Origin of the sequence: Campylobacter peloridis LMG 23910, assembly GCF_000816785.1 — a bacterium.
Classification (GTDB): Bacteria; Campylobacterota; Campylobacteria; order Campylobacterales; family Campylobacteraceae; genus Campylobacter_D; species Campylobacter_D peloridis.
This window is the reverse complement of the sequence record NZ_CP007766.1, coordinates 1,554,351-1,669,693: the sequence shown is the minus strand read 5'-3', so window position 1 is coordinate 1,669,693 and position 115,343 is coordinate 1,554,351. Positions and strand designations below refer to the sequence as shown.

Here is a 115,343-nt window from a genome sequence, read left to right as displayed (position 1 = left end):
GATTATGTTTTATATTTTGATAATTTGTGCTTATAAATTTATTAAATACATTAAAAGAATTTACATTATAATAATAACCACTAGCATTAAGATATATAGAACCTCTATCTTTTGCACTAACTTCTAATTTTTGTAATAAATTTGCATTAATGTTAGAGACATCAATATCAACTTCATTTCCTACAAGTTTAATATTTTGTGCGTTGATTGTATTTATAGGATTAGAATTTTGTATATTTGAATTTAACAAAAGTTTGTTGCCTAAGAAAACAACATCTTTTGCATTAATCATACCCATATTAATTATATTTCCACCATTTTCATTTGGTTTTATAATGGGTGAATAAGTATTTGCATCAATTCTTCCACTAGCAAAATCTTGCATAGTTTGATTATTTATTGATGAAGTTGAAGCTATAAAACGATTGGCATTTATAATACCTGTTTTTGTGATAATAACACCATTTGGATTAATTAAAAAAATATTCTTTCCATTTGCGTTTAATATACCCTCAATGATAGATTTATTTGCACCATGTGCTATATTTAAGTAGTTTTTGCTATTACCATTAAAATTTACACTTTCGTTTTTGCCGATGTTAAATCCACCTCCCCATTGGATTACAGAATTTATTCCATGTCCATGGATGTTCATAGTGTTGTTGTGTATATTGATATTTCCACTACTTCCATGTGTAAATTTACCACCACTTGGCAAAGCAAAAATTTGATTAAATATCAAAGACAAGGCAACGCCGGATAAAACAATGTAATTATGAAAGCTAACCATCGTTTAACCTTTTAATGGTATATGTTTTATTTATAATCATAACTTTTTATTTTTAAAAATAAATAAAATTAATAAAATATAAACATAATAAAATATAAAAGAAAATTTTTTTAAGATATAATTTTAAAAAATGTGGTTAAGATAGATGGAATTTATATTAATTTTATTTAAAGAAAACAAATTTAAAATTATTTTATTTTTATTTTTTAGTGTCTTAACAAGTGTATTAGGAGTGTTAACTCTAGTATTTATTAATGAATTTTTGCTGAAATCTAGTATTGGAAATTCAAGTATTATTGTGTATTTTGTGCTTTTATTGCTTGTATTTTTTGCTAGTTCTTCTTTTGTAGAAATTACTTTAAGTGCTTTTGGGCAAAATTTTATTTTTAAAATGCAAAGAAGGGTTGTAAAACAAATTTTAGATACAAGTGTGTTAAGCATTTTAAATACAACTAAAGCAAGGATTTTAGCTTCTTTAAATAATGATGTGCGTAGTATTTCTTTTGGGCTTTTAAGACTTCCTGAATTTATACAATCAAGTGTTTTGATTGTATGTGTAAGTATTTATATGGCTTATCTTTCTTTGGAAATTTTCTTTTTGTGTTTAGTGTGGATGGTATGTGTTTTTATAGTGGATAATTTTTTAATGAGCAAAGTGTATTTTTATTTTAAAAATGCTAGGGAAAATGATGATGCTTTGCAAAAAAACTATCAAAATATTCTACAAGGACATAAAGAATTAACCTTAAATCCTTTAAGAGCTAAACATTACTATGAAAATGAGTTTGAAAAAAATGCCCTAAAAAAGAAAAAAAGTTCTACCATAGGAAATATCTTGCATATTTTATCAAACAACTGGAGCAATAGTGCCATGCTAGCTTTAGTAGGAGTGGAGTTTTATATAGCCTTAAATTATGAGCTTGCTAGTTTGCAAAATGCTACGACTATTGCTTTAAGTGTGCTTTTTTTAAGAGCACCACTTGCTGCTATGATAGGAAGTTTTCCTACGCTTATGATGGCAAAAATTGCTTTAGATAAAATTTCAAATTTAAATTTAAAAAACTATTCTCATGAGTTTAAATTTAGTCAAAACAAAAAAACTTGGCAAAAACTTTGTTTTAAAGATGTGTCTTTTGCTTATAATGAAAAATTTACTCTAAAACCTGTAAATTTTGAACTCAAAAAAGGTGAATGTGTATTTTTAATAGGCAAAAATGGTAGTGGTAAATCTACTTTTTCTATGATTTTAGCTGGACTTTTTACGGAATTTAAAGGGAGTATTTTTTTAGATGATGAAAAAATTACCACAGAAAATATTTACGAATATAGAAGTTTAATTAGTGCTATTTTTAGTGATTTTCATTTATTTGAGCATGTTTTAGAAGATGAGAAATTTAGCAAAGAGGATTTAGCATATTGGCTTAAAATTTTAGAATTAAATGAAAAAGTAGAGCTTATAGAAAATACTTTTAGTACTATAAAACTTTCAGCTGGCCAAAAAAAGCGTCTTGCTATGCTTAATGCTTTACTTGAAAAAAGAGATATTTTGATCTTAGATGAGTGGGCAGCTGATCAAGATCCTATGTTTAGAAAGTTTTTTTATACTAAGCTTTTACCGCTTTTAAAACAAAAAGGTATTACTATATTTGCTATAACTCATGATGATGTGTATTTTGATATGGCTGATAGAATTTTACTTGCACAAAATGGTCAAATTTGTGAATTAAAAGGCGATATTAAAGAACTAGCAAAAAATGCAGTAGAGAAATTCTAGGCTTTGAAAATCAAAGCCTATTATTACTTAGCTTTTGCATAAATTTCTTTTTCAATATCTATATAAAATTGTGCGATAGCTTTGTAAGCTTCTTCCCAAGCTTTTAGCGTAGTTTCATCTGCATTTAACACTACTTTAATAGCTTTTAAAAGACAAGCACCAACTATAGGATAATGTTCTTCTTTAACATTTAATTTTGTATGAGTGATAGCCACTTTATCAACAAAGCTTCGCATATTTTCTAAATTTTCTACATTTTTTGCTGCCATTAAAATAGCCATTGCTAAAGCTTTTGGTTGCTCGCCTGAAGCTTGTTTTTCCATATTAAACATAGGTTTTACTTCAGGATATTCTTCAAACATGATTTTATAAAATTCTTTTGTTAAAACTTCTCCATTTTTTTGTAAAACTGGCACACAATCTTTAATGATTTGAATTTGTTCTTGTCTCATGTAAAAACTCCTGTAAAATATTTTTAAGCATTGTATAAAAATGAGATAAAAAATATCTTGATTTATGTTAATTTTATATAATTAAATACAAAATTGATTATGTATATCAATTTAAGCAAGTATAAAGACAATTATTAATATAATAATCCTTATCAATTTCAAAAATTAGTTAGAAGGAAAATTATAATGAAAGCAAAAGTGGTTTTGTTATCTTTATTAGCAGCTATGAGCTTGAGTGCTCAAGAGCTTACGATTTACTCTCATCGTCATTATGATTCTGATAAGGGTATTTTTAAATTATTTAAAGAAAAAACAGGCATTAGTATTAATGTAGTGCAAGCTAAAGCTAATGAGCTTGCTAAAAGATTAGAAGTAGAAGGTAAAAATTCAAAAGCAGATTTATTTATGACAGCTGATGCGGGAAATTTAGAACAAGTTCGCACAAATAATCTTTTTGTTTCAGTTAGCTCACCTACTTTAGAAAAACTTTCTCCAAAAGAATTAAGAGGTAAAAATAACGAATGGTATGCTTTTACTACAAGAGCTAGAATCATCATTGCTTCTAAAGATAGAATCAAAGACGGAGAGATTAAAACTTATGAAGATTTAGCTAATCCTAAATTTAAAGGTAAAGTTTTAGTAAGAAGTTCAAATAATGTTTATAATATTTCTTTATTAAGTGCTATGATAGATACTTTGGGTAAAGAAAAAGCAAAAGAATGGGCACAAGGTATAGCAAATAATCTTGCACGCACCCCAAAAGGCGGAGATCGTGATCAAATTCGTGCAATTTATGCTAAAGAAGGTGATGTGGCTATTTCAAATAGTTATTATTTAGGGCATTTGGCAAATTCAAAAAATCCTAAAGATATTGAAGCTGCAAATTCAGTAAAGGTGATTTTTCCAAACCAAGATGGTAGAGGAACGCATATAAATGTAAGCGGTATAGGTGTTTTAAAAACTTCTAAAAATAAAGAAGCTGCGATTAAATTTATAGAATTTATGCTTTCAAAAGAAGCACAAGAGATTTTGACTAATCAAAACTATGAATATCCAGTAAATAAAGAAGTAAAACCTGCTAAAATTTTACAATCTTGGGGCGAGTTTAAAATAGAAAAACCAAATTTCGAAGCTTACTGGGGTAATGCTAAAGAAGCTTTAATGATTTTTGATGAAGTTCAGTGGAAATGATAAGGAAAAGTAAAATTTGAAATTTTTAAGTTTAAGGTGGTCTTTGGCCGCCTTTTTTTTCTGTGTTTTGATTATACTGCCTATACTTGCTATTATCTTACATTTGCCTTTTATAGATATTAATACCTTAAAGCATTTGAGCAAAAATGTCTTACCGCGTTATATTTTTAGCAGTGCTTTTATTTTGCTTGGAACTTTGGCATTGTGTTTGGTAATAGGATTAATTAGTGCTTATTTGATTGCTTTTTATAAATTTTTTGGTTCTAAATTTTTTGAATGGTTTTTGATTTTACCTTTGGCTATACCTTCTTATGTGATGGGTTTTGTATGGATTGATTTGTTTGAATTTCAAGGTTTAATTCCTACGCTTTTAGGGGTAGATAAACGCATAGATATTATGAATTCTTATGGAGTTATAGTGATTTTGTCTTTTGCACTTTATCCTTATGTGTATTTTTTTGCTAAAAATACTTTTGCTTATGGGCTTGGAAATATCATTTTAAGTGCAAAAATTCTAAAAGCTTCCAATTTAAAAATATTTTTTAAAGTGATTTTACCGTTTTGCCGTGTGGGTATAGTAGGAGCTTTACTTTTGGTAGCTATGGAAGTTTTAAGTGATTATGGTTTGGTGGCATATTTTGGAGTAGATACTTTTAGTGCAGGTATTTTTAGAACTTGGGGGAGTGGCGGAGATGAGGTTAGTGCTATAGCTTTAAGTGTAGCTTTACTTGTTTTTATTGCTTTGTTAATGTTTTTAGAAAAAATTCAAAGAGGAAAAAAAGGTTTTACTCAAAATGTTTTTATAATTACCCCTAAAGAAGAACTAAAAGGCTTTAGATCGATTTTAGCTTTTTTATGGTGTTTTTTGGTGGTATTTTTTGCTTTTATAGTGCCTATTGTTTGGCTTATTTATTGGGCTTGTTTTGACTTTATGCAAAATTTATACAATACTTTATTACCAGCATTTTATAGTTTTAGTGTTTCTTTGGTTAGTTCTTTTGCTATAGTAATAGCAGCATTTTATTTATGTTTTATAACGCGTTTAAATGATACTAAATTTTCAAAGATGATTCTTTATATCACAACTCTTGGATATTCTTTACCTGGTGCTGTAGTGGCTGTGGGAATTTTGGTAATTTTAGGTGTATTAAATTATATTTTTGATTTTTTATCTTTTGAGTATGCTGTTGGAGGAGGATTTTTAGTTTTATTTTTTGGATATTTTGTAAGATTTTTGGCTTCAGGAATTTTTGCAACCCAATCAGGCTATGAGCGAATTTCTAAAAATATAGACTATGCGAATTTAACTTTAAAATCAAAACCGCTTAAAATTTTTACTCAAATTCATTTTCCTTTGATGAAGCATTATTTGGCTTTGGCTATGGTGATTATTTGTGTGGATATTTTAAAAGAATTACCTATTTCAACTATACTTTCACCTTCTGGCTTTCAAACGCTTTCATCTTTAGTGTTTGCATATAGTGAAACAGAGTTGATTTATAATGTTTCTTTGCCTTCTTTGATTATAGTGGTGTTTGGAGTTGTTCCTACATATTTAATGCATTATTTGCAAGAAAAAAATAACCAAAAGGAAAAGCTATGCAAGTGCTAAAAATAAAAAATTTACATAAGTCTTTTTCAAATGTAGAAGTATTAAAAGGTATTTCGTTTGATCTAAAAGAAGGAGAAATTTTAAGCATACTTGGTGAAAGTGGATGTGGTAAAAGCTCTTTGCTTGGATGTATTGCTGGATTTTTTGAAATCAATGACGGAGAAATTTATATAGATGAAAAATTAGTTGCCTCAAAAAATTTATATTTAACTCCACAGCAAAGAGATGTGGGGGTTTTATTTCAAGATTATGCTTTATTTCCTCATCTAAATGTAAAAGAAAATATATGTTTTGGAATTTCACATCTAAACAAAAATGAGCAAAATCAAAGACTTAAAGAGCTTTTAGATATTTTAAATTTAAATGAGCTTTTATGTCGTTACCCAAATGAATTAAGTGGCGGACAAGCTCAAAGAGTAGCCTTGGCAAGAACTATCATAACAAGGCCTAAATTAGTGCTTTTTGATGAACCTTTTTCTAACCTAAATCACACTTTGAGTGTTAAAATGCGTAAAGAAATCAAAAATATCTTAAAAGAGCATAAATTAAGTGCTATTTTTGTAACACACGATAAAGAAGATGCTTTTTATTTGTCTGATAATATTGCTTTAATAAAAGATGGAAAAATTTTAGATTATGGAAGCGCTAAAGAGCTTTTTTATAAACCTAAAAGTATAGATAGTGCTTGCTTCTTAGGTGAAGCTTTTTTTATCGAGCCTAGTGTGGTTACGGATATAAAATTTAAAGAGTATTTGCAAAATAAAAATGGAATTTTACGGCCTAGTGATATTCAAATTTCTAAAAATCAAACTCCTTTAAAAGCTAGTGTTTTAGAGTGTGTGTTTTATGGGGATTTTTATGAGCTAAGTGTGAGTTTATACGGACATACTTTTAGTATTTATCATCGCAAAGAGCTTAGTAAAAATGATGAAATTTATCTTGAGTTAAGCGAAACAAAAGAGTTTTAAATCATAAATTTAATAAAGTTTATATTAAATATCTTATAAAATATAAAACTTTAAAGGTTTAAAATGGTGCTTAAAAATAAACTTGGTATAAAAAATCAACTAGAATTAGCCAAAGAAGAAGAAAGAATAAGCAAACTAAAGGCAAAAGCTTTATTTGAAAGTGGTTTTTTAGATACATTAAAAGCAGGAAGTTTTGAAAGCTTAAGGGTGATTCATCAAAAATTATTTGAAGATATTTATGATTTTGCAGGAAAAATAAGAGAGGTAAATATTTCAAAAGGAAATTTTAGATTTGCTCCTGCTGTTTATTTACACGAAGCAATTAAAAAAATAGAACTCATGGAGCAATCTTGCTTTGAGCAAATCGTAGAAAAATATATAGAAATGAATGTAGCTCATCCTTTTAGAGAAGGAAATGGTAGAAGTATGAGAATTTGGCTTGATTTGATACTTAAAAAAGAGTTAAAAAAAGTGGTTGATTGGGGTTTGATAGATAAGGATGATTATATAATGGCTATGCAAAGAAGCCCTATTAAAGATGTAGAGATAAAAATTTTACTTCAAAATGCTTTGAGTGATGATATTCATAGCTTTAATCTTTTTGCAAGAGGGATTGATGCAAGCTATTATTATGAAGGATATGCACTTTATAAAACAAAAGAGCTTTTTGATTAGTATTATAGTATGCGTTTTCAAGGCTTTTATGAGTCAAATGTTAATTTGGAGATACATTAAAGAGTATAAGAATAAAAAAAGAGGGATGAATATATCTTAAATTAAGTGATACAAAAAACTTTTAAAATATCAGTTTTATTTAATTAACAAAAATATTACTAATTTTTTATGTTAGCTGTTTTAATATCAAAAACATTCCATTTGCTTCCGTTAAATAGTGCTTTTGCTTTAATTTGCATATTTGAAGTGATATTGTGCTCTTCTAATAATTTTTTTGAGATGTAGTAATTTTCAATAAAAGCAAAATCAGGATTGTGAATGTTTATTTCATTTATTTTAATAGCCTCGTTGTAATCGTATGTGGTATTTTTAAATTTGTATTTTAGTCTGATTTCCCCGTGTATGTTTTGTCTTAAATAATCTTTGCTTTCACTTGTATATTCTACTTTTAGTATTTCTATTTTTGAATTGTTGTTTTTGTTTGAAAAATACTTTATTTTTATAAAGTTTCCTATTTTTGGTTTTATATTGGTTTGATTAAAGCGAATAATCCCATCTTTGTTTACATTAATAACATAATGAAATAATTGCTTTTTTTCATTAACCGAATCTATTATAGCTACTTCTTCTGGTAAATCTTTGATCATATCATCAAATGTTTTAGAAGACTTATTTATTTGTAAGACCATGTATTTATTTTTTACTTGACTAAAATACAATTTAACTTTATAAACATCATTTATTCTTATTTTTTCTAAAAAAGCAAATTTATTCTTTTTTATTGTAAATTCAATATTTTTAAAATTTGTAAAAAGCAATCTTTCTGTATTGGTTTTGTCTTTAAAAAGATTGTAGAACACACAATCTACAAATTCAATATCTGTTAAAATATAATTTTCAGCTACATCTTTTTCGAGTTTGTAAAATTTGTCATTAGTTGATAATTTTCTTATATGAGAAACTTTATTATATAATTCATCAAAATCATTGGAAATACTCCATCCTTTTTCATCTTGATGTATTTTATATTTAGCTAATTCTGTATATGCTTCTTCTAAAAGATTGTTTTTTAGTAATAGTTTTGCTAAATCTAATCTAATTTTTGGTAAAAAGTCTTCATTTGGTTGTAGAGTAATTGCTTTGCAAAGCATAGATATGGATAATTTTTCATCTTTATGTTTCAATATATTTGCAAATTCATGCCAAATATACGCTTGATTGTTAAGTTCTAAAATTATTTTTTTATAAATTTCAATGGCTTTGTCGATTTGCCCTGTTTTATCTAGCAAGATAGCATATTCTCTAAGTAGCCAAATATCATAAAATTTACTTAATGCAAATTTATATAGTTCTATAATCCAGCTAATATTTTCTTGAATATTATTTTTCTTAATTATATTAAAGAGTTTGTTTAAAGATTTTACAACCAGAGGCTTGTTTGTATATCCATTATTTGTTTCTTCTTTAAAATCATCAGCTCTAAAGTTATGAATATTCCAAAATTGAATAAAATTAAAAAATCTCCACTCGTTTTTATCATTCATTATTCTATCGGCAAATTTTAATATTTGAGAGTGCCAATGAGAAGCTCCATAATTAGAATATAGTTTTGCATATAAAGTAAGATTATTCCACAATTTATCAAGATTGCATTCTTTATATAGCTGATAAAATTTCCAATAATAAGCTTCTCTAATGTTTTCAATAATAATATTCTCATTTTCTATAATATCAACAAGATAATTTATATCAAGCGTTATATTATTATCAACTGCTATTTTAATTAGCCTGAAAAATAATGATGGATATTGTTTGTCATTGTATACTTGTTTTTTAAAATCTTCATCGCGTAAATATTTTGGATTCCACATTTTAAAGAAATTGAATATATTAATTTCTTTATGGTTTAAAGCATGAAATATAACACTATGAAGTATTTTAGAATGAAGTAGAGAGGGTTTTTCATTGTCTAAATTTAAATAAACAAGAAGTATCTTTTTTAATTTGTTTGTATTATTTTTTTCTTTAAAACAATCAGAATTTATATATCTATAAATAATCCATCCGAATTTCTCATGTTCTCTTTTATTTAAATTATCTTGTTTGTTAAAAATATCTTGAGCAATATAAAATGCTTTTTCAAATTCTCCATTTTTACTTAGTTCTTCAGCTGTGTTTATATCTGTTTTGTACATATATTATCCTTGCAAAAGAGATAATATAAAATTACTTAATTTTATTGAAGAGTTATTGCTAGGTTGAGATCTGCTAAATTGTTTTTTGTTGTTATAGTAAAAATTTATTATTGAAATTTCATTTTTATATTTGAAAGTATATTTTTCTAGATAATATAAATGTTCAATGTTTGTAATTTCAATACCATGAGGCGATATGATTTTATTAATGAAATTATAATATTCTTCTAAAAAATCCTCATTAAATGGTTTTATATCTTTAACAGGGTTAAAAATTATGGTGTTTTCAAGTACTTTTAGTAAATTTTCTACTAGCTTAGCTAGTATATTTGTATCATTTGAGTATATTTTTGTAATTTTGTTTTTACTATTGTAGATTATTTTTATATTGCACACTTCGTTGCTGTATTTAAGAGTATAAATTTCACAATATTGATGATGATTTATTTTTTCAATACTTATTTTGTTTTGGTTTAATATATCTTTTACTTTTAAATAAATTGCTTCCTCGATATTGCTTGGAGATTGAGTTATTTTAGAGGTATCGTGCTCGCTTTTTTTGTCAATACTAATAGTTTTTGTTGTATTTGAAATGTAGATATCTTTTTGCAGTTTAGAAAACATTGATATATGCGGCTCATCAAAGACAAATAATTTATCGCTTGCTCTTGTGATAGCTGTGTAAAGCCATCTAAAATAATCTTTGCATAATTGACTTTGATGTGTTTTACAATTTAAAAATACATTTTTCCATTCACTACCTTGTGCTTTATGACAAGTAATAGCGTATCCAAATTTAATCCTTAAAGCATTAAAATAAGGATCTGCTTTTAATGCATCTTGCCATTCTTTTGTGTTTGGTTTTAACTTAGGATGTCTTATTAAAAAATCTATATATAATGCTTTGTATTGATTGGAAGTTAAATTGGGTTGTTCAGAATATAAAATGTTTTCTATTATTTTACAGGTTATGCTATAAAATTGTCCATTAAGTTGCTCAAATACAATAACAGCATCCCTAAAATTTAAAGTTTCGTTTATATTTCCATGTCTTATTGTTCTAGTTTCTGATTTGCTTGAAATTTTTTGAATTATACCAAAATCTCCATTTGATATAAAAATTTCATGATTTGTATTGTTTGCTATAACTAAAATTTTATCATTTACTACTATATTGTTTATGTTTCCTGGGAAAAAATGTTCCCTAATTTTGTTATTATATTCTTTAACAGAAGCATTTGAGTAAGCAATTATTATTGTGTTTTGATCAGTTGGATTGTTGCATTGTCTTAAATACGCTTTTAAAAAATTTTCGTGTTCTTCGTGTGTTACATCGTTGTAGCTTTTAACATCAATTTCCAATTGGTTGAATATTTCTTTTTTGAGTGCCTGTCTAATAGGTAAAGAATTTTTTAAAATACCACTTGTTGATTTTTGCCTAACAACTTCTGTAAGTTCTATTTCATCTACAAGTAGACCAAATTTACTTACAAGGTAATTTTTATCAAGAGCTGGAGAAAAATTCATTTCAATTGGAGGTAATTGAGCATTGTCCCCAATAAAAATGACTTTTTTATTGTGATCGTTGCAGTCAATATTAATATAATTTATTAGATCTTGTAATAAATAGCCACTACCAAATTTAATAAATTCATGAGAGTTGTATTTATCGGATATCATTGAAGCTTCATCTATAATATAAATTGTATTATCAGCATCTTCATTTACCCTAAGATTCATGTAAAGCTTGAAGGTTTTGTCTAATTTATCTTTATATTCTACTATACTATTTTCTTTTAGAGAATATATAGTTTTGTGTATAGTAAAAGCTTCACAAAGAGTTTTTTTGGAAATAACTTTAGCAGCTTTTCCGGTTGGAGCTGCAAGTATAAAAGCTCTTCCTATTATTTTTAAATATTCTGTTAAACCTTTAGTGATAAAGGTTTTACCTGTGCCTGCAAAACCTTTTAATAAAAATACATTTTGATTGTTACTCGGAGTATCTATAAAAGTTTCTAATTTTTCAATAGCAGCTTTTTGAGATTGTGTTAAATTATATTTTTCAAAAAATGATGTTAGTTTTTCCACAAAAAGCCCTTTTTAATTTTCATAATTGTTAAATTGCAAATTTTGATACTTTTTAGAAAATAATTTAAGATAATACAGAAATAAAACTTAAATTTTAACAAAACAAATAATTTTTATACTTTAACAAGTAAAATAGTTAATCATATAATATTTAAGAATAATTGTATCTATATGCCACATACTATATAAAATTTGCTAAAGATTATAAAATAAAGTAAAATCACAGCAAAAAAAGGAAATAAATGATTAGTGTAGAATTAATAGAGCATATTTTTAAAGCTGCTTCTATATCAAGATGGAATGATTATCCTAGAATGACAAATTTAGTCGAGCTTGACAAACAAGCACATAAATTCATCATTGCTTATTTTATTGCTAAAATGGAAAAAGATGTTAATATGCGTTTTATCATAGAAGCGGGGATTTTTGAGTTTTTAAGCAGGGTTGTAGTGACTGACATACGCCCTGATGTATATCATGAAATTTTACGCTCTAAAAATGAACAAATGAGTGCATGGGTATTAAGCAAAATCGCACCAATGATTCAAGATATAGAAAATGGTGCATTTTTAAAACGCTATGAGCTTTTTTTGCAAGGTAAAGATTATACCAAAGAAAGACTTATTTTAAAAGCTGCTTCATATTTTGCGACAAGATGGGAGTTTAATATAGTTTATCAAACTAGCTCATTTTTAAGTGATATTGATGAGATTAAAGCTAAAGTTGAAGAAGAATTAGAAGATTACTATGAGTTAATTGGAGCAAGAAAAATCGCCCTTAATCAAAAAATTTCAAAAATAATCGATTTAAGCGGACGCTTGCGTTTTCAAAAAAGATGGGCACAAACTCCAAGAATTCCTGAAACTGCAGTTTTAGGGCATATGCTTGTAGTGGCTATTTTGTCTTATTTTTATTCTTTAGAAGTAAAAGCATGCGATGGCAGAATAGAAAGCAATTTTTATTGTGCTTTGTTTCATGATTTACCCGAAAGTTTAACTAGAGATATCATCTCTCCAGTAAAATATGGCATAGATGGTTTAAATGAAATCATCAATGAGTATGAAATGAAACTTATTAATGAAAGAATTTTACCTTTTATACCACTATCTTTTAGAGAAGAATTTAGTTATATACTTGGTATTAGAGAAGGACAAAATGAAGAAAGCGCCTTTGTAAAAAATGAATTTGAAAATCGTATTTTTAACAACAAACCAAGTGTTTATAGTGGTAGTTTAGATGCAGTAAATGAGGATCGTTTTAAAGCTATTGATGGAAAGGCTTTGAAGTATTGTGATAAATTAGCAGCTTTTATAGAAGCAGCTTTGTCTATAAGCTATGGTGTAAAATCAAAAGAATTAGAAAATGGTTTTGCTGGAATGTATGAGTATTTTAAAAATAATCCGACAATTAGTGGAGTAAATTTCTTTAAGATTTGTCAAGAGCTTAAAGTGTATTTTAAAATTTAAAACCCTCTCTCAGATGGCTGCGGCACACACTAAGTTCAAGTGCTCTGCTGTGTTCCCACCCTGAAGCGGTGCTTAAAAATAGCATTGCACAGGTCTAAGAGAAGGCAGTTAAAATGATATCTTAAAATATCTTAAAAAACATTGAGGTGAGATGTGTTAAATATATTTGCAAATTTTTTGTCTAAATTTAGAGAATTTTTTGTTCCAAGTCATTTATCTTTAGAATTTAGAGCAAAATCTTTTGCTGCTATTATTGTGGCAAACAAAAATATAAAACCACGAAGTTGGCAAATTTTATCTGATATTGCTAGTGAAGTTTATCCTGATGATAAAAGTAGGCAAGCTGTTTTAATACAAACTTCTAAAGAATATGTTGATAGAGTTTTAAAAAATGAGCTTAGCTTGGATGCTTTATTGAAAAATATATCATTTTTGCTAAAAAAACATCCAAGATATGCTCAAAAAATTAATTTTAGCAGACTAGAGCGTTTGATAGATAAAAATGAAGAAGAATCTTTAGTGCAACTTAGAGTATATGAGTTTTTCGAACAAGAAATAAAATATATTTTAGAAAAAAACCAAAAAAACGCTAATGTAAATTAGCGTTTCATATTAATGGCTTTTTGTATCATTTGATCAGCAGTTGTTATGCTTTTACTGCTAGAATCATATGCCTTTTGTAGAGTGATTAAATTTGTAAAAGCTACAGATAAATCTACATTAGATTGCTCTAAATAAGATCCTTTAAAAATTCCTGTACTAAAAGTACCATCATTATTTTGTAAAAAAGTAGGGTTTCCACTATTTCCAGTTTGTCCATAGAGGTTTTCTCCTAATTTTTCTAAGCCTTGTTCATTCATAAAATTAAACAAAGCAAGTTTTGCCATAGCAATTTGCTCTCCATTTGTAAATGTCGCAATGATAGTCCCATCTGTATTAATGGAATAATTATTTAAAAACCCTTCTCCAAGTCCATCTGTTTTAGTATGAACAGAGGGTTGTTTATTTTTTAAAGCATGAAGTCCATCATAACCTGAATTTGGTTTGTTTGGATCATAATAAGATCCAAGATTGATTTGAACTTGTGTGCCGTTGTTATCTACTGAAGTTAGAGTATTTGAAACTAAAGCACCTGCTTCGTTAAATGTTATTAAACCTTCTGTTGTTCCGCCAACTTTATTGCCATTGTTATCATAAACTTGTGCTACCGCTTTATATTCTAAATTTTTTCCATTTTGAGGCAATACTCTATCAAGTTTAACTTTTACCCAGTTTGTAGAACCATCAGGGTTGATTAATTTTGCTGATAATTCTGTGCTATCTGCTACTTCTTTTTGAACACTTAAATGAGATGATGTTAGTTTTGCACTTTCTAAATCTACTTTATCTAGTTTTTGATTGTCAATACTAAAGGCCATATTTTCATCTAAAGTAGCTTGTAATGTTTGACTTGCACCCTTTTCATCTGTGATTTTAAAATAAATCATATCACCTGGTTTTAAGCCATAAATTTTTTCATCTTTTACGCTTCCTGAGATTTTTACACTACCATCTTCATTTTTAATAAATTCAAATTTAGAAGCATCAACATCTACATTTACAGCTTCTGTTTTGGTGCTAGTGTCTAAATTTCCACTCCAAGTGATATTTTGTGTTGGTTGAGGTGGTAAATACATATTTTTAGGAACAGAGATAATACCTTGATTATTTACTCCTCCTATTTGAAAATTCTCTCCTGGAGTTCCGCTCCATGCTGTAGTAACTTTTTGCCCAAGTTGCTGACCAAACATATTAGAAACTCTTTCGCTTAGCTGAATTTGCTGCAATGATGGATTCATCGTTCCAAGCACATAGTTTCCATTTGCATCAACTAAATTTCCATTTGCATCAGGCCTAAATGCACCATTTCTAGTATAATACACTCCATTGCCATTACTTACACCAAAGAATCCTTTTCCGTTTATGGCTACATCAAATTCATTATCAGTTGATACTAAAGGTCCTTGCTCGAAAATATCATTAGTTGCACCTGCTACACTACCATAACCACTTTGGCCCTTGTTATATGATTGTGTTGTAATGGTGCTATAAAATACATCTTTAAAAGCTACATCAGAGTATTTAAAACCAACTGTATTGACATTACTTATATTGTGCGCAGTGTTATCAATACCATAGCTTTGAGATTTTACCCCATTAACTCCATTATAAAATGCTGTAAACATAGTTTTATCCTGTTATTTCTTTAATATCTTCCCATTTAACCCAGCTTCCGCCCATACCAACTAAGGCTTCACCATCTTCAAATTTAACCCCAGTAATAGGATAAGCACCATAGGTTGAATTGACCTTATTTCCATCTTCACCTGTATAACTTGCTCTAACATAGTATTTTCCAGATGGAACAGGATTTCCGCTATCATCTGTTCTATCCCAAACTATTTGTTTCATACCTGCACTCATATCTTTAACACTCATAGTTCTTACAGGATCTCCTGCTTCGTTGTATATAGTAAATACAACAGGTTCGCTATCTGATTTATAAGCTGAATCAATTTTAGCTGTTTTGATATCAAGATTTGGTTTGTGTCCTAAAATTTTAAAGCTTTGATCTTCTCCAACTACTGCTTGAACAGTTTCTTCTTGACCTTTGTCATCTTTTAATTTTATATGTATAGTTTCTCCAGGTTTTGCTACTTCTTTATCTACCTTACCTGTTATATCAAGCTTATCTTCACCATTTTTCTTAAGTTCAAAATCATCTGTTTTAATATCTGTTTTCTTGCCTTTTTGAGGTTCTTTTGGTAAATACATATTAATTTGAAATTGTATATCATCATCTGCTACTATAAGGTAATTATCTTTAACCGTTGCAAGTTTTCCAACAGCAGCTAATGCACTCATACCAGTACTTGCTGCGATTGAATTTTGTAGTTTTGTCATAGCATTTACTAGTTGTGTCATAGTTTTATTAGTATTATCTTGCATTTCAAGTGCTGAAAGCTGTGCGGTTTGTGTGAGCATTTTTTCAGTATCCATAGGATCGGTTGGATCTTGATGTTGTAGTTCTATTAAAAGAAGTTTCAAAAACGCATCTTTATCAAGTTCTGCTTTTGGATTGCTAACTAAACCATCATTTTTTTGCTCAATATTTGAACCATCCTTTGTATTCTTTATATCTCTTGTGTTAAGAGATAAAGGACCTTGTAAGTTTGTGTTAATATTTGACATAAAAATCCTTTTTTATATATTTTTAAAATTTAAAGCAAAAAATATTCCATTTAGAAATACTTTGCCAAAACCATTTCCAAGCTTGGTTTTTCTTGAATTTCTTTTTCAAAATTCACCTTTTCTTCTTTTGAATTACTTTGTTTTTGTTTTTGCTGGTTGTTTTGTTCTTTTCTTTCTTGATTAGTAAAATTCATTTCTAAATTCGTAAATCCCATATTTACAAGAGCATTTTTAAATTCAGCTTGATGTTGTATGAAAAGATTAAGCGTATTTTGATTAGAATTAAAACTAATATTTAAATTCGAGCCTCTTTGAACTAAAGTAACTTCAACTTCTCCAAGATTATGAGGATTTAATGTAATACTAAATCTTGTAATAGGAGCTTTATAGCTTTCTAATTTTTCTTTAAATTCTTGTGCAAAATCATTAAATGTTTCTTTTGTAGGAATATTTTGATTTTTGATAAAATCATTAGACACTCTGTTTAAATCTCTTACAAATGAATTTAAATTCTCTTGCGGAGAGTTTTCTTTTTCATGGGTAGTTTCTTTTGTTGCATTTTTAAAGATATCAGAAAAAATATTTGTATTTTGTGTAGTTTTTTCCAATTTTATATTTTTATCTTGATTAAACAAATTATCATAATTTACTTTTGTTTCTTGAAAATTATTTGTAGTATTTTGTATATTTTGATTTTTAGTTTCTATGGTATTGTTTTTAAAATCTTTTGAATTTTCTAAAACAGAATTTATTTTATTTGTGAAATTTTCTTCTTTTGGATTTAATTTATCATTGTTATATATTGTTGTTTTTGGTTCTATTTTTTCTTTAGATTTTATATTTTTTTGTTGGTTATTTTGTGTTAAATTAATAATTTCTATATCATTTAGCTTTTTAGCATCTTTTTTAGAAGTAGAAAAATGCTGATTTTGCTCTGGTTTTAATTCTTGAGAAAAATTAGTTTTTACATCTTGTAAAGGTAGTTTTTCACTTTGTATATCTTTAGATTTTGTTTCTAAAATTTGAATTTTTTCTATTTTTTTATCTTTAATATCTAATTTTTGTTCTTGAATAGTGGTATTTACTTGTTCTATTTTTTTGTCTTTTTTAGTTGGTAATTCTATATTTTTCAAAGCAGAAGATAATAACGATGTTTGATTATCTTTAGTTTTGGTTGAATTTTTTGGTTTTAAATTTTCACCTTCTTCTTTTAATACATTAGATATTTTTTGGTTAATAAGATCTTGAAATACATTAGTGTTGCTTTGTTTTGGTATATCAAAAAATCCTTTTTTATCTAAATTTGGAAAAGATGATTTTAAATCTTTTATTTGTTCGAATTTGATATTTTTGATATTTAACCCTAACTCTTTAGCAATACTTAAAAGCTCATTGATATTTTTTACACTTTTTAATTTATTTAAGTTTTTTTCAATATTTAAAAGTGTTATATTGTCTTTTACAAGTTTGTTTAGTTTGATATCTTTACTATCGCTTTGCAAAACTTCTAATAAACTAAGTATTTGCATAAAATTAGCACCTTCAAAAAGCTTTAAAGCATCTTTTTCATCAAGCATTTTATCGCTAATTGTTAATTTGCTTTCTTGTTCTAATTGTTCTAAATTTGTATTTTCTTTTTGAGGGGCTTTAAAATCTTTTGGTAAACTTCCATCTTTTTCATCAATAGCTTGTAATAAAGAATTTAAAAACTCTTCTCCATCACTTTTACTCTCTTCTGGTTCTTTTTTTGTTGTATTTTCGTTTTTTGGAGCAAGGCTTAATAAATTTAAAGCCTCACTTGTTTGGATATTTGACATATTTTATCCTATAATAAAGTTGTTTTTTGCCAAATTTGGAAATAAATTTTGCAATTGCATAGCACAATCAACTTTTAAATTTTCATGAGATAGGTTGAAATTTTTAAAAATAACTAATAGCTCTTCTATATTTTTAGCATTTAAAATAGCATTTTCATTATGAGCATTGTCTAAAATTTCACTAATAGCACCTGATAATTTGGCATAATTTAATTCTTCTTTTTCTTCTGATTTGCTAACTTCTAAATATTTTAAAAGTTCCATAAAATACTGACTATTTAAAACCGATGTTCCTTGTTTTTCTAAGTTAGTGTTTAAAATTTGTGAATTTAAGTTTGACATATTTTTCTCCTTAAAAATAATAACTGCAAAAGTTAAAGCAACAAGTGTTCCAAAATTTAATATTAGTATTTTAAGCATTATTTTTATATAATCTTAGATTTTAAATTTAGCTTTGGAGAATACTTTGGAAAACATTAGAAATATAGCTGTTATAGCCCATGTTGATCATGGTAAAACTACTATGGTAGATGAACTTTTAAAACAATCAGGAACTTTTAGTGATAGAGAACAAATTTCAGAACGCGTTATGGATAGTAATGATATAGAAAAAGAAAGAGGCATTACTATACTTTCAAAAAATACCGCTATTAATTATAAAGGCACAAAAATAAATATTATAGACACTCCAGGCCACGCTGATTTTGGTGGAGAAGTTGAGCGTGTACTAAAGATGGTAGATGGAGTTTTGCTTTTAGTTGATGCACAAGAAGGTGTTATGCCTCAAACTAAATTTGTTGTAAAAAAAGCTTTATCATTAGGACTTAAGCCTATAGTAGTGGTAAATAAAATAGACAAACCAGCCGCAGATCCAGAACGCGTAATTAATGAAATTTTTGATCTTTTTGTGGCTTTAGAAGCAAATGATGAACAGTTAGATTTTGCTGTAGTATATGCAGCAGCTAAAAATGGCTATGCTAAATTAAATTTAGAAGATGATAGTGATAATATGGAGCCTTTGTTTGAAACTATATTAGAAAGAGTTCCAGCACCAAGTGGAAGTATTGATAATCCTTTGCAACTTCAAGTTTTTACCTTAGGTTATGATAATTTTGTGGGTAAGATAGGAATAGCAAGAATTTTTAATGGTAAAGTAAAGAAAAATGAAAATGTAACTTTAGCAAAAGCTGATGGAAGTAAAGTAAATGGTAGAATTTCAAAACTTATAGGCTTTATGGGCTTAGAAAAAATGGATATAGATGAAGCATATTGTGGTGATATAGTAGCAATAGCAGGTTTTGAAGCTTTAGATGTGGGAGATAGCGTGTGCGATCCAAATAATATCTTGCCACTTGATCCTTTACATATAGAAGAACCTACTTTAAGTATAGTTTTTGCGGTAAATGATGGCCCTTTAGCAGGAACAGAAGGCAAGCATGTAACTTCAAATAAAATAGCAGAACGCTTAGAAGCTGAGATGAAAACAAATATCGCTATGAAGTATGAAAGCACAGGCGAAGGTAAATTCAAAGTAAGCGGAAGAGGCGAACTTCAAATAACCATTTTAGCTGAAAATATGCGTAGAGAAGGTTTTGAATTTTGTTTAGGAAGACCTGAGGTTATAGTAAAAATAGAAGATGGGATTAAGACTGAGCCATTTGAACACTTAGTAATAGATGTTCCTGAAGAATTTAGCGGTGCTGTTATAGAAAAGCTTGGCAAAAGAAAAGCTGAGATGAAGACTATGGCACCAACAGGAGATGGCCAAACAAGATTAGAGTTTGAAATTCCAGCGCGCGGGCTTATAGGCTTTAGATCTCAATTTTTAACAGATACTAAAGGTGAAGGAGTTATGAATCATAGCTTTTTAGAATTTCGTCCATTTAGCGGATCAGTAGAAAAAAGAAACAATGGAGCTTTAATCTCTATGGAAAATGGCGTAGCTTTAGGCTATTCTTTATTTAATTTACAAGATAGAGGAGTATTGTTTATAGAGCCTCAAACTAAAGTTTATACAGGTATGATAATAGGCGAACACTCACGCCCAAATGATCTTGATGTAAATCCTATAAAAGGAAAAAATTTAACCAATGTTAGAGCTAGTGGAAGTGATGATGCTATAAAGCTTGTTCCGCCTAGAAAATTAAGCCTTGAAAGAGCGCTAGAGTGGATAGAAGAAGATGAATTAGTAGAAGTTACTCCGCAAAATATTAGAGTTAGAAAAAGATATTTAGATCCTACTCAAAGAAAAAGAATGGAAAAGGCAAAATCTTAATGGACTTTGAAGCCATAAGACAAGCTTTAAACAAAAGACTCAAAGCTTTGCAAATTTTAGCATTTGCAGAGGCTTTGATTATCTTTTTTTTAATATTTCAATTTAGTAAAGACTTGATTATAGCTTTATTTGGTAGTGTTTTAGCAGGAGTTTTGTTTTTTAGAATTTTAGGAAAAAAACTCATGTGGGGACGCAAAGAATTGATTTTTAAAATGTGTGAAGAATTTCTAAAACAAAATAATGCTAGTTTTAGTAAAGAAGGATTTAAAGAAGAAGAATTTAAACAAATTGCTTTTGATTTTTCTATTAAAGATTATAAATCACAAAACACTTTTGCTTTTAAGGATTTTACCTTATATGATGTTTGCTTTAAGGATGAATTGGGCAATTTTTTTTGCGGAATCTTGCTTTATAGTAAAAAATTAAAACAAGATATTAATCCTTGTAAAAATATCTTTCAAAAACTCAAGGAAAAAGAATTCTCTACTCAAAATGTATTGCAAAAAGATGATTTTTTACTCATAGCTAGTTTGAAAAATCCTTTTTTTGCAGATTTAAAAATAAGTTGTGAATTGAATTTTAAAATTTTTAAAGCAAATCTTAATCAAATTAAAAATTTAATTAGCGACTAAATAATCAAACTCAGTCGCTAAAATCTACTTTTTGTATATTTTGAATTTTAAGATTATCTCCCTTACCCATTAAAGCTTTTATGGCTTGAATTTGCTCTTTAGAAGCTTGTGTTTTTTCTTTAAGGACTATCCAAGTGATTTTTTTACTACAAGGTTTATTTAGTTTATGCTTAAAAATATAAAACACATTTGTATTATTTGGTAAAAGTTCATTTGCATTTAAGCCTTGAACATAAAGTTTATCGCCTTCTTTTTTAGGAAAAGCTCGAATAGTTTTTTTGATAAAAGCATTTTCTTTACCCTCTTGTATAAATAACACAACTACTACTATATCACCTTTTTTGCTTACATGTGAAAAATGAATTTCTAAAGGATAAGATTGATTGTTTATAGAAATTTTAGAAGGACTGTGAAAATGAAAATGAGATAAATCATAAACAACTTCATCAAACAATATACTGCTTTCATTACTGCCAAAATGCATTTTTATAGTATATCCATCGTTGATAAAACCAAAAGAATTATTAGCATATGAAAAACTAAGAGAATGAGGTTTTTTAGTTGAATTTTTTGTACTAAAATTAATAGGAGCTTGATTCATTCCGCTTTCACAATATACCCAATTTTTATCTAAATTAACCCATTTATCTTTATCGACTACTCCATGTGTAGCATTTTGTGGCATTTGTTCGTAAGCAAAAAGAGCACTAGTAAATAAAACACTAAAAGCTAAAATTTTGATTTTCATTTTATCTCCTTTATTGGAGATAATTATAAGATATGTTTTTATATATTAAGCTTATATATTTAAAAATAATTTTATTAAAATTAATTTTTTAAAGATTATTCTTTGCCATCTTTGATAGGCACAAAAAGGCATTCTTCTAGAATTTCTTTGATAATTTCGTTGTCTTTTTTAGTAAATTTAGTAATGAATTGTTGGTTACCTATGAGTAAAGGTGCAACTAAAATTCCATTATTTTCTAGTTGATCGAATAAAACATTTGGAATATGTTCTGTATAAGCAGAAAGCAAAATTCTATCATAAGGAGCGTAGTTTTTCCAACCATTTTGTCCATCATCAAATTTTACATGTATATTGGTATATTTTAGTTTTTTAAATTTTTCTATAGCACTAAATGCTAATTTTTCTATGCGTTCTATAGTAAAAACTCTTCTTATTAGCTTACTTAAAATAGCTGCTTGATAGCCACTTCCACAGCCTATTTCTAAAACACTATCAGCGTCTTTAAAATCAAGTGCCATTGTCATTTTAGCCACAGTAAGAGGCGAGCTTATCCATTGATTTCCCATTAAAGGTAAAGCATCTAGTCTATAAGCGTGTATTTTTAGTGGAGAAAAAATTTCTCTAGGAGTGGAACAAAAAGCTTCAAACAACTCTTCATTGATAAAAGTATTTTTTTGAATTTCTTCTGCCATGGTTTGACATTGTTTTTGCTCAAATAAATGAATCAATAATCACTCCTTAAAATAAAAAGTGTTATTTTATCTTAGTTTTTATTTATCTAAGTTAAAAGTTTATAGGGCATTTTAAAATGCCCTATAAATTAATCTAGCGTATAAAGTATATTTGTATTATCTTGATAAGATAGAATATTTATTTTTCCATCTTTAAAGAATAAACTTCTTGCATTAGTAATGCTTTGTGGATAAGATATAGTTTTTACCACTTCTTCTTTATTTGTATCAATAACTACAATTACATTGTATTTTTTACTTAATGCATAAATTTTTCCATCTTTATAAGCCATAGAAGTTATATAAAGATCACCTAAGCTTCTACCTTCTTTTAAATTTGCTTTTGGAGTAAATTCAGCTGAAAGAACTCTATCTGCTAAAGAAATTTTAGAAATAACAAAGGTTTTTGCATCTTTATTATTTGGAACGGTTGCAATATACATGAATTTATCATCAGCAGTAGTACTTAAAATGTGGTGGAATTTTGCTCTTATAGTATCAACTCTTCCACGACCTAAATCTTTACCAGTTCCTTCAAATTTATCTGCACCCTCCATAAAATGTGCATATTGCAAAGCATCATCTGCATTTGGATTTTTAGCAAATCTTAAGAATGTTTTGTTTGAACCCATTAAAAGATATTTATCATTCATATAAGGAATAATCGCAACTATAGGATTAATCGTAGCAGAATAATATGGATCAAGCAAGAATTTTTCTTTAACGCTAAAATTATTATCTAAGAAAAACACATCCCATTTAGAGCTTGCTACATATTCTCCATTGATATAATCAAGAGTATTGATAGCTTTTGCAAAATCAATCTTAGTTTCATTTGCAATTTTTAAATTCTCATCGATATTTACAAATGGAGCATTGCTTGTGTTATTATCAAATTTAATTCCTAGTTTTTCACTTGCAGGTGCAAATGCAAAGTCAGGATCTTTTACATCACGCGGCCCTAAAACAGAAAAACTTTTCCAGCTTTTACTCCAGCCAGCATCTGACCAAATAATGTATTTTGGATTTAAACTAAAACGCACAGGATCACCTTGTCCGCTATATGGAACAGGCCCAGTACTTACGAAAGCTTGAAAAACATTTGATGCAACAATGAAAGCTACAATTACCATAGCAGCTAGGTTGAATTTGGTTAATTTTCTAAAGCTAGCACCTTCCATTTCTTTTTCAAAAGATCCAAATTTTGGTGCAAATGCAAAAATTACCCCAAGCAATAAAACAACAGCCCAAAATACTACTTCAGCCCAAAAATAAGTATGCAAGCCAAAAATAGGCAAACCAAAACCTTGATCAAGATCACGATGTGCGTGCCAACTGATGTGGTTGAATGATTGCCATAAGCCAAAAGCAGTAGCAATTAAAAGAAAAGCAAGGAATTTTCCTTTAATTCCATAACGCACTATAAATAATGCCGCTACACCAATAAATATCATTGACTCTCTTTGTCCCCAGCAAGAGGTGCAAGGGCTATCGCCCAACATATATCCAAAGATTAAATTTGCTGTTCCAACAGGCATTAAAATAACCAAAAAGCCTGCCATACACATTAAAAAGTAAAAGAATTTAGTCTTGTTAATATCACACATTTTCACCACCTTATAGATTCATTAAACCTAAGATTGCACCTGATTTACGACCCAGGTAGTCAAAAACCATAATCACCCAAGAAATAACTATTAAAGAAAAAGCTAATTTTTCTTTTTCTGGTTTAGCTATCATTAGGATTATGGCGATTAAGATTAATAAAAGTTCTAAAAACTCCATAACATCTCCTAAAATGAATTTATGAAATGCGAATTTTACCTTTATAAATTAAATAAAAAAATAATATTAAAGAATAAGAAAAGAATAATTTATAGTCAGTATAATTAGGAGGTAGTTTTGAAACTAAAAGTCATCAAAACTTAAACTCCCTTTAGAATAATTAGTCACCTTGCTTTCAAAAAAGTTACTTTTTTGATCGTTAAATTTAGAAAAATCATCCACCCATTTAATAGGATGTTTAGCATTGTAAATTTTATCAAGATTAATGGCTGTAAGCCTTTGATCAACAAGATAATGGATGTATTCTTCTATGATATCATCTGTAAAGCCCATGATTTGATTTTGGGTGATGTATTTGCCCCATTTTATTTCAAGTTCTCCAGCCTTTTTAAACATATCATAAATTTTATTGATATTTTCATCGTGAAATAAATCTGCTCTTTCTTTACGCACTGAATTTATCATATTTTGAAATAATAATAAATGCGTTATTTCATCTCTTTGTATAAAACGAATCATTTGCGCTGAGCCTAGCATTTTGCCCGCACGCGCTAGAGCATAAATAGCTGTAAATCCACTATAAAAATACACCCCTTCTAAAATTTGATTAGCCACCATAGCAAGCAAAAGTTTATTATCATCTACTTCACCGGCTAATTCTTCATAAATGCTTGAAATAAAATCATTTTTTTCTCTTAAAGTCTCATCATGTTTTTCCATTTCATAGATTAAATCTGTATTTTCACAAATAGCTTCTACCATAACCGCATAAGATTTTGAATGATTAGCCTCTTCATAGGCTTGGCGTGCTAAAACTGCATTGATTTCAGGTGCAGTGATATAAGGGTTGATATTATCAGCTAAATTGTTTGTTTGAAAGCTATCCATAGAAATGAGTTGAGACCATACCAAATCATACATTCTTTTTTCAGCTAAAGTAAGATTACAACGATAATCAAGCGCATCTTTTGTTGTATCTACCTCTTTTGGAAACCAAGTATTTGCTTCCATTAAATCCCAAAGTTTCAAAGCCCAAGTGTATTTTGCCTTGGTAAAATTTAAAATACCATGTGGATTACCATTAAAAACCTTTCTATCATTTAAGGTTTCATTTGATTTTGGATTATAAATTCTTTTTCTATTCATTGCTAACCTTTCTTACAATAGCACTTTGGCTTAATATATCATGTAAAGTTAGAGTATCTTTTCTAATAAAACTTACTAAAAAACCAATTAGTAAGCCAAAGCTTATGATAAAAATAATATAACGCAAAAAAATTCGTATAAAATTTAATTTTTGCCCATTTTTTATATCAATCAAATATAAATCATAGGCTTTTAACCCTGGACTTTGAGCTTTTTTAGCCAAAAATAAAGTTTGAAGTAGTCCAAAAAATAAAGGACATAAAAAGATAATAAACTGATTATTTAAAAAAGCTTCTTTAGAACCAAGAGTAAAATAAAACAGGTATAAAATAGGCACATAAAGCAAAAATATGTCAATTAAAAAAGCTTTAAATCTCAAAAAACGAGACGCGATTTTTGCTTTAGTTTTCATTAGTTACCACGACTACCTGGTTTAATAGCCTTTGTTCCTTTTTTACAAAGCTCACATTGGCTTGCTTCATAAATGTCAAATTCAAAATTACCCAAGGCAAAAAGCGGTAAATCTTGAGGTAATTTAGCATTTTCTTTTCTAGGGTTATTTAAATTTTTAACCGCACAAAAACCACGATTTGCTAAAGCACTAAAAGCTAAAACTTCACCACCTAAATCTTGTATAAGTTTAGCACTTTCTAAAGCTGAACCCCCTGTTGTGATGATATCTTCACAAATAATAAATCTTTCGCCTTTTTTTACTTCAAAACCGCGTCTAAGACTCATTATCCCATCAACTCTTTCGGTGAAGATAAAACGCTTATTGCAAGCTCTAGCAAGCTCATAGCCTGCTAAAATTCCTCCAAGTGCTGGAGAACAAATGCTATCAAATTCTATATTAAAGCTAGTGATAATTTTTGCAAGCTCATCGCAAAGTTTTGCAGCAAGTTTTGGATTTTCTAAAACTTTAGCACTTTGCAAATAAAACTCAGAATGCTTTCCTGAGCTAAGCAAAAAATGCCCTTGCAAATAAGCACCACAATCTTTATAAATTTGTTCTAAATTCATCATCAAACCTTTAAAAGTTCTGCTTCTTTATTTTTTACCAATTCATCAACTCTTGCTGTGTAAGTATCTGTTAGTTTTTGAACTTCATCATAAGCTTTTTTAGCTTCATCTTCTGATATTGCTTTATCTTTTTCTAGTTTTTTTACCCCATCATTAGCGTCTTTTCTGATATTTCTTATAGAAACTTTAGCTTTTTCACCCATTGCTTTTGCGTGTTTAACATTTTCTTCTCTTTGTTCTCTTGTCATAGGCGGAAAAAACAATTTCACGCTTTCGCCATCATTGTTAGGATTAACCCCTATATTTGCAGCAGCTATTGCACTTTCTATAGCTTTTAGCATGGTTTTCTCCCAAGGACTAATGCTTATGGTTGAAGCATCGGTTGCCAATACGGTAGCTACTTGATTTAAGGGGGTTTGTGTTCCATAATAATCTACATGAATATGATCAAGTATATTGATATTAACCTTGCCTGTTCTTAGTGTAGTGAAGTCTTTTTTTAAAGCTTCTAAGCTTTTTTCGCAGTATTCTTTTTGTTTGGTAAAAATTTCATTAAGCATGGTTTTCCTTTATTTGCTAGAGTTTGTTTCGCTTATTGGTGCACTTGGTGCAACTGGGATAGTAGTGTTTGCATCTGGTGCTTTTGGTAAAATTTGTTCAGCCTTTTCAGCAAGTGAGTTATTATTGGCATTGTTATACATATAGCTTAAGGCTATTGTATTGGCAATAAGTATTATGCCCATTACAAAGGTAAATTTAGCTAAAAAACCAGCAGGACCTTTAGCACCAAATAAACTTTCATTGCTTCCACTATATGCACCAAGTCCTATGCTTGAACTTTTTTGCAATAAAACTGCAATACAAATAACAACAACAATCGCAAATTGCAAAATAATCAAAAGAGTAATCATAAATTTTCCTTATTGAAAATTAAAATGGGTATTTTAACTTAAAAAGCTTGATAAAAACTTGAAAGAAAAAAGAATTTTGCGAGAATTATTCTCGCAAAAATTATCTACTATTAAAACTTCTTAAGATATTAAGAAGAGAGATAAAAAGATTGATAAAATCAAGATAAAGTGCTACTGCACCTTCAATAGGAGTTTCATAGTTTCCTCTAATGATATTTTGTGTATCATAAAGAATGTAAAAAGAAAATAAAATCGCTCCTATAGCAGAAATTGCTAAACTTAAAACTGAACTTTGAAAAAATAGATTAATCAAAGAAGCTACCACGATAACGATTAATGCTATAAAAAGCATTTTTCCCATCATAGTAAAATCTTTTTTTGTATTCATAGCAAAAATACTCAAAGCTCCAAAAGCTACGGTTGTTAAAGCAAAAGCTTGAGCGATAATACTAGCTCCAGCAGGAAGTGCTAAAACAGAATATAAAAGCGGAGTAAGAGTAAGCCCTGAACAAAAAGTAAAGGCAAAAAGTAAAATCAAATTAAGCGGTGCTTCTCTTTTTTTCCATTGTAAAGCAAACAATAAACCAATCTCAACGATAAATAAAATCCAAAAAGTTGCTTGAGATTGAGCAAATAAATGTGCTAGGGCAAAAATTCCCACATAAGCACCTGCTGTTGCTGCTAATAACGAAGCGGCAAAAAGCTGATAAGTTTGCTTAATAAAAACACTTAAATCACTTCTAGCATAACCTTCAAATTCTTGAGTTTTAGAGTTAGAATAATCTCTATCATAAAGACTCATTAATATCCTCCAAAATATTTTTTAAAATCCAAATTTACAAAAAAAAGATAAATAAAAGATTAAAATTGTATAAAAATATAATAAAAAATAAATTTATGCGATAATTTATAGATTAAATAATAGTTAGTATAATTTGTAATTAAATTTTTGCTAAAGGAAATTTTTGAAAAATTTGATCGAAGGTGCTTTAAAATTTATGCAAGAGGATTTTAAAGAGCATGCAGAACTTTTTGAAAGTTTAAAAAACAAGCAAAACCCTCATACGCTTTTTATAGGTTGTGCTGATTCTAGAGTGATTCCAAATTTAATCACCAACACAGGTCCAGGTGAGCTTTTTGTTATAAGAAATATAGGCAATATAATTCCACCTTATAGAGTAGGTGATGATTTTTTAGCGACTACTTCAGCTATTGAGTATGCTTTTAATTCTTTGCATATTAAAAATATTATAGTTTGCGGCCATAGCAATTGTGGTGGCTGTGCGGCTTTATATGCTAGTGAAAATGATTTAAAGAATATGCCTAATGTTAAAAAATGGCTTACCTTGCTTGAGCCAATAAAAATCAAAGTTTCTCAGGTTGCTAAAGACGATATAGCAATGAGAGCTTGGATGACTGAGAAGATGAACTTAGTTAATTCTTTGCAAAATTTGCTTACTTATCCAGGGATAGAAGAAGCTTTAAATAAAAAAGAAATAGAACTTCATGCTTGGTATTACATCATAGAAACGGGTGAAATTTATGAGTATGATTTTAATTTTGAAAATTTTATACTTATACAAGAGAGGATAAAAAAATCATGAAAAAAATATTTTTAATTTTACTAACAATATTTATTTTAAATTTAAATGCACAAGATAAAGAAAACCAAAATATATTTAATGATAAAAATAGTATTTTTTCTTTAGTACAAAATTACATAGAACTTAATTTAGTTTTAGAAAGTTTTAACACAAGTGATTCTAATGTGAGTGAATTTAAAGATAATATAAAAGAAATTGAAAGACAAAAAAATAGCATTTTGACTATTTTACCTTTAAAAATGGTAGCGCAAAAGATTGAAGATAAAGAGGTGAAAGATTTTTTAGACACTAAAAGTGATTTGCAAAAAAATATTGAAAGAGCACAAAAACAAAATAGATATTATGATTATGTTGATAATAAAATTAAACTTTTAAATTTAACTTCTGCTGAGCGGTTTTATATGTGTATTTTTGAGCTTGAAAAAATCTTTATACAAGGAGCACAAAGCCAAAAAATTAAAGCCATAATAGACAAAACTATAGATGAGTTAAAAGAAAGTATAGTATTTAATTTTTCTGTAGATAAAGAAAAAATCAACGACATAGAGCAACTTAGAACTTTAGAAAATAGTGAAAATAATTTAAGAAATACCATTAAATCTTATAATGAAATCTTAGTATATTTAAGAAACAATGCAAATTTATTAGAAACTAATTTTTTATTTAATGAGCTTGGTTTGCAAAATGCTATAAATTATATTAACGATAGCGTAGAAATAAAATCTGTTAATGTAGGAAAAATAGCTATATCTTTAGCGGTTATTGTATTTTTTTATTCTTTAAAATTTTATCTTGCAAAAATTTTATATTTCTTTTTAATAAGATTATTTGGTAAAAAATCTGCTAATTTAGAAATTAAAACACATTTTTTAGAAAAATTACAAGGTCCAGTTGGTTGGTTTTTATTTGTTTATGCTTTGGGAATTTGTTTTACTATTTTTTATTATCCAGCACCAGTAGATATAAGAATTAGCAATATTTTATATATTATATATGCTATTTTAACTGCGTGGCTTACGATTAATATTTTTGATAGTTATGGTATGGTGGTTGTTGCAAAATTAGCTGAAAAAAGCGGAAAAAGAGAAGTAGTTAATTTAGTGATTAAAATTTTGTATTTTATCATTATAATTATAGCGGTATTGTTTATTTTAGCTCATCTTGGTTTTAATATTTCAGCTTTAATTGCGTCTTTGGGTATTGGTGGTTTAGCGGTTGCTTTGGCTGCTAAAGATATTATTGCAAATTTCTTCGCATCGGTGCTTTTGCTTTTTGATAATAGTTTTAATCAAGGTGATTGGGTTGAAATTTCAGGTGTTGAAGGAACTATAGTTGAAATTGGACTTAGGAAAACTACAATTAGAACTTTTGATAATTCTTTAGTTTTTTTACCTAATTCTACTATTATGGGGACAAATATTAAAAATTGGAGCAAAAGAAAAATAGGCCGCCATGTTAAATTATTTATAGGGGTGACTTATGATGCAAAACCAGAACAACTTGAACAATGTGTTGAGGATATTAGATATTTATTAGCTAGCAGTCCTTTAATTGCACAAGTTGATGATAGTGCTTTAAATCTTGGAGGTTCTCGTGCAAGATATAGACAAAATTTGGTTTCAGTAAATGATTTAGAAGGTTATAAGAATAATACCTATGTAGCAGTTAGTGGTTTTAGTGCAAGTTCTATTGATATAGAAGTTTATTTTTATACTAAAGCGGTTGATGCAGCGGGTTTTAGAGCAGCTAGACAGAGTATTTTACTAGAATTGATGAAAATTGTTGATAAAAATAAACTCAGCTTTGCCTTTCCTTCTCAAAGTCTTTATATAGAAAAAATTAACAATGAACAGCAAAAAGAGCTTTTAAACTAAAAAGCTCTTTTTTGATCATTGCATTCTACAATAATTTTTTGGGCTATAATAATACTTCCATTTTTATTACCATCTACCTTAATGAAGCTACCTTTTTTTAAATCCTGAACATTGGCTTGCTTTTTATTGCTACCAAATACTCCACAACCATAAATTTCAATTTGTGTTTGAGGTAATATAGTGATAATTAAATTATTATCAAAATTTGTTTGTATGCTAATTGTGTTTGGATTGATATTTTTTAATATACCTTGAACTTTGTAAGCAAATGCAAATGAACAAAGGCATGCTAGTGTAATTATAAATTTCATGTAAAATAACCTTTTTTAGGAAGTTATTTTACATGAAAAAGCTTAGTATGCTCTTTTTTTGCATTCTATTTTAATTTCTTTAGCGGTTATGTTTTGAATTTGATTTGGAGTTTGTGGGTTTGGCGTAGTTTGTGCATATCCATGAAATACTTCAGCTTCTATAAAAGTTCCTACTTTTAAATCTCTAAAAGTTCCATATTTATCCATACCAAAAATTCCACAATCATCCATATCAATTTCAGTATTTGGTAGAATTTTTATATTCATTTTTTGCCCATAGGTTGTATCGATTAAAATAGTTTTTGCACCATCATTAACATCAACAATTACCCCATAAATTCCATCAGCATAAGCAAAACTTGAAAGGCTTAAAGCTGTTAATAACGCAGTGATTTTCTTTTTCATTTTTTCTCCTTTGTTTTTATGCGAGAATTATATAGTTTTTTAAGTGAAGTAAGAGTGAATTTTAAAATAAATAATTATATTAAATGTATAAATTTTTATTTTAGCAAAATTAATTTATATTTTAAATATATTTTAAACAAGAATAATTATTTTAATATTAATTTTTATTATATCCCCCCCCCTATTTTATCATATATGTAGATTATTTGCAAAAAAGATAAATTTAGTTTTAATAAAATAAATATTAAGTTAATAAAATTTATATTTCTTTAATAAATAATTATTTATAATGATAAGAAATTATTTTTCGTGAAAGGAGAAAACTTCAATGTTGCGTAATTTAAAACTTAGCACTAAAGTTATTGCTATTGTTGTTTTTACTGTTGTTGTTATTTTAGGTGGCATTTCTTTGCTTATTATCCAAAGATCAACTGAGACTTTAAACGAGCAGATCAATAAAACATTGATGACTTCTGTTTTTCGCTATACAAATTCAGCAGAAGCGGCTATAAAGTCTTTTTTTATTTCTGCTATTGGGACTCAAAAAATTTTTAACACTTTATTAGAAGAAGGGCCTATATCTGAAAAAAGGATAGAAAATATACTTGGAGAAACAATAGATGCTAGTTCTACTATAGCATATGGGTATTATTATTTAAAAGATGGAACTGCGTATAAAAATTTAGGTGTTGATGATAAATATTTTATCAATGGAAAAGAATTTATGGTTTTAATGAAAGATAAAGATGTAAAAGAAGCAGGTGGGATGACAACTATACAGGCTAGTTCTGATATAGCTTCTTTAAGAGGTGTTGAACATATTATGAAAGGCGATAAGCTTTATTTTGGTGAACCTAGGTGGTTTGATGTTAATGGAGAAAAAATATTTGGATCAAATATAGCTACACCTTTGATAGATAAAAATGGCAAGGTATTGGGTGTGCTTGGCATGATATTTGATATGAAAATTTTAGCTAATGATTTTAATGATCCATCAAGATCTGTTTATCAAGGAGATAGAAGAATTTTATTATCTAATGGAGGAGTTATAGCTACACATCCAAATGCTGATTTTGTTACTAAAAAAATAACTGATATTAATCCAAATGCAACTAATGTTTTAGAAGCTACAAAAGAAATTCAAGTTAAAGGCATTGACTATGTTTCTGATAAGGGTGATGATTATCATGGAGCTATAAGAGTTTTTGAAGTGTGGCCAAATACTGGAATTTATTGGTCAATGCTTGCTATAGCACCTACTAAAACTATATACGAACCAATTAGTACTCTTAGAAATTTGATATTAATTAGTAGTTTGATTGGGGTTGTTGTTATAATTATTGTTTTATCTTTTGCAATGAAAAGTATAGTGACTATTAGAGTTCAAAGATTGCAAAATCATCTTATGAAATTTTTTAAATATTTAAACCACGAAATTCCAAACATAGAAGAATTAATCCCAAGATATAATGATGAAATAGGAAAAATGGCTGGAGCTATAAATGATAATGTGCAATATATACAAGCAAATCTTGAAAAAGATGAGATAACTGTTAAAAATATCTTAGATGTATCTCATGATATAGAAAAAGGCCATTTTACTCAAAGAATAGAAACTACACCAGTAAACCCAAAACTCATAGAATTAAAAGAAGTATTAAATAAAATGCTTGAAGATATGCAAAGAAAAATAGGAAAGGATTTAAACGAAATAGAAAGGGTTTTTGCAAGTTTTCAAAATCTTGATTTTTCAGATAAACTTGAAAATGCAGAAGGTGAAATAGAAAAATCAATCAATGCAGTAGGCGTAGAAATTAAAAAAATGCTTCAAGCTTCTTTAAAACAAGGTGAATTGTTGCAAACTAAAGCTGATGCATTAAAAGAAAGTGTTTTACAACTTAATGATGGTGCTCAAAGACAAGCTGATTCTTTACAAGAAAGTGCAGCTGCTGTTGAAGAGATGAGTGCTTCTATGAATGCAGTAGCAGCAAGAACTGAAGAGGTTATTAAACAAAGTAGTGATATTAAAGAAGTTACAGATGTAATTAGAGATATTGCTGATCAAATTAATTTACTTGCATTAAATGCTGCTATTGAAGCAGCGCGTGCTGGTGAACATGGTAGAGGCTTTGCTGTTGTTGCAGATGAAGTTAGAAACTTAGCAGAAAGAACTCAAAAATCATTAGGTGAGATTGAAGCTAATACTAATATCTTAGTACAATCTATTAATGAAATGGGTGAGAGTATAAAAGAACAAGCTTTGGGAATTTCTCAAATCAATCAAGCAGTATCAGTAATTGATGGATTAACTAAAGAAAATTCACAAATTGCACATGCGACTAATTCTGTAGCCAATGAAGTTGATGTAATGTCAGCTGATATAGTTGCAGAAGTAAGAAGAAAGAAATTTTAAAAAACTACCCTAAAAAGGGTAGTTTAACTAATAAAAAATTTTTGAATTTTATTTTTATCTTCAAAAGCCATGCTTTGGAAAATTTTATTTTTAAAGCCTATTTTGTATTGGATATTGCTTTGAGTTTTTGCATAAGTTAATGCTATGCTAAGGGCTAAATTTAAATCCTCATTGTTTATGTTTTCATCTACCAAAGAATAAGCACCGATTAAATCAAATAATTTTATTTCTGCGTATTTATCGGTTTTTAATTCTTTTAAAAATTGATTTTCTAGCTCATTTCTGCCTATTATCATTTTAGCACCATTTGGGAGTCTTAAATGACGGCCGTATTTTAAAAGTTGAGCATCATTCACTTGCATATTTTTATCAAATTTAATGAAATCTTTAATTTTATTTGAAAAACTCTCAAGTGTTAATAAGCATCCTCCTCCAGGGCTTTCAAAGTCTTCAAAACCAAATTTGGCAGCTAGTTCAAGTTGTCTTTTTCTGCTTCTTCCACTAATGCCTTCTAATTTTTGCCTATCTACCCAACCTTCCCTTTCAGGCTTAGTTAAAGGTAAATTTTTAGCACACATAGGACGCAAAATCAAATCTTCCTCATCAAGAGCTAGTTTTTTAACCTTAGCCATAGCATCATTTCTTTGGCTCATTGGGCGTTGGCCAACCACCTCTCCTGTAATGATAAAATTTGCATTTTCATCTTTTAACATTGAAAGAGCCGTTTTAAACATAAAAGCATGACAATCTATACAAGGATTAAAATGCTTACCATAGCCATATTGGGGATTAAACAAAACCTCTTGCAAATATGAATTTCTTACATCTATCATTTCAAAACTAGCTCCTGCCATAGCAGCGCGTTTTGCCATAATCTCGCTTTTATCGCTTGTTGAGCCAAAGCCTATGTTTATATTTAAAGCTTTTACTTCTATGCCTTGAGAGCTTATAAGTTTTATAGCAAGCATAGAATCAAGCCCGCCACTAAAAAGTGCTAATGCTTTCATTTTGTCCTTTCGATTTTTTTGTTTATTGTAGTGAAGTATTTTTAATTTTTATGCTAATTTTTGTTTAAAAAGTTTCATTTTCAAAATCATAATAAATTGCTTTTTTATCTTTTATGTTTTTTTGTAATCTAGCAAAAAAAAGTTCCAAGCCTTCTTCATCGTTTAAAAATTGTATATTTTTTAATACTTCCATTAAATGTTGAAAAAAATTCTCATCATCTTGGTAATTTTTTTTGATTTTTTCTAAATTTTGATTTAATATGTGATATATTTGTTTTTTATACACTTGTTTTAAAGTCAAATTTGTAAGTTTGTTAAAATAAGCAAAATTGATTTTACAAATAGCATATAAAAATTCTTCAAGATTGTTTAGAATTTTTATATTTTCTAATTCATAAAGTTCTCTGATATTTGGATCTTCAAAATCTTTACCATCTAAAATAGCTTCTATTATATCTTGATGTAAAAAATACTCTTTTGAACTTAAAAGATGAAATAAATTTAAAGCCTTTGGATTTTCGTGTAAAAATTTTAAAAGTTCTAACTCACTTATGTTGTTGATTTTTGTTTTTTTTGCAAGATTAAAAGTAGGATTTGAAAAATTCTTTTTTGTGTTTTTAGAAAGCTTTATATCATAAGAATTTACCCCTAAAAGATTTGCTACTAAATTGGTATAAGAATTTGCTATTAAAGGCTCAAGGTTAAAAGTATATTTTTGAACTTCTTCCAAAGCTTTTTGTTTATTAAGTGCTGAATTTAGATCAAAATTAGAAATAATACTTCTTATGTAAAATTCTCCAAGTTCTAAACCTTTTTCTAATATAGTAAAAAGTAATTTTTCTTTATGTGCAGCCACAAGCTCAGCAGGATCTTTACCACCTTCAATTAAAACAACCTTGCCATCTATTTTTGCTAAGCTTAGTAAATGTGCTGAACGCGTAGCAGCGTTTAAACCTGCATTATCATTATCAAAACATAAAATCACTTTAGCTTCTAATCTTTTAATCAAAGGTATATGATGCTCACCTAAAGCAGTCCCTAAAACTGCTACTGCATTTTTAAAACCTGCTTTGTGAAAAGCTATGGCGTCCATGTAGCCTTCACAAATTATCATTTCCTTTTGTTTATAAATTTCATCTTTTGCTAAATTAAGTGCGTAAAAAACACGGGATTTATCAAAAAGCTTACTTTGAGGAGAATTAACATATTTTGCCATGTTGTTTTCATCAAGTGTTCTTCCGCCAAAACCGATTAATAAATTTTTATGATCATAAATACTAAAGGTAATGCGGTTAATAAAACTTGCATAAATTCCATTATCATTTTGCTTTATAGCACCTACTTCTAAAGCATCATTATGATGAATTTGTTCATTTTGTAAAAGTCTTAGTGTTTCATTAGAATTTGGTGCAAAACCTAGTTCAAATTTTCTAATATCTTCATCATTTAAACCCCTTTGGTAAAGATAGGTTAAAGCTTCTTTGTTTTTAGATAAATTTTGTTTATAAAAAGCATTAAGAGTAGGTAAAATATGAGTAAGTGATTTTTTATTATCTTGTTTTTGGGTGGTATAGCTAAGTGAAAAATTACTCCATGAGGCAACTTTTTCCACTGCTTCGATAAAATTTAATTTTTCATAATCCATTACAAATTTAAAAACATTACCTCCAGCCTTGCATGCAAAACAATGATAAAACCCTTTGACTGAATTTATATGCATACTAGGGTTTTTATCATCATGAAAAGGACACACGCATACATAGCCTGAGCCTTGTCTTTTAACTTCAATGTAATGAGCTATAATATCAACAATATCTGCTTTTTGTAAAAGTTGTTCTATACTTGTTTGTTCTATCATTTTTAAACCTTAAAGAAAATTATATATGCATTTAGCTATAATTGTTATAAATTTAAAAGTTAAAGTTGCAATATAATGGATTTTTTCTTTGTAGAATATAGAGATCCTTTGTTTGGTCTTATGGTTTTAACTGCTTTGGTGTTTGTAATCACAAGTTCGCATTTTCTTTGGCGTATTTATACTAATAAAGATCAAAAAAATAAACTAGATCGTTTTGTAAAAAAATTTGAGATTAATTCTACTCATCAGCAAATATTAAAAAATGCCAACTTGAGTATAGAAAATTTAAATTTTTTAGCACAAGTATTTACTAAAAGTGGTGAATTTGAAAAAGCAGTGGGTATTTATTTGATTGCTTTGCAAAAAACAAATGATGCAACCCAAAAAGAATTCATATTTTTTTCTTTAGCTCAAGTTTACTTAAAAGCAGGATTTTTAGAGCGAAGCGTGGAAGCTTTGTTGAATTCTTTAAAAATTAAATCTCGCAATAAAGAAAGTTTAAAACTTTTAAAAATTGTATATTTAAAACTTAAAGATTATGATAGGGTTTTAGAAGTTTTAGAGTGTTTATTTGAGCTTGGGGATAATATATATGAAGAAAAAGCTCTGATTAAAGCTTTAAAAATTCAATCAAGTTCGCAAAGTGAAGAAGAAAAAATAAAAGAATGTTTGGCTTTAGCTAAAAATAATGAATCCGTATTAAGACTTTGCTTTTTACATTATAAAGACAAAATTACTCAAATGCCTAAATTTGAAAATATAATAGACTTGCTTGATGAGTGTTTGGTTGCTTTAAATGTAGAAGATGAAAAGTATCATGAATTTTTTTATGCTAAAAATTTAGAATCAAAACCTATAAATATAAAAAATACTAAATTAAAAATTTTAAAAATTTTAAATGATAACAAACTTAAAGCAAATCTTAGTTTTACTTATGTTTGTTGTAATTGTAAAAATCAAAGTCCATTATTTTTTTATCATTGTCCATTTTGTTATGAATTTAAAACTTGTGAGATTTATTATGAGGTAAAAGCTTGAAAAATATTGAAATTTATACTGATGGCTCTTGTTTGAATAATCCAGGTTTTGGAGGATGGGCATATATTTTAGTATATAAAAATCATAAAAAAGAACAAAGTGGATCATGTGAAAATACAACAAATAATCGCATGGAATTAATGGCTATTATAAATGCCTTAAAGGCACTAAAAGAACCTTGTAAAATCAATTTATACACAGATTCTAATTTAATGGTTCAAAGTATTAATGAATGGCTTAAAGAGTGGGTAAAAAAAGATTTCAAAGGCAAAAAAAATACTGATCTTTGGAAGGAATACCTTCAAATAGCCAAAATTCATGAAATAAAAGCCATTTGGGTTAAAGCGCATAATGGCCATGAATTAAATGAGCGTTGTGATGAGTTAGCACGCAATGCTGCTTTAAAACTTCAAGAAGAAAGGCGATAAATGCTTAAAAAACTTCAAGAAAGACTAAAATATCATTTTAAAAACGAGCAATTGCTCATCGAAGCTTTGACGCATAAAAGTTATAAAAAGCCTTATAACAATGAAAGATTAGAGTTTTTAGGCGATGCGGTGATGGATTTAATTGTAGGTGAGTTTTTGTTTTTTAAATTCCAAAAAGACTCCGAAGGAAATCTTTCTAAATTAAGAGCGGCTTTGGTTAATGAAAAATCTTTTGCAAATTTAGCACAAAAGCTTAATCTTGGAGAATGTATTTTTATGTCTATTGCTGAGGAAAATAACGATGGTCGCAATAAACCTTCTATACTTTCTGATGCTTTTGAGGCATTAATGGGTGCTTTGTATTTGGAAATAGGTTTTGAAAAAACTAAAAATATCGCACTTGATTTGCTTAAAGATGTATATCCTCATATTGATACACAAAATTTGTTTAAAGATTATAAAACCAAATTGCAAGAAATTACTCAAGCACATATGGCAGGAACACCAGAATATATAGTAGTAAAAGCTTTTGGCCCTGATCATAAAAAACAATTTGAAATTGCAGTAAAAATTCAAGGTATAGAAGTAGCAAGATCAATAGCAGGAAGTAAAAAAGAAGCTCAGCAACAATGTGCAAAGATTGCTTTGGAAAAATTGGGGAAAATATGAATACTTTTGGAACAAGATTTAAATTTACAAGTTTTGGAGAATCTCACGGCCTTGCTGTAGGTTGTGTTATAGATGGGGTGCCTGCGGGAGTTAAATTTGATGCAGTGTTTTTACAAGATATGCTTGATAAAAGAAAGCCTGGTCAAAACAAATTTTCAAGTCCTAGAAAAGAAGAGGATAAGGCACAAATTTTAAGCGGAGTGTTTAATGGCTATACTACAGGAACTCCCATAGCCATAATGGTTTTTAATGAAAATGCTCATTCTAAAGACTATGATAATGTAAAAGATGTTTTTCGCTTAGGACATGCAGATTTTACTTATTTTCATAAATATGGCATTAAAGATCATAGAGGTGGGGGTAGAGCAAGTGCTAGAGAAAGTATTGCAAGAGTAGCAGCAGGTGCTGTTGCAATGATGCTTTTGAAAGAATTTGGTATTGAAATTATGAGTGGGGTTTTTGGCGTGGGTATGCTTGAGAGCAAACTTAGTAATGATGAATTTGATTTTGAATATGCTAAAAATAGTGAAATTTATTCTTTGGATAAAAATATAGAACAAGATTTTAAAGATGAGATAACAAAGGCTAAAAAAAACAAAGACAGCATTGGTGCTAGAGTTTTTACAAGGGTTAAAAACCCTATAAAAGGACTTGGAGAGCCTTTGTATGATAAGCTTGATTCAAAACTTGCTCATGCTATTATGGGTATAAATGCAGTTAAAGCAGTTGAAATTGGTAGTGGGGTTAAAAGTAGCTATACTTATGGAAGTAAAAACAATGATGCTTTAAAAGATGGAAAATTTTTAAGCAATCATAGCGGAGGAATTTTAGGCGGAATATCAAATGGAGATTTTATAGAACTTAAGACTTATTTTAAGCCTACTCCTTCTATATTTTTACCCCAGCAAACTCAAAATATACATGGTCAAAATTTAATTTATGAATTAAAAGGAAGACATGATCCTTGTGTGGGTATTAGAGGGAGTGTTGTTGTAAGTGCTATGGTGGCTGTTGTAATGGCTGATGTTTTGCTTTTAAATGCAAGTGCGAATTTGGGGAATTTAAAGAAAATTTATAAATAAAGTTTAATACTTACTTGGTTATTATTTTGTTATATCAATTATAAAGAAAGGATAAATAGTATGAAAAAAAATATTGTTTTTTTCGAAGTTAGAGGCGGAAGTGATAAGGGCGAAGATGGACATAGAAAAGATACTATGCCTATGGTAAATGCCTTAAAAGAACAAGGTTGGAATGCTGAGGTTATTTTTTTTGAAGTAGAAAAAAAAGACGCAATCTATGAATATGTAAAAAATAATGCCGATGCTTATGTTTCAAGGATTAATCCAGGAAATTTAAAAGAAGAAAATGAATATTTTGACATGCTAAGAAAACTTTGTGCAAATGGAGTAATAGGTATGCCACATCCTGATGCAATGATAGGATATGGTGCTAAAGATGCCCTTACTAAGCTTAACAAAACAGCTTTAGTTCCTGAAGATACTTATGCATATTATGATATTAAAACTTTTAAAGAAAATTTTGTTAAGACTTTAGCAAAGGGTGAGAGGGTTTTAAAACAAAATCGTGGCTCAACGGGTGAGGGAATTTGGCGTGTAAGATTGATAGATGAATTACCAGCAGGTGCTACAAGCGTGCCTTTAAATGCAAAAATCAAATGCACAGAAGCAAAAGATAATCATACAGAAGAAAGAGAACTTGGTGAATTTATGGATTTTTGTGAGCAATATATAGTAGGCGATAATGGTATGCTTGTAGATATGACTTTTTTGCCGCGTATTAAAGAAGGTGAAATTAGAATTTTAATGCTTTATCATACTCCAATTTATGTAGTACATAAAAAACCTGCTGAAGGTGCTGATGCATTTTCTGCTACACTTTTTTCTGGTGCAAAATATAGATATGATGAACCAAAAGATTGGCAAGAATTGGTTGATTGGTTTTTAGCTACTTTACCAGAAATTCGCTCAAAACTTGGAAATTATGACATTCCGTTGATTTGGACTGCAGATTTTATTTTAGATACTGATGAAAATGGTAAAGATAAATATGTTTTAGGTGAGATTAATTGCTCTTGTGTAGGATTTACTTCTCCTGCTGAATTTGTTGAACCTATTGCTAAAAAAGTAGCTCAAAATATCATTAATATTGTAAGTAAAAACTAACCCTTGTTTAAAACAAGGGTTTTTTAAAAACTTATCATGCTCTTAACTATACTTTATATTATAGGAATTACCGTTGATGCAATGACAGGGGCTATAGCTGCAGGAAGACACAAAATGGATCTTTTTGGGGTAATATTTATAGCACTTGTTACAGCTATTGGAGGAGGATCAATTAGAGATATTTTACTTGATCATCATCCTTTAACTTGGATTAAAACTCCTGAATATGTTATTTTAATCTGTGTTGCTGCGATGATTACCACAAAAATAGCTAAATATGTTATAAAGCTTGAAAAATTATTTTTAGTTTTAGATGCTATTGGTTTGGTTGTTTTTAGTGTTTTGGGTGCACAAATTGCCATACAAATGGGCTATGGTTTTATAGTGGCTGTGAGTTCAGCTGTGATTACAGGAGTTTTTGGTGGAATATTAAGAGATATATTGTGTGCAAGAATTCCGCTTGTGTTTCAAAAAGAAATTTATGCAGGTGTTGCTATATTAACAGGTGCTTTGTATTATATACTTTATATTTTTGGTGTTAATGAATTATGGGTAATTCTTGCTTCATTGTTTGTAGGAACTATAGCAAGATTATTAGCTATACATTATGGATTATCTTTGCCTATATTTTCTTTTAAAGAGGATAAAAATAAAGAGTAATTAAAGGTGGTGACCCATACGAGACTCGAACTCGTGTTACCGCCGTGAAAGGGCGATGTCCTAACCGCTAGACGAATGGGCCAATATGAAGATAAAATTATATCTTATTTTCTTAAAATAAAGCTTAATTATTTTATAAATCTTAAGTAAAAATATCCAAATACTCCAGAAGCTAAAGAAGCTAATAATATGGCAAAGTTATCTACAAAATTAAATATATCACTAACTTCGTAAGCAAGAGCATCTATAAAAAAACTCATAGTAAAGCCAATCCCTGTTAATATACAAACGCCATAAAGTTGTTTAAAATTCGCATCTTTAGGTAATTTTGCTAGCTTAAATTTAATCGCCATATAAGCAAAACCAAATACTCCTAGTTGTTTACCAACAAATAATCCTAAAAATATACCTACACTCACTCCGCTAAAAAGCATATGAGTTTCTATTTTAGAAAGATCAACTCCAGCATTTGCAAAAGCAAATATAGGTAAAATAACAAAAGCAATCCAAAATTTAAGCCCATGTTCTATTTCTTCTAATAAGGCATGGTTATTTTTGGTATAAACAGGTATGAACAAAGCTGTGATAATACCTGCTAAAGTTGCATGCACACCGCTTTTTAATACACTAAGCCAAAGCAAAGCACCAAGTATATAATAAAATGATTTTCTTTCATTACCTAAGCGATTGAGTAAAAATAATCCCATAATACAACAAAATGCAACAAAAAAAGCTAAACTAGAAAGCTCTCCTGTATAAAAAATAGCAATGATTAAAATAGCTCCTACATCATCAAAAATAGCCAAAGATACTAAAAATATTTTTAAAGAGCTAGGAATACGCTGTTTTAGCATAGCTAGTATAACTAAAGCAAAAGCTGTGTCAGTGGCTGTTGGTATAGCCCAGCCTCTTAAAACATAAGCATCATGAAAATTGATAATACAAAAAATCAAAGCAGGGACTACTATACCACCAATTGCAGCTATTAAGGGTAGGATTATATTGCTAATAGTTTTAAATTCTCCTTGAATAAATTCTTTTTTTAGCTCAAGTCCTATAGCAAAGAAAAAAATAGCAATAAGACCATCATTAATCCATAACAATGAAGGTTTAAAAAGCTCCCAAGTGCCTACTTTAAAACCCATTTCTACACTTAAAAATTCCATGTAGCTTTCACCATATGGGCTATTTTTTAAAATGAGTGCTAGTATTGTTGCACTAAGTAAAAATAATCCCCCTAAAATTTCAATAGAGATTAAATTTTTAAATTTATTTATCATTATTTTTTAAATCCATAGATAATTTTTAAATAAATATACCCAATTACAGCACTTAATAATGAAGCAATTAAAATAGCTAATTTATCAGAATATGCAAAAATATTACTATTTTGATAAGCTAAACCATCTATAAAAAAACTCATAGTAAAGCCAATACCTGTTAATATACAAACGCCATAAAGTTGTTTAAAATTTACATTTTGAGGTAATTTTGCTAAACCTAGTTTTATGCTTATATAGGAAAATAAAAATACCCCTATTTGTTTACCTAAAAATAAACCAAGTATAATACCCAAACTAACAGATGAAAAAATAAAGCTAGGATCCATATCTTTTAAATCTACCCCAGCATTTGCAAAAGCAAATATTGGGAGTATAAAATAACTCACCCAAGGAGCTAAATCATGTTCAATTTCTTTTAGAAATGATTTACCGCCTTTTGTTTCAAGCGGAATAAATAAAGCAGTAATTACCCCTGCTAAAGTCGCATGAACGCCACTTTTAAGCATGCTAATCCAAAAGATTATAGCTATAATAATATAAAAAGATTTTTTAGTAACATGAAAATGATTTAATAAATAAAGTGCCAACATACATACTAAAGCTGCAATCATAGCAAATACTGAAAGTTCGCTTGTGTAAAATAAGGCAATAACAATAATTGCACCTAAATCATCAAAAATAGCTAAAGAGAGTAAAAACAATTTTAAAGAAGTTGGAATTTTTTTACCTAAAAGCATTAAAATTCCAACCGCAAAAGCAACATCAGTGGCTGTTGGTATAGCCCAGCCTTGTAATGCAAAAGAATCATGATAATTAAAAAATGCAAAAATCAAAGCAGGAACCACCATACCACCAAGTGCTGCAAATACAGGCAAAGACATAGCTTTTATGCTATTGAGTTGTCCTCTTGTAACTTCATATTTTAATTCAAGTCCTATAGCAAAGAAAAATATAGCAATTAAGCCATCATTAATCCACAAAAGTAAGGGTTTAAAAATTTCTAAACCACCTGCTTGAAAGCCAAATTGAATATTTAAAAAATTAGTATATTGATCTGTTAAAGAGCTATTTTGTAAAATTAAAGCAAGTAAGGTAAAAAATATTAATAAAACACCTGGAAATGTTTCACTTTTTATAAGAGTTTGTATTCTTTGCATAAAAAACCTTTTTTAAATTTTAATAAAATAACTATTTTATCATAAAAGGTTTATTTTTAATATAAAAGTTTAAGTAGCAAAACTACTTAAACTGGAATAACGCGTATATTTGGACTAAGTTCTTCTTGTAAAATACTTTCTATTGCATATAAAGTTGCACCGCTTCCACTTGAACATCCACTGCAAGCTCCAAGATAACGAATATATATATCAATAGCAGCACCTTGTGCTTTTTGTATATCAATCACTTCTAAATCTCCGCCATCTCCATGCAACATAGGTCTTACTTCGCTATCTAAAACAGCTTCTACAGTTTTTAATTGTTTAACCATAGTCATATCATCAAAAGCTACATCACCTTTACTTTGTTCTTTTAATTTTTCTCTCTCCATTTCAGCTCTAGTTTCAGCCAAAATATCTACCAAATAATACTCTCTTTTTTCATGGCCGCCTGGTTTTATGCATGATTTGCAAAAAGCGCCTGCTTTGGTGTATTGAGTGATTTCTTCTACGCTTTTTAAATCATTTAATCTTATAACCTCTTTTATAGTTCCAAGGCTAACTCTAGCACACTCACAAACTATAATTTGATCTTCAAAATCTTCAGGATTAATCCCTTTATATTGTGCTGCAGCTTGTTTTATAACATCATAAGCCATAACAGAACAATGCATTTTTTGAGGTGGAACAGCTGGAGTTTGTGGATCATCTCTCATAGCAAATTCCACATCTAAATTTGTAATTTTAACTGCCTCATCAACACTTTTTCCTATGCAAAGTTCTACCATAGTATCACTACTTGCAATGGCTGTTCCACAACCAAAACTTTTAAATTTAGCATCGATAATTTTATCTGTTTTTTCATCTACTAGCCAATAAAGCCTAACCGCATCACCACAACTTTCAGCACCAAAATCAGCAACAATAAGTTTTGCATTGGCTTTTTTTGCATCATCTTGTGTGAATTCTCCCATATGTTTTGGGTTATTCATCCTATCTTGAACTTTTTGGGAGTATTCATCCCAAATTGATCCACCGATTAAGTTATTTTTTGCCATTATTTATCCTTTAATTATTTTGTGGCTTATACGCATAAGTACAAGAGATTGCTCTAAGTCTTTGAGTTGCTTTTTTAATCTGCTCTGCTGCATAATCAATCTCATCTTCTGTGTTAAATCTTGATAAAGAAAGTCTTAGGGCAGTATGCGCTAAATCATTTTCAGCACCAATTGCTTCCATGATAGGATTGCTCTCAAGTGCTTCACTAGCACAGGCTGATCCCGTGCTTGCTGCTATGCCATTTTTATTTAAGTCCCAAAGCATAGCCTCACCTTCTACACCTTTAATGCTTGCTAAGATGGTATTTGGAACCCTTCTTGATCTATCTCCAACTACGCTTGTATCAGGCATAGCTAAAATTAAATCTTCTAGTTTGTCTCTTAATCTTCTAATATGTGAGTTTTCAAAATCAAGCATGGTATTAGCTATCCTTAAAGCTTCTGCCATGGCAATGATATAAGGCACATTCAAAGTCCCACTTCTTCTACCACCCATATGTTCTCCACCATGTAAAAGTGGAGTTAGCTCTAAATCTTTTTTGATATAAAGCCCACCAACTCCTTTTGGGCCATGAAATTTATGTGCAGAAAAAGAAGCAAAATCCACTCCAACTTTTGCAAAATCAACCTTTATCTTGCCTACTGCTTGAGTGGCATCTGTGTGAAATAATGCTCCATATTCATGAGCAAGTTCAGCCATTTCTTTTACAGGAAAAATCATACCCGTTTCGTTATTTGCCCACATAATGCTAACTAAGGCAGTTTTATCTGAAATAGCTTCTTTTAGATCTTTTACACTACAAACACCTTCATGATCAACGCCAAGTTCTATAACCTTAACACCTAAAGATTTTAAAAACATAGCACAGGCTGCAACTGCAGGATGTTCTACGCTAGAAATAATGATTTCATTTCTAGTGCTATTTAAAATTCTATCAAAATACACCCCTTTAAGCACCCAATTAATGCTTTCAGTAGCACAAGATGTTATGATGATATCATCTAAATCACTTGCCCCAAGCCCTGCATAAAGCTTATCCATGGCTTGTTTTAATGCAGGATGGGTTGCGCTACCCCATTGATGAAGGCTATTTGGGTTACCATAATTTTCTTTTAAATACGGCAACATTAGCTCATAAGCTTCTGGTGCGAGCATGGTTGTTGCGTTATTATCCAAATATACTTTCAAAATACACTCCTTTAATTAGGATATTTTTTATCTTTTTTTTGTAAATATACACTAAAATATTAAATTTAATATTAAATCAAAATAAGTTTTTAACTTGTGCAAAAAATTGTTATTATTTTAGCACAAGTTTAAGCCATAGCATTTAAATAAGAGTGTAAAATTTTATTAATACTAGCTTGTCTTTTGCGGTTTTCTAAAAATTGTATATCTAGTTTTTCTTTTTGTGCGTTTAATTCTTCAAGTTTGCTTGCTGTTTCTTTTTGATTAAATTGCGTTTTTATTTCTTCTAAGTCTTTAATAGTTTTTTCACTATATAAACTATAAATAGAACTAGAATTTGCAAATTCTTGCATGTTTATACTATGCTGATAATTAATATATTGCTGAAAAAATACAGACAATTTATCTTCTGAAGTAGTGTTTTTATCTACTCCATTAATATAAAGATACAAATCAAAACTCATTTTTTCTTTATTATTATCATCAACAAAATTTTTAGGATCTAGTTCGCCGTTTATAAGTTTTTGAAAATTTAAATTTGATGAAAAATCTAATTCTATAGGCGATAAGAAGAAATTATTTTTATTGTGATTTTGTGCTTTAATATCATTGTAAATGTAATTTAACAATAATCCACTTTTAGAAACTTCTCCTTGCTTGTTGATATAAGGTTTAATGATAGGATTACTCGCAGTATTTTCAATGCTCCAAGTAAATGCAAAATCACCTATTTTATTATCAAGCATTAGGGTATTTAAGTTTTTATTGTTTTCTTTTGCTTCTTGTAATTCTTTTGTATTGGTATAAATTTTTAGAATTTTTCCTTCATAATTATAGCTATAACCTTGATTTAACTCTGAAATTTGAGCTTTACTTAAAAAATCATTATCATTGTTTTGAAATTGTGGATTTATAGTTTTTAATGTGTTGTGATAAGTGTTTAAAAGTCTTGGTAAATCTATTTTGTTGTAATTTAAATTCTCATCAAGCTTTATAAGTTGTTTTGAAATTTCTCTTACGCTTTTTATATTAATGGCATAATCTAAAGGAATTTTAGCGCTTTTATTAAGATCTTTTTCGAAAAAACCTTGCTCATCTATTCTAAAACCAAATTCACTTGCGTAGGTTATTTTGTAATCAATATTTTGATTTTTAGTTTCTGCAAGTTCTAATTTAACATTGGTATTTTCTTTTTTTTGTTCCATATTTTCAGTTTTTGCAAAAGGATAGTTTGCAAAATTTTGATATGGATTGACATTGGAATTTATAAACATAACTCTTCTCTTTAAAAATATTGCTTAGTTTTGAAAAAGCAAAAGCTATGCCAATATTTTTAAATCGAAGAGAAAAATTATGCGTAAATGTCAAGTAATCCTGAACTATTAGCAGGAGCAGTAGTTGGAGCAGGGTTTGCATTTACGCCTTCAAGTGCTTGCATAATAGCATTTTCATTTGTTTCTATGGTTTTTTTCATCATAGTAGTTGCAATGCTAAGCATTAAACTTGCTTGATTGTTAGTAACTTCGCCCATAACTTACTCCTTTTTTTGGATTCATAATATTATCGGCAAAGTTTTGTAAATAATTAAGCTATATTATAAATTTTGGAAAAATGATTATTGTGAGTATTTTCTTTTTCTTCAAGAATATCTATGAAATTTTTAAACTCATCCATATCTTTAAATAAATTTTTTAAATGCAAAAACAATTCATTTGAGAAAAATTGAAGATTATTTTGTGATTTTAAATATCTTTCTAGCTGATATATTCTAGCCAATTCTCTTTCATATTCTTCTTGAGTTAATCTTTTAGCGTTAAATTCTATATTTAGATTTTTTTTATCATTTAAAATAAAAGATTTTTTTTGGTTATTGATTTTAAATTCAACTATAAATTCTTCTTTAGAAGAAATTATTTTCAAGTATTTTAGTTTAGTTTTGTTCTCCAAAAGCTCAAAACATATACACTCTAAAAACATTTGTGTATAAAATTCTCTTTCAAAAATATTTTGACAAATATCTGTGTATTTTAGATTAAAGCTATCTTGATGATTTAGTAAAAAATTTGTATTTGACATGACCCATCCTTTTTTCATGGCTTTTTCATGAAAAATAAAAGCAAAAAATATTCCACTTTAAGAATCAATCATTTTTAACAAATTAATGGTGTCTTCAAATTCAAAACTTTCATCTGGATTTTGTCCTAAAAATTTTTGCATATAATCTTTTTTTGCTATGGCTTCATCCAATTCCTTATCACTTCCTTTTTGATAAGCTCCTATTCTAAGCAAAACTTCATTTTCTTTTAATAAAGAATTTAAACGCTTAAATTTTCTAGCCCATAATTTATGCTCAGGACTTATTATATCACCCATAACCCTTGAAGCTGAATTTTGTATATTTATAGGTGGATAAATTCCAAAATCAGTTAATTCTCTACTTAAAACTATATGGCCATCAAGTATTGATCTGCTTTGATCAGCTATTGGATCGCTCATATCATCTCCATCAACTAAAACGGTGAAAAATGCTGTTATAGTTCCTTTGCCTTCTTCTTTGCCTGTTCTTTCCATAAGTTGTGGTAATAAGCTTAAAACACTAGGGGGATAACCTTTTGTAGTAGGTGGCTCTCCTAAAGCAAGGCCTATTTCTCTTTGTGCCATAGCAAAACGCGTAACACTATCCATTATAAAAAGCACATCTTTACCTTGCTCTTTAAAATACTCAGCCACACTCATAGCACAAAATGCACCATATTTTCTCATCAAAGCACTATCATCACTCGTAGCGACTATAATCACGGTATCATCTAACTTTCCACCCAAATTTTTTTGTATAAATTCAGGAATCTCTCTACCACGCTCACCAATTAATGCTATAACTTTTATAGGTGCTTTTGAATTTTTAACTATCATACCCATAAGAGTTGATTTTCCAACCCCACTTCCTGCAAAAATTCCAAGCTTTTGTCCCACACCGCAAGTTAAAAGCGCGTCTATTGTTTTTACTCCAACTGGAAAAACTTCCTCTATTAAACCTCGTTTCATTGCATCTATTGGAGCTCTCATTATAGGCATAAATTTACTTGCCTCAATAGGCCCTTTGCCATCTTTTGGCCGCATAAAAGGATCAACAACCCTTCCTAAAAGTTCATCACTAACTCCTATTTGCATACCCGCATCATTTATAAAAGCACGATCGCCTATTTTAAAACCTTCTACAAAACCAAAAGGACTTAAATAGCTTAAATTCTCATCCACCTCTACAACCATAGCCATAGCTTCTTTACTCTCATCTTCGCTAGAAACTATTTTAATGATATCACCTATACTAGTTTTTAAGCCACTTATCTCTATACTAGTACTTGAAATTTTAGTAATTTGTCCAAAAACACTAGCTAGATTTTGAGAAGAAATTTTATTTCTAAGTTTTGCCAAACCCATTAAAATCTAACCTGTTTAGATGAATTAATCAAAGAAAAAAATTCTTTTCGGGTTTTTTCACTTTTTAAAAAACTCCCTCTTAAAGCTGAAGTGCTTGTAGTAGAATTTGCCTTTTGCACCCCACGCATTTCAACGCACATATGTCTTGCTTCTATAACTACACCTACGCCTTTTGCGCCTACATGTTCCATTAAAGATTCTGCGATTTGTTCTGTGAGTTGTTCTTGAATTTGTAAGCGTCGTGCAAAAACTTCAACTAAACGCGGAATTTTACTAAGTCCAACTACTTTTTTATCAGGTATATAAGCTACATGAACTCTTCCAAAAAAAGGCAATAAATGATGCTCACAAAGACTATAAAATTCTATATCTCTTACTAAAACCATTTCATTGTTTGAGCTATCAAATAAAGCATCATTGAGTATTTTTTTAGGATCTTGTTTATATCCACTACTTAAAAATTCAAAAGCTTTAAAAACCCTAGCGGGTGTTTTTATAAGTCCATCTCTAGTAGGATTTTCGCCTATAATTTCTAGTATATTTATAACTGATTGTTCAAATTTTTTCTGCATTTTTTCTCCATAAAAATTAAAATTTTAACATATTTTTATTTTTATATAAAGCGATAAGGAAATTTTTGGTATATTATCAAAAAATTTTATTTAAAAAGGGAAAATATTATGGAAGTTACAGCAAAACTAATTGATTTTGCAAATGCAAATGCTACTGTGAAAATTGCTCAAGGAGCTATTAAAACAGAAGTGGAAAAATTAGCTAAAAAAGCATCTAAAACTATGAAAATGGATGGTTTTAGAGCAGGAAAAGTTCCTGTTGCCGCTATACTTAAAAGATACGAAAAAGAACTTACAAGAGATGCGGAGCAAGATCTTTTAAGAAATGCTGTAGATGCTGCTTTAAAAGAAGTAAAAAAAGAAGCTAAAGATTTAGTGGGTGAGCCATATTTTGAAAAATTCGACAGAAAAGATGGTGAAATTATTGCTGAAATGGTTTTATCTTTCAAACCAGAGGTAAAATTAGATGGATATGAAGAATTAATTCCAACTTATAATACCCCAAAAGTAACACAAAAAGAAATCGATGCAAAAAAAGAAGAATTATTAAAAAGATTTGCTACTCCTGAGGCGATTAAAGAGACAAGAGCATTAAAAGAAGGAGATTTTGCTAAATTTGATTTTGAAGGTTTTGTTGATGGTAAAGCTTTTGATGGTGGAAAAGCACAAAATTATGTTCTTGAAATAGGCTCAAAACAATTTATACCAGGCTTTGAAGAAGGTATGATTGGTTTAAAAGCAGGTGATGAAAAAGATATTAATGTTACCTTTCCAAAAGAATATGGTGCAGCACATTTAGCAGGAAAAGATGCTGTGTTTAAAGTAAAAATTCATGAAATTCAAGAATTAAAAATACCACAATTAAATGAAGATATTCTAAAAAATTTATTACCAGATGAAAAAGAACCTAGCGTTGAAAAATTAGACGCTAAATTAAAAGAACAAATTAAAAATGAGAAAATTTTTAAATTAATTAATGATGAACTTAAAAATCAATTTGCAGAAGCTTTGGTTGAAAAATTTGATTTTACTTTACCTAGAAATATTGTCGAGCAAGAAACTGATATGCAATTTAGAAATTCTTTAAGAACTCTTAGTGAAGAAGAATTAAAAGAATTCAAAGATGAAGCAAAATATAAAGAAAAAAGAGAAAGTTTTAAAGAAGATGCACAAAAAAGTGTTAAATTAACTTTTATTATAGATGAATTAGCAAAGCTTAGAAATATCGCAGTAAGCGATCAAGAATTAATCCAAGCAATATACTTTGAAGCCTATAGATATGGTTTTAATCCTCAAGAGCATTTGGATAATTATAAAAAACAAGGTGCACTTCCTGCTGTGAAAATGGCTTTAGTGGAAGAAAAACTTTTTGCTGACATATTTAAGAAAAATGAAAAAAAGAAAAATGAAAAAGAAAGTGAAAAATGATGAGTTCTTATATACCTTATGTGGTTGAAAAAACAAGCCGTGGTGAAAGAAGTTATGATATTTACTCAAGGCTTTTAAAAGATAGAATCATTATGTTAAGCGGCGAGATTAATGATGATCTTGCTGCTTCTATTGTTGCGCAGTTTTTATTTTTAGAAGCTGAAGATCCACAAAAAGATATTTATCTTTACATAAATTCTCCTGGTGGTGTTGTAACAAGTGGCTTTAGTATATATGATACTATGAATTATATAAAACCTGATGTTTGCACTATATGTATAGGACAAGCTGCTTCTATGGGTGCGTTTTTGTTAAGTTGTGGAGCACAAGGAAAGCGTTTTGCTTTACCAAATTCTAGAATAATGATACATCAACCCTTAGGTGGAGCAAGAGGTCAAGCAACGGATATTGAAATCCAAGCAAAAGAAATTTTAAGATTAAAAGCTATTTTAAATGATATTTTGGCAAAAAATACCAAGCAAAAACTTTCTAAGATAGAAAAAGACACTGATAGAGATTTCTTTATGAGTGCGGCTGAAGCTAGAGAATATGGTTTAATCGATAAGGTTTTGGAAAAAAGTTTTAAATAAGGAAAAACATAGCAATGTTAGATGATGATTTATTTGCTGAGTTAAATTTAGACAGCGAAGCCCCAATCAAAGAAGCTCCAAAAATTCAAAAAATTAGCGGAGGGGAATTTGAAAAATTTGCCAAGTCTGTATTATCAGAATTAATAAAAGATAATATTCCCCCAACTCCTATTAATTTTAGTGTTTATTTTCAAAAAATGCTAGATGATCGTCCTTTAGCATTTAAGAAAAAAGTTAGCGAAATTATGGAGTTTGAGCAAAAAGATGATGAAATAAAGCGTGCAAATATAGAGCAAGAGATTAAAAAAAGCTTTAGCTCCACTTCAGCGTTATTACAATACATTGCTATGATTTATAGACACCTTGAAACAATGAAAGATATGTTAAAAAGAAGAAATTCAGAGCTTTCAATAAGCACAGGAAATTTGGCAGTTTCAAATATCATTCATGCTTTAGAAACAGATTTATTAAGATTTTCCAATATTTTAGATAAATACTCAGATGAAATTAAAGAAAATTTTAACGAGGTAAGGCAAACTTATAAACATATAGAAGAACAAAGTGATTTTGATTCTAAATTTGGTGTATTTAATAAAAGGTATTTTATAGAAAATTTAGAAAAAAGCATTGAAAGCAGTGCAAAATACAATTATCACACTTCGATTTTATTTTTTAAAGTTAAAGAATATACCTTAGAACAAGCATATACGCAAAAAGAAAAAATAGCTTTTTTAAAAGGTATATGTAAAATTTTTAGTAAAAATATTTCATCAAGTGATATTGTAGCTCACTATGGAAATAATACTTTTGCAATGATTATGTTTCATACTAATTTAGACAAGGCACAAGAAATTTGTAATAAAATTTTACAATCTTTAGAAAATTCAAACTTTTTCTTAGCAGATAAAGAAATTGATGTTGATGTAGAAATTGCAATTAGTGCAATTAATCAAAACAACAAAAGCGAAGAATTAATAAACAAATGTATAGATTCTTTGAGTAAAACAGGCAAAGAATTAGAACCATTTATTGTCGTAGAAAGAGAGAAATGATAAGAAATATAATTACCTATCCAAATCCTAGATTGTTTTTAGAATCCAAACCGGTTGAAAATTTTGATGAGCAATTACACATTCTTTTAGATGATATGTATGAAACGATGATAGCTAACAAAGGAGTAGGGCTTGCAGCTATTCAAGTAGATGTACCAATAAGAGCTTTACTTGTGGATATTGGAGATGAAGAAGGGGAGCAAAAAGAGGATAAACAGACTTTATTGGAGATTGTTAATCCTGTTATCACTCCTTTAGATGATGAGCGTATTTCATGTAATGAAGGATGTTTAAGCATACCAGGTTTTTATGAAGATGTAATGCGTTATAAGAATATACAATTAAATTATCAAGATAGATTTGGTAATAAAAAAACACTAAATGCACATGATTTTCTAGCAGTGGCTATCCAGCATGAGGTTGATCATCTTGATGGGCATTTGTTTATTGAAAAATTATCTTTTTTAAAGCGTCAAAAATTCGATAAAGAATTTAAGAAAAAAACTAAAAAAAGCAAATGAAAAAGCTAAAATGTGCAAGTTTTTCCAATGAGCTTGATATTATCGATGTAGAATCAACTTTCACAAGAGGCTTACCAGGTTTTAATATAGTCGGCCTTGCTAATTCTACTATCAAAGAAAGCACAGAAAGAGTTAAAGCGACTTTACTCAGCCATAATTTTTCTTTTCCTGCACAAAAAATCACTATCAATCTTAGTCCATCAGATATACCTAAAAATGGCTCTCATTTTGATTTGGCTATTGCTATTTTGATTTTATTTCAAAAAGAAAATTTAGATGATTTTTTTGTATTTGGAGAGCTTGGTTTAGATGGGAGTATTAAAAGCACTGCTAGTTTATTTTCTATCTTGCTTTTTTTAAGCACAAAGGTGCAAAATGCTAAAGTTGTGGTGCCAAAAAGCATAGCCTTAAAAGCTTCAATGATTCCAAATTTAGAAATTTATGCCTTAGAAAATTTAAACGAAGCAATTGATTTTTTTAAAGAAAAAAATTATGAAAATTATAAAATCACCAACGCCCATCCTTTGTTTAAGAACGCTATAAAAATCAATCAACAAAAATACATCAAAAACACCCATTTTCCCCATGATTTTAAAGAAGTTAAAGGGCAAGAAAATGCTAAATTTGCTTGTATTGTAGCAGCACTTGGAATGCATAATATTTTATTTGAAGGCAGTCCAGGTAGTGGCAAGAGTATGTGTGCAAAAAGACTTCCTTTTATCATGCCACCACAAAGTTTGAAAGAAATTTTAGCCCAAAATGCCTATAAATCTTTAAATTCTTTAGATGATGATTTTAGTGCAAGCAGGGTTTTTAGAAGCCCACATCATACAAGCACAAGGGCAAGTATTTTTGGCGGGGGAACTAAGAGTGCTAAAATAGGCGAACTTGCCCTAGCAAATGGCGGAGTTTTGTTTTTTGATGAATTCCCTCATTTTTCAAAGCAAATCATAGAAAGCTTAAGAGAGCCTTTGGAAGATTTTAAAATCCTTATTTCAAGAGTAAATACTAAGGTAGTTTATGAAACTAAATTTTTATTTGCTTGTGCGCAAAATCCTTGTCCTTGTGGGAATTTATTCTCTAAAACCCAAGCTTGTCGTTGCCAAGAAATAGAGATTAAAAAATACAAAAACAAAATCTCTTCCCCTATTTTAGATAGGATAGATTTATATGTAGCTATGGATGAAATTTCACATGAAGATAAACCAAGCTTAAGCTCTGAACAAATGAGTGAAATGGTATTTAAGGGGTTTTTGTTTCAAAAACAAAGAAAACAAGAAGAATTTAACGCAAAATTAAATGAAGAGCAGATGAAGCAATTTTGCGTTTTAGATTCTAGCGCTGAAGAAATTTTAAACAAAGCTATAAATTCTTATAGTTTATCCCAAAGAGGGGTGAATAAAACTATAAAAGTCGCAAGGACTATTGCGGATTTAGAACAAAGTGAGTTGATTTCAAAAACACATATTTTAAAAGCCCTGAGTTTTAGGATAAGAAGTTTATAGGAGTAAAAATGGAAAATAAAAGCATAGCAATTTTCATTGATGCAGAAAATATCCCCTCAAAATATGCAAAATCAATTTTTGATATCGCTTCTGATTATGGAGAGATAGTCATAAAGCGAATTTATGGGGATTGGACTCAAAAAAATATACAAAATTGGAAAGAGCAAATCGCTCAATATTCTATCATCGCTATGCAGCAATTTAACTTCATAGCTAATAAAAATTCAAGCGATATGTATTTAATCACTGAAATTATGAGTGTTTTTTATGAAAAAGATATTGACATTTTTGTCATTGTTTCAAGCGATAGTGATTATACAAGTTTAATCCAAAAACTCAAAGAAAACAAAAAACAAGTCATAGGCATGGGTTTAAAACAGGCTGTAAAATCTTATGTGAATTCTTTTAGCGAGTTTTTTTATCTAGACAAAGATGAATCCAAAGAAAAAATTCTCATCAACAAAGAATACATCAAAGATTTAATCAACATCACAGAAGCATTAATAGAAGAAAAAGGTCGTGCTGAATATGCCCAAATTCGCACCAATATGAACAGAAAACACGCCAATTTTATCCCGCAAAATTTTGGTTTTAAAAATTTTAGAGCCTTAGTGAGAGAATTTTTGCCTAAGATGAAGCAATTTAAAGAAGCAAACGAAAAAAATATTTATTTTCTTGAAAAGGCTTGATAGTGGAAATTTTAATAGCTTTTTTGTTTGTTTTGATTTTGGCTTTTATATGGTATGTGTTTAAAAGCCAAAAGGAAAAGATGAAATTAGAATTTTTAGCGCAAAATAACGCCTCTTTGCAAGAGCAACTTCGTGCTTTAGAACTTGAAAAAACTACACTTATAGAAAAAAATTCCAAGCTTTTAGATGAAAAAATATTGTATTTATCTCAAAATGAAGCTTTAGGGGCAAAATTAGCCCAAAAAGAACAAATCCAACAAGAGCTTTTAGATACTCATTTAAAACAATATTCTCAGCTAAAAGAAGAATACAATCAAAATTTAACCAAGCTAGAAGAAAAATACAAGCAAAGTTTAACTGAGCTAAAACAAGAATTAGATCAAAATTTGCAAAAACAAAATGCAAATATTTTAAATCAAAATAAACTCATGCTCAATGAAGATGCAAAAAAAATTTTAGAAGAGGTTTTTTTGCCTATTAAAAAAAGCGTGAAAGAATACAATGAAAGATTAAATTCTAATGAAATTAGCCTTAAAACTCATATTGATAATATGTTTAAATTCAGTCAAAATATGACAGAAAATGCAGATAAATTAGCCAAGGTTTTAAAGGGTGATAAAAAAATTCGTGGTAATTTTGCAGAATTACAACTAAAATCCGTTTTGGAAAATAGCGGTTTAGTAGAAGGTGTGCAGTATAAATTACAAGAAAGATTTCAAGATGAGGGCAAAACTTACATTCCTGATGCAGTGGTGTTTTTAGACAAACAAAAAAGTATTATCATTGACGCAAAATTTTCACTTCCAAGTGATTTTAGTTTTGAAGATATGAGTAGTAGTGCTTGTTTTGATTTAGCGAGTAATTTAAAAGCAAGGATAGATGAGTTAGCCAAAAAGCCTTATATGCAGTATGATAAGCACACTTATGAGTTTGTTTTGCTTTTTATACCTTATCAAAACATTTTAGATTTGATTTTAAGCGTTGATCTTGAAATTTATCAATACGCTTATAAAAAAAAGGTTTATCTAACCACGCCAAATACGCTTTTTATGGCATTAAATACCATAAATATTTCATGGAAAAATATCCAAAGCAATGAAAATGTTTTAAAAGCTTTTGAAGAGCTTGGCAAGTTTCATGATAAATTTGCAGGGGTTTTGGAGGATTTTGAAAAAATCAAAGATAATGTTAAAAAATTAAATTCCAATTTAGACAATATGCAAACAAAACTAACTCATGGAAGTGGCAATGTAGCCTCAAGGGTTATGAAACTCAAAGAATTAGGTGCAAAAACTCAAAAATTTATAAAATATGAGATAAACAATGAAAGCGATATTTAAAGATAATATTTCTTATGAAAAACAATTGATTGAAAAAGGTTTGGATGAGTTTTTAATGATGGAAAATGCAGGCATAGAGCTTGCAAATTTCATCAAGAAAAAAAGTAAAAAATTCAAAAACGCTAAGATTTTATTTTTGCTTGGTGCTGGCGGAAATGCAGCTGATGGGCTTGTAGCTATTAGACACCTTAAAAAAGCTTATGCGTATGCTTTGGGTTATAAAAAAAGCACAATGTTTATCAAGCAAGAACAAATTTTAAAAAATATGGGTTTTAAATTTTTAAAAAAACAACCTAAATTTAAAGACTTTGACATTATAGTTGATTGCGTTTTTGGTAGTGGTTTAAACAAAGCTTTAGATGAAAATTTACAAAGAATTTTTCAAAAAATTGCCAAAAGTAAGGCTTTAAAAATAGCTTGTGATATACCTAGTGGGCTTGGAAAAGAGCTATGTTTTAAGGCTGATTACACACTTTGTATGGGTGTTTTAAAAGAAATTTTGTTAGAAGATTTTGCAAAAGATTATGTTGGTAAAATAAAACTTGCCAATCTTGGTTTAAAATTAAAAAACAAAAATTTACAAAATTTCTTACTAGAAAAAAAAGATTTAAGATGTATTGATAAAAAGGCCAACTCAAATAAAGGCGATTTTGGCCATGTTTATATCTTGGCTAACAAAAGTGCAGGAACTTTAGCAGGACTTGGAGCTTTAGAATTTGGAGCAGGGCTTGTTTCATTGGTTGCAAAGGAAAGCTTTTCGCCTTTAATCATGCTAAAACAAGACTTTAGCCAAAATGCCAGTGCTATAGCTTTGGGTATGGGGCTTGAAAATTTAGAAGTTTTAAAAGATGAGAGGTTAAAAAGCATTCCTTTGGTGCTTGATGCAAATTGTTTTTCAAGCCCTGATATAAAAGCGTATTTAAAACGCGATGATGTGGTTTTAACCCCTCATCCTAAAGAATTTTCAAGGCTTTTGAGTTTTTGCTTTAACAAAAACATTAGCGTAGAAGAAATTCAAAGCAAACGCTTTTTTTATGCAAGAGAATTTGGAGTTAATTTTCAATGTGTTTTAGTGCTAAAGGGGGCAAATACCATCATTTTACAAAAGGAAAAGCTTTTTGTAGTAAATTGTGGTAATGAGGCTTTGGCAAAAGGTGGCAGTGGTGATGTATTAAGCGGAATGATAGCAGCATTACTTGGAGCTAAATTTAGCCCTTTAAAAGCAGCAAAAAATGCTGTTTTAGCACATGCTTTGGTGGCTAAAAATTACACAAAAAATAAAAATAGCTTTGATGCTTTAAAACTAATAAAGGGGTTAAAATGCTTATAAAACTAGCAGTTTTATTTAGTGGAAATGGAAGCAATTTAGAAAATATCTTAGAAAAATTACACAAAAAAACCTTTGGAAAAAACACCTTTGAAGTGGTGCTATGTTTGTGCAATAAAGCTAATGCTTATGGCATACAAAGGGCTTTAAAATACGGCCTTGATACAAAAATCATCGAACATGAAAAATTTACTTCAAGAGAAGAATTTGACGCAGAACTTGTGAGGCTGATTAAACAAAGTCAAGCAGATTTAACTATTTTGGCAGGATTTATGCGAATTTTAAGCCCTGTTTTTACGCAAAATATAAAAGCTATCAACTTGCACCCTTCTTTGCTTCCTTTATTTAAAGGAGCCCATGCGATTAAAGAAAGCTATGAAAGCGATATGAAAGTAGCGGGTATTAGCGTGCATTGGGTAAATGAAGAGCTTGATGGTGGGAAAATCATAGCCCAAAAAGCCTTTGAAAAAGGAAAATTAAGTTTTGAAGAATTTGAAGATAAAATTCATACCTTAGAACATGAGCTTTTGCCTGCTAGTATTGTTGAAATTTTTGAAAACGATTAATTTTTTGTCATTATAATTACGCTTTTGTTTAAAGGAAATTAAATGTTTGAATGGATTTTTAGTGTTGATGCTTGGATAGTATTATTTACCTTAACGGCTTTAGAGATTGTTTTGGGGATTGATAATATTATCTTTTTAGCCATTTTAGTTAGCAAATTACCGCCTGAACATAGAGATAAAGGTAGAATTTTAGGCCTTGCTTTTGCAATGCTTACTAGGATTTTATTATTGCTTTCACTCTTTTGGGTTATGAAGCTTGTTACGCCTTTGTTTAGCATTTTGGGTAATGAAATTTCAGGAAGGGATTTGGTGCTTTTGCTAGGGGGTTTGTTTTTAATCATTAAATCCATCAAAGAAATCAAAGAAAGTATCACACACGAAGAACACGATCAAAACAACCTAAAACTTAGCAATAAACTTTGGGTAGTTGTTGCTGAAATAGCTATTATAGACATAGTATTTTCACTAGATAGTGTTATAACAGCTGTTGGCATTGCAAATGAAGTTGAGATTATGATTATTGCAGTTGTTATTGCTGTGTTAGTAATGCTTTTTGCTTCTAAAGCGATTGCAGATTTTGTAGAAAAATACCCAAGCATTAAAATTTTAGCCTTAGCATTTTTAGTGATGATAGGGGTTGTTTTAGTATGTGAAAGCTTTGATATACATATTAATAAAGCATATATTTATATCGCTATGGCTTTTTCTTTAATCGTGCAAATTTTAAATATCATCTCGGAGAAAAATCATTCTAAGTAATACTTGGTATTTTAATACTAAGTATTATTTTATTTTTATACTAAGATGATTTAAAGATAAAAATATCGCTTTTTAAGCTTAATATGCTTTAAAAAAAGATAACAAAAGCATTAGATGTTATAGATAAAATCTTGACTTTTGATGTTTTTTTATGTAAAATAACGCTTTATTTTTTCTTTTTCGGGGTGTAGCGCAGTCTGGTTAGCGCACTTGGTTTGGGACCAAGGGGCCGAAGGTTCGAATCCTTTCACCCCGACCATTTATATAAATGGTGAGTGTAGCTCAGTCGGTTAGAGCATCAGATTGTGGTCCTGAGGGTCGTGGGTTCGATTCCCATCACTCACCCCATCAGCGCTCGTAGCTCAACTGGATAGAGCAACAGACTTCGGATCTGTAGGTTATGGGTTCGATTCCTATCGGGCGCACCAAAAGCCTGATTTATACTTATTTTTATGCGCTCATAGCTCAGCTGGATAGAGCAACGGCCTTCTAAGCCGTAGGTCAGAGGTTCGAATCCTCTTGAGCGTACCACTTTAGCGGATGTGGTGAAATTGGCAGACACGCCAGACTTAGGATCTGGTGCAGCAATGCGTGAAGGTTCAAGTCCTTTCATCCGCACCACTTGTTTAAAATCATTTTTTTCATTAACTTAAGTATTTTTTTATAAATATAATATTAACATACATAAATTTTTTCAAATAAAGGATTTATTATGGCAGTATTTTCTCCACGGGGGGGGGGATCGAATAATTTTGATTTAACTCCTTCTAAAAAACTAACTAATCACATCTTACTTTCAAGTATAGTTGCTTCATTACTTTTTTCACCTGCATTTGCCTTACCAAGTGGTGGTAAATTTACTCATGGCACAAGTGGAACTATAAATGTTAGTGGTAATAATATGCATATACATGGTAATAAAGTTAATTCTGTTATCCAATGGGGTGGTGGTTTTAATATAAATAAAGGTGAAAGTGTAAATTTTGGTGGTAATAGTAAAAACTACTTAAACATAGCTCATGGAACAAATAAATCTACCATAGCAGGTATATTAAATGCAAGTGGTAATAATGTATTTTTAATCAATCCTAATGGAGTAATCATTACTAAAACAGGCAATATCAATGCTAATCGCTTTGTAGCTTCTACTTCATCGATGAGTAATGATGATATGAATAAATTTGCTAATATGAAAACCTTTGAACAAGGTGCTTCTTTTTCTCCTGTGTTTAAACCCAACCCTAAAGGTGGTAATGTAATCAATATGGGTAATATCAATGCAAACGATGTATTGCTTATAGGTAATAAGGTTTTAATACAAGGATACTTAAATACAAAAGATAAAACTTTTAACCAAATAAAAGCTATAGATGAGGGTAAAAAAGCAAATATACATTTAGTTGGTAATGAAATTTATGCTGATATAGCTACTTTTAAAGATATAGGAAAATTATACATAACAGCCAAAGATAAAGGTTCTCTTTATCTAAATGCTACTGGATATTACTATAATCCATCATCTTTTAAAGATTTTGATTTTATAGTAAAAAACTACAATGGAATAAATCATAATAATACGAATTTTTCTAATATGAAATATGTAGGTATAGGTTCTGATGTAGACTGGTGGCATTTTGCTAAAGGTTGGAATGAATACAACAATGATTTTAGAACCATTGCAAATGAATATAGACTAATTAATGATATAGACTTTCAAGCTAATTGTAAAAATGGAGTATGCACTGGACAAAATTATGCAAATTACTGGGTAGATTTAAACGGAGATGGTATAAAACAAGATAATGAATTTACTAGTATGATAATTAATGGCAATTATTTTACTAAAACATTTGATGGACAAGGTTATACACTTAAAAATATAAATATAGATACGACAAAATTAAAATATAATCCTAGCCATGTAGGTATTTTTGGTGCAATTACTTCGACTATAAAAAATGTTAATGTAGATTATATGGGTGGAGGTATTAAAGCAAAAAGTGTCGGCTATCTAGGTGGTTTTGTTGGTCTTTCATACGCTGGAGCTTTATTAAATATTTCTTTAAGTAATATGGGATATTTTAGTTTTACTGGTGGAAGTTTTATAGGTGGTTTTGCTGGTTCTCTTCAAGATGGAATACATTCAAATATATCATTAAATAATATAGGAGATATTAGTGTTAATAATGTAACTTTTATGGGCGGTTTTGCTGGTTATCTCCAAGATGGAATATATTCAAATATATCATTAAATAATATAGGAGATATTAGTGTTAATAATGTAGATTCTACAGGTGGTTTTGCTGGATACGCTGGAATAGTAAAAATTTGCAATATCTCTTTAGAAAAAATAGGAAATATAAATAGGATTGCTTACAATGGCTATGAAGAAAATAGTCATGTAGGTGCTTTTATTGCACGAGTATCCAAAGTTGATTTTTCAAATATTTATTTAAAAAATATAGGAAATATTTTTAACGAGGCAAAAAAGAATGATTTTCTTCATGCTACTGCTGGAGGTTTTATTGGGTATTTAATGGAAGGTGATACAAAATTTGAAAATATTTTTATATTTTTTAATCCTAATATAAAAATAATCAACGAAACTGGCTTATCTGGTAAATTTTTTGGCGCATTAAACGATAAAGCAACATATACTTTCAACAACATCCACATCTACCATCATGAAAAAGATTTAGCTAATGCAACAGCTGACAAAAACTATTGGGGAAGCACTAATGATAAAATTCAAATTCACACTTACGCAGATAAAACCCAAGAAAGTGTATATAAAGACTTTTTATCTAAAGCAAACACTATAGAAAAACCAACTATCCCAAATAAACCAAGCGATAATGATGTTATCTTAGCAAGTGATGATTTATATAAAGATATAGTAGATAAAATCATTACTGATTTGTATAATAGCAATACAGATAAAAAAATCTATAATCTTTATTTAGTAAATTTGCTAGATATGCTTAAAGATAAAGCAAATTATTCTAATATGAGTGAAAACCAAAAGGTTGAATTTGTAGCTAAATACTTTTTAAGTGGCGATAAAACAAAAGCTTTAGAAGTAGTTCAAAGTTTAGATTTTCTTTTAGCTTATGAAAAAAATGGTTTAAGCACTGCTTCAAAAGATAAATTTGATGCAGAAGCCTTGAATTTAAAAAATACCTTACTAGCAAATACAAATAAAGTTATAAAAAATAAAAATGATTTATCTAATTTTCTTGAAAATGATTTAAAAAATTTATTGATTAATTCTAATCAAGCTTTAGCTAGTTTAAAATTAAGCCAAGAACAACTTAAAATAGCCATAACTAAATATAATGATTATGTTAAAAAAATCAATGAAAATCCAAGTATAAAAAATGAAGCAACTTTAGCTTCTTTAAAAGCTGAAGTAGATAGATTAAGCAATCTTAGTGGAGAATTAGCCACTACTATAGCTAATAATCAAATAAAACTAGAAACTTGGCAAAAACAAGCTAGCGATAAATCAAATCAACAATTTAACATAATAGGTAAATTTGATAATATAGCTTTAACAATACCTAATTTAGAAAAATTAAACAATTCTAGTGGTATTGAAAATGATGATTATCAAAAACTATCACGCCAAATAGCTAGCTCACAAAAACAAACACCTACTTTTAAATACGAAGAAGAAGAAACCCAAGAGATAGACGAAGCAGCACTAACTCAAAGAGCTAGAACTTGTATAGTAAGTGATAATTTTAAAACTATGAATCCTTGCGTGGTAGAAAGTTATTAAAACTCTACACTGCTAATTTAGCAGTGTAGATTATACAAAGTGTTTTTCTTATTAATTTATTAAAATAAATACAAAAACTATCAACTAACCCAATTAATTCTAATACAATCTTTGCTTAATATAAAAACATACAAAAACATAAAAGAATATAAAAGAATATAAAAGAATATAAAAGAATATAAAAGAATATAAAAGAATATTAATAATACTTTAAGCTTATATAGCTATAATTTCATTTCCTTTTTTATTGAAAGGAAATTAAAAATAAAACTTTTTGTTTTAATTTTTTATGTTCTTTAAAATATTAATATTGTTAATCAAATCTTATTAGTCAATCTTTGAAATCTAAATAAGTGATCGATTGAGCCAGATAGTTAAAGCTTAATTGTCTTTAACTATAAAAACAAATATAAACTTTTTTCTTTGATGAAAAAGATTAAACTTTTCAATCAATATAATTTTTAATTATTATGGAGAGTTTGATCCTGGCTCAGAGTGAACGCTGGCGGCGTGCCTAATACATGCAAGTCGAACGATGAAGCAACTAGCTTGCTAGTTGTGGATTAGTGGCGCACGGGTGAGTAAGGTATAGTTAATCTGCCCTACACAAGAGGACAACAGCTAGAAATGGCTGCTAATACTCTATACTCCTGCTTAACACAAGTTAAGTAGGGAAAGTTTTTCGGTGTAGGATGAGACTATATAGTATCAGCTAGTTGGTGAGGTAATGGCTCACCAAGGCTATGACGCTTAACTGGTCTGAGAGGATGATCAGTCACACTGGAACTGAGACACGGTCCAGACTCCTACGGGAGGCAGCAGTAGGGAATATTGCGCAATGGGGGAAACCCTGACGCAGCAACGCCGCGTGGAGGATGACACTTTTCGGAGCGTAAACTCCTTTTCTTAGGGAAGAATTCTGACGGTACCTAAGGAATAAGCACCGGCTAACTCCGTGCCAGCAGCCGCGGTAATACGGAGGGTGCAAGCGTTACTCGGAATCACTGGGCGTAAAGGGCGCGTAGGCGGATTATCAAGTCTCTTGTGAAATCTAATGGCTTAACCATTAAACTGCTTGGGAAACTGGTAATCTAGAGTGAGGGAGAGGCAGATGGAATTGGTGGTGTAGGGGTAAAATCCGTAGATATCACCAAGAATACCCATTGCGAAGGCGATCTGCTGGAACTCAACTGACGCTAAGGCGCGAAAGCGTGGGGAGCAAACAGGATTAGATACCCTGGTAGTCCACGCCCTAAACGATGTATGCTAGTTGTTGGGGTGCTAGTCATCTCAGTAATGCAGCTAACGCATTAAGCATACCGCCTGGGGAGTACGGTCGCAAGATTAAAACTCAAAGGAATAGACGGGGACCCGCACAAGCGGTGGAGCATGTGGTTTAATTCGAAGATACGCGAAGAACCTTACCTGGGCTTGATATCCTAAGAACCTTATAGAGATATGAGGGTGCTAGCTTGCTAGAACTTAGAGACAGGTGCTGCACGGCTGTCGTCAGCTCGTGTCGTGAGATGTTGGGTTAAGTCCCGCAACGAGCGCAACCCACGTATTTAGTTGCTAACACTTCGGGTGAGCACTCTAAATAGACTGCCTTCGTAAGGAGGAGGAAGGTGTGGACGACGTCAAGTCATCATGGCCCTTATGCCCAGGGCGACACACGTGCTACAATGGCATATACAATGAGACGCAATATCGCAAGATGGAGCAAATCTATAAAATATGTCCCAGTTCGGATTGTTCTCTGCAACTCGAGAGCATGAAGCCGGAATCGCTAGTAATCGTAGATCAGCCATGCTACGGTGAATACGTTCCCGGGTCTTGTACTCACCGCCCGTCACACCATGGGAGTTGATTTCACTCGAAGTGGAAATACTAAACTAGTTATCCCCCACAGTGGAATCAGCGACTGGGGTGAAGTCGTAACAAGGTAACCGTAGGAGAACCTGCGGTTGGATCACCTCCTTTCTAGAGTACAAACTTTAAGTCTCACAACTTAAAGTTATAAATTCAATCATCCTTGTTTAGATTTCAAAGATTGACAAAAAGCTAGTTTTTGGGGAATTAGCTCAGCTGGGAGAGCGCCTGCTTTGCACGCAGGAGGTCAGCGGTTCGATCCCGCTATTCTCCACCATAAAGGGCCTATAGCTCAGCTGGTTAGAGTGCACCCCTGATAAGGGTGAGGTCACAAGTTCAAGTCTTGTTAGGCCCACCATGTAAAAAAGATTTGAAAAACATATAAGCATTTATAAGTTTTAAAACTTAAAGCAAGTATATAAAAACATATAAATTAAAGACTTACTACTTTATTTATATTTTTAAATTATTTAAACTCTTTATATATACTTGCTTTAGGTTTTAAGACCTAAGCTAAATAAAATAATAAAATTGATTAATTTAAAACAAGATTTGTAAAAGTTTTTTCATATGCTTTTATAAAACTTATACTTTATAGATTTTATTGCTTTATTTAATGTTATTTAAATTATCATTGTTAAGAGTCACAAGCAAGTTTAATAAAAACAATTTTACAGGACTTGTTAAAGGATAAAACCTAACTATCTTTTCTTTAACCTCTAGTTGAAGATAAGTTTTAAACTCACGACTTAATAAAACTAATATTTTAGTTTGCCTTAAGTGTTTAAATGCTTTCCGTCTTAAGATAGTAAAGTCTTATCATTAAAAACTTTAACAAGGAAGTGATGCGTTTTAGAATAAAAGGTAAAAAAGGTAAGCTACTAAGAGCGAATGGTGGATGCCTTGACTGGTAAAGGCGATGAAGGACGTACTAGACTGCGATAAGCTACGGGGAGCTGTCAAGAAGCTTTGATCCGTAGATTTCCGAATGGGGCAACCCAGTATATAGAGATATATACTACCATAATGGAGCGAACGTAGGGAATTGAAACATCTTAGTACCTACAGGAAAAGAAATCAATAGAGATTGCGTCAGTAGCGGCGAGCGAAAGCGTAAGAGGGCAAACCCAGTGCTTGCACTGGGGGTTGTAGGACTGCAATGTGCAATAAGTAAGGTTAGTAGAACACTCTGGAAAGTGTAGCCATAGAGGGTGATAGTCCCGTATACGAAAACCAAACTTTAGCTAGCAGTATCCTGAGTAGGGCGAAACACGTGGAATTTTGTCTGAAGCTGGGTCGACCACGATCCAACCCTAAATACTAATACCAGATCGATAGTGCACAAGTACCGTGAGGGAAAGGTGAAAAGAACTGAGGTGATCAGAGTGAAATAGAACCTGAAACCATTTGCTTACAATCATTCAGAGCCCTATGTAGCAATACAGGGTGATGGACTGCCTTTTGCATAATGAGCCTGCGAGTTGTGGTGTCTGGCAAGGTTAAGCACACGCGAAGCCGTAGCGAAAGCGAGTCTGAATAGGGCGCTTAAGTCAGATGCTGCAGACCCGAAACGAAGTGATCTATCCATGAGCAAGTTGAAGCTAGTGTAAGAACTAGTGGAGGACTGAACCCGCTAGCGTTGAAAAGCTATGGGATGACTTGTGGATAGGGGTGAAAGGCCAATCAAACTTCGTGATAGCTGGTTCTCTCCGAAATATATTTAGGTATAGCGTTGTGTCGTAATATAAGGGGGTAGAGCACTGAATGGGCTAGGGCATACACCAATGTACCAAACCCTATCAAACTCCGAATACCTTATATGTAATCACAGCAGTCAGGCGGCGAGTGATAAAATCCGTCGTCAAGAGGGAAACAACCCAGACTATCAGCTAAGGTCCCCAAGTCTTACTTAAGTGGAAAACGATGTGAAGTTACTTAAACAACCAGGAGGTTGGCTTAGAAGCAGCCATCCTTTAAAGAAAGCGTAATAGCTCACTGGTCTAGTGATTTTGCGCGGAAAATATAACGGGGCTAAAGTAAGCACCGAAGCTATAGACTTAGTTTTACTAAGTGGTAGGAGAGCGTTCTATTTGCGTCGAAGGTATACCGGTAAGGAGTGCTGGAGCGAATAGAAGTGAGCATGCAGGCATGAGTAGCGATAATTAATGTGAGAATCATTAACGCCGTAAACCCAAGGTTTCCTACGCGATGCTCGTCATCGTAGGGTTAGTCGGGTCCTAAGCCGAGTCCGAAAGGGGTAGGTGATGGCAAATTGGTTAATATTCCAATACCAACATTAGTGTGCGATGGAAGGACGCTTAGGGCTAAGCAAGCTAGCGGATGGAAGTGCTAGTCTAAGGATGTAGGAGCTTATATAGGCAAATCCGTATAAGAATACTCCGAGATCTTAAAGGCTCTTTGAAGTCTTCGGATGGATAGGAGAATTGCTGATGCCGTCGAGCCAAGAAAAGTTTCTAAGTTTAGCTAATGTTGCCCGTACCGTAAACCGACACAGGTGGGTGGGATGAGTATTCTAAGGCGCGTGGAAGAACTCTCTTTAAGGAACTCTGCAAAATAGCACCGTATCTTCGGTATAAGGTGTGGTTCGCTTTGTATTAGAATTTACTTCGAAAGCAAAGAAACTTACAACAAAGAGTCCCTCCCGACTGTTTACCAAAAACACAGCACTCTGCTAACTCGTAAGAGGATGTATAGGGTGTGACGCCTGCCCGGTGCTCGAAGGTTAATTGATGGGGTTAGCATTAGCGAAGCTCTTGATCGAAGCCCGAGTAAACGGCGGCCGTAACTATAACGGTCCTAAGGTAGCGAAATTCCTTGTCGGTTAAATACCGACCTGCATGAATGGCGTAACGAGATGGGAGCTGTCTCAAAGAGGGATCCAGTGAAATTGTAGTGGAGGTGAAAATTCCTCCTACCCGCGGCAAGACGGAAAGACCCCGTGGACCTTTACTACAGCTTGACACTGCTATTTGGATAAGAATGTGCAGGATAGGTGGGAGGCTTTGAGTAATAGACGCCAGTTTATTATGAGCCATTGTTGAGATACCACTCTTTCTTATTTGGGTAGCTAACTAGCTTGAGTTATCCTCAAGTAGGACAATGTCTGGTGGGTAGTTTGACTGGGGCGGTCGCCTCCCAAATAATAACGGAGGCTTACAAAGGTTGGCTCAGAACGGTTGGAAATCGTTCGTAGAGTATAAAGGTATAAGCCAGCTTAACTGCAAGACATACAAGTCAAGCAGAGACGAAAGTCGGTCTTAGTGATCCGGTGGTTCTGTGTGGAAGGGCCATCGCTCAAAGGATAAAAGGTACCCCGGGGATAACAGGCTGATCTCCCCCAAGAGCTCACATCGACGGGGAGGTTTGGCACCTCGATGTCGGCTCATCGCATCCTGGGGCTGGAGCAGGTCCCAAGGGTATGGCTGTTCGCCATTTAAAGCGGTACGCGAGCTGGGTTCAGAACGTCGTGAGACAGTTCGGTCCCTATCTGCCGTGGGCGTAAGAAGATTGAAGAGATTTGACCCTAGTACGAGAGGACCGGGTTGAACAAACCACTGGTGTAGCTGTTGTTCTGCCAAGAGCATCGCAGCGTAGCTAAGTTTGGAAAGGATAAACGCTGAAAGCATCTAAGCGTGAAGCCAACTCTAAGATGAATCTTCTCTAAGCTCTCTAGAAGACTACTAGTTTGATAGGCTGGGTGTGTAATGGATGAAAGTCTTTTAGCTGACCAGTACTAATAGAGCGTTTGGCTTATCTTTTTTTATAAGCATCACTTCCTTGTTAAGGTTTTTAAAATCTTAAAAGGTAAAAAAGTTTTTTAAACTTGCTCTTAACATTGTTTTTTAAGTATTCTTAATAAAGAATATTTAAATAACAATGTCCGTGATTATACAGATGTGGAGACGCCTTGTCCCATCCCGAACCAAGAAGCTAAGCACATCGTGGGTGATGATACTACGCCTTACTGGCAGGGGGAAAGTAGCTCATTGCGGACTTGTTAATTCTTATTATTCTTACTTTATATATAATCCTATGTTTATTTTTATTGTTAGTTATTAAAATTATTTAGTTATTTATTGGTTTAACTTTTAAATTAGTTTATTTTTTAATTGATTGTTTTATTTTTTTAAATTTTTATGGTTTTTAATTTATTCTGTTTTTTATTTTTTTAGTTTTATTATTTTATTTCTTCTGGTTGTTTTAATTTTTCGGTTTTAAAATACTTATAATAAATTTGCTAAATTTGGTTTTTTATTTTTTAGTTGGGATGATTTTTAGGTTTTATTATTTTATTTTTTTTATTTAATTATATTCTTTTTTAGTTTTTAATTTATTTTTATTCTTTATTTTTTATGGATTGTGTTGAGAGATTTTTATAGTTTATTTAATAAAAAGCTAGCTTAGAGTATTTAGCTAGCAATATTATGTTTGTGTATGATTTAAGGTATGATAGTATGTATATCTTTAAGATATTCAAAATGCTTAAGTTTAATGTATTTTTCTTTGTTTCCTATTATAAAAATAGCTATTTTTGCTCGAGTTAATGCAACATTGATTAAATTTGGTTTAGCTGCTACCCAATTTCTTGCACCATCACTACTTCCGCCTAAAATAAGTATAATCACATCTACTTCTTTTCCTTGCATTGTATGTATAGTGCCAATTTTATCGTAATCTAAAATTTTATATTTTTTATGTATATTTTGAAGTTTTTGTTTGATATCTATAAAAGGGGTTATAATTCCAATTTTTATATTATTATAATTGAGTGTAATTTCATCTAAAAGTGTGTTTAAATATTCTATTTCTTTTTCATTACAATTACCATTAAACTCTTCCTCTTTTATGTTATACCAAGTGTTTTCTAACTCTGGAGTGTTTTCTTTTTGTTTTCCATATATCATCATGTTGTCATAAGCTATTTGATTTGATAGTTTAAATATAGGCATATTGCAACGATTATGCACCCGTAGCGGAGATCCTACCCATATTTTTTCAGCGATATTTATGCCATATTTTTGAAAAAAATCGCATCTAGTTTGTAAAGATACCTCTTTTATATTGAAATTTTGATTTATATTAAATTTGCTCATAAGAAAATTATTTATATTGTTTGGAATATTTATTATGGGTTCAAGTTGAAGTGGATCTCCTATTATAATAGCTTTTTTCACTCTATATATGGCACCAATAGCACTTGTTATAGTGCTTTGTCCTGATTCATCACTAATTAAATATCCAAATTCATTGTGCTCTATGTCTTTAAAACATGTGCTAAAAGATGCGTAAGTGGAGCTAACTGATGGTATAACAAAAAATAAACTTTTCCATATCTCAAGAATATTATTCCTTGAGAGTTTTTTGAAGTCGTTGTTTTCTAAGATACTGCTAAATTTTTCTAAATTATGTTTAAATTTATCATTATTACATAATATAGCAGCTTTATGTAGATTCAGCGCTTTGATAAATAAGTTGTTTCGTGCTTCAAAAAGTTCAGTTTTTATACCATTTTCTATCATAAAAAAAGAAGACTTTTCTCTGTTTTCCGTATCGTTTAAATAAAATATTTCATTAATTAATGCAATATTTTTTTCTATATCTTTTTTATAATCTTTTCCTATGATTTTATATCTTAATACTTTATATAAATAGATGATATTATAAAACAAATTTTTTCTTTGTTTTAGTTTGTAAAAAGTTTTAATTTCATGAATTATATTTTTATATTTTTTATTATTATTATTTAATAACTTCCTTACCTTGTACAATGCTTCGTTAAATTCATATTTGGCTTTATCAAAATTTTCTTTAGTGAATTTATTATTGTTTATATAGTTTATAAGACCAATAAACTCACCTTCTTTTGTTTTGAAATCTTTTAAGGCATAATTTATAAAAGAATTTTTATTAGATTTGTTACCTAGTATACCACAGATTAACCCCCAAGCTTTGGCTTTATTTTTTGTAGAATTAGTTGGAAAATTTAAATAGTTAGTGGCTATTTCACTAAAATAGTCAAGTTTTTCAATATAATCATTATTAATACTATTGTTATTAGGAATTTCTTTACTTATGTTTTCTACTGCTTTATTGTTGCTTGAAGCTAGTATGATTTCATAACCTTGTAGTTTTTTATTTAGTTTGTATATTTCACCTTCTTTTTTTAAAATCTCATTACAATTAAGCTTGGAAATCTCTATAGCTCTTTGAGTAATAATACCTGCTATAATATCTTTTATAAGCGTTGTTTTGCCAGTTCCTGGAGGGCCATTGATTGAGTAAATTTGATTATGTTCTTTATGCATTTTGAGTATTTTATTTACTGCAAATTGCTGAGAGTACATTAGTGCAAATTTGCTAGCAAAAGAACTAAGGGCTAGTTCATTGATATAACTTTCTAAAACATCTAATAAATTTTTATTTAGATCTATACGATGTGTTGGATTGTTGTTTAAATACTTGTCTATCATAGCAAGCTTATTTTTATCATAGTTGTTTATAATATTAGTCAAGTCTTGTATATAAAAGCTATTTAAAAATACATTTTCGCTTGTGTCTTTGATGAAATTAATAGATATTCTAAGCTTCTCTCCAAATAATGGAAATTTATGTTTTATAATTTCTAGTGTTTGAGAGTAAAATTCCTCAATAGAAATATTTTTAGGTAGCCAAAATAAATCTCTGGCAATTTCTTGACTTAAATTGGTAAAGCAACAATCTATATTATCAATATTGTATGCTATCCATGGTGCTGTTGATAAATAGAATTTTGCGCTATTAAAGCAAAATTTATCGTCTATTATAGGTGTAAAATTTTTATGACTTTTTAGATTAAATTCGTCAAATTTTATAATGTTATCTTGATGTTTAAAATTTAATTTTCCATTAAATGTTAAAACAAAAGAAGCATATTCTTGGTTTTGTTCATTGTAGTTTTCTGATTTCTCTAAAATGTTAAAATTTTCTATGATTTTTTCGTATAAAATTTTATTTTCATAAATTGCACCTTGTATAATAATTTCTAGGCTATATTCTTCTATGTTTTTATGTTTTTCTTTAAATTCTTTATAAATATTTTCAATATTATTTTTAATACAATCATTAATATTAAAAGGTGTGGTAGTTATATCATAGCTGTTTGGTATTTTTTTTACACTTTGAGGCGTTAAGTATTCTACAAATAGCAAATATTTTAAAATATTATTATTCATTTGTTTCCTTAAAATAAAAAATAAAATTATAGCTTACAAATAGGAGTTTTATATCTTTTCAATCCTTTAAAGTAAATTTTAGTAAAATACAAAATATTTTTTATAAAGGTTAAAAATGCACTTTACTTTGTTAAACGAAAAAGATTTTTTCAACCCCTACTACCGCAAAAAGCAAATCACGCAAAATGAATTTGACATTTTTAGCAAGGCTTTAATGCAGTATTTAGAAAAACTTGAAAGCTCACAAAGTGAAAATGAAGACTACCTAGTAGCTAACGCACTTAGTCCATTTTTAACCACGCTAAATTTCAAAACCCACATCAAAACCAAACAAAAAGGCAAAAGCGAAATTGATTTAGCCATCGCTAAAGACGAGCTTAGTAAAGATTTAGAAGTTATCATCGAAGCTAAAAAGCCCAACTCAAAAGAATTCATCACCCACACAAAACCAAATTCCAAAGCCTTACATGAGGCTATTTTGTATTATTTTAGAAACAGAGAGCATAGCTTTAGTTTGAAATTTATCATCATCACAGATTTTTATAAATTTTACATTTTCAAAGCTAGTGAATTTGAAGAGCTTTTTTATAAAAGCACAAGTTTTAAAAAGCTTTTTGAAGAATTTCAAAATCCAAATTCACTTTTTAAAGGCAACACCGATGAATTTTATAAAGAAGCTAGCAAACTCATAGAAAATTCCAAAGAAAATTTAAAAGGCTTTTTCATCGACTTAGCCTTTTTAAAAGACAAGCAAAAGTCAAATTTCAAAAATCTAGCAAGCGTTTTTAAAACCTTCCATAAAGACTTTTTGCTAAATGAATTTAGCCCAAATGATGCAAATTCGCTAAACAACGCATTTTATAAAGAGCTTTTATACATCTTAGGTTTAGAAGAGCTTAAGCAAAACTCAAAAGCCATCATCGCACAAAGCGAGCAAAGCAAACAAGCCCAAGGCACGCTTTATCATCTCATAGCTTGCAAACTCCCAAAGCATGATTTTGAAGAAGTGTTAAAATTCATCATACTTTGGCTAAATCGCATTTTATTTTTAAAGCTCATTGAGTCAAATTTAGTTAGATTTAACGATGATAAAACCTTGAAATTTTTAAATTTTGAAAAAATTCCAAATTTCAACACCCTTTCACACCTTTTCTTTGAGATTTTGGCTAAAGAAAAACACACAAGAGTGCAGAGTAAATTTGGTTATTTGCCGTATTTAAATTCATCGCTTTTTGAAAAACAAACTATAGAAAAAACCACGATAGAAATCACCGCTTTAGAAAACGATGTTTTGCTAGAATACCACCCGCACACACAATTAAAAGATGATAAAGGCAAAAGCAAAAAAGGCAAAGTAAGCTTGCTTGAGTATTTGTTTGAATTTTTAGATAGTTTTGATTTTGGAGCTGATGAGCAAAGCGAAGAACTCATCAAGCAAAAAGAACTCATCAACTCAAGTGTTTTGGGAAATGTCTTTGAAAAACTAAATGGCTACAAAGAAGGCAGTTTTTATACGCCAAGCTTTATCACTTCATACATGTGTAAAGCAAGTGTGGAAAAAGTTGTGCTAGATAAATTCAACCAAACTTTTAAGCTAAATGCCACAAATTTAAGCGAGCTAAGAACCCAGCTACGCCATGAGAAAATCTCTAAAGAGCAAAAACTAGCCTTGCTAAATTCCATACGCATTTGCGATCCTGCCGTGGGGAGCGGGCATTTTTTGGTTTCTGCTTTAAATGCCATGCTTATGGTGCATTATGAGCTTGGCTTGTTTGAAGAGGACTTTTACTTAAGCGTGCAAAATGATGAAATTTTAGTGCAAAATCACAAAGGCCAGTTTTTAGAGTATAAACGCCCCGATTTTGACAAAGATAAAATTCATCTTTGCCAAATAGAGCTTTTTGAGCGTAAAAAAGACATCATAGAAAACAACCTTTTTGGAGTAGATATCAACCCAAATTCATGCGAAATCACTAAACTAAGGCTTTGGATAGAGCTTTTAAAACACAGCTTTTATGAAAGCTTTGATGATACAAACTATCATGATCTTAAAACCCTACCAAACATCGATATAAACATAAAATGCGGGAATTCTTTAATAAGCTATTTTGAAATTCACAAAAGCCTTTCTCACTACCCAAACATCAAAGAACGCATGGATAAATACAAACGCATAGTAAAAGATTATAAAGAAGGCTTTTACACCGATAAATCTCTCATCGCCAAAGAAATCAAAAATCTAAAAATTTCTTTTAAAAATTTCTGCTTAAAAGACAAATTTGCTAAAGAGATCAAGCAACTTACTAACGGGACTAATGAATACTCTAAAAAATACGGCGATTTTTTAGCACAAGATGAAAAAGATGAGAATTTTAGAGCGTTTTTTTCTAAAAATATGTTTGAATTTGACTTTGATGAAAATGAGGCTAAAAAAGAATTTGCAAAGCTTAAAAAGCTTTATGAGAGTATATTTGACTTAGAAAGTGCAAATCCTTTTGAATGGCGTTTTGAATTTCCTGAAATTTTAGATGAAAATGGTAATTTCAAAGGTTTTGATCTTATCATTGGTAATCCACCTTATATCAGACAAGAAGACATCAAAGAGTTAAAGCCAAATTTAGCAAAAAATTATAAAGTTTATAAAGGCACAAGCGACATTTATACTTATTTTTATGAGCTTGGTTTTAACACTCTAAGAGACGGGGGGGGGGTATTGAGTTTCATCACTTCAAATAAATACACAAGGGCAGGTTATGGAGAGCCTTTGCGTGAATTTTTGCTTAAAAATACTACGCTTTTAGAATACATAGACTTAAATAGCATAAAAGTCTTTGAAAGTGCTACGGTAGATACTTCTATACTAAGTTTTCAAAAAGCCAAAACTAAAGATAATAAATTCAAATACCTAGCCCCAAGCACCGAGCTTTTAAAAGAAAATGATTTTAATATAGAAAGCATTTTAAAATTTAATAAAATCGCACAAAGTTCTTTAAGCAAAGAAAGCTTTACTTTTAACGATGAAAGCACAAACGCACTAAAAGCAAAGATAGAAAAGCACGGCACTCCGCTTAAAGACTGGCATGGGCTTAATATAAACTATGGCATAAAAACAGGCTATAATGAAGCCTTTATCATCACTACTGAGAAAAAAGACGAGATTTTAGCTAAATGTAAAGATAAAGATGAAAAAGAACGCACCGCCAAACTCATACGCAAAATGCTACGCGGACGCGATATAAAAAGATATAGTTATGAGTGGGCGGGACTTTGGATAATAGCTTTTGAATTTGGAAGTTATAAAATTTTAGAAAAAGATTATCCTGCTATATATAATCATTTAAAACAATATAAAGAAAAACTTCAAGCTAGAGGACAATGCACTAATAAGCCTATAACAGATCAAAAACCATATTTAGGACAACATCATTGGCTTGAATTAGATAACAATCCAAGCAAAGATTATTTATCGCAATTTGAAAAGGAAAAAATAGTATATCCAGAAACAACACAAGGAGCTTATTTTATTTATGATAATCAAAAATTCTTTATAGAAAAAACAGCTTTTATACTAATATGTGAAAATTTAAAATATTTACAAGCATTGTTATCTTCAAATTTAGTTACTTATTATTATAAAAATTTTTCTCAAGGTTGTAAATTAGGAATGAAAGGTTATCAATATAATAAACACGCTTTAGAAAATTTACCTATACCAAAAATAAATTCTAAAAATGAAAAACTAGCAAATGAGTTAATAAGTCTAGTCGATGAGATTTTAAATTTAAAAGAACAAGACAAAAACGCAAACACTCAAGAATTAGAAAATAAAATAAACTCTATCGTTTATAAGCTTTACAACCTAAACGAAGAAGAAATAAAAATCATTGAAGGCAAATAATGGAAGATAAAATTATAAACTCTATAGAGATTGCTTTTGATGAAATTAAATACCAAACAAACGCGGAATATGTTGCCTTGTATTATATTTTTGATAATGAAAAATTACAATTAATTTTCTCAACATTGCATGAAAAAATTATGTCTTGTTTTCAAAAAATGAACACGCGTCTTCCTAGTACTGAAGAAGATAATTACTATTGGGCTGGTGAAAGTGGAACATTAAAACACAGCATAGAGTTAGCATTAGAATTGCAAAAAAAACTTAAAAACAGCAGTTTGTCTTTCGAAATAGATGAATATTACGCTGATGTTTTTACTGAATGTATTAAATTTTTAAAAAGTAGTGGAGGTAGTATAATTCCTATTGGAATGGAAAAAATAGAAATTTATAAAACTATTCCTATATTTAAAAAATCAGATTTTATTAAAAATTCAAAAACTAATATAGAGCATCAATTAAAAAATATTGGTTGCGGTTCTTATGCGAAAGTATTTAAATATTATGATGAATTTTATCAATGTGATTTTGCTTTAAAAAGATTAAATGAAAAAGCAAATGCTAAAGAAATTGAAAGATTTTTAAAAGAATTTGAAACAATGAAAAGCATAAACAATCCTTATATTTTAAAAGTATATTCTTTAAATAAAGATAGAAATGAATATATTATGGAATATGCTGATTTTACTTTAGAAAAATATATAAATCAAAATAATTCCAAACTTTTGATTGATGAAAAAATTAGTTTAGGTTGTCAAATAATTAGAGGTATTGAAATTTTATGGAATAAAAAAATATTACATAGAGATATAAGCTTTAAAAATATTTTATTAAAGATATACGATGATATTTATCCTGTAGTAAAAATTTCAGATTTTGGGCTTATAAAAGAGATTGATAGTCAATTAACAAGTGAAAATACAGAAGTAAAAGGAAGTTTAAATGAAATTTCTAGATTACAAAAAAAGGGTTTTAAAAACTATGATACAAGTGATGAAATTTATGCTTTAAGTAGAGTTTTGTATTTTGTGGCTACTGGAAAAACAAATATGGAAAAAGCTAAATGCAACTTTTTACAAAAAGCAACTGATGAAAATATAGAGAATAGATATAAAAATTTAAATGATTTAAGAAAAGATTTTGTTTCTTTTTTAAAAAACCGCACATAAAAATTCCATAGTGCCAAGTTAAAAGGATAAAAAATGTATTCTAAATTTTTAACTTTATCAGAAAATGATGTTGAAAAAATCAAAGAAAATTTAAAGGAAGTTATAAAATGTTCTTATGAATATAATATAAAAGAAATAAATGAAGATGATATAGATGATTTTCAAATTAGCAATGAAGAGTATATAAAAAAACATAAAAATTTATTTATCATAAAAAATAATAAAGAAAATATTTTAGACTTAACAATAGATTTAACAATGTTATCTAAATTATCTCATATGGATTTTCAAATAAAATTTGAAAGTTTTAATATAAAATTTAAAAACGAAAGCAAAGAAAAAATACATATTAAACAAAATTTGTATTTTAGTAATTGCTATTTTAAGCAAATGGATTTAAAAAATATTTGCTTTAAAGATTTTGCAATAAGTAACTATAAGCCTATAGATGATTATAAAGCAATGATTGAATTTAATAATTGCGAATTTAAAAATTTACATTTTAATTATAATAATTTTTTAGAAAGTGTTAAATTTACAAATAATACTAAAATATGTAATTTGCATTTAAGTTTTAATACATTTGAAAAATATTTTTATGTAAAAAATTGTTTTATTAAAGAGGTTGATTGGTATGAAAATACATTTAATGATAAATGTTATTTTTATAGTATTTTTTTTAAAAACAATGCGTATTTTATTAATTCTCATTTTAAAGATAGTGTTGATTTTTATAAGTGCGAATTTGAAAAGACAGCTAGTTTTTATGGAGCTAGATTTGATAAAACTCCAAATTTTTCTCAGGTAATTTTCAAAGGAAATTTAAATGTTGTAAATACAAATTTAAATTTTACTTTTGATGATTTGCAAGATAGAATTAAACAAGAATATGAAGATTTTAATAAAGATAAAAATGAAAAAAATAAAAAATCTTTAGATAAATTTGCAAATGATTTTAGAGATTCTTTTAGAAATTTTAAAAGTGCTTTGATAAAAGATAACAATCTTTTAGAAGCTTCAAGTTTTCATAAATACGAGCTTTATTGTAAAGAGATAGAACTAGAAGAGAAAAAGCCCAAGATATTTTCTAAAGAGTGGATAGACAAATGGCAACTTATTTTTTATCGTAAACTTTGTGATCATCATACAGACTTGCTAAAGGTATTTCATAATCTACTTATCATCATCATGCTTTTTAGTGTTTTTTCTTTTGTGTTTGATAAATTTAAACAACCTAGCATAGAAAATAATGCAAAATATCACATCGTTCAAGTAGATACTAACGAAAGCTATATCTTTAAAGAACACAATAAAACGACTTATAATATCTTTGGTTTAAATATAAACAAAGAAAGTGGCAAGCTAGATGAATTTATAAAAAACAATTTTGTTTATATATTGATTTTGTTATTTATAGTTTTACCGATACTTTCTTTTAATATTTTTACTAATTTATATATTTTTGGTAGCTTTTTTTATGTGATTTTTAATTTTTTAGATTTAGTAGCTTTGTATACACATATTGCTATTATAAGTCTTTTTGTATTTTTTGCATTGAAATTTATTTTATTTGATGATAAGCAAGAAATTATAAGAAAAATCATCATTGGTGTTTCTTATATAGTTTGCATTTTTGCACTACTTGTAAAACCTAGTCTAATGCTTCCTGTGTTTGGAAGCTTTTTAGAAAAAGACAGCAACGCTACTTATCCTTTACTGTTTAGTTTATCTGTGGTGTATTTTATACTTGTAGCTTTAGTTCTTTTCTCACTCCAAAAAACCGCACGCAAAAACTCCATAATGCCAAGCTAAATAAAAAGGCTTATTAAAGCCTTTTTATTTTTTTGTTTTTTAAATTTTGCTTATTTTTAGCTTATGGTATAATGAAAATTATCCAAAAAGGAGCACCATGCTAAAGACAAGTTTTAAAAAATCAGTTTTTATTCCAAGCATTAGCATTATAATCATCTTAAGTCTTAGTTGTATTTTCTTACCTAAGCTTACAAATGATTTTATAAATCATATCAAAAGCGGGATTTTTGCAAATTTTTCATGGTTTTATATATTAAGCGTGAGTTTTTTTGTGTGTTTTATGCTAGCACTTGCACTTTCAAAATTTGGCGATATCAAGCTCGGCGATGATGATGAAAAACCTCACTTTAAATTCACTTCATGGCTTGCTATGCTTTTTGCTACGGGCATGGGCGTGGGGCTTATGTATTTTGGTGTGGCTGAACCTCTCATACATAAAAAAGCCTTACAAGCAAGTGATGAAGAAGCTATGCTACATACTATCTTTCACTGGGGAATTCACCCATGGGCTATTTATGGGGTGTGTGCTTTGGCTATGGCGTATTTTGGTTTTAGATATAAAATGCCTCTTAGTTTGCGTAGTGCTTTTTACCCTTTGCTTAAAGAAAAAATTTATGGTTTTTGGGGAAATTTAGTTGATATACTAGCTTTAATTGTCACGGTTTTTGGCATTAGCACTACGCTTGGTTATAGTGCTTCTCAGCTTAATGCTGGCTTTTTAAATTTAGGCATTTTAAACGAACAAAGCTTTTTAGAGCAAAGCGTGATTATAATCATCATCATTTCTTTAGCTACGCTTTCATCGATTAGTGGTTTGACAAAGGGTTTAAAAATTTTAAGCGAGGCAAATTTGGTTTTTGCAGTGTGTTTAATGCTTTTTGTGCTTTTTTCAACCAACACCATTCAAATTCTTTCACAATTTAGCTCTAATATTGGCAATTATTTGCAAAATTTAATTTCTTTGAGTTTTAAGACTTATTATTATGAAAAAGAACACATAGAGTGGTTTAATAACTGGACTATTTATTATTGGGCTTGGTGGCTTAGTTGGTCACCTTTTGTGGGCTTTTTCATCGCTAAGATTTCTCGCGGTAGAACTATAAGAGAATTTATCTTTGGTGTACTTGTAGTGCCTACTAGTTTTAATATACTTTGGTTTAGCATTTTTGGTAATAGTGCTTTAAATTTTAATGATATCTTAAGTCCTTTTACTTCAGCACCTGAAAGTTTGCTTTTTTATTTTTTACAAAATTTTTCTTTTTCTTATTTTAGCTCTTTGCTTGCACTTTTGGTTTTAGCTTTGTTTTTCATCACTTCAGCAGATAGTGGGATATTTGTGTTAAATTCTTTAAGTAGTGGCGGGGCTCATGAGCCATTCAAATGGCAAAATATCCTTTGGGGTTTTGTGCTTGCACTTTTAGCTACTTCTTTGCTGTATTCAGGTGGTTTGGGGGCGATTTTAAGTATCACTATGATAGTGGCTTTACCTTTTGCATTTTTGCTTTGTTTGATGTGTTTTTCACTGCTTAAAGGTTTAATCGTAGATGTAAATTACTCTTTAACTAAACTTAGTCAAAGTAGCGTGTATTTTTCAGGGGAATTTTGGCAAGAAAGTTTAAAACAAAGCAAAGAACAAGACATACAAAATTTCTTAAATACTAAAGTTAAAAATGCTATGGAATCACTCAGCCAAAGCCTAAAAAACTATGGCTTAAAAACACAAATTGTTCAAGAAAAATCAAGCATAAGTTTGATTATAAAAAAAGAATTTGCAAAAGACTTTATCTATGGAGTGCAAGTGGTAAAAAAACAAGCAAGCCAAAGCATAATCGATGATAAATTTATGCCAACTTATTCTAAAGAATTTATTTTTGAACCACAAACTTTCTTTGCTGATTCGCGTAATGGTTATAATATAGAGTATTTAAACGAGCAAGAAATCATCGTAGATATATTAAAGCAGTATGAGAGATATTTACAACTTTTATTTGATGATAAAAATGAAATTTTTACCAAAGCTTATGATTAAAAAGCGTTATAATTTCACTTTATTTTATAAGAAAGGCCTTTTATGTTGAGATTTTTTATCATACTTTTTTGTGCTTTAAATCTTTTTGCTACTACGCCAAAAGATACCATCATCATAGCAGTAGAAAATGAACCAGAGCGTGTAAATCCGCTTTTTAGTGAAGATCATGATGTGGCAATTGCTCTTGTGTTTTCAGGGCTTACGCGTTTTGATGAAAATATGAGCTTAGCACCTGATCTTGCTAGTTCTTGGAAGGTTAGTAAAGATGGTTTGGTATATGAGTTTGAGCTAAGAAAGGATGTATTGTGGCATGATGGAGCTAAATTTAGTGCTAAAGATGTAGAATTTAGCATAAATGCTTTAAAAGATGAGAAATTAAACTCACCTTCAAAGGTAAATTTTGACGCGGTTAAAGAAGTAAAAATCATTGATGATTATCATTTAATCATCACGCTTTCAAAGCCTTTTCCTGCATTTTTAGATGCTTTGAGTGTGGGAATTTTACCAAAGCACTTGCTTGAAAAAGAAAATTTAAATACTACTAAATTTAACCAAATGCCTATAGGAACAGGTGCTTATAAACTAAAGCAATGGAAAAAAGGCCAATACATGATTTTAGAGGCAAATGAAAATTATCATTTAGCTAAGGTAAAAACACCAAAACTTATACTAAAACATATTAAAGATCCAAGCATTAGTGCAATCGAGCTTAAAAATGGTTCTATTGATGTAGCTTTAATTGATTTTGCACTAGCTTCAAATTTTGAAAATGATAAAAATTTCAAAATGCTTATAGAGCCTTCGGCTGATTATCGTGCTTTGATGTTTAATTTTAATCATGAGTTTTTAAAAGATCAAAATGTGCGCTTAGCGTTAAATTATGCTATTGATAAACAAGCTATTATCAATTCACTTTTGCATTCTTTTGGAAAGGTAGCAAATCATCCTTTAGAAAAATCATGGGCAAATCCTAAAGAATTTGCAAGCTATGCTTATGATGTGAAAAAAGCAAATAAGCTTTTAGCAAAAGCAGGTTTTGTAAAAAATAAAAACGGCATTTTAGAAAAAAATGGCAAAGAATTTAGCTTTGAAATGTATGCTATGAGTGAAGATCCATTAAGAGTAGCTTTAGTAAATATCTTACAAAGTGAGTTTTTAAAGCTTGGTATAAAAGCAAAAGCAGTTGCTAGGCCAAGTGGAAGTTTTGATTATACGAAAATTGATAGCTTTTTGGTGGGTTGGGGTAGTCCTTATGATCCTGATTTTCATACTTTTAGAGTGTTTGCAAGCTCTCAAGATAGTGCTTTAAACTCAAGTGGATGGAATTTTGGCCATTATCAAAATGCTAAAGTTGATGAGGCTTTAACAAAAGCTAGAAATTCGCTTGATATAAATGAAAGAAAAAAATACTATAAAGAATTTATTGATGCTTTGCAAGATGATCCTGCGTTTTTATTTATAGCTTATATTGATTATCCTTTAGTTTTTGCTAAAAATATCCAAGGTATAAAAGCTCACATTTTAGGACATCATGGAGTAGGTTTTACTTGGAATGCTTATGAGTGGAGCAAAAATTAGTGCTAAAACTCATTTTTAAACGCCTTTTGTGGGCGTTTTTTTTGATAATTTTTGCAAGTTTTTTATGCTTTGTGATGATGTATCATGCTAAAACAAGTGTGGTTTTTGCTAGCATACCTCAAGGAACTAGCCTTAAAATAAAAGAAGAAATTGAGCGTAATTTAAATTTAGATAAACCTTTATTAAAGCAGTATGAAAATTGGGCTTTTAGTGCTTTAAAGGGTGATTTTTCTTACTCTTTAATCAGCGGAGAAAAAGTTAGTGAAATTTTAAAAGAAAAACTTCCCTACACTCTTATACTTGGAAGTTTAGCTTTTTTGGTGCTTTTTGTGCTATCTTTAGTTTTAGCGCTTTTGTGTGTTTTTTATAAAGATAGCTTTTTAGATAAATTTATTACTTTTTTAACGATGGGTTTTTTTGCATTGCCTGCTTTTTCTTTATCGCTAATGCTTATTTTGGTTTTTGCTGTATTTTTTAAGCTTTTTCCAAGTTCGGCTATTGCAGATATTGGCTTTGAAGATGATGTGTTTAATCGTTTGTGGCATTTGTTTTTACCTGTGTGTGCTTTAGTGCTTTCGCATTTAGCTATTTTTGTGCGTTTTATAAGGACAAGTTTGATTGATAGTTTAAACCAAAATTTTATAGAAAGTGCTTTTGCAAGAGGACTTAGTAAAAAAAGAATTTATTTGCACTTTGTGTTAAAAGATGCTTTTGGTTCTATACTTGCATATTTTGGTGCTTCTTTTGTGAGTTTTTTAATGGGAACTTATATAGTAGAAAGCGTGTTTTCTTATGAGGGTGTGGGGAATTTGGTGATTAAAAGCATATTGTTTAAAGATTATCCTGTGGTGCTAGCTGTGGTGATTTTTAGCATTTTGGTGGTAGTGTTTGTCAATTTGCTTGTAGAATTAATTTGCAAAATGATTAATCCAAGGTTTGCCAATGCGTAAGTTTTGCGTGATGATGATTTTGCTAAGCTTTATTTTGGCACTTTTTGCACCTTTAATAAGCCCTTATGATCCTAATTTAGTGGATTTAAGCAAGGCTAAAATAGCTCCAAATTTAAGCCATATTTTTGGCACAGATTTACTTGGTAGAGATGTTTTTACGCGTATTTTATATGCCTTGCGTGTTTCTTTGTTTGTTGGGGTAATGGCAGCATTTTTTAGTGTGCTTTTTGCCTGTATTTATGTGTTTTTAACAAGATTTTTTGCTTATGCTTTTTTTGCTAGGGTGCTTGATATGCTTTTGGCATTGCCTTCTTTGTTAATGATTATGTTTTTTCAAAGCTTTTTGGCAGGATCTTTGTGGAGTATGATTTTTATCATTGCTTTGGGGCATTTTGCTTTTGTGGCAAAAGTGCTTGATACTCAGCTGAATAAATTCCAAAAGCTTGAATTTTATCAAAATGCTATCATTTTAGGCTCTAGCAAGATGAAAGCTTTGTTTAGCGAGCTTTTGCCTGCTTGTTGGAATTTGCTTTTTGTGCTTTTTGTTTTAAATATCGCTCATGCTATTACAAGCGAAGCAACTTTAAGCTTTTTTGGCTTGGGTGTAGAGCTTTGGACTCCAAGTTTAGGAAATATGCTAAATGAAGCAAGTAAAGCTGTGTTTTTAGGTTTTTGGTGGATGATAGTTTTTCCAGTAGCCTTTATACTTATGCTTATTTTACCTTTGCTTGCTTTGGGTAATGATTTGCAAGAAGAGATTAAAACATGATAGAGATTGCAAATTTAAACCTTAGCTTTAAAGGTAAAATTTTATTAAAGGATATAAATCTTAATTTAGAAAGCGGTAAAGCTTTGGCTATCATGGGTAAGAGTGGAGCGGGAAAAAGTTTGCTTTTAAAAAGTATGATTAAGCTTTTTGACAAACACTATAAACTAAACGCACAAAAATTTCACATTGATGAAAAAGATGTTTTAACTTTAAAAGAAAAAGAACTAAATGCCTTAAGAGCTAAGGTAAATTTGCTTTTTCAAGATGTTTATGGGAGCTTTTATCCTCTTGTTGATATAGGGAGTTATTTTAATATAGTTTTAAAAACTCATACTAATTTAAGTACGAAAGAAATCAAAGAAAAAGCTTTTTATTATTTTGAGTGTTTAGGGCTTAAAAATCATGATTTATTGTGGCATTCTTTTATATATCAGCTAAGTGGCGGTATGGCAAGACGCATTCAAATAGCTTTAGCTTTGCTAAGTGGGGCTAAGTATTTATTGTGTGATGAAATTACAAGCTCGCTTGATAAGGCTAATGAAGAAAAAATCATTGCTATTTTAAAAGAGCTAAAAGCACAATTTAAAAATTTTATTTTTATTACTCATGATGTAAATTTAGCTAAAGAACTTTGCGATGAGGTGGCTATTATAGAAGAAAAAACCTTGATTTATCAAATGCCTATGAAAGAATTTTTAAACAAGCCAAAAGGTGCTTTTGCTAAAGAATTGTTAAATTTTTTTGAGAGTGAAGATGTTTTTAGAAGTTAAAAATTTAAGCAAATCTTATAAATTTAAAAAACATTGGTATTTAAAAGAAGAAGAAATTTTCGTTTTTAAAAATGTGAGTTTTTCTTTAAATCAAAATGAAAATTTATTGCTTTGTGGGGAAAGTGGTAGCGGTAAAAGCACCTTAGCTAAAATTCTTTGCATGCTTGAATGCCCAAATACTGGGGAGGTTTTGTTTGAAAATGAAAGTATTTTGAATTTAGATTTTAACACTCAAAGAAATTTACGCCAAAAAATTCAATACATTTTTCAAGATCAAAAGTTAGCTTTAAATCCTTATAAAAATACTAAAAAACTTTTGCTTGATGTATATGAAAATTTCAAACTTAAGCCCGATTTTGAAGAGCTTTTTAAGCTTTTTGATGCTTTTGAGCTTCAAAAGGATATTTTAAAATTAAAACCCTCTAAATTAAGCGGTGGCCAAAGTCAAAGACTAGGTTTAATTAGAGCTTTGCTTTTAAAGCCAAAATTACTTATTTTAGATGAAATCACAGCAGCGCTTGATTTAGTGACTGCTTATAAAATTTTAAACTACTTGTATGCTTTTCAAAAAACGCATGATATTACTTATATATTTATTTCTCATCAAGAAAAAATCTTACAAGATATATGCCATAAAAAAATCATTTTATAAAAGATAAAAATTGTTTCATTTTGAAATATTAAAAAAATTATTTTTTTAATAATAAGTTTTTATATAGCTAAGTTAAAGTAAAATAAATTTTAATTATGCTTTAAAAAGGTTTATTATGACTCATGCAACTATAGAGCATCAATACTTTGGTATATTTGCAATGCTTATTATAGCAAGCGTTATATTTTTTACATTAGTGTATATATCATCAAAAATAGGTTCTAAACTAGCCTCTCATAATAGAAAAAAACTCGGACTTGGAATTTATGAGTGTGGGCCTATGGCTTCTAAGCAAGCAAATAAAATTAATTCTCAATTTTTCGTTTTTGCTTTGATATTTATCTTACTTGATATTGAAGTGGTGTTTTTATTTCCTTGGGCTGTTATTTTGAAGGATTTAAGTGTAGAACTTTCTAAATATGGCTTATCTTTTTTCGCTTTAATAGAGGTATTTATATTTATTTTTCTTCTCGCGATAGGCTTTTTATACGCTTATAAAAAAGGAGCATTTGCATGGCAGAGTATCAAAAAATGAGCAATGCACCAGTTGTTTTAACCACGGTGGATAAATTAGTGCAGTGGGGTAGAAGTAATTCTTTGTGGGCATTATCTTATGGGCTTGCTTGCTGTGCGATTGAAATGATGGCAGCAGGTGGTGCAAGATATGATTTTGATAGATTTGGAACGATTTTTAGAGCAAGTCCAAGACAAGCTGAAGTGATGATTATAGCAGGAACTTTAAGTAAAAAGCATGCAGAATTTACAAGAAGGCTTTATGATCAAATGCCTGATCCTAAATGGGTGATTTCTATGGGTTCTTGTGCAAATACTGGTGGTATGTTTAATACCTATTCTACTGTTCAAGGGGTTGATAGAATAATTCCTGTAGATATTTATGTGCCAGGTTGTGCCCCACGCCCTGAAACCTTTCAATTTGCTTTGATGATTTTACAAAAAAGAATTCGCAGAGAAAAAGCAAGTAGAAAAATCGCTCCAAAAAGGCTGATATAATGAGAAAATATAGCGATAAAAAAAATGCGCAGTTAAAAAATTATTATGAAGATAGGTTTTATCATGCACCTACAACTAAAAAGCTAAGTATAGAAGGTAGTGTTTTTGAGAGTGATCATCAAATTTTAAGCCAAGAATTTGAGTTAAAAAAATCTTTTATAGAGCTTGATTTTTGGGTGATTGAAATAAATAAAGATGATAATATTGCTATACTTAGTAAGCTTAAAAGCTTGGGTTATGAAGCTTTTAATGATATTAGTGCGATTGATTTTGTTGCTCAAAAGCAAGGTTTTAAGGTGTATTATCAGCTTTTAAATATGGAGAAAAATTTAAGAGTAAGGGTAAAAACTTTTGTGGGTTTAAAAGAAAGACTCCAAAGTGTTGTGAGTGTGTTTAAGGGTGCTAATTGGTGTGAGAGAGAAATATATGATATGTTTGGAATTTTTATCATTAATCATCCGAATTTAAAAAGATTATTAATGCCTGATGATTGGTATGATCATCCTTTTTTAAAGACTTATCCTTTAGAAGGAGATGAATTTGCTAAATGGTATGAAATAGATAAAATTTTTGGCAAAGAATACCGCGAAGTAGTAGGCGAAGAAAATAGAGATCCAGGCTTTGTTGATGAAAAAGATACGCTAAATTTTAGCAGAATTTATCATGAGGTTGGTAAAGGCGAAGCTCCAAGAGAAGATAAATACTTGCAAGAGTATCAAGAAGAAGGTGGCGTAGCTTTTGTAAAAAAAGCCAAAAGAACGCAAGCAAAAATTTTAGACAAGAGAAGATAAAATGCAAATTTCTACTAAATTAAAACCTTATTATGAAAATATAAGCTTTGAACGTGAAGATGGCACTATGATAGTTAATCTTGGCCCCCAGCACCCAAGCGCTCATGGAAATTTACGCCTTATTTTAGAACTTGATGGAGAAGAAATCGTTAAAGCCGCACCTTGCATTGGCTATATGCACCGAGGCATGGAAAAAATGGCTGAAAATATGATTTATCAAGAGTTTATCCCAACTACTGATAGAATGGATTATATCGCAGCTAGTGCAAATAACTATGCTTATGTGGCTGCTGTTGAAAAACTTTGTGGCTTAGAAATTCCACGCAGAGCAAGTGTGATAAGGATGATTTTGCTTGAGTTAAACCGCATTGCTTCGCATTTGTTATGGCTTGCTACGCATGCACTTGATATTGGTGCAATGACGGTGTTTTTATACTGCTTTAGAGAGCGTGAATATGTGCTTGATTTGATAGAAAAATATTGCGGGGCAAGACTTACGCATTCTTCTATGAGAATAGGTGGGGTAATGCTTGATTTGCCTGAGGGCTTTTTAGATGAGCTTTTAGCATTTTGCAATAAATTTCCAAATGATATAAAAGACTATGAAGCCTTGCTTGATGATAATAGAATTTGGCGTATGCGTACTGAAAATGTAGGAGTTGTTAGCAAAGAGCAAGCTTTAAGTTGGGGTTGTAGTGGGGTTATGTTAAGAGGAAGTGGCATTGCTTATGATATTAGAAAAGAAGAGCCGTATTTGCTTTATGATGAGGTAGATTTTGGTGTGCCTGTAGCTAAAATGGGTGATTCTTATGCAAGATATAAAGTTTATATGCAAGAATTTAGAGAAAGTTTGAAAATTTTAACTCAATGCGCTAAGCTTTATCAAGATACTCCGCCTGAAATTTTATGCAATCATCCTGAATATGTAAGTGCTTCAAAAGAGCAAATCATGACGCAAAATTATTCACTTATGCAGCATTTTGTTCTAATAACTCAAGGCTTAAAACCTCCAAAAGGAGAAGTATATGTGCCAACTGAAAGTCCAAAAGGCGAACTAGGCTTTTTTATCCACTCAGATGGAAGTGGTAGGCCATATAGATTAAGAGCTAGAACCCCAAGCTTTTTTCATTGTGCATTTTTAGAAGAAATGCTTGTTGGATCATATTTAGCTGATGCGGTAGCGATTTTAGGAAGCATTAATATAGTTTTAGGCGAGATAGACCGATGAGACGCGTGGATTTAAGAAAAAGTCAAGATTTATTTAAAGATTTAGAGCAAATCATTCAAAATGCTTATATGGGCGAGGTTTTAGTAGTTTTGTTTGAAATAGGAGATTTTTCTAATGTAGAAAAAAGTTTTGCTTTCATAAAAGAGCAAAATTGTGAATTATTGAATTCTTTAAAATTTAATCAAGTAGATTGGACTATAGTTTTTAAAAAGGTAGGGCAATGAAATTAAAAAAATACCAAGAAGGATTAAATGCTTTGTGTTTTGTGGATTTGCTTTCTTTAAAAAATCCCTTACTTTGTGCTAAGCTTGATAAAAGCAAAAATTATAATATTTCCTGTTTGGAAGATAAAAATTTAAATGCGAGTTTTTATAAATGTGAAATTGCAAGTGTGCCTTTTGTGCTTGCTTTACTTTGTAAAATGGCTTTAGAAGAAGAATTTAGTATGCTTGATGAGGGTTATTTGAGTGCTGAATCTTGTTTTGGAGAAGAAGAAGCTTTAGAAATTTTGGAATTTTTAAAACAAGCAAAGTGTATTATTTTTGATGAAAATTTATATCAACATAAAGATTTTGAAAATATCAAATATTTTTTAGCAAAACTTTGTCAAAAATTTGATCTTTTTTTGGTATGTTCTGATGAAAATGAAGAAAATTTATTGATACAAAATTCCTTTAATGTGCTTTTAGAGCTTGATAATTTTGATGGAACTATCATTATGCAAACACCTTTAAAAGATACAAAATTACACTGCTCAGCTTCTTTTGCTTTGATTGCTAAAATAAAACAAGATCAAAAAATCCAACTAAGCATTAAAGAGCAAAATTTTACAAGTGTAGTGCAAATAGATGAGGGTTTAAAAGGGACAATAGCTTTGTTTGATTATCCTAGTAAAGATTTTGCTTTTTCAAAAGCTCAAGTTAAGGTTATAAAATGAAAGTTATCATTAATGGTATAGAATGTGAGGCAAATGAGGGCGAGTATATTTTAAATGTAGCTAGAAAAAATGATATTTTTATCCCTGCAATTTGTTATCTAAATGGCTGTTCTCCAACACTTGCCTGTCGTATGTGTATGGTTGAGGCTGATGGTAAAAAGGTTTATTCTTGCAATACCAAAGTTAAAGAAGGTATGGTAGTAGAGAGTGATTTGCCAAATTTATGGGATGAGCGTAATGCCATCATGCAAGCATATTGTATTAATCATCCTTTGCAATGTGGAGTTTGTGATAAATCAGGCGAATGTGAGCTTCAAAACTTTACACATAAGGCAAGAGTAAATGTGCAAAATTATTGGATTAAAGACACACATAAAGAGCATAAAAAATGGGGCGAGATTAATTATGATCCTGCTTTATGTATAGTGTGTGAAAGATGTATCACCGTTTGTAAAGACAAAATAGGAGAGAGCGCTTTAAAAACTACTCCAAGAGGAGCAAATGCACCCGATGCAAGCTTTAAAGAAAGTATGAGTAAAGATGCGCTTGCAATTTGGACTAAATTTCAAAAAAGCTTGATTGCACCAAGTAGTGGTGATATGCTTGATTGTTCTTTTTGTGGGGAATGCACAAGTGTATGCCCAACGGGAGCTTTGGTGAGCTCAGCCTTTCAATACACTTCTAATGCTTGGGAGTTAAAGAAAATTCCAGCTAGTAATCCCCATTCTAGTGATTGTGAGTTGATGTATTATGATATTAAACAAACTAGTATTAATAATCAAAAAGAAAAAATTTATAGAGTGAGCAATGATTTTGCCTTTGCTACGCTAAATAAAGCCGCAAGATATGGTTTTAACACTCAAAACGAAGTTCAAGGCAAAGATGAAAAAGCCTTTGAAAAATTAGTAAATATGATAAAAAATGATGAAATAAAAAATATTTTATTTAATAGCTTTATTACTAACGAAGAAGCTTTAATCTTACAAAATTTAAGCCAAAAATTTAATCTTAATCTTATAAACCACGAAGCTAAAAAATTCCAAGATTTTCTAGCTTGTTTTTACCAAAATGCAAACACAATGTATAATGCAAATACAAACGATATTAGCCAAAGTGATTTTTTAATCATCATAGGTTCATTTTTGCGTTATGATGCACCAACTCTAGGCTATAAAGTCAATAATGCTTTAGTGATGAATAAGGGTGCAGGAATTTATTTTCACCCTATAAAAGATAAAGGCATAGATAAATACTCTAAGAATTTATTACAAATTAATCATGATATTAAAGATAATGAAAATATTTTATTATTTATCTTGCAAAAATTTGCCAAAGAGCTTCCACAAGATTTTAAAAACACATTAGAAAACGCGTACTATCAAGGCACTAAAGAAATAGAAGAAACTATCAATGAAGAAGTCATTGAAAAAATAGAAAAACAAAATGAAAATGGTGAGATTATTATAGAAGAGCTTAAAAAACTTGTGCCTAAAAAGATTAAAAAAAGCATAGAGGTGCAAAGATCAAATTATGCGAAAAATCTTGGCATAGATGAGGATATTTTAGAAACTTTACTTGCAAAAAAGCAAAAATTTACTCTTATTGTGGGGAGTGATATTTATTATGATGAGCAAAGTGCTAAATTAGCAAAACTTTGTGCTTTAGTGCAAAAACATACTGAATTTAAAGTCTTTTTAAATCCAACTTGCACCAATACTTTAGGCGTGAGTTTAATTTGTGATTTAAGTCAAGATTTTAAAGCAGGAAAAACACTAGCTTATAATGAAAAAGGTGATTTTAGCTTTTCTTATGATGGAGATCTTGCAAGTTCTAGTTTAAATCAACAAGAAGGTAGCTTTGTAAATTATGATAAAAGATTAGTGCCTACAAATGCGGCTTTAGAATTTAAAGGTTATTTTTTAAATGATTTAGCAAATGCTTTGGGTTTTGATGAAGAATTTACGATTAATTACACTAAATTTTTACCGCAAAATAAAGGCTTTAGAGCAATTGATTTTGATGAGTTAGAAAATTATTATGATAATGGCGGGGAAAATCATAGGGGTTATGAGCTTGATTTTTCTCATTTTGAATTTGAAAAAAACTTAAGCACTCAAGAAGCTAAAGTGCAAAATGAAGGAAATTTAAGCTTATATCATGCAAATACTATTCATCAGTTTTCAAAGCTTAGCAATAGGGCTTTTAATGAAGTTGGAGCTTTATTTTTATCGCCTGATTTAATGCAAAAATTTGATTTAAACCAAGATGATAGTGTTATTTTAAAAAATGAAAAAACTCAAATTGCTATTAGTGTAAAGTGTGATGAATCTTTAGAAAATGGTGCATATTTGGGGGATTATGATAGCAAGATTGATTATAAGTCTTTATTTGATAATACTCGATATGTAAAAGTTTGGCTTGAAAAAGTAGGAGCAAAAAATGAGTGATATCACTTTTTTTATCATAGAAACTATTATTAAATGTGTGCTTGTTATAGCTATTTTTGCTACTTTAGCAGGCTTAGCAACTTATGCAGAAAGAAAAGCTTTAGCTTTATTTCATCGTCGTTTAGGGCCTGATATGGTAGGGCCTTTTGGTTTGCTTCAAGTGGTTGCTGATATGATTAAACTTTTCACTAAAGAAGATATAGTGCCAACTTATGCCCAAAAGGTGGTGTTTTTAGTTGCTCCATTAATTGCAGCAATTTGTGCTTTTGTAGCAATTGCAGCTATACCTATTTTTCCTGAATTTACTTTATTTGGTAGGGTAATTCGCCCTATTATTGCTGATATTAATGTGGCTTTGCTTTTTGTTATAGGTATGGGTGGAGTTAGTTTTTATGCGATTTTTTTAGGTGGTTTAGCTAGTAATAATAAATGGTCGTTGCTAGGAGGAGCAAGAGGACTTGTTTCTATAATATCTTATGAAAGCGTTGCGGGACTTTCTTTGGTGTGTGTTGTGATGCTTGTTGGTTCTTTATCTTTGGTAGATATTAATAACTATCAAAGCGATGGCATACTTTCTTGGCTTATTTTTAAACAACCTTTAGCTTTTATTTTATTTGTTATAGCAATTTTTATAGAAACTAATAGAACTCCACTTTGTTTAAGTGAAAATGAAACTGAACTTGTTTCAGGTTATGGCACTGAATATAGCGGGCTTAGATGGGGTATGTTTTTTATCGGTGAATATACTGCTATGATTACTGGAGCGATTATGATATCGCTTTTGTTTTTAGGCGGATTTAATGATTTTTGGATTATACCAGGAGCAATTATGATGCTTTTGAAAGTTTCTTTTGTGTTTTTTTGGTATTTTTGGGCTAGAGGAGCTTTTCCTCAATTACGCCCTGATCAAGTTATGAGAATGTGTTATTTGATTTTAATACCTTTAGCGGTTTTAAATTTATTAATCAGTGCTTTAGTGGTTGTGATATAGGAAAAAACAATGAAAAAAGGTTATTTTAAAATAGATTTTGAGCGTAAAAATCCTCAAGGTGCTTATGAAAAACTAACACAAGTAATTAAGCGTTCTTTAAATACAGAACTTTTTGTGGGTTTATTTGTAGTTTTAAGAGAAATGTTTAAAAAAAATAATAGCGCAACTATTAAATACCCATTAGAAAAGGTTTCACTAGACAATCGTTACCGCGCAGTGCATCGTTTAATGCGTTTTATTGAAAGTGAAAATGAATGTTGTATTGGTTGTGGATTGTGTGAAAAAATTTGCATTAGTAATTGTATAAGAATGGAAACGAGTTTAAGCGAAGATGGGCGTAAAAAAGTTGAAAATTATAGTATTAATTTAGGGCGTTGTATTTATTGTGGATTTTGTGCTGATGTATGTCCTGAGCTTGCTATTGTACATGGTAAAGAGTATGAAAATGCAGCAGAACAAAGATCTTATTTTGGTCAAAAACAAAATTTTTTAACCCCAATTGATGAGCTTAAAAATCAAGTTGTTTTTGAAGGCAGTGGTAGTTTAAGAAAAGATGCTGATGCTTTGGTAAAGAAAACTCCAAATTATTATGAGATAGATTTACAAAGACAACAAGATGCTCCAAAGGAAGAAAATGTTTGAAACAATAGCTTTTTGCATATTAAGTATTTTGGTATTAGGATTTTTTCTAATTAGTGTTTTGAGTAAAAGCGTGCTTAATGCTATTAGCTCCTTAGCTGCTGCTATGGTTTTTTTGAGTGGATTTTATTTTTTATTAAATGCTGAATTTATCGGAGCTATACAAATCATAGTTTATAGTGGTGCCATTTTAGGACTTTATAGTTTTGCGATGATGTTTTTTGATGCTTCTATTAAGGTTAAAGAAACTTTAAGAGGAAAAAGAATGTTTATCTTTGCTGTGATTTTTGGTGCTGTATTGCTAGTGAGTATTATCATGGGTTACAATTTTAAAATGAATGATAATTTTACTTATGATCTTAGCTCCACCGAACAAATAGGCTTTATTTTATTTACCAAATACATGCTCGCTTTTGAATTAATGGCTATTTTACTTTTGATAGCTTTGGTGTGTGCTATTGTATTAACTCAAAAAAATATAAAAAAGGATGAACAATGATGTTAGAAAAATACTACATTGTGGCTATTTTAATGTTTATCATTGGTCTAATAGGAATCATAAAACGACAAAATTTAATAATGCTTTTTATATCAAGTGAAATTTTACTCAATAGTGCAAATCTAGCTTTAGTTACTGCAGGTGCTTCACATGGAGATATTGAAGGGCAGGTTTTTGCTTTATTTGTTATGGGGGTAGCAGCTTGTGAAGTGGCCGTTGGGATAGCACTTTGTGTATTATGGTATAGAAAAACAGGAACGCTAGAACTTGATTCTTTAGTAGAAAAAGGAGAAACAAAATGCAAAATTTAGCTTTAGTTGCACTTTTTTCTCCTTTGTTTTCAGCACTTATTTTAGGTGCTTTTGCTTTTAATGCCAAAAAAAATATTTTAGGATATCTTGCGTTTTTGTTGGTTGCATGTTCAGCTGTTGCTTCGGTAATCTTGCTTTATAATGGCGTTCATTTTAGTTTTGAACTTGGAACTTGGATTTCTTTAGTAGGTGTAAATTTTGGTTTTAAGATTGATTCTATTACGCTTATTATGATGTGTGTTGTTGGTATTGTCGCAAGTTTTGTGCATTTATATAGTATATTTTATATGGAGCATGATGAAGGCTTTAATCGCTATTTTAGTTATTTAGGACTTTTTGTTTTTTCTATGATGTTTTTAATTATGAGTGATAACTTCTTAGGACTTTTTATAGGATGGGAAGGTGTTGGACTTTGTTCATGGCTTTTGATAGGCTTTTGGTATCATAATGAAAAATACACTTTTGCAGCTAATGAAGCATTTATTATGAATAGAATTGCAGATTTAGCTTTGCTTTTAGGAATTTTTTTAATTTATATGGAATTTAATACTTTAAAATACGATGAATTTTTTACACTTTTGTCTTTAGGGCATGAAGATGATAGTATTTTAATATTAATAGCAATTTTATTATTTGTTGGTGCTATGGGTAAATCAGCTCAGTTTCCTTTTCATACTTGGCTTGCTGATGCTATGGCTGGGCCTACTCCAGTTTCAGCGCTAATTCATGCTGCAACTATGGTTACAGCTGGAGTTTATTTAGTAATTCGTGCAGGAGAGCTTTATTTACAAGTTCCTGAAGTTGGTTATTTTATTGCAACACTTGGAGCTTTTGTAGCGTTTTTTGCTGCTTCTATGGCTATGGTAGCTAAAGATTTAAAAAGAATTATTGCTTATTCTACTTTATCACAACTTGGATACATGTTTGTTGCAGCTGGACTTGGAGCTTATGCAATCGCATTGTTTCACTTGGCTACACATGCATTTTTTAAATCTTTATTATTTTTAGGTGCTGGTAATGTTATGCATGCAATGAATGATAAGCTTGATATTGGTAAAATGGGCGGTCTTTATAAAAACATGAAATTCAGTGCTATTTTAATGGTAGTTGGGTCTTTAGCCTTAGCTGGAATTTACCCATTTGCTGGTTTTTTCTCTAAAGATTTGATTTTGGGATTTTCTTTTATTTCTCATCATCATGGTATTTTTTTAATTTTGCTAATTTCAGCTTTTATGACGGCTTTTTATAGTTTTAGACTTTTAATGCTTGTATTTTTTACTCCAAAAAGACATGAAGAACATCCTCATGAAGCAAGTAAAATAGCTTTATTAGCAATGAGTCCTTTAGCCTTACTTGCTATTATAGCAGGATTTTTCGAGCATGATTTTATGGAATTTGTAAGTAGAAATTTAGCTATTATTGATGGACAAAATTTTTTAGTTGTGATATTAGCAAGTATAGCAGCTTTATTGGGTATATGTTTGGCTGTTATTGCTTATTGGCGAAATTGGTTTAAACCTTCGCTTTCTAAAACAAGACTATATAAAATATTATTTAATGAGTATTATATTCCAAATTTATATCATAAATACATTGTCGAAAAATATGCAATATTGTGTGAGTTTTTAAGAAGAGGTGATAGAGAGATTTTAGATGCTCTTGTAAATAGTATCGTTTATTTTCTAAAAACTTTTGCTAGGGTAATTAGCGTAAGAAAAGATTTTTCTTTGGTTTTAAGAATTTCTATTTTGGCTTTTGTGTGTTTATTTTCTTTAGCATTGGCGGTGTGATATGTTAGGTATGTTGATATTGTTTCCATTTTTTGCAACTATTGTTTCTTTATTTTTGCGTAAGAATGAAAGTAAATTTTTTGCAATTTTAGTTAGTTTTTTTATTTTAGTTTTTAATATTTTTTTAATTGCTAATTATCAAGGTGGAATTGATTATGAATTTGTAATTAGCACTTTGATTGTAAATTTTCATATAGGTGTTGATATTATAGCGCTTTATTTGATGTTACTTTGTTCTTTAATGATTTTTTTATCTTTTATTTGCTTAGATATTAAAAGCAAAGATGTTGTTATAAGCATTTTTATACTGCAATTTTGTATTATAGGGTTATTCTCATCTTTAGACGCTTTGTTATTTTATGTTTTTTGGGAATTTTCTTTAATCCCTCTAATTTATCTTATAGGACGATATTCTAACAATTATAAAGCAGGAATCAAATTTTTCATTTATGCTTTTTGTGGTTCTATGCTTATGCTATTGGCTATTCTTTATACTGGATTTTTATATTATCAAACCTTTGGTTATTGGAGTTTTGATTTACTTGCTTGGTATAAGAGCGAATTTTTCTTATCAGAGTATTCTCAAAATTTGATTTTTCTTGGTTTTTTCATAGCTTTTGCTATTAAAAGCCCATTGTTTCCTTTCCATACTTGGGCACCAAATGTATATGCTAAAAGTCCAACTTTAGTATCTGTAATGCTTGTTAGTTTCAAAATGGCACCTTTTGGTATGATACGCTTTGTTTTGCCATTGAGTCCTGATACGATTAATCATTATTATTCTTTACTTGCTATTTTGTGTATAATTGGTATTTTATACACTGCTTTAATTGCATTTAAAACAAAAGATTTAAAAGAGTTAATTGCCTATAGTTCTATTTCGCATTTAGGTGTTGTGATATTAGGTATTGTGACTTTTACTTCTAATGGATTAAGTGGTTCTGTGTTTTATATGTTTGCTCATGGTGTGGTTACAGGTGGTTTGTTTTTGGCAGCTTGGATGTTATATAAAAGATATAACACTTTTGAAATTAGTTTTTATCAAGCTTTAGCAAAAAAATCATCTTTATTTAGCTTCTTTTTTGCCATTTTACTTTTTTCGTCTATTTCGCTACCTTTAACTATATCTTTTGTGGGAGAATTTTTAATACTTCAAGGCGTAGCTAGTGTAAATATATGGTATGCTTTGTTTGCAGGTGGGGTTATTATTTTAGGTGCTATATATATGCTAAATATATATAGAAATATGTTTTTTGCTACTAATTCTAAAGAAAATACAGATAATATAGAAAAATTTATATTAAGAAAAAGTGAAATTTTTGTTTTGACTATTTTAAGTGTTTTAGTGATATATTTGGGTATTGCTCCAAGCTCTATGCTTGATAATATTTCTCAAAATATAAATGGCATACTCGATGTAATGCAAGCTAAGAATATTGTTTTAGAAAATCAAAAAATCATAGACAATATAAGAGGTTTTTAATGAGTGGTTTTAGTTTAGAAAAATTAAATTTTGTATTATTAATGCCTGTTGTTTCTTTATTTTGCTGGGCTATTATTTTGCTTTTATTAGGTGCTTTTAAGCAATTTAGTAGAAATTTTTATATTAGCATTAGTGTTGTAGCATTAATGTCTGCTTTGTTTTTATTGAGTTTTTATAATGGAACTAGTTTAGAAGAAAGTCAAGCTTTTTTTGGTTTATTTGTGAGTGATAATTATGCTATTTTTGCACAAATTATTATCATAGTATTTTCTATACTATATTTATTAATGGATAAAGACGAAGAAAAGTCTGAATTTTATTCTTTGTTTTTATTTATGATTGCTTGTTTGATTTTGATGATATCAAGTACTAATTTAATTGTAATTTTCTTAGCTTTGGAAGGTTCTTCTTTGGCTTTATATACTTTAATAGCTTTAAGAGGAACGCATAATGCAATTAGTTCAAGTATAAAATATTTTGCATTAGCTGCTGTTGGTGCGGGATTTTTTGTGTTTGCTTGTGCTTTTGTATATTTAAAAACACAATCTTTAGATTTGGATAATTTATTACATTCTGAATACATTTCTGATCCTATTTTACTTTGTGCAGGTGTTATGTTTTTGGTTATAGTTGGTATAAAACTTTCTATAGCACCTTTTCATTTTTGGCTAAAAGATGTGTATTATGGAGTTCACACTAATTTTATAGCATTTATTTCAGTAGTTCCTAAAATAGCTATTATAATAGTAGTTTTAAGAATTTTTACCGCTTTAGGCGGAGGTGTAAAATTTGAATACATTGTTACTTTGCTTGCTATATTTTCCATGATAGCTGTGAGTATTGTTGCTTTGATACAAACTGATATTAAAAAAATGCTAGCTTATAGTTCTATAGCACATTCTTCGTTTATTTTAGCTGTGATTGTTTCTAGTATGAGTATTAGTGCTCAAGGAGATGGAACATCATATCTACTTTCTATTTTTGCATTGTTTGTGTATTGGGTTAGTTTTGCTTTTGCAAATTATGGAATTTTTTTAATTTTGAGTTTATTTCAAAAAAGTTCTTATGAAAGTTTTGCAGGTTTGTTTGATAAGAAACCTTTATTGTCTATTATTTTAGCTATATTTATTTTATCTATAGCTGGAATTCCTCCATTTGGTATTTTTTGGGGTAAGATTTTGGTTTTAACATCTATTTTAAATTCAGGTTATTATATATTAGTTTTTGCAATCGCATTAAGCTCTATGATAATGTTATATGCATATTTAAAAATTCTAATTTATGTATTTTTTAAAAAATCTGATGTTATAGAATCATGTAGTTTAAATACAAAGCAAAAAATTATTTTACTATTGTGTTTTTTAGGCAATATCTCATGTATATTTTTGCTTTTGTAAAATAATATTGATATAATCACATTTATGATCAGGATATTATTTGTATTTTTCTTTAGTATAAATTTTGCATTTGCATTTGAAATTTTAGTAAATAAAGGTGAAGAGCATAATCGCCCTTTCACGCTTTTACATCTTAAAGATGAAAAAAAATTTACTTGCGAGAGTATTCTTGAATTTGAAAAACAGCATTATGAATGTAAAATTTTAGGCCTCACTAATATGCAATTTCAAGATAAAGAATTTGAAGATTTTTCTATTTCTTTTGAAAAACAACCAACTTATTTAAAGGTAAAAATTAAACCAAAAATTATGTCTAAAATGTTTAATTATTCTCAAGAAATATTTGATTCTAAAGAAATTCAAGATCAAAGAAATATTCAAGCAAATCATTTTGTTTTTATTTTCTCCAAGGACTTAAGACAATATAAAAGTAATGATGGGTTAGATTTTAATATTTATTTTAACAAAGCTTTGATGCCATCTATTGGAGCTTTGGATTTAAATTCAAACCCCATAGATGTCTCAAAGAGTGCAGATGTAAATGCGTATTTAAACATTAAAAAAGAGTATGATGCAAAAAAATATGATCAGGTTTTAAGAGATAGTCAAAATGCTATAAATCGCTATCAAGGTAGTGTTTTTATGGGAGAATTTGAACTTTATAAGCTTAGAGCGCAAAATCAAATTTATACTTATGCTTTAGATAAAGATCAGCAAGTATTAGAACAAATGCTTGATGATGCAAAGAAATGGACAAGAACTTATGTAAATGACAAAGATTTCACTGAAGTAATGTATATAATGATGAGAATATATATAGGTTTATCACAAAGATCAAATGTTGAGTATATTATTCAAACGCTTAGCAATGAACACAAAGGTGATAAATTTAGCACCATGGCTTTGTTAGATTATGCAGATTATTTATATAATTTAGGTAAAAAAAATACAGCAACAAATATTTATCAAGAGGTTTATTATTCTACTGATAATACAAATTTAGCAAGTAGGGCAGCTTTGTTTTTAGCAAAAAATTATTTAGAGCAAAAAAATCCAAAACAAGCAAAAGAACTAATAAATAAAATTTTATCATCAAATCCTGATTTTTTTATGCATGATTTAGATAACTCATTGCTTTTAGCTAAAGCTTTAGATTATAATAAAATCTATGACTTAAGTGCAAAAATTTATGAGTATATTTTTTCAAAATTAACAAAAGTTGATAAAGAATATGAAAAAGTTTTAAAAGATTTAGCATTTTCGTTAATCAATGCTAAAGAGTATATTAAAGCACAAAAATATTTAGATCTTTATACTGAAGAATTTCCTTTAGGAGAGTATGTAAGTTTAATCAAAGAAGCTCAAGATAAAAACTTTTTATATTTAAAAAATGCTGATGCTAATACCTTACATCAAAAATATGAAGAGATAATGAATAAATATGCTGGAGAAATTTCAAGTAAAGCTTTATTTGATAATGTTAAGTTGTATTTTAAGGAAAAAAACTATGATAAAGTAGTTTCTTATAAAAATGATATAGAAAAATATTCTAATAAAGAAATAAAAAATATTTTAGAACAATCTGCCATTTATGTATTAAGTGATAAATTAAAAAAAGATGAATGTATAGATGCTGTAAAACTTTATGATGAATTTAAAAATTATAGTATTGGAAATAAAATCACAAACAAAAAACAAATGCTACAATGCTTTAAAAGAACTACGCGTATAGAAGAAGCAAAAAACTATATCGCAGAAAATGAAAAAGATGATCTTATTTTTTATAAACTACAAAGAGCGGATTTGGCATTAAAAGATAAACAATATAATGTAGTGCTTAAAATGGTTAATGATATTTTAAATACGCGTGCAATCATTACTAATGAAGAAAAATTTGAGGCAAATTATCTTAAATTTTTTGCACAATTAAAACTGCAAGATTATAATGCCATGATACAAACTTTACAAAGACTAGAGCGATTTGATATGAATTATCGCATGGTTGAACTTTATTATGAATTTTTGCGTTATTGTGAGCAAAATAATTTATTAACAAATATTTTAACTTATGCACCAAAGGCTATTGATTATCAAAATTTAAAGGGTGTGAATCTTTTTACGCCTGATTTGGAATTTATATATATAAAAGCATTGCAACAAGCTAAGCAATTAGATAAGGCATTGGCTTTATTTAAAGATTTATTAGCCAATCCTTTAAAAAATGATGAAAGAGCAAGAGTTTTTTATACACAAAGTAGTATTTATGAAGATTTAAATCAAACACAAAATCAAAAGCAAAGTTTACAAAAATGTTTAGATCTTAATGCGACAAGTAGCTGGCAAAATTTATGTAAAGAAAAAATGCAAATTTTAGATACTCAACCTTGAATTTGATGATTAATGTATATTTTTAATTTTTCAAATGCATTTGAAAAATTTAATTTTTCTTTTTCAAATTTTTTATTAAAAGTTCTTTGTCTTTTGGCTAATTGTCTTGTGTGGATTATGATTAATTCTTCAAGTTCTTTTAGGTTGATTTTTTGTTCTAAAAATGCTTTGCATTCTTTTAAGCCTATTGAATTGAGTGCTTTTAAATTGTTATCATAATTTTGAAAAAGTGTTTTAGCTTCTTGTATTAATCCTAGTTCAATCATACTTTTTGTGCGTTTAATAATGCGTTGCTCTAAAAGTGCTTTGTCCCAACAAATTTCAAAAATTTTTAAATTCTGTATAAGGGGTGCTTTTTTGGTATTTTTTAAGATTTCACTTGGAATTTGCTGACTTTGCTCATAAATTCCAAGCCATTTTCTTAAGCGATAAGTGTCGTTTTTTTCTATTTTTGCTTCTTTATCAATTTTTTTCATTAAAGCATAAATTGCATCATTACTTAAAGGGCTATTGCTTTCTTTAAAATTTGCACTCAAGCCATCCATTAAAGCTTTTAGGTAAAAGCTAGTTCCACCTGTAATAATTAGCATTTGATTGTTTTTTTGTGCAAAAGCTTTTGCTTTTTGGTATTCTTTAAAAAACAAAGCAATATTAAAATGCTCGTCAACATTTAATAAATTTACTCCAAAATAATTTAACTCATCTAAGGTTTTTTTATCAGTTTTTGCTGAAGCGATGTTAATTTGCTTATACACACAAAGGCTATCAAGGCTTAATATGCTTGCATTAAATTCATACGCAAGTTTATTGGCAAGCTCTGTTTTTCCGCTTGCTGTGGTTCCAATAAGAGCAAATTCAAAAAACATCGTAAAAATATCCTAAATTTAAAATTATTTTAGTAAAATCATAACAAAAATATATTATAAAGAGAAAAAATGCCTACATTAAAAGAAAAATTGAAAGATATTTTAGATTTGATTGTTTTTAAGCATTCCATTTTTGCTTTGCCGTTTTTATTTACTTCAATGATTGTGGCTTCTGTCATTTTAAATGATAGCACTTGGTTTGGTTTTAAAGCTTTGATTTTGGGTGTTATATGTGCTATTAGTGCTAGAAATTTTGCAATGGCGATTAATCGTTTAATGGATGAGGATATTGATAAAAACAATCCTCGTTGTGCAAATAGACCTAACATCGATGGGCGTATAGGTAAAACTAGCATTTTGCTTTTTATTATTTTAAATGCTATTGTTTTTGTTTTAACAACTTATTTTATCAACAAACTTGCTTTTGCTTTATCTTTGCCGGTTTTGTTTGTTTTGGCTATTTATTCTGCTTTTAAGCGTTTTTCGTCTTTAGCACATTTAGTTCTTGGTTTTTGTTTGGGACTTGCGCCTATTGCTGGTAGTATTGTGGTTTTGGGAAGTATTGAAATTTATAGTGTTATTTTGTGTTTGGGTGTTACTTTTTGGACAGCTGGTTTTGATTTGCTTTATGCTTTGCAAGATATGGAGTATGATAAAAAAACAGGTTTGCATTCTATACCCGCTAAATTTGGACTTGAAGCAACTTTGTTTATCTCAGCATTTTGTCATATTTTAGCGGTACTTTTTTGGCTTTTATTTGTTTGGGTGGCTCCAACTGGAAATATTGCCTTTTTTGGTGTGATAATTAGCGCGGTGATTTTATTTTTTGAGCACCGCATTGTTAGAAAAAATTTTGCAAAAATTGATAAAGCATTTTTTACTTTAAATGGGTATTTAAGCGTGGTGTTTTTTATTTTTATATGGGTTGATCTTTTATGGAAATAAGTTTTTTTAAAAGCTCTTTAGAGTTAGAATTTGAAGAATGTGGTTTAAGATATGATGAGTTTTTGCAAGAGTATTTAGTATGTAATAATTATGTAAATTTAAGTAAATGGAAAAAACTAGCTTCAAGAATTGAATTTAGCGAGGGTGAGCAATTAATTTTTGATTTATTATTAGATTTAAAACAAGAATTATTTTTAATTAAAAATGATATTAATAAAAATAATACTTTTATACCACTGCAAAATAAAGCTATATTAGATGGTGTGCATTTTACACATATTAAATTTAAAGATAATTGTTTGAAAAATGATATGGAATATTATGCTAGGTTTGAACTAAACGGACATAAAATTAGTATTTTTTTTAAAGCATTAAGCACTCAAAATGCAAGAATTACACAAATAAAAAACGAAGATGAAAATATTTACAATAATTTTGTTGTAGATATGCAAAGGGCTATGATTAAATTTTTAAAGGAGAAGACAAATGAACACTGATGTATTATTATGGTTGGTGGTTATACTTTTAATTTTTGCTATGTTTGCATATATGGTAATAAGAGAAAAAGAAAATGTCGCAAAATTTAATGAACTTGGAAAAATTATTGAAGATTTAAACAAACAATATCATTATTTAAAAAAAGAAAGCGGAGCTTTGCTAGAAAATGATGAAGAAAAAGAAGAAATTGACATAGAGTTAATAAAAGAAGAATTAAAAGAAGAATTTTTACAGATTATAGATCAAAAAATCAATCAAAATATCATTCCTATTTTAAATGCATTAAAAGAAGTAGAAGAGGTAATTGAAGAATTTCAAAGCGAGCAAAAAAATCGTCTTTTAAATTTGGAGCAAAAAACACAAAGTATTACAAAATTAAGTCCAAGCTATGATAATGAAGAGCAAAAAGTCATAGAGCTTTTTAATCAAAAAAAATCCATAGAACAAATTGCAAAAGATTTGCGTATGGGTATGGGTAGGGTTGAGCTTATCTTGAAATTTAATAAATTAATATAAAGGCCTTTAATGTTAGTAGATAGCTATGGAAGAGTGATTGATTATTTGAGAATTTCAGTAACACAAAGATGTAATTTTCGTTGTCTTTATTGTATGCCAAAGACTCCATTTGAATGGAGTGCTAAAGAAAATCTTTTAACATTTGAAGAGCTTTTTATGTTTGTTAAAGTTTGTATTGATGAAGGAGTTAAAAAAATTCGTATTACAGGCGGAGAACCTTTGGTGCGTAAAGATTTGTATAAATTTATTACTATGATTAGTGAGTATAAAAATGATTTAGATTTGGCTTTGACAACAAATGCTTCTTTATTAAAACAACAGGCAAAAGATTTAAAACAAGCTGGATTAAAAAGAATTAATATTTCATTAGATACTTTAAAAGAAGAAGTGGCTTATAAACTTGCACAAAAAAATATACTAAAAGATGTTTTAAATGGTATAGAAGAAGCTTTAAAATTAAATTTTAAAATAAAATTTAATACCGTAGCACTTAGAGGAATTAATGATGATGAATTTATTAATCTTTTAGAATTCGCCAAAGAAAGAAATTCCCAAATTCGTTTTATAGAATTTATGGAAAATTATCATGCTTATGGAGATTTAAAAGGATTAAAATCAGCAGAAATTTTAAATATACTTGCTCAAAAATATACCTTTAAAGAAGGACAAAAAACACCTAATGCACCTGCGACTATTTATGAATTAGAAGATGGGTATAAATTTGGTATTATAGATCCTCATAGCCATGATTTTTGTGATAGTTGCAATCGTATAAGACTTTCAGCAGAAGGCCTTTTAATACCTTGTTTGTATTATGATGAGGCTTTGAGTATTAAAAAAGCTATACGCAATAAAGATATAGCAGGGGCTTGTGAAGTTTTAAAAAATGTTATAAAAAATAAATCAGAAAAAAACAGATGGTCAGAAAATGAAAGCAACCAAACTTCCACAAGAGCCTTTTATCAAACGGGTGGATGATGGAAGTTGTTGAAACTTTTTTAAGCTTGCAAGGTGAGGGAAAATACAGCGGAAATTTAGCTGTTTTTGTAAGATTTGCAGGGTGTAATTTTAATTGTGCGGGTTTTGGGGTAAAAAAACAAAAAAATTCTAAAGAATTCTTAGGTTGTGATACCATTAGAGCGGTTTTTACTAAAGAATTTAAAAATACTTATAAATTTTATGAAGCAAAAGAGCTTTTTAAAGAGCTTTTAAAACTTGCTAAAGATTTTAAACCTATTGTAGTGATTACAGGTGGAGAACCTTTGTTAAATTATAAAAACGCAGATTTTTTAGAATTCATTAGTCTGCTTTTAGAAAATGACTTTATAGTGCATTTTGAGACTAATGCAAGCATTGAAATTGATTTTGAAAAATATCCTTTATATAAACAATGTTATTTTGCCTTGGGTATTAAGCTTAGCAATAGTGGGGTAAAAAAAGAAAAAAGAATCAATGAAAAAGCCTTGAAAGCTTTTAAAAAAAATGCAAAGGATAGTTTTTATAAATTTGTTTTGGATGAAAAATTCATTCAAGAAAATAAAGCTTTAGAGGAAATTAATGAAATTTTACAACTTTGCGAAAATGAAGTCTTTTGCATGCCTATGGGGGCAAAGGAAGAAGAAATTTCTAAAAATAGCTTAAGCGTTGCTGAATTTTGTATAAAAAATGGATATAATTACTCTGATAGATTGCACATTAGAATTTGGGGAGATAAAGAAGGCGTATGATTATTAGAAAATTGTTTGAATTTGAAAATGCTCATATTGTTAGATTTTGTAGTTCTAAGCGATGCAAAACTAGTTTACATGGCCATTCTTACAAGGTGGAAATTTTGCTTGAGAGTAAATACCTTGATAATGCAGGAATGGTATATGATTTTGGTTTGTTAAAAGATGAGATTAAACAAATTATTGATAGCTTTGATCATGCTATTACGCTCTTTAAAGATGATGATAAAACTTATTTAGAAGATATGAAAAAACACTCACAAAGGTGGGTGAGTTTGCCTGTAAATGTTAGTGCAGAAAATTTTGTAAGGATTTTTTTTGTATTAATTGATGCTTTGCTTTTAAAAACTAAAATGGTAAATGGTGAGCGTGGTGTGCGATTAAAAAGTGTTATAGTACATGAAACTAGAACAGGTTATGCACAGGGTTTTGAAGAAGATGCTTATAGTGAGTTTTTACCAAAAATAAATTTGATAGATATTGAATTTTCAAAAGCCATACAAGATGAATGGAAAGATAAGGATTTTTTTAAAAAATTACAGGATAAAGATTTTATCTTTGTCAATCAAAAGGAAGTATGATGAAAAAAATATTAGCAATTTTGCCATTTTTGTTTTTTATAGCTTGTTCTAACAATGAGCATAAAAATATAAAAAAAGAATTAGAAACTGAAAATATTCAAATTGAACAAAGTGATTCCAATGTTCAAATTAATGATGATACTCTTCCTATACCAGTGGATGATGAAATTAAAGATGAAAATACTACTCAAGGAAAATAATGGAACAAAGTTATGAATTTTTTTTGGCATTGCATGTTTATAGTTTGTATGCAAATGGTTTTTTGATGTTATTTTATTTATATTTAACTCAAAGTAGCTTTTCTCAAGAATTTATTTTTATAAAAAAAATTCGTTTATTTTTACCAATTTATTATTTGTTCTTGGCTATAACTCTTTTTACAGGAAGTTTGCTATGGGCTTTAAAACATTTTGAATTTAGTTTGTATATGTTTTTAATGTGGCTTTCTTGGTTTTTGATTTTTGCTTTGGCTATTTATCAATTTATTTTATTTAAAAAGGCAAGAATGTATAAATGTTATTCTAAATTTAGATTGCTTTCGTTTTTTATTTTATGTTTAGATATATTTTTACTTTTTATTCCTTATATATTTAAGAGTTTTTATCTTTAATGCAGTTTTTATATCACTTAAAAAGCGGCGATGAGATTATAGAAGTAAATAATGAGTCGTTTTTACATTTAAAAGCTAGAAGAATTAAGATTGGCGATAATGTTATTTTTAGAAATTTTAATGATTCTTATGCATATACATACGAATGTATAGAAATTCTTAGGCGATCTTGTATTTTAAAACTAAAAGAAAAAAAAGAACAAAAATCTCAAAAACAAACTAATCTTCATTTAGCTTTGGCTGTAATTGATCCAAAAAATATAGAAAAAATACTACCATTTTTAAATGAATTAGGTGTTTTTAAGTTATCTTTTGTGTATATGGATTTTTCACAAAAAAATTTTAAACTAGATTTTACAAGAATGGAAAAAATACTCATAGAATCATCCCAGCAATGTGGAAGAGATTCTTTGTTGAAATTAGAATTATTTGAAAATTTTCAATTATTCCAAAAAGCATATAAAAATATAGTTCTTATTGATTTTGAAGGAGAAGATTTATCTTTATTTGAACCTAAAGAGCATGTATTTTTAGTAGGAGCTGAGGGTGGATTTTCTGAAAGTGAAAGAAAAAAATGCACAAAAAAAGCTAGATTGCAAGCCTCTTATATACTTAAAGCACAAACAGCTATTATAGGGGTTGCCTCTAAATTTATAATTTAAAATAATGCTTAAATTTAGCTATTTTTTATATAAAAATTTATATAATTACGCCTTAATGTTTATACAAAGGATAAATAATGAAAAAAGAAATTCATCCAGAATATGTAGAATGTAAAGTAAGTTGTGCTTGTGGAAATTCTTTTACTACTAAATCAAATAAAGCAGAAATTAAAGTCGATATTTGCTCAAATTGCCATCCATTTTTCACAGGTAGTGAAAAAATAGTCGATGCTGCAGGTCGTGTAGAGAAATTTAAGAAAAAATACGCAATGCAATAATGTTATATTTTATTCCTACACCTATAGGAAATTTAAGCGATATATCTTTTCACTCTTTAGAAATTTTACAAAAATGCAAACTCTTTTTGTGCGAAGATACAAGAGTTTGCAAATCTTTAATTCATCTTCTTAATGAAAAATTTAATTTAGAAATAAAACCTCATAAATTCATAGCACTGCATACGCATAATGAAAAAGATTTTTTAGCAAAAATAGATGAAAATTTTTTTCATCAAGATGTTGTATATTTAAGTGATGCAGGTATGCCAGGTATTAGCGATCCAGGGCAATTTTTAATCGAGTATGCTATTAAAAATGATATTGATTATGAAGTTTTAGCAGGTGCAAATGCTGCTTTGTTAGCTTTAGTTTCAAGTGCTTTTTGTAAAAAAGAATTTATTTTTATGGGTTTTTTGGCTAATAAAAATCCTCAAAGACAAAAAGATATTGAAAATTTAATGCTTAATCCTTATCCTAGTATAATTTATGAAGCACCTACTAGAATACTTAGTTTAATAGAAGAAATTAATAAAATAGACCCTTTACGCGAAATTTTTATAATTAAAGAAGCTACAAAAAAATTTGAAAGTAAATTTAGAGCAAATGCTTTAAAGGTTTTAGAAAAGTTAAAAACAATGGATTTGCGTGGTGAATGGTGTGTAGTAGTAGATGCTAAAAAAACGCAATTTCGTCAAAACACCTTATGTGAGCAAGATATTTATGAGCTTGATTTACCTTTAAAAGTAAAAGCAAAATTGCTTTCAAAAATTAATGCAAAATCTCCAAAAGAAAATTATCAAAAACTGCTTTTAAGTTGAATTTGGTTATTATTTAAAAATGATAGTATATGGTAAGCAGGTATTTTTTTACATTTTAGAAAAACATAAAGAAAAAATTAATGAAATTTATTTGGCAAAAGAATGCCAAAAGGCTGATTTTACAAAAATTATCAAAAGTTCTAAAAAGATCAAAAAGCTTGATTTTAAAACTGCACAAAGCCTTGCAAGAGGGGGTAATCATCAAGGATTTTTGATGGATATTAAAGAATTTGAATTTAGTGCTTTTGAGGATTTAAAGGAAAAAGATTTTATTGTAATTTTGTATAATATCAGCGATGTTGGAAATATCGGAGCTATTGTGCGTAGTGCTTATGCACTTGGAGTTGATGGGGTGATTTTGGCTGCAAAAAGTGTGGCTATTGATGGAGTGATACGCTCAAGCAGCGGCGCGGCTTTAGATATGAAAATCGTTTTAAATGATGATATTTTAACCATGATAAATGAGCTAAAACAAAAAGGTTTTTATATTTATGCTAGTGCAAGTGGAGGAGATGATATACATACTATAAAAGTTAAAGAAAAAAAAGTTTTGATTATGGGTAGTGAGGGTTTTGGTATAGCCCCTAAGATTTTAAAAAAAAGTGATAAATGTGTGGGTATAAAAATGCATAATGATTTTGATAGCTTAAATGTAAGTGCAGCTTTTGCAATACTTTGTGATAGGATGAAAAATGGATAATTGGACAAAATTACAAGATTTAAATTTAGTAGAAGTTCAAAGACGAACGCAAATTGAATTAGCATGTCTTGAGCTTATTGTAAAAAAAGATTTTAAAACTTTATCTCGTTTTAATGTAAATGGCTATATTAAAATTTTACAAAGAGAATATGATCTTGATTTCACAAGCTTTTTAGAAGAATATCATGCTTATTTAGAAGAAAATGGTATAGAGAAAAAAAACCATGTTCATATTTCTCCAAGAGTTAATTCTTATACAAAAGAAGGTTCTAATTTATGGTATTTTGTAATTATAATTGCAGTGGTTTTAATTATACTTATAGCTTTTGGTGCATCAAGATTTTTTCAAAATTTTACTGATGAAAATACTACAAATATTTTAGAGCAAGAACAAGTTGTTTTAGAAGATAAAAACGATGATAATAAAAGCGAAGAAGTAGTTAATTTTTTTGCTAGCGAAGAAAAAAATCCTATTATAGAAGAAAACAAAAGCGATGTAAATGTAGAAAATAATATTACATTAGAGCAAAATCAAGATGAAAATATAACAAATGAAGACATTGATAATAATAAAACAATATTATTAAAAGAAAGTGTTATTAAACCTAGTGCTGAACTTTGGATAGGAATGATTGACTTAAAAGATCATAAAAAAAGCTCCATGATTATAAAGAAAGATTATGTACTTTCTTTACAAAAAGATATGTTAATTACTACAGGACATGCAGCTTTTACCATGAATGATGAAAACAACAATACCTTAGAATTTAAAAATGGATTATCTAAATTTTTAATTATCAAAGATGGTCAAATTAAGCAAATTACTAAGGCTGAATTTATGAAAGAAAACAAAGGAAAGTTATGGTAAAAATTGCAATCATTGCTATAATTTTTAGTATAAATGCTTATGCATTAAGTGCTTTAGAGGTTGCAAAACATATCGTTAATGATAGCTCTAAAGATGCAAAATTAGAGCTTTTGTTTGCAAACAACAATTACATAGATGTAAATAAAAATGTGAATATATATGAAATCTCGCAAATTTTAAAAACAAATTCTTTAGCTAACTTTATATTTAATGAGCCAAAAACATTGATTTTTAGTTTCAAAGCACAAGCTGATTCTGTAATTTTTTTCAAAATTATTAATGATACTTTAAATGAATTAGGTTATGTTTATTTTATACCTATTGAGCTAACATTAAGAGAAAATTATATTACATATAAATTAGCTGTTGATTCTCAATATATGCTAGATCCTGGTTTATTTTATAAAGCATTACTTTTAAATTCAGTTTTTATTAAGGATATTTCTAAAATTTCAGAATTAAACTATGAATACGAACTTGATTTTTCAAAAGCTATGCCAAAAATTAACACCCAAGTTTCACTTAATGTCCTTACTCAACTAAACAAACCTTTAAGGGAATATATTCTTGATCTACAAGGGGCAAAGTCTATAGAATTAAGCGCACATAATTTAGATTCTTGGTTTTGCAAAATCCAATTTTTGGATAAAAATTTAAATTTTATCCAAGGAGTAGAAAAAATACATAAGCAAAATGATATAACTTTGCCTATTCCTTTGGGTGCAAAATATGCTATTATAGGAGATATGTTTAGCCTTGATAATATTAAAAGGGGTTTAAAAATTTACTTAAGACGCTAAAAAAGGACGGAAAATGTTTGAAGAAATTCATTTTAATACCATAGAAAGACTTCCAAATTATGTTTTTGCAGAAGTAAATGCGATAAAAATGGCAGCAAGAAGAGCTGGAGAGGATATTATAGATTTTTCTATGGGAAATCCTGATGGCAAAACCCCACAGCACATTATAGATAAGCTTTGTGAAAGTGCTAATAAAGACAAAACTTCGGGGTATTCTGCATCTAGTGGAATTTATAAGTTAAGACTTGCAATTTGTAATTGGTATAAAAGAAAATATAATGTTGATTTAGATGCTGAAAGCGAAGTTGTTGCTACTATGGGTTCAAAAGAAGGTTTTGTGAATTTAGCAAGAGCTGTGATTAATCCTGGTGATGTGGCCATTGTACCAACCCCTGCTTATCCAATACACACTCAAGCTTTTATTATAGCAGGTGGTAATGTAGTTTCAATGCCTTTTGACTTTAATGATAAATTTGAACTTGATGAAAATATCTTTTTTGAAAATTTGCAAAAAACCTTGCGTGAGAGTTTGCCACGCCCAAAATATGTAGTGGTAAATTTTCCTCACAATCCTACAACGGTTATCGTAGAAAAAAGTTTTTATGAAAGATTGGTTGCTATGGCAAAAAAAGAAAGATTTTATATTATTTCTGATATTGCTTATGCGGATTTGACTTTTGGAGCTTATAAAACCCCTTCTATTTTAGAAGTTGAAGGTGCTAAAGATGTTGCAGTAGAAACTTATACACTTTCAAAATCTTATAATATGGCAGGTTGGCGTGTGGGTTTTGTTGTAGGTAATAAACGCTTAATTGGAGCTTTAAAAAAAATAAAATCTTGGTTTGATTATGGCATGTATACTCCTGTGCAAGTTGCAGCTACTATAGCTTTAGATGGTGATCAAAGTTGTGTAGAAGAGATTAAAGCAATTTATGCTAAAAGATTGGATGTTTTAGTTGAATCCTTTCATCAAGCAGGATGGAGTCTTAAAAAGCCTCAAGCAAGTATGTTTGTGTGGGCAAAATTGCCTAAGAATAAAGCTCATCTTGGAAGTATGGAATTTGCTAAACAGCTTTTGCAAAAGGCCAATGTAGCTGTTAGCCCTGGGGTAGGTTTTGGTGAAGCAGGTAATGAGTATGTGCGTATAGCTTTAATTGAAAATGAAAATCGCATACGCCAAGGGGCAAGAAATATCAAAAAATATTTAAGAGAATAAAATGAAAGTTGCAATTTTAGGCTATGGCACTGTAGGAAGTGCTGTTGTAGAAATTTTATTAAAAAATAAAGATTTGATTAAAGCAAGATGTGATGAAGAAATTATTCCAGTAATTGCTTTAGCAAAAACTCCAAAGCCAAATGCGTTAATTCCTGTGGTAAATGATATTGATGCGATTTTAAAACGCGATGATATTGATGTATTTGTAGAATTAATGGGTGGTATAGATTTGCCTTTTGAGTTAATTTCTAAAATACTAAAACAAAAAAAAGCGGTGATAACAGCAAACAAAGCTTTGCTTGCTTATCATCGTTATGAACTTGAAAAATTAGCTAAAAATTCAGCTTTTGGTTATGAGGCTAGTGTTGCAGGTGGAATTCCTATCATTAAAATTTTAAAAGAAGGCTTGAGTGCAAATAATATTCTTTCTATAAAAGGTATATTAAATGGTACAAGTAATTTTATTTTAAGTAAGATGGCAGAAGATAATGCCAAATTTCAAGAAGTATTAAAAAAAGCACAAGATTTAGGATATGCTGAAGCTGATCCTACTTTTGATATAGAAGGATTTGATGCTGCACATAAGCTTTTAATTTTAGCTAATATTGCTTATGGTTTAAGAGTAAAACCTGAAGATATTTTGATTGAGGGTATTAGTAAAGTAAGCGATGAGGATATTTATTTTGCTAAAGAATTTGATTATGTTATTAAACATTTGGGTATTGCTAAAATAAAAGATGAAAAAATAGAACTAAGGGTTCATCCTGCTATGCTTAGTAAAGACAAAATGCTTGCAAAAGTTGATGGGGTTATGAATGCTATTAGTGTATATGGTGATGTTTTAGGAGAAAGTTTATATTATGGAGCAGGTGCTGGAGGAAGAGCAACTGCAAGTGCTGTTATAGCGGATTTAATCGATATAGCAAGAAAAGAAAAAAATAGTGCTATTTTTGGATATTTAAGTGATACTTCTTATGAACTTTTAGATAAAGATAAAATTTATACAAGATACTATTTGAGATTGAAGGTATTGGATAAAATAGGTGTTTTGTCAAAAATTACTCAGCTAATGAGCGAGCATGAAATTTCTATTGATATTTTTCTTCAAAAGCCTAAAAAAGAACAGGAAAACTATAGTACTTTATTTTTTATAACCCATGAAACTTATGAAGAAAATATACAAATTTTAATACAAAAATTAAAACAACAAGAATTTATCAAAGAAGAAATTTTTATGATGAGAATAGAAGATTAATGGGCTTAAAAGAATATCTTTTTGGTAAAAAAGGTGAAAATGATGCTTGTGAATTTTTAAAATCACAAGGCTTTGAAATCATAGAAAGAAATTTTCATTCTAAATTTGGAGAAATTGATATTATTGCTGTAAAAAATAATATTTT

At 29.4% G+C, this 115,343-nt stretch carries 102 protein-coding genes, 8 tRNA genes, 3 rRNA genes, 1 other RNA gene and 2 pseudogenes (2 of these 116 cut by a window edge); 81 read left to right on the top strand and 35 right to left on the bottom strand.

Features of this window, described 5'->3' with window-relative positions; all coding sequences use genetic code 11:
- Positions 1–790: the 5' end (the start) of a filamentous hemagglutinin N-terminal domain-containing protein gene (locus CPEL_RS08185; RefSeq protein ID WP_044599418.1), read on the bottom strand. The gene continues 2,777 nt to the left of window position 1, outside the view; the window shows 790 of its 3,567 coding nt (coding positions 1–790); the start codon lies at positions 788–790; its stop codon lies beyond the left edge, outside the window.
- A gap of 145 nt (positions 791–935) precedes the next feature.
- Here CPEL_RS08185 and CPEL_RS08180 point away from each other — a divergent pair, with 145 nt between their 5' ends.
- The gene (locus tag CPEL_RS08180; protein WP_044599417.1) at positions 936–2,564 is read left to right on the top strand and encodes a multidrug ABC transporter permease/ATP-binding protein; all 1,629 of its coding nucleotides are present in this window, start codon (positions 936–938) and stop codon (positions 2,562–2,564) included.
- Positions 2,565–2,587: 23 nt separating this feature from the next.
- Here CPEL_RS08180 and cgb read toward each other — a convergent pair whose 3' ends face one another.
- A complete protein-coding gene (gene cgb / locus CPEL_RS08175) occupies positions 2,588–3,016 on the bottom strand; it encodes a single-domain globin Cgb (protein WP_044599416.1) in 429 nt (142 codons plus the stop codon).
- Between the two features lie 186 nt (positions 3,017–3,202).
- Here cgb and CPEL_RS08170 point away from each other — a divergent pair, with 186 nt between their 5' ends.
- From CPEL_RS08170 to fic, 4 genes are all read left to right on the top strand, one after another.
- The gene (locus tag CPEL_RS08170; protein ID WP_044599415.1) at positions 3,203–4,207 is read left to right on the top strand and encodes a Fe(3+) ABC transporter substrate-binding protein; all 1,005 of its coding nucleotides are present in this window, start codon (positions 3,203–3,205) and stop codon (positions 4,205–4,207) included.
- Positions 4,208–4,250: 43 nt separating this feature from the next.
- Positions 4,251–5,819: an ABC transporter permease gene (locus CPEL_RS08165; protein WP_049984612.1), complete on the top strand. Its 1,569-nt coding sequence runs from the start codon at positions 4,251–4,253 to the stop codon at positions 5,817–5,819.
- The gene (locus CPEL_RS08160) at positions 5,807–6,787 is read left to right on the top strand and encodes an ABC transporter ATP-binding protein (protein WP_044599414.1); all 981 of its coding nucleotides are present in this window, start codon (positions 5,807–5,809) and stop codon (positions 6,785–6,787) included. The genes CPEL_RS08165 and CPEL_RS08160 overlap by 13 nt, the downstream gene beginning before the upstream one ends.
- Before the next feature lie 63 nt (positions 6,788–6,850).
- A complete protein-coding gene (gene fic / locus CPEL_RS08155) occupies positions 6,851–7,462 on the top strand; it encodes a protein adenylyltransferase Fic (RefSeq protein WP_044599413.1) in 612 nt (203 codons plus the stop codon).
- Between the two features lie 158 nt (positions 7,463–7,620).
- Here fic and CPEL_RS08150 read toward each other — a convergent pair whose 3' ends face one another.
- Positions 7,621–9,657, bottom strand: coding sequence for a tetratricopeptide repeat protein (locus CPEL_RS08150; RefSeq protein WP_044599412.1), 2,037 nt, complete (start codon positions 9,655–9,657; stop codon positions 7,621–7,623).
- 3 nt (positions 9,658–9,660) lie between these two features.
- Complete coding sequence (locus tag CPEL_RS08145) at positions 9,661–11,745, bottom strand: ATP-dependent DNA helicase (RefSeq protein ID WP_049984611.1); 2,085 nt, start codon at positions 11,743–11,745, stop codon at positions 9,661–9,663.
- A 242-nt stretch (positions 11,746–11,987) separates the two neighbouring features.
- Between CPEL_RS08145 and CPEL_RS08140 the strand changes: the two genes are divergently transcribed.
- Positions 11,988–13,211 carry an HD domain-containing protein gene (locus CPEL_RS08140; RefSeq protein ID WP_044599411.1) on the top strand — a complete coding sequence of 408 codons (1,224 nt, stop codon included), beginning with the start codon at positions 11,988–11,990 and terminating at the stop codon, positions 13,209–13,211.
- Between the two features lie 3 nt (positions 13,212–13,214).
- On the opposite strand, the gene ffs is transcribed toward CPEL_RS08140, so the two are convergent.
- Positions 13,215–13,312, bottom strand: an RNA gene (gene ffs, locus CPEL_RS08890) — signal recognition particle sRNA small type.
- A 52-nt stretch (positions 13,313–13,364) separates the two neighbouring features.
- On the opposite strand from ffs, the gene CPEL_RS08135 reads away from it, so the two are divergent.
- Complete coding sequence (locus CPEL_RS08135) at positions 13,365–13,814, top strand: hypothetical protein (RefSeq protein WP_044599410.1); 450 nt, start codon at positions 13,365–13,367, stop codon at positions 13,812–13,814.
- Here the strand turns inward: CPEL_RS08135 and CPEL_RS08130 are convergent.
- From CPEL_RS08130 to CPEL_RS08115, 4 genes are read right to left on the bottom strand one after another with little or no spacing between them, the layout of a single operon-like run.
- Positions 13,811–15,436: a flagellar hook protein FlgE gene (locus CPEL_RS08130; RefSeq protein WP_044599409.1), complete on the bottom strand. Its 1,626-nt coding sequence runs from the start codon at positions 15,434–15,436 to the stop codon at positions 13,811–13,813. The two genes, CPEL_RS08135 and CPEL_RS08130, sit on opposite strands and share 4 nt — an antisense overlap.
- Positions 15,437–15,440: 4 nt before the next feature.
- The gene (locus CPEL_RS09830; RefSeq protein ID WP_049984610.1) at positions 15,441–16,442 is read right to left on the bottom strand and encodes a flagellar hook assembly protein FlgD; all 1,002 of its coding nucleotides are present in this window, start codon (positions 16,440–16,442) and stop codon (positions 15,441–15,443) included.
- Between the two features lie 50 nt (positions 16,443–16,492).
- A complete protein-coding gene (gene fliK, locus CPEL_RS08120) occupies positions 16,493–18,259 on the bottom strand; it encodes a flagellar hook-length control protein FliK (protein ID WP_049984609.1) in 1,767 nt (588 codons plus the stop codon).
- 3 nt (positions 18,260–18,262) lie between these two features.
- Complete coding sequence (locus CPEL_RS08115; protein ID WP_044599408.1) at positions 18,263–18,601, bottom strand: hypothetical protein; 339 nt, start codon at positions 18,599–18,601, stop codon at positions 18,263–18,265.
- Positions 18,602–18,725: 124 nt separating this feature from the next.
- Here CPEL_RS08115 and typA point away from each other — a divergent pair, with 124 nt between their 5' ends.
- Both typA and CPEL_RS08105 read left to right on the top strand, forming a co-directional pair.
- Entirely contained in the window at positions 18,726–20,534 is a 1,809-nt protein-coding gene (gene typA, locus CPEL_RS08110) for a translational GTPase TypA (protein WP_044599407.1), read from the top strand.
- The gene (locus CPEL_RS08105) at positions 20,534–21,166 is read left to right on the top strand and encodes a hypothetical protein (RefSeq protein ID WP_044599406.1); all 633 of its coding nucleotides are present in this window, start codon (positions 20,534–20,536) and stop codon (positions 21,164–21,166) included. Before typA ends, CPEL_RS08105 begins: the two co-directional genes overlap by 1 nt.
- A gap of 10 nt (positions 21,167–21,176) precedes the next feature.
- Here CPEL_RS08105 and CPEL_RS08100 read toward each other — a convergent pair whose 3' ends face one another.
- The 10 genes from CPEL_RS08100 to CPEL_RS08055 all read right to left on the bottom strand — a co-directional run bounded on the left by CPEL_RS08100 (position 21,177) and on the right by CPEL_RS08055 (position 28,309).
- A complete protein-coding gene (locus CPEL_RS08100) occupies positions 21,177–21,914 on the bottom strand; it encodes a carbonic anhydrase alpha (protein WP_044599405.1) in 738 nt (245 codons plus the stop codon).
- 95 nt (positions 21,915–22,009) lie between these two features.
- On the bottom strand, positions 22,010–22,639 hold the full coding sequence (locus CPEL_RS08095; protein WP_044599599.1) for a protein-L-isoaspartate(D-aspartate) O-methyltransferase: 630 nt from the start codon (positions 22,637–22,639) through the stop codon (positions 22,010–22,012).
- A 95-nt stretch (positions 22,640–22,734) separates the two neighbouring features.
- Entirely contained in the window at positions 22,735–24,252 is a 1,518-nt protein-coding gene (gene dsbI, locus CPEL_RS08090) for a disulfide bond formation protein DsbI (RefSeq protein ID WP_044599404.1), read from the bottom strand.
- Positions 24,253–24,262: 10 nt separating this feature from the next.
- Positions 24,263–24,430: a disulfide bond formation protein Dba gene (gene dba / locus CPEL_RS08085; RefSeq protein WP_044599403.1), complete on the bottom strand. Its 168-nt coding sequence runs from the start codon at positions 24,428–24,430 to the stop codon at positions 24,263–24,265.
- A gap of 123 nt (positions 24,431–24,553) precedes the next feature.
- Positions 24,554–25,576: an aerobic ribonucleoside-diphosphate reductase Ia, B2 protein subunit NrdB gene (locus CPEL_RS08080; RefSeq protein WP_044599402.1), complete on the bottom strand. Its 1,023-nt coding sequence runs from the start codon at positions 25,574–25,576 to the stop codon at positions 24,554–24,556.
- Positions 25,569–25,988, bottom strand: coding sequence for an RDD family protein (locus CPEL_RS08075; RefSeq protein ID WP_044599401.1), 420 nt, complete (start codon positions 25,986–25,988; stop codon positions 25,569–25,571). The genes CPEL_RS08080 and CPEL_RS08075 overlap by 8 nt, the downstream gene beginning before the upstream one ends.
- Positions 25,988–26,596 carry an orotate phosphoribosyltransferase gene (gene pyrE, locus CPEL_RS08070; protein WP_044599400.1) on the bottom strand — a complete coding sequence of 203 codons (609 nt, stop codon included), beginning with the start codon at positions 26,594–26,596 and terminating at the stop codon, positions 25,988–25,990. The genes CPEL_RS08075 and pyrE overlap by 1 nt, the downstream gene beginning before the upstream one ends.
- 2 nt (positions 26,597–26,598) lie before the next feature.
- A complete protein-coding gene (gene frr, locus CPEL_RS08065; RefSeq protein WP_044599399.1) occupies positions 26,599–27,156 on the bottom strand; it encodes a ribosome recycling factor in 558 nt (185 codons plus the stop codon).
- Between the two features lie 9 nt (positions 27,157–27,165).
- Positions 27,166–27,507 (bottom strand): preprotein translocase subunit SecG, encoded by a 342-nt coding sequence (gene secG, locus CPEL_RS08060; protein WP_044599398.1) that lies wholly within the window; start codon positions 27,505–27,507, stop codon positions 27,166–27,168.
- A gap of 100 nt (positions 27,508–27,607) precedes the next feature.
- Positions 27,608–28,309 carry a Bax inhibitor-1/YccA family protein gene (locus CPEL_RS08055; protein WP_044599397.1) on the bottom strand — a complete coding sequence of 234 codons (702 nt, stop codon included), beginning with the start codon at positions 28,307–28,309 and terminating at the stop codon, positions 27,608–27,610.
- A 163-nt stretch (positions 28,310–28,472) separates the two neighbouring features.
- On the opposite strand from CPEL_RS08055, the gene CPEL_RS08050 reads away from it, so the two are divergent.
- Together CPEL_RS08050 and CPEL_RS08045 are read left to right on the top strand one after the other, a co-directional pair.
- Entirely contained in the window at positions 28,473–29,111 is a 639-nt protein-coding gene (locus CPEL_RS08050) for a carbonic anhydrase beta (protein ID WP_044599396.1), read from the top strand.
- On the top strand, positions 29,108–30,985 hold the full coding sequence (locus CPEL_RS08045) for a mechanosensitive ion channel family protein (RefSeq protein WP_044599395.1): 1,878 nt from the start codon (positions 29,108–29,110) through the stop codon (positions 30,983–30,985). The genes CPEL_RS08050 and CPEL_RS08045 overlap by 4 nt, the downstream gene beginning before the upstream one ends.
- Here the strand turns inward: CPEL_RS08045 and CPEL_RS08040 are convergent.
- Together CPEL_RS08040 and CPEL_RS08035 are read right to left on the bottom strand one after the other, a co-directional pair.
- Complete coding sequence (locus CPEL_RS08040) at positions 30,982–31,296, bottom strand: hypothetical protein (RefSeq protein WP_044599394.1); 315 nt, start codon at positions 31,294–31,296, stop codon at positions 30,982–30,984. The genes CPEL_RS08045 and CPEL_RS08040 overlap by 4 nt on opposite strands.
- 42 nt (positions 31,297–31,338) lie before the next feature.
- Positions 31,339–31,701: a hypothetical protein gene (locus tag CPEL_RS08035; RefSeq protein WP_044599393.1), complete on the bottom strand. Its 363-nt coding sequence runs from the start codon at positions 31,699–31,701 to the stop codon at positions 31,339–31,341.
- A gap of 328 nt (positions 31,702–32,029) precedes the next feature.
- Between CPEL_RS08035 and CPEL_RS09825 the strand changes: the two are divergent.
- Together CPEL_RS09825 and CPEL_RS09820 are read left to right on the top strand one after the other, a co-directional pair.
- A pseudogene (locus CPEL_RS09825) lies at positions 32,030–32,665 on the top strand (PDC sensor domain-containing protein); the annotation flags it as partial.
- A gap of 1,068 nt (positions 32,666–33,733) precedes the next feature.
- A pseudogene (locus CPEL_RS09820) lies at positions 33,734–34,114 on the top strand (methyl-accepting chemotaxis protein); the annotation flags it as partial.
- 23 nt (positions 34,115–34,137) lie between these two features.
- Here the strand turns inward: CPEL_RS09820 and CPEL_RS08025 are convergent.
- Both CPEL_RS08025 and dnaG read right to left on the bottom strand, forming a co-directional pair.
- Positions 34,138–35,121 (bottom strand): MnmA/TRMU family protein, encoded by a 984-nt coding sequence (locus tag CPEL_RS08025; RefSeq protein ID WP_044599391.1) that lies wholly within the window; start codon positions 35,119–35,121, stop codon positions 34,138–34,140.
- Positions 35,122–35,185: 64 nt separating this feature from the next.
- A complete protein-coding gene (gene dnaG, locus CPEL_RS08020) occupies positions 35,186–36,979 on the bottom strand; it encodes a DNA primase (protein ID WP_044599390.1) in 1,794 nt (597 codons plus the stop codon).
- A gap of 75 nt (positions 36,980–37,054) precedes the next feature.
- Between dnaG and CPEL_RS08015 the strand changes: the two genes are divergently transcribed.
- Genes CPEL_RS08015 through CPEL_RS07990 form a run of 6 tightly spaced genes read left to right on the top strand, consistent with a single transcriptional unit; the run spans position 37,055 to position 41,960 of the window.
- Complete coding sequence (locus tag CPEL_RS08015) at positions 37,055–38,017, top strand: tetratricopeptide repeat protein (RefSeq protein ID WP_044599389.1); 963 nt, start codon at positions 37,055–37,057, stop codon at positions 38,015–38,017.
- The gene (rnhA, locus tag CPEL_RS08010) at positions 38,014–38,445 is read left to right on the top strand and encodes a ribonuclease HI (protein WP_044599388.1); all 432 of its coding nucleotides are present in this window, start codon (positions 38,014–38,016) and stop codon (positions 38,443–38,445) included. Before CPEL_RS08015 ends, rnhA begins: the two co-directional genes overlap by 4 nt.
- The gene (gene rnc, locus CPEL_RS08005) at positions 38,446–39,114 is read left to right on the top strand and encodes a ribonuclease III (protein WP_044599387.1); all 669 of its coding nucleotides are present in this window, start codon (positions 38,446–38,448) and stop codon (positions 39,112–39,114) included.
- Positions 39,111–40,196, top strand: coding sequence for a chorismate synthase (gene aroC, locus CPEL_RS08000; RefSeq protein WP_044599598.1), 1,086 nt, complete (start codon positions 39,111–39,113; stop codon positions 40,194–40,196). The genes rnc and aroC overlap by 4 nt, the downstream gene beginning before the upstream one ends.
- Positions 40,197–40,256: 60 nt before the next feature.
- The gene (locus CPEL_RS07995; RefSeq protein WP_044599386.1) at positions 40,257–41,300 is read left to right on the top strand and encodes a Cj0069 family protein; all 1,044 of its coding nucleotides are present in this window, start codon (positions 40,257–40,259) and stop codon (positions 41,298–41,300) included.
- 36 nt (positions 41,301–41,336) lie between these two features.
- On the top strand, positions 41,337–41,960 hold the full coding sequence (locus CPEL_RS07990) for a trimeric intracellular cation channel family protein (RefSeq protein WP_044599385.1): 624 nt from the start codon (positions 41,337–41,339) through the stop codon (positions 41,958–41,960).
- A 7-nt stretch (positions 41,961–41,967) separates the two neighbouring features.
- Here the strand turns inward: CPEL_RS07990 and CPEL_RS07985 are convergent.
- The 10 genes from CPEL_RS07985 to folE form a co-directional block, all read right to left on the bottom strand.
- Positions 41,968–42,042: transfer RNA gene (locus CPEL_RS07985), tRNA-Glu, on the bottom strand.
- Positions 42,043–42,088: 46 nt separating this feature from the next.
- Positions 42,089–43,240, bottom strand: coding sequence for a Na+/H+ antiporter NhaA (gene nhaA / locus CPEL_RS07980; protein WP_044599384.1), 1,152 nt, complete (start codon positions 43,238–43,240; stop codon positions 42,089–42,091).
- Positions 43,240–44,400, bottom strand: a complete 1,161-nt coding sequence (gene nhaA / locus CPEL_RS07975) for a Na+/H+ antiporter NhaA (RefSeq protein ID WP_044599383.1) — start codon at positions 44,398–44,400, stop codon at positions 43,240–43,242. The genes nhaA (CPEL_RS07980) and nhaA (CPEL_RS07975) overlap by 1 nt, the downstream gene beginning before the upstream one ends.
- Before the next feature lie 86 nt (positions 44,401–44,486).
- Positions 44,487–45,458, bottom strand: a complete 972-nt coding sequence (locus tag CPEL_RS07970) for a Fe-S cluster assembly scaffold protein IscU (RefSeq protein ID WP_044599382.1) — start codon at positions 45,456–45,458, stop codon at positions 44,487–44,489.
- Between the two features lie 10 nt (positions 45,459–45,468).
- Positions 45,469–46,647: a NifS family cysteine desulfurase gene (locus CPEL_RS07965; protein ID WP_044599381.1), complete on the bottom strand. Its 1,179-nt coding sequence runs from the start codon at positions 46,645–46,647 to the stop codon at positions 45,469–45,471.
- 128 nt (positions 46,648–46,775) lie between these two features.
- Positions 46,776–47,921, bottom strand: coding sequence for a hypothetical protein (locus tag CPEL_RS07960; RefSeq protein ID WP_044599380.1), 1,146 nt, complete (start codon positions 47,919–47,921; stop codon positions 46,776–46,778).
- 77 nt (positions 47,922–47,998) lie between these two features.
- The gene (locus CPEL_RS07955; protein ID WP_044599379.1) at positions 47,999–48,178 is read right to left on the bottom strand and encodes a hypothetical protein; all 180 of its coding nucleotides are present in this window, start codon (positions 48,176–48,178) and stop codon (positions 47,999–48,001) included.
- A gap of 53 nt (positions 48,179–48,231) precedes the next feature.
- Positions 48,232–48,723 (bottom strand): hypothetical protein, encoded by a 492-nt coding sequence (locus tag CPEL_RS07950; RefSeq protein WP_044599378.1) that lies wholly within the window; start codon positions 48,721–48,723, stop codon positions 48,232–48,234.
- A 57-nt stretch (positions 48,724–48,780) separates the two neighbouring features.
- Positions 48,781–50,088 carry a flagellar protein export ATPase FliI gene (gene fliI / locus CPEL_RS07945; RefSeq protein WP_044599377.1) on the bottom strand — a complete coding sequence of 436 codons (1,308 nt, stop codon included), beginning with the start codon at positions 50,086–50,088 and terminating at the stop codon, positions 48,781–48,783.
- Positions 50,088–50,660: a GTP cyclohydrolase I FolE gene (folE, locus tag CPEL_RS07940; protein ID WP_044599376.1), complete on the bottom strand. Its 573-nt coding sequence runs from the start codon at positions 50,658–50,660 to the stop codon at positions 50,088–50,090. The genes fliI and folE overlap by 1 nt, the downstream gene beginning before the upstream one ends.
- A gap of 108 nt (positions 50,661–50,768) precedes the next feature.
- Between folE and tig the strand changes: the two genes are divergently transcribed.
- The 21 genes from tig to rrf all read left to right on the top strand — a co-directional run bounded on the left by tig (position 50,769) and on the right by rrf (position 70,103).
- Positions 50,769–52,088 carry a trigger factor gene (gene tig, locus CPEL_RS07935; RefSeq protein ID WP_044599375.1) on the top strand — a complete coding sequence of 440 codons (1,320 nt, stop codon included), beginning with the start codon at positions 50,769–50,771 and terminating at the stop codon, positions 52,086–52,088.
- Entirely contained in the window at positions 52,088–52,678 is a 591-nt protein-coding gene (gene clpP, locus CPEL_RS07930; RefSeq protein ID WP_044599597.1) for an ATP-dependent Clp endopeptidase proteolytic subunit ClpP, read from the top strand. Before tig ends, clpP begins: the two co-directional genes overlap by 1 nt.
- A gap of 14 nt (positions 52,679–52,692) precedes the next feature.
- On the top strand, positions 52,693–53,730 hold the full coding sequence (locus CPEL_RS07925) for a GGDEF domain-containing protein (protein WP_044599374.1): 1,038 nt from the start codon (positions 52,693–52,695) through the stop codon (positions 53,728–53,730).
- Entirely contained in the window at positions 53,727–54,251 is a 525-nt protein-coding gene (def, locus tag CPEL_RS07920) for a peptide deformylase (protein WP_044599373.1), read from the top strand. Before CPEL_RS07925 ends, def begins: the two co-directional genes overlap by 4 nt.
- Complete coding sequence (locus CPEL_RS07915) at positions 54,248–55,756, top strand: YifB family Mg chelatase-like AAA ATPase (RefSeq protein WP_044599372.1); 1,509 nt, start codon at positions 54,248–54,250, stop codon at positions 55,754–55,756. The genes def and CPEL_RS07915 overlap by 4 nt, the downstream gene beginning before the upstream one ends.
- Before the next feature lie 8 nt (positions 55,757–55,764).
- Complete coding sequence (locus tag CPEL_RS07910) at positions 55,765–56,445, top strand: NYN domain-containing protein (RefSeq protein ID WP_044599371.1); 681 nt, start codon at positions 55,765–55,767, stop codon at positions 56,443–56,445.
- Positions 56,446–56,447: 2 nt separating this feature from the next.
- Entirely contained in the window at positions 56,448–57,785 is a 1,338-nt protein-coding gene (locus tag CPEL_RS07905; RefSeq protein ID WP_084083577.1) for a DNA recombination protein RmuC, read from the top strand.
- Complete coding sequence (locus CPEL_RS07900) at positions 57,769–59,115, top strand: bifunctional ADP-dependent NAD(P)H-hydrate dehydratase/NAD(P)H-hydrate epimerase (RefSeq protein ID WP_044599369.1); 1,347 nt, start codon at positions 57,769–57,771, stop codon at positions 59,113–59,115. Before CPEL_RS07905 ends, CPEL_RS07900 begins: the two co-directional genes overlap by 17 nt.
- Positions 59,106–59,678, top strand: a complete 573-nt coding sequence (gene purN, locus CPEL_RS07895) for a phosphoribosylglycinamide formyltransferase (protein ID WP_044599368.1) — start codon at positions 59,106–59,108, stop codon at positions 59,676–59,678. The genes CPEL_RS07900 and purN overlap by 10 nt, the downstream gene beginning before the upstream one ends.
- Before the next feature lie 42 nt (positions 59,679–59,720).
- Positions 59,721–60,437, top strand: a complete 717-nt coding sequence (locus CPEL_RS07890) for a TerC family protein (RefSeq protein WP_044599367.1) — start codon at positions 59,721–59,723, stop codon at positions 60,435–60,437.
- A 181-nt stretch (positions 60,438–60,618) separates the two neighbouring features.
- Positions 60,619–60,696, top strand: a tRNA-Pro gene (locus CPEL_RS07885).
- 12 nt (positions 60,697–60,708) lie between these two features.
- Positions 60,709–60,785 (top strand) — tRNA-His (locus tag CPEL_RS07880).
- Between the two features lie 3 nt (positions 60,786–60,788).
- A tRNA-Arg gene (locus CPEL_RS07875) sits at positions 60,789–60,865 on the top strand.
- Positions 60,866–60,891: 26 nt separating this feature from the next.
- Positions 60,892–60,968 (top strand) — tRNA-Arg (locus CPEL_RS07870).
- A 5-nt stretch (positions 60,969–60,973) separates the two neighbouring features.
- Positions 60,974–61,058 (top strand) — tRNA-Leu (locus CPEL_RS07865).
- 91 nt (positions 61,059–61,149) lie between these two features.
- Positions 61,150–64,218, top strand: a complete 3,069-nt coding sequence (locus CPEL_RS08810) for a two-partner secretion domain-containing protein (protein ID WP_049984608.1) — start codon at positions 61,150–61,152, stop codon at positions 64,216–64,218.
- 467 nt (positions 64,219–64,685) lie between these two features.
- A 16S ribosomal RNA gene (locus tag CPEL_RS07855) occupies positions 64,686–66,198 on the top strand.
- Between the two features lie 90 nt (positions 66,199–66,288).
- Positions 66,289–66,364: transfer RNA gene (locus CPEL_RS07850), tRNA-Ala, on the top strand.
- Between the two features lie 4 nt (positions 66,365–66,368).
- Positions 66,369–66,445 (top strand) — tRNA-Ile (locus CPEL_RS07845).
- A gap of 513 nt (positions 66,446–66,958) precedes the next feature.
- Positions 66,959–69,866 (top strand): 23S ribosomal RNA (locus CPEL_RS07840).
- 120 nt (positions 69,867–69,986) lie between these two features.
- A 5S ribosomal RNA gene (gene rrf / locus CPEL_RS07835) occupies positions 69,987–70,103 on the top strand.
- Together the 16S, 23S and 5S rRNA genes with 2 tRNA genes alongside form the textbook arrangement of a ribosomal RNA operon.
- Positions 70,104–70,547: 444 nt before the next feature.
- Here the strand turns inward: rrf and CPEL_RS07830 are convergent.
- Positions 70,548–73,319, bottom strand: a complete 2,772-nt coding sequence (locus tag CPEL_RS07830) for a DEAD/DEAH box helicase (RefSeq protein WP_044599366.1) — start codon at positions 73,317–73,319, stop codon at positions 70,548–70,550.
- 115 nt (positions 73,320–73,434) lie between these two features.
- Between CPEL_RS07830 and CPEL_RS07825 the strand changes: the two genes are divergently transcribed.
- The 24 genes from CPEL_RS07825 (at position 73,435) to CPEL_RS07710 (ending at position 102,858) form a co-directional block, all read left to right on the top strand.
- The gene (locus CPEL_RS07825) at positions 73,435–77,217 is read left to right on the top strand and encodes a type IIS restriction/modification enzyme (protein ID WP_044599365.1); all 3,783 of its coding nucleotides are present in this window, start codon (positions 73,435–73,437) and stop codon (positions 77,215–77,217) included.
- Positions 77,217–78,386: a protein kinase family protein gene (locus CPEL_RS07820; protein WP_044599364.1), complete on the top strand. Its 1,170-nt coding sequence runs from the start codon at positions 77,217–77,219 to the stop codon at positions 78,384–78,386. Before CPEL_RS07825 ends, CPEL_RS07820 begins: the two co-directional genes overlap by 1 nt.
- A 33-nt stretch (positions 78,387–78,419) precedes the next feature.
- Positions 78,420–80,198 carry a pentapeptide repeat-containing protein gene (locus CPEL_RS07815; protein ID WP_049984607.1) on the top strand — a complete coding sequence of 593 codons (1,779 nt, stop codon included), beginning with the start codon at positions 78,420–78,422 and terminating at the stop codon, positions 80,196–80,198.
- A 97-nt stretch (positions 80,199–80,295) separates the two neighbouring features.
- Complete coding sequence (locus CPEL_RS07810) at positions 80,296–82,227, top strand: BCCT family transporter (RefSeq protein WP_044599363.1); 1,932 nt, start codon at positions 80,296–80,298, stop codon at positions 82,225–82,227.
- 42 nt (positions 82,228–82,269) lie between these two features.
- Positions 82,270–83,805 (top strand): nickel ABC transporter, periplasmic substrate-binding protein, encoded by a 1,536-nt coding sequence (locus tag CPEL_RS07805; protein ID WP_044599362.1) that lies wholly within the window; start codon positions 82,270–82,272, stop codon positions 83,803–83,805.
- Positions 83,806–83,816: 11 nt separating this feature from the next.
- Positions 83,817–84,755: an ABC transporter permease gene (locus CPEL_RS07800; RefSeq protein WP_044599594.1), complete on the top strand. Its 939-nt coding sequence runs from the start codon at positions 83,817–83,819 to the stop codon at positions 84,753–84,755.
- Complete coding sequence (locus CPEL_RS07795; protein ID WP_044599361.1) at positions 84,748–85,524, top strand: ABC transporter permease; 777 nt, start codon at positions 84,748–84,750, stop codon at positions 85,522–85,524. The genes CPEL_RS07800 and CPEL_RS07795 overlap by 8 nt, the downstream gene beginning before the upstream one ends.
- Complete coding sequence (locus tag CPEL_RS07790) at positions 85,521–86,294, top strand: ATP-binding cassette domain-containing protein (RefSeq protein WP_044599360.1); 774 nt, start codon at positions 85,521–85,523, stop codon at positions 86,292–86,294. The genes CPEL_RS07795 and CPEL_RS07790 overlap by 4 nt, the downstream gene beginning before the upstream one ends.
- The gene (locus CPEL_RS07785; protein WP_044599359.1) at positions 86,278–86,946 is read left to right on the top strand and encodes an ATP-binding cassette domain-containing protein; all 669 of its coding nucleotides are present in this window, start codon (positions 86,278–86,280) and stop codon (positions 86,944–86,946) included. Before CPEL_RS07790 ends, CPEL_RS07785 begins: the two co-directional genes overlap by 17 nt.
- A gap of 115 nt (positions 86,947–87,061) precedes the next feature.
- Positions 87,062–87,481: an NAD(P)H-quinone oxidoreductase subunit 3 gene (locus tag CPEL_RS07780; protein ID WP_044599358.1), complete on the top strand. Its 420-nt coding sequence runs from the start codon at positions 87,062–87,064 to the stop codon at positions 87,479–87,481.
- A complete protein-coding gene (locus tag CPEL_RS07775; RefSeq protein ID WP_044599357.1) occupies positions 87,460–87,957 on the top strand; it encodes a NuoB/complex I 20 kDa subunit family protein in 498 nt (165 codons plus the stop codon). The genes CPEL_RS07780 and CPEL_RS07775 overlap by 22 nt, the downstream gene beginning before the upstream one ends.
- The gene (locus tag CPEL_RS07770) at positions 87,957–88,748 is read left to right on the top strand and encodes an NADH-quinone oxidoreductase subunit C (protein WP_044599356.1); all 792 of its coding nucleotides are present in this window, start codon (positions 87,957–87,959) and stop codon (positions 88,746–88,748) included. Before CPEL_RS07775 ends, CPEL_RS07770 begins: the two co-directional genes overlap by 1 nt.
- Position 88,749: 1 nt before the next feature.
- Entirely contained in the window at positions 88,750–89,976 is a 1,227-nt protein-coding gene (gene nuoD, locus CPEL_RS07765; RefSeq protein ID WP_044599355.1) for an NADH dehydrogenase (quinone) subunit D, read from the top strand.
- On the top strand, positions 89,973–90,200 hold the full coding sequence (locus CPEL_RS07760) for an NADH-ubiquinone oxidoreductase subunit E family protein (protein ID WP_039642382.1): 228 nt from the start codon (positions 89,973–89,975) through the stop codon (positions 90,198–90,200). The genes nuoD and CPEL_RS07760 overlap by 4 nt, the downstream gene beginning before the upstream one ends.
- Positions 90,197–90,913 (top strand): hypothetical protein, encoded by a 717-nt coding sequence (locus CPEL_RS07755; RefSeq protein WP_044599354.1) that lies wholly within the window; start codon positions 90,197–90,199, stop codon positions 90,911–90,913. The genes CPEL_RS07760 and CPEL_RS07755 overlap by 4 nt, the downstream gene beginning before the upstream one ends.
- Positions 90,910–93,360, top strand: a complete 2,451-nt coding sequence (locus CPEL_RS07750; RefSeq protein ID WP_044599353.1) for an NADH-quinone oxidoreductase subunit G — start codon at positions 90,910–90,912, stop codon at positions 93,358–93,360. Before CPEL_RS07755 ends, CPEL_RS07750 begins: the two co-directional genes overlap by 4 nt.
- Entirely contained in the window at positions 93,353–94,351 is a 999-nt protein-coding gene (gene nuoH, locus CPEL_RS07745; RefSeq protein WP_044599352.1) for an NADH-quinone oxidoreductase subunit NuoH, read from the top strand. The genes CPEL_RS07750 and nuoH overlap by 8 nt, the downstream gene beginning before the upstream one ends.
- A 9-nt stretch (positions 94,352–94,360) precedes the next feature.
- Positions 94,361–94,993 (top strand): NADH-quinone oxidoreductase subunit NuoI, encoded by a 633-nt coding sequence (gene nuoI / locus CPEL_RS07740; RefSeq protein WP_044599351.1) that lies wholly within the window; start codon positions 94,361–94,363, stop codon positions 94,991–94,993.
- The gene (locus CPEL_RS07735) at positions 94,986–95,489 is read left to right on the top strand and encodes an NADH-quinone oxidoreductase subunit J (RefSeq protein WP_044599350.1); all 504 of its coding nucleotides are present in this window, start codon (positions 94,986–94,988) and stop codon (positions 95,487–95,489) included. Before nuoI ends, CPEL_RS07735 begins: the two co-directional genes overlap by 8 nt.
- Positions 95,489–95,800 (top strand): NADH-quinone oxidoreductase subunit NuoK, encoded by a 312-nt coding sequence (gene nuoK, locus CPEL_RS07730; protein WP_044599593.1) that lies wholly within the window; start codon positions 95,489–95,491, stop codon positions 95,798–95,800. The genes CPEL_RS07735 and nuoK overlap by 1 nt, the downstream gene beginning before the upstream one ends.
- Positions 95,788–97,590: an NADH-quinone oxidoreductase subunit L gene (gene nuoL / locus CPEL_RS07725; RefSeq protein WP_044599349.1), complete on the top strand. Its 1,803-nt coding sequence runs from the start codon at positions 95,788–95,790 to the stop codon at positions 97,588–97,590. Before nuoK ends, nuoL begins: the two co-directional genes overlap by 13 nt.
- Position 97,591: 1 nt before the next feature.
- On the top strand, positions 97,592–99,073 hold the full coding sequence (locus CPEL_RS07720; RefSeq protein WP_044599348.1) for a complex I subunit 4 family protein: 1,482 nt from the start codon (positions 97,592–97,594) through the stop codon (positions 99,071–99,073).
- Entirely contained in the window at positions 99,073–100,470 is a 1,398-nt protein-coding gene (locus CPEL_RS07715; protein ID WP_044599347.1) for an NADH-quinone oxidoreductase subunit N, read from the top strand. Before CPEL_RS07720 ends, CPEL_RS07715 begins: the two co-directional genes overlap by 1 nt.
- A 24-nt stretch (positions 100,471–100,494) precedes the next feature.
- Entirely contained in the window at positions 100,495–102,858 is a 2,364-nt protein-coding gene (locus CPEL_RS07710) for a paralysed flagella protein (RefSeq protein WP_049984606.1), read from the top strand.
- Here CPEL_RS07710 and miaA read toward each other — a convergent pair.
- The gene (gene miaA / locus CPEL_RS07705; RefSeq protein WP_044599346.1) at positions 102,849–103,724 is read right to left on the bottom strand and encodes a tRNA (adenosine(37)-N6)-dimethylallyltransferase MiaA; all 876 of its coding nucleotides are present in this window, start codon (positions 103,722–103,724) and stop codon (positions 102,849–102,851) included. The genes CPEL_RS07710 and miaA overlap by 10 nt on opposite strands.
- Positions 103,725–103,793: 69 nt before the next feature.
- On the opposite strand from miaA, the gene mqnP reads away from it, so the two are divergent.
- The 17 genes from mqnP to CPEL_RS07620 all read left to right on the top strand — a co-directional run.
- Entirely contained in the window at positions 103,794–104,669 is an 876-nt protein-coding gene (gene mqnP, locus CPEL_RS07700; RefSeq protein WP_044599345.1) for a menaquinone biosynthesis prenyltransferase MqnP, read from the top strand.
- The gene (locus CPEL_RS09135; protein WP_044599344.1) at positions 104,660–105,166 is read left to right on the top strand and encodes a hypothetical protein; all 507 of its coding nucleotides are present in this window, start codon (positions 104,660–104,662) and stop codon (positions 105,164–105,166) included. The genes mqnP and CPEL_RS09135 overlap by 10 nt, the downstream gene beginning before the upstream one ends.
- Positions 105,156–105,683, top strand: coding sequence for a hypothetical protein (locus CPEL_RS07690; protein ID WP_044599343.1), 528 nt, complete (start codon positions 105,156–105,158; stop codon positions 105,681–105,683). Before CPEL_RS09135 ends, CPEL_RS07690 begins: the two co-directional genes overlap by 11 nt.
- Positions 105,684–105,692: 9 nt before the next feature.
- Positions 105,693–106,661, top strand: coding sequence for a GTP 3',8-cyclase MoaA (gene moaA / locus CPEL_RS07685; RefSeq protein ID WP_044599342.1), 969 nt, complete (start codon positions 105,693–105,695; stop codon positions 106,659–106,661).
- Positions 106,661–107,410: a 7-carboxy-7-deazaguanine synthase QueE gene (locus CPEL_RS07680; RefSeq protein ID WP_044599341.1), complete on the top strand. Its 750-nt coding sequence runs from the start codon at positions 106,661–106,663 to the stop codon at positions 107,408–107,410. Before moaA ends, CPEL_RS07680 begins: the two co-directional genes overlap by 1 nt.
- Positions 107,407–107,991: a 6-pyruvoyl trahydropterin synthase family protein gene (locus tag CPEL_RS07675; RefSeq protein ID WP_044599340.1), complete on the top strand. Its 585-nt coding sequence runs from the start codon at positions 107,407–107,409 to the stop codon at positions 107,989–107,991. Before CPEL_RS07680 ends, CPEL_RS07675 begins: the two co-directional genes overlap by 4 nt.
- Positions 107,991–108,191 carry a hypothetical protein gene (locus tag CPEL_RS07670; protein ID WP_049984605.1) on the top strand — a complete coding sequence of 67 codons (201 nt, stop codon included), beginning with the start codon at positions 107,991–107,993 and terminating at the stop codon, positions 108,189–108,191. Before CPEL_RS07675 ends, CPEL_RS07670 begins: the two co-directional genes overlap by 1 nt.
- Positions 108,191–108,601, top strand: coding sequence for a membrane protein (locus tag CPEL_RS07665; RefSeq protein ID WP_044599338.1), 411 nt, complete (start codon positions 108,191–108,193; stop codon positions 108,599–108,601). The genes CPEL_RS07670 and CPEL_RS07665 overlap by 1 nt, the downstream gene beginning before the upstream one ends.
- Positions 108,601–109,263, top strand: a complete 663-nt coding sequence (locus CPEL_RS07660) for a 16S rRNA (uracil(1498)-N(3))-methyltransferase (protein ID WP_044599337.1) — start codon at positions 108,601–108,603, stop codon at positions 109,261–109,263. The genes CPEL_RS07665 and CPEL_RS07660 overlap by 1 nt, the downstream gene beginning before the upstream one ends.
- Positions 109,264–109,340: 77 nt before the next feature.
- On the top strand, positions 109,341–109,541 hold the full coding sequence (rpmE, locus tag CPEL_RS07655) for a 50S ribosomal protein L31 (RefSeq protein ID WP_044599336.1): 201 nt from the start codon (positions 109,341–109,343) through the stop codon (positions 109,539–109,541).
- On the top strand, positions 109,541–110,359 hold the full coding sequence (rsmI, locus tag CPEL_RS07650) for a 16S rRNA (cytidine(1402)-2'-O)-methyltransferase (RefSeq protein WP_044599335.1): 819 nt from the start codon (positions 109,541–109,543) through the stop codon (positions 110,357–110,359). The genes rpmE and rsmI overlap by 1 nt, the downstream gene beginning before the upstream one ends.
- Positions 110,360–110,378: 19 nt before the next feature.
- Complete coding sequence (gene rlmB, locus CPEL_RS07645) at positions 110,379–111,059, top strand: 23S rRNA (guanosine(2251)-2'-O)-methyltransferase RlmB (protein ID WP_044599334.1); 681 nt, start codon at positions 110,379–110,381, stop codon at positions 111,057–111,059.
- Positions 111,052–111,927, top strand: a complete 876-nt coding sequence (locus CPEL_RS07640; protein ID WP_044599333.1) for a hypothetical protein — start codon at positions 111,052–111,054, stop codon at positions 111,925–111,927. Before rlmB ends, CPEL_RS07640 begins: the two co-directional genes overlap by 8 nt.
- Positions 111,921–112,727 (top strand): hypothetical protein, encoded by an 807-nt coding sequence (locus CPEL_RS07635; protein WP_044599332.1) that lies wholly within the window; start codon positions 111,921–111,923, stop codon positions 112,725–112,727. The genes CPEL_RS07640 and CPEL_RS07635 overlap by 7 nt, the downstream gene beginning before the upstream one ends.
- Positions 112,728–112,740: 13 nt before the next feature.
- Entirely contained in the window at positions 112,741–113,943 is a 1,203-nt protein-coding gene (locus CPEL_RS07630) for an LL-diaminopimelate aminotransferase (RefSeq protein ID WP_044599331.1), read from the top strand.
- A gap of 1 nt (position 113,944) precedes the next feature.
- Positions 113,945–115,198: a homoserine dehydrogenase gene (locus CPEL_RS07625; RefSeq protein ID WP_044599330.1), complete on the top strand. Its 1,254-nt coding sequence runs from the start codon at positions 113,945–113,947 to the stop codon at positions 115,196–115,198.
- Positions 115,198–115,343, top strand: the beginning of a protein-coding gene (locus CPEL_RS07620; RefSeq protein ID WP_044599329.1) for a YraN family protein. Its footprint extends 193 nt past the window's final position; the window shows 146 of its 339 coding nt (coding positions 1–146); the start codon lies at positions 115,198–115,200; the stop codon falls past the right edge of the window. Before CPEL_RS07625 ends, CPEL_RS07620 begins: the two co-directional genes overlap by 1 nt.

Bases quoted from the DNA above. Each gene is read 5' to 3' on its own strand.
- CPEL_RS08180 (WP_044599417.1), top strand. From the start codon at position 936: ATGGAATTTATATTAATTTTATTTAAAGAAAACAAATTTAAAATTATT.
- cgb (WP_044599416.1), bottom strand. From the start codon at position 3,016: ATGAGACAAGAACAAATTCAAATCATTAAAGATTGTGTGCCAGTTTTA.
- CPEL_RS08170 (WP_044599415.1), top strand. From the start codon at position 3,203: ATGAAAGCAAAAGTGGTTTTGTTATCTTTATTAGCAGCTATGAGCTTG.
- CPEL_RS08160 (WP_044599414.1), top strand. From the start codon at position 5,807: ATGCAAGTGCTAAAAATAAAAAATTTACATAAGTCTTTTTCAAATGTA.
- fic (WP_044599413.1), top strand. From the start codon at position 6,851: ATGGTGCTTAAAAATAAACTTGGTATAAAAAATCAACTAGAATTAGCC.
- CPEL_RS08150 (WP_044599412.1), bottom strand. From the start codon at position 9,657: ATGTACAAAACAGATATAAACACAGCTGAAGAACTAAGTAAAAATGGA.
- CPEL_RS08140 (WP_044599411.1), top strand. From the start codon at position 11,988: ATGATTAGTGTAGAATTAATAGAGCATATTTTTAAAGCTGCTTCTATA.
- CPEL_RS08130 (WP_044599409.1), bottom strand. From the start codon at position 15,436: ATGTTTACAGCATTTTATAATGGAGTTAATGGGGTAAAATCTCAAAGC.
- CPEL_RS09830 (WP_049984610.1), bottom strand. From the start codon at position 16,442: ATGTCAAATATTAACACAAACTTACAAGGTCCTTTATCTCTTAACACA.
- fliK (WP_049984609.1), bottom strand. From the start codon at position 18,259: ATGTCAAATATCCAAACAAGTGAGGCTTTAAATTTATTAAGCCTTGCT.
- CPEL_RS08115 (WP_044599408.1), bottom strand. From the start codon at position 18,601: ATGTCAAACTTAAATTCACAAATTTTAAACACTAACTTAGAAAAACAA.
- CPEL_RS08105 (WP_044599406.1), top strand. From the start codon at position 20,534: ATGGACTTTGAAGCCATAAGACAAGCTTTAAACAAAAGACTCAAAGCT.
- CPEL_RS08100 (WP_044599405.1), bottom strand. From the start codon at position 21,914: ATGAAAATCAAAATTTTAGCTTTTAGTGTTTTATTTACTAGTGCTCTT.
- dsbI (WP_044599404.1), bottom strand. From the start codon at position 24,252: ATGTGTGATATTAACAAGACTAAATTCTTTTACTTTTTAATGTGTATG.
- dba (WP_044599403.1), bottom strand. From the start codon at position 24,430: ATGGAGTTTTTAGAACTTTTATTAATCTTAATCGCCATAATCCTAATG.
- CPEL_RS08080 (WP_044599402.1), bottom strand. From the start codon at position 25,576: ATGAATAGAAAAAGAATTTATAATCCAAAATCAAATGAAACCTTAAAT.
- CPEL_RS08075 (WP_044599401.1), bottom strand. From the start codon at position 25,988: ATGAAAACTAAAGCAAAAATCGCGTCTCGTTTTTTGAGATTTAAAGCT.
- pyrE (WP_044599400.1), bottom strand. From the start codon at position 26,596: ATGAATTTAGAACAAATTTATAAAGATTGTGGTGCTTATTTGCAAGGG.
- frr (WP_044599399.1), bottom strand. From the start codon at position 27,156: ATGCTTAATGAAATTTTTACCAAACAAAAAGAATACTGCGAAAAAAGC.
- secG (WP_044599398.1), bottom strand. From the start codon at position 27,507: ATGATTACTCTTTTGATTATTTTGCAATTTGCGATTGTTGTTGTTATT.
- CPEL_RS08055 (WP_044599397.1), bottom strand. From the start codon at position 28,309: ATGAGTCTTTATGATAGAGATTATTCTAACTCTAAAACTCAAGAATTT.
- CPEL_RS08045 (WP_044599395.1), top strand. From the start codon at position 29,108: ATGAAAAAAATATTTTTAATTTTACTAACAATATTTATTTTAAATTTA.
- CPEL_RS08040 (WP_044599394.1), bottom strand. From the start codon at position 31,296: ATGAAATTTATAATTACACTAGCATGCCTTTGTTCATTTGCATTTGCT.
- CPEL_RS08035 (WP_044599393.1), bottom strand. From the start codon at position 31,701: ATGAAAAAGAAAATCACTGCGTTATTAACAGCTTTAAGCCTTTCAAGT.
- CPEL_RS08025 (WP_044599391.1), bottom strand. From the start codon at position 35,121: ATGAAAGCATTAGCACTTTTTAGTGGCGGGCTTGATTCTATGCTTGCT.
- dnaG (WP_044599390.1), bottom strand. From the start codon at position 36,979: ATGATAGAACAAACAAGTATAGAACAACTTTTACAAAAAGCAGATATT.
- CPEL_RS08015 (WP_044599389.1), top strand. From the start codon at position 37,055: ATGGATTTTTTCTTTGTAGAATATAGAGATCCTTTGTTTGGTCTTATG.
- rnc (WP_044599387.1), top strand. From the start codon at position 38,446: ATGCTTAAAAAACTTCAAGAAAGACTAAAATATCATTTTAAAAACGAG.
- aroC (WP_044599598.1), top strand. From the start codon at position 39,111: ATGAATACTTTTGGAACAAGATTTAAATTTACAAGTTTTGGAGAATCT.
- CPEL_RS07995 (WP_044599386.1), top strand. From the start codon at position 40,257: ATGAAAAAAAATATTGTTTTTTTCGAAGTTAGAGGCGGAAGTGATAAG.
- CPEL_RS07990 (WP_044599385.1), top strand. From the start codon at position 41,337: ATGCTCTTAACTATACTTTATATTATAGGAATTACCGTTGATGCAATG.
- nhaA (WP_044599384.1), bottom strand. From the start codon at position 43,240: ATGATAAATAAATTTAAAAATTTAATCTCTATTGAAATTTTAGGGGGA.
- nhaA (WP_044599383.1), bottom strand. From the start codon at position 44,400: ATGCAAAGAATACAAACTCTTATAAAAAGTGAAACATTTCCAGGTGTT.
- CPEL_RS07970 (WP_044599382.1), bottom strand. From the start codon at position 45,458: ATGGCAAAAAATAACTTAATCGGTGGATCAATTTGGGATGAATACTCC.
- CPEL_RS07960 (WP_044599380.1), bottom strand. From the start codon at position 47,921: ATGTTTATAAATTCCAATGTCAATCCATATCAAAATTTTGCAAACTAT.
- CPEL_RS07955 (WP_044599379.1), bottom strand. From the start codon at position 48,178: ATGGGCGAAGTTACTAACAATCAAGCAAGTTTAATGCTTAGCATTGCA.
- CPEL_RS07950 (WP_044599378.1), bottom strand. From the start codon at position 48,723: ATGTCAAATACAAATTTTTTACTAAATCATCAAGATAGCTTTAATCTA.
- fliI (WP_044599377.1), bottom strand. From the start codon at position 50,088: ATGGGTTTGGCAAAACTTAGAAATAAAATTTCTTCTCAAAATCTAGCT.
- folE (WP_044599376.1), bottom strand. From the start codon at position 50,660: ATGCAGAAAAAATTTGAACAATCAGTTATAAATATACTAGAAATTATA.
- tig (WP_044599375.1), top strand. From the start codon at position 50,769: ATGGAAGTTACAGCAAAACTAATTGATTTTGCAAATGCAAATGCTACT.
- clpP (WP_044599597.1), top strand. From the start codon at position 52,088: ATGAGTTCTTATATACCTTATGTGGTTGAAAAAACAAGCCGTGGTGAA.
- CPEL_RS07925 (WP_044599374.1), top strand. From the start codon at position 52,693: ATGTTAGATGATGATTTATTTGCTGAGTTAAATTTAGACAGCGAAGCC.
- def (WP_044599373.1), top strand. From the start codon at position 53,727: ATGATAAGAAATATAATTACCTATCCAAATCCTAGATTGTTTTTAGAA.
- CPEL_RS07915 (WP_044599372.1), top strand. From the start codon at position 54,248: ATGAAAAAGCTAAAATGTGCAAGTTTTTCCAATGAGCTTGATATTATC.
- CPEL_RS07910 (WP_044599371.1), top strand. From the start codon at position 55,765: ATGGAAAATAAAAGCATAGCAATTTTCATTGATGCAGAAAATATCCCC.
- CPEL_RS07900 (WP_044599369.1), top strand. From the start codon at position 57,769: ATGAAAGCGATATTTAAAGATAATATTTCTTATGAAAAACAATTGATT.
- purN (WP_044599368.1), top strand. From the start codon at position 59,106: ATGCTTATAAAACTAGCAGTTTTATTTAGTGGAAATGGAAGCAATTTA.
- CPEL_RS07890 (WP_044599367.1), top strand. From the start codon at position 59,721: ATGTTTGAATGGATTTTTAGTGTTGATGCTTGGATAGTATTATTTACC.
- CPEL_RS08810 (WP_049984608.1), top strand. From the start codon at position 61,150: ATGGCAGTATTTTCTCCACGGGGGGGGGGATCGAATAATTTTGATTTA.
- CPEL_RS07830 (WP_044599366.1), bottom strand. From the start codon at position 73,319: ATGAATAATAATATTTTAAAATATTTGCTATTTGTAGAATACTTAACG.
- CPEL_RS07825 (WP_044599365.1), top strand. From the start codon at position 73,435: ATGCACTTTACTTTGTTAAACGAAAAAGATTTTTTCAACCCCTACTAC.
- CPEL_RS07820 (WP_044599364.1), top strand. From the start codon at position 77,217: ATGGAAGATAAAATTATAAACTCTATAGAGATTGCTTTTGATGAAATT.
- CPEL_RS07815 (WP_049984607.1), top strand. From the start codon at position 78,420: ATGTATTCTAAATTTTTAACTTTATCAGAAAATGATGTTGAAAAAATC.
- CPEL_RS07810 (WP_044599363.1), top strand. From the start codon at position 80,296: ATGCTAAAGACAAGTTTTAAAAAATCAGTTTTTATTCCAAGCATTAGC.
- CPEL_RS07805 (WP_044599362.1), top strand. From the start codon at position 82,270: ATGTTGAGATTTTTTATCATACTTTTTTGTGCTTTAAATCTTTTTGCT.
- CPEL_RS07795 (WP_044599361.1), top strand. From the start codon at position 84,748: ATGCGTAAGTTTTGCGTGATGATGATTTTGCTAAGCTTTATTTTGGCA.
- CPEL_RS07790 (WP_044599360.1), top strand. From the start codon at position 85,521: ATGATAGAGATTGCAAATTTAAACCTTAGCTTTAAAGGTAAAATTTTA.
- CPEL_RS07785 (WP_044599359.1), top strand. From the start codon at position 86,278: ATGTTTTTAGAAGTTAAAAATTTAAGCAAATCTTATAAATTTAAAAAA.
- CPEL_RS07780 (WP_044599358.1), top strand. From the start codon at position 87,062: ATGACTCATGCAACTATAGAGCATCAATACTTTGGTATATTTGCAATG.
- CPEL_RS07775 (WP_044599357.1), top strand. From the start codon at position 87,460: ATGGCAGAGTATCAAAAAATGAGCAATGCACCAGTTGTTTTAACCACG.
- CPEL_RS07770 (WP_044599356.1), top strand. From the start codon at position 87,957: ATGAGAAAATATAGCGATAAAAAAAATGCGCAGTTAAAAAATTATTAT.
- nuoD (WP_044599355.1), top strand. From the start codon at position 88,750: ATGCAAATTTCTACTAAATTAAAACCTTATTATGAAAATATAAGCTTT.
- CPEL_RS07760 (WP_039642382.1), top strand. From the start codon at position 89,973: ATGAGACGCGTGGATTTAAGAAAAAGTCAAGATTTATTTAAAGATTTA.
- CPEL_RS07755 (WP_044599354.1), top strand. From the start codon at position 90,197: ATGAAATTAAAAAAATACCAAGAAGGATTAAATGCTTTGTGTTTTGTG.
- CPEL_RS07750 (WP_044599353.1), top strand. From the start codon at position 90,910: ATGAAAGTTATCATTAATGGTATAGAATGTGAGGCAAATGAGGGCGAG.
- nuoH (WP_044599352.1), top strand. From the start codon at position 93,353: ATGAGTGATATCACTTTTTTTATCATAGAAACTATTATTAAATGTGTG.
- nuoI (WP_044599351.1), top strand. From the start codon at position 94,361: ATGAAAAAAGGTTATTTTAAAATAGATTTTGAGCGTAAAAATCCTCAA.
- CPEL_RS07735 (WP_044599350.1), top strand. From the start codon at position 94,986: ATGTTTGAAACAATAGCTTTTTGCATATTAAGTATTTTGGTATTAGGA.
- nuoK (WP_044599593.1), top strand. From the start codon at position 95,489: ATGTTAGAAAAATACTACATTGTGGCTATTTTAATGTTTATCATTGGT.
- nuoL (WP_044599349.1), top strand. From the start codon at position 95,788: ATGCAAAATTTAGCTTTAGTTGCACTTTTTTCTCCTTTGTTTTCAGCA.
- CPEL_RS07720 (WP_044599348.1), top strand. From the start codon at position 97,592: ATGTTAGGTATGTTGATATTGTTTCCATTTTTTGCAACTATTGTTTCT.
- CPEL_RS07715 (WP_044599347.1), top strand. From the start codon at position 99,073: ATGAGTGGTTTTAGTTTAGAAAAATTAAATTTTGTATTATTAATGCCT.
- CPEL_RS07710 (WP_049984606.1), top strand. From the start codon at position 100,495: ATGATCAGGATATTATTTGTATTTTTCTTTAGTATAAATTTTGCATTT.
- miaA (WP_044599346.1), bottom strand. From the start codon at position 103,724: ATGTTTTTTGAATTTGCTCTTATTGGAACCACAGCAAGCGGAAAAACA.
- mqnP (WP_044599345.1), top strand. From the start codon at position 103,794: ATGCCTACATTAAAAGAAAAATTGAAAGATATTTTAGATTTGATTGTT.
- CPEL_RS09135 (WP_044599344.1), top strand. From the start codon at position 104,660: ATGGAAATAAGTTTTTTTAAAAGCTCTTTAGAGTTAGAATTTGAAGAA.
- CPEL_RS07690 (WP_044599343.1), top strand. From the start codon at position 105,156: ATGAACACTGATGTATTATTATGGTTGGTGGTTATACTTTTAATTTTT.
- moaA (WP_044599342.1), top strand. From the start codon at position 105,693: ATGTTAGTAGATAGCTATGGAAGAGTGATTGATTATTTGAGAATTTCA.
- CPEL_RS07680 (WP_044599341.1), top strand. From the start codon at position 106,661: ATGGAAGTTGTTGAAACTTTTTTAAGCTTGCAAGGTGAGGGAAAATAC.
- CPEL_RS07675 (WP_044599340.1), top strand. From the start codon at position 107,407: ATGATTATTAGAAAATTGTTTGAATTTGAAAATGCTCATATTGTTAGA.
- CPEL_RS07670 (WP_049984605.1), top strand. From the start codon at position 107,991: ATGAAAAAAATATTAGCAATTTTGCCATTTTTGTTTTTTATAGCTTGT.
- CPEL_RS07665 (WP_044599338.1), top strand. From the start codon at position 108,191: ATGGAACAAAGTTATGAATTTTTTTTGGCATTGCATGTTTATAGTTTG.
- CPEL_RS07660 (WP_044599337.1), top strand. From the start codon at position 108,601: ATGCAGTTTTTATATCACTTAAAAAGCGGCGATGAGATTATAGAAGTA.
- rpmE (WP_044599336.1), top strand. From the start codon at position 109,341: ATGAAAAAAGAAATTCATCCAGAATATGTAGAATGTAAAGTAAGTTGT.
- rsmI (WP_044599335.1), top strand. From the start codon at position 109,541: ATGTTATATTTTATTCCTACACCTATAGGAAATTTAAGCGATATATCT.
- rlmB (WP_044599334.1), top strand. From the start codon at position 110,379: ATGATAGTATATGGTAAGCAGGTATTTTTTTACATTTTAGAAAAACAT.
- CPEL_RS07640 (WP_044599333.1), top strand. From the start codon at position 111,052: ATGGATAATTGGACAAAATTACAAGATTTAAATTTAGTAGAAGTTCAA.
- CPEL_RS07635 (WP_044599332.1), top strand. From the start codon at position 111,921: ATGGTAAAAATTGCAATCATTGCTATAATTTTTAGTATAAATGCTTAT.
- CPEL_RS07630 (WP_044599331.1), top strand. From the start codon at position 112,741: ATGTTTGAAGAAATTCATTTTAATACCATAGAAAGACTTCCAAATTAT.
- CPEL_RS07625 (WP_044599330.1), top strand. From the start codon at position 113,945: ATGAAAGTTGCAATTTTAGGCTATGGCACTGTAGGAAGTGCTGTTGTA.